The organism is Thermofilum sp. (assembly GCA_038741495.1).
Taxonomy (GTDB): domain Archaea; phylum Thermoproteota; class Thermoprotei; order Thermofilales; family Thermofilaceae; genus Thermofilum.
Genome location: JAVYKX010000001.1, coordinates 728,105 through 815,292 on the forward strand (window position 1 = coordinate 728,105; position 87,188 = coordinate 815,292).

At 59.8% G+C, this 87,188-nt stretch carries 92 protein-coding genes, 2 pseudogenes and 1 CRISPR repeat array; of the genes and pseudogenes, 35 read left to right on the forward strand and 59 right to left on the reverse strand.

Annotated elements, in window-relative coordinates:
• Positions 1-106: 106 nt before the first annotated feature.
• Positions 107-934 carry a hypothetical protein gene (locus QXU72_04120; protein MEM0494445.1) on the reverse strand — a complete coding sequence of 276 codons (828 nt, stop codon included), beginning with the start codon at positions 932-934 and terminating at the stop codon, positions 107-109.
• Between the two features lie 212 nt (positions 935-1,146).
• Between QXU72_04120 and QXU72_04125 the strand changes: the two genes are divergently transcribed.
• Together QXU72_04125 and QXU72_04130 are read left to right on the forward strand one after the other, a co-directional pair.
• Positions 1,147-1,401, forward strand: coding sequence for a hypothetical protein (locus tag QXU72_04125; GenBank protein MEM0494446.1), 255 nt, complete (start codon positions 1,147-1,149; stop codon positions 1,399-1,401).
• Positions 1,398-1,823, forward strand: coding sequence for a PIN domain-containing protein (locus tag QXU72_04130; protein MEM0494447.1), 426 nt, complete (start codon positions 1,398-1,400; stop codon positions 1,821-1,823). Before QXU72_04125 ends, QXU72_04130 begins: the two co-directional genes overlap by 4 nt.
• A gap of 51 nt (positions 1,824-1,874) precedes the next feature.
• Here the strand turns inward: QXU72_04130 and QXU72_04135 are convergent, their stop codons facing one another.
• Positions 1,875-3,620, reverse strand: coding sequence for a hypothetical protein (locus QXU72_04135; GenBank protein MEM0494448.1), 1,746 nt, complete (start codon positions 3,618-3,620; stop codon positions 1,875-1,877).
• A 134-nt stretch (positions 3,621-3,754) separates the two neighbouring features.
• Between QXU72_04135 and QXU72_04140 the strand changes: the two genes are divergently transcribed.
• The 3 genes from QXU72_04140 to QXU72_04150 all read left to right on the forward strand — a co-directional run bounded on the left by QXU72_04140 (position 3,755) and on the right by QXU72_04150 (position 5,229).
• Positions 3,755-4,273: a hydrogenase maturation protease gene (locus QXU72_04140; protein ID MEM0494449.1), complete on the forward strand. Its 519-nt coding sequence runs from the start codon at positions 3,755-3,757 to the stop codon at positions 4,271-4,273.
• Positions 4,274-4,336: 63 nt separating this feature from the next.
• On the forward strand, positions 4,337-4,924 hold the full coding sequence (locus QXU72_04145) for a hypothetical protein (GenBank protein MEM0494450.1): 588 nt from the start codon (positions 4,337-4,339) through the stop codon (positions 4,922-4,924).
• Complete coding sequence (locus tag QXU72_04150) at positions 4,921-5,229, forward strand: hypothetical protein (protein ID MEM0494451.1); 309 nt, start codon at positions 4,921-4,923, stop codon at positions 5,227-5,229. The genes QXU72_04145 and QXU72_04150 overlap by 4 nt, the downstream gene beginning before the upstream one ends.
• A gap of 14 nt (positions 5,230-5,243) precedes the next feature.
• Here QXU72_04150 and QXU72_04155 read toward each other — a convergent pair whose 3' ends face one another.
• Positions 5,244-6,065, reverse strand: coding sequence for a hypothetical protein (locus tag QXU72_04155; GenBank protein MEM0494452.1), 822 nt, complete (start codon positions 6,063-6,065; stop codon positions 5,244-5,246).
• A 252-nt stretch (positions 6,066-6,317) separates the two neighbouring features.
• Here QXU72_04155 and QXU72_04160 point away from each other — a divergent pair, with 252 nt between their 5' ends.
• Both QXU72_04160 and QXU72_04165 read left to right on the forward strand, forming a co-directional pair.
• Positions 6,318-7,310, forward strand: a complete 993-nt coding sequence (locus QXU72_04160; protein ID MEM0494453.1) for a DNA double-strand break repair nuclease NurA — start codon at positions 6,318-6,320, stop codon at positions 7,308-7,310.
• Complete coding sequence (locus QXU72_04165; protein MEM0494454.1) at positions 7,307-8,917, forward strand: ATP-binding protein; 1,611 nt, start codon at positions 7,307-7,309, stop codon at positions 8,915-8,917. The genes QXU72_04160 and QXU72_04165 overlap by 4 nt, the downstream gene beginning before the upstream one ends.
• 45 nt (positions 8,918-8,962) lie before the next feature.
• On the opposite strand, the gene QXU72_04170 is transcribed toward QXU72_04165, so the two are convergent.
• The 12 genes from QXU72_04170 to QXU72_04225 form a co-directional block, all read right to left on the reverse strand.
• Positions 8,963-9,373: a type II toxin-antitoxin system VapC family toxin gene (locus QXU72_04170; GenBank protein MEM0494455.1), complete on the reverse strand. Its 411-nt coding sequence runs from the start codon at positions 9,371-9,373 to the stop codon at positions 8,963-8,965.
• Positions 9,370-9,594, reverse strand: a complete 225-nt coding sequence (locus tag QXU72_04175) for a type II toxin-antitoxin system CcdA family antitoxin (GenBank protein ID MEM0494456.1) — start codon at positions 9,592-9,594, stop codon at positions 9,370-9,372. The genes QXU72_04170 and QXU72_04175 overlap by 4 nt, the downstream gene beginning before the upstream one ends.
• Positions 9,595-9,690: 96 nt before the next feature.
• A complete protein-coding gene (locus tag QXU72_04180; protein MEM0494457.1) occupies positions 9,691-10,296 on the reverse strand; it encodes an isochorismatase family cysteine hydrolase in 606 nt (201 codons plus the stop codon).
• A gap of 56 nt (positions 10,297-10,352) precedes the next feature.
• On the reverse strand, positions 10,353-11,204 hold the full coding sequence (locus QXU72_04185) for an ABC transporter permease (GenBank protein ID MEM0494458.1): 852 nt from the start codon (positions 11,202-11,204) through the stop codon (positions 10,353-10,355).
• Entirely contained in the window at positions 11,167-12,006 is an 840-nt protein-coding gene (locus tag QXU72_04190; GenBank protein ID MEM0494459.1) for an ABC transporter permease, read from the reverse strand. The genes QXU72_04185 and QXU72_04190 overlap by 38 nt, the downstream gene beginning before the upstream one ends.
• On the reverse strand, positions 11,990-12,994 hold the full coding sequence (locus QXU72_04195) for an ABC transporter ATP-binding protein (GenBank protein ID MEM0494460.1): 1,005 nt from the start codon (positions 12,992-12,994) through the stop codon (positions 11,990-11,992). The genes QXU72_04190 and QXU72_04195 overlap by 17 nt, the downstream gene beginning before the upstream one ends.
• 27 nt (positions 12,995-13,021) lie before the next feature.
• Complete coding sequence (locus QXU72_04200; protein ID MEM0494461.1) at positions 13,022-13,270, reverse strand: hypothetical protein; 249 nt, start codon at positions 13,268-13,270, stop codon at positions 13,022-13,024.
• A 26-nt stretch (positions 13,271-13,296) separates the two neighbouring features.
• On the reverse strand, positions 13,297-13,485 hold the full coding sequence (locus QXU72_04205) for a hypothetical protein (protein MEM0494462.1): 189 nt from the start codon (positions 13,483-13,485) through the stop codon (positions 13,297-13,299).
• Positions 13,463-13,666 (reverse strand): hypothetical protein, encoded by a 204-nt coding sequence (locus tag QXU72_04210; GenBank protein MEM0494463.1) that lies wholly within the window; start codon positions 13,664-13,666, stop codon positions 13,463-13,465. The genes QXU72_04205 and QXU72_04210 overlap by 23 nt, the downstream gene beginning before the upstream one ends.
• Before the next feature lie 61 nt (positions 13,667-13,727).
• The gene (locus QXU72_04215; protein MEM0494464.1) at positions 13,728-14,996 is read right to left on the reverse strand and encodes an NAD(P)/FAD-dependent oxidoreductase; all 1,269 of its coding nucleotides are present in this window, start codon (positions 14,994-14,996) and stop codon (positions 13,728-13,730) included.
• Between the two features lie 133 nt (positions 14,997-15,129).
• Positions 15,130-16,947, reverse strand: a complete 1,818-nt coding sequence (locus QXU72_04220; protein MEM0494465.1) for an ABC transporter ATP-binding protein — start codon at positions 16,945-16,947, stop codon at positions 15,130-15,132.
• Positions 16,938-18,617, reverse strand: a complete 1,680-nt coding sequence (locus QXU72_04225) for an ABC transporter ATP-binding protein (GenBank protein MEM0494466.1) — start codon at positions 18,615-18,617, stop codon at positions 16,938-16,940. The genes QXU72_04220 and QXU72_04225 overlap by 10 nt, the downstream gene beginning before the upstream one ends.
• Positions 18,618-18,712: 95 nt before the next feature.
• Between QXU72_04225 and QXU72_04230 the strand changes: the two genes are divergently transcribed.
• On the forward strand, positions 18,713-19,072 hold the full coding sequence (locus QXU72_04230) for a hypothetical protein (GenBank protein ID MEM0494467.1): 360 nt from the start codon (positions 18,713-18,715) through the stop codon (positions 19,070-19,072).
• Positions 19,073-19,107: 35 nt separating this feature from the next.
• Here the strand turns inward: QXU72_04230 and QXU72_04235 are convergent, their stop codons facing one another.
• Genes QXU72_04235 through QXU72_04245 form a run of 3 tightly spaced genes read right to left on the reverse strand, consistent with a single transcriptional unit; the run spans position 19,108 to position 22,577 of the window.
• On the reverse strand, positions 19,108-19,842 hold the full coding sequence (locus QXU72_04235; GenBank protein ID MEM0494468.1) for an ABC transporter ATP-binding protein: 735 nt from the start codon (positions 19,840-19,842) through the stop codon (positions 19,108-19,110).
• Complete coding sequence (locus tag QXU72_04240; GenBank protein ID MEM0494469.1) at positions 19,835-21,022, reverse strand: ABC transporter permease; 1,188 nt, start codon at positions 21,020-21,022, stop codon at positions 19,835-19,837. Before QXU72_04240 ends, QXU72_04235 begins: the two co-directional genes overlap by 8 nt.
• On the reverse strand, positions 21,009-22,577 hold the full coding sequence (locus QXU72_04245) for a hypothetical protein (GenBank protein ID MEM0494470.1): 1,569 nt from the start codon (positions 22,575-22,577) through the stop codon (positions 21,009-21,011). Before QXU72_04245 ends, QXU72_04240 begins: the two co-directional genes overlap by 14 nt.
• Positions 22,578-22,703: 126 nt before the next feature.
• On the opposite strand from QXU72_04245, the gene QXU72_04250 reads away from it, so the two are divergent.
• Together QXU72_04250 and QXU72_04255 are read left to right on the forward strand one after the other, a co-directional pair.
• Entirely contained in the window at positions 22,704-23,204 is a 501-nt protein-coding gene (locus QXU72_04250; GenBank protein ID MEM0494471.1) for a 4Fe-4S dicluster domain-containing protein, read from the forward strand.
• A gap of 9 nt (positions 23,205-23,213) precedes the next feature.
• Positions 23,214-25,091 (forward strand): aldehyde ferredoxin oxidoreductase C-terminal domain-containing protein, encoded by a 1,878-nt coding sequence (locus QXU72_04255; protein MEM0494472.1) that lies wholly within the window; start codon positions 23,214-23,216, stop codon positions 25,089-25,091.
• Here the strand turns inward: QXU72_04255 and QXU72_04260 are convergent.
• On the reverse strand, positions 25,074-25,868 hold the full coding sequence (locus QXU72_04260) for an SDR family oxidoreductase (protein MEM0494473.1): 795 nt from the start codon (positions 25,866-25,868) through the stop codon (positions 25,074-25,076). The genes QXU72_04255 and QXU72_04260 overlap by 18 nt on opposite strands.
• Before the next feature lie 330 nt (positions 25,869-26,198).
• Between QXU72_04260 and QXU72_04265 the strand changes: the two genes are divergently transcribed.
• Complete coding sequence (locus QXU72_04265; GenBank protein ID MEM0494474.1) at positions 26,199-27,359, forward strand: pyridoxal-phosphate dependent enzyme; 1,161 nt, start codon at positions 26,199-26,201, stop codon at positions 27,357-27,359.
• 646 nt (positions 27,360-28,005) lie between these two features.
• The gene (locus tag QXU72_04270; protein ID MEM0494475.1) at positions 28,006-29,064 is read left to right on the forward strand and encodes a ThiF family adenylyltransferase; all 1,059 of its coding nucleotides are present in this window, start codon (positions 28,006-28,008) and stop codon (positions 29,062-29,064) included.
• Here QXU72_04270 and QXU72_04275 read toward each other — a convergent pair.
• From QXU72_04275 to QXU72_04285, 3 genes are read right to left on the reverse strand one after another with little or no spacing between them, the layout of a single operon-like run.
• The gene (locus QXU72_04275) at positions 29,029-29,484 is read right to left on the reverse strand and encodes a YeeE/YedE thiosulfate transporter family protein (protein MEM0494476.1); all 456 of its coding nucleotides are present in this window, start codon (positions 29,482-29,484) and stop codon (positions 29,029-29,031) included. The two genes, QXU72_04270 and QXU72_04275, sit on opposite strands and share 36 nt — an antisense overlap.
• Positions 29,472-29,906 (reverse strand): hypothetical protein, encoded by a 435-nt coding sequence (locus QXU72_04280; protein MEM0494477.1) that lies wholly within the window; start codon positions 29,904-29,906, stop codon positions 29,472-29,474. The genes QXU72_04275 and QXU72_04280 overlap by 13 nt, the downstream gene beginning before the upstream one ends.
• A gap of 6 nt (positions 29,907-29,912) precedes the next feature.
• Positions 29,913-30,362, reverse strand: a complete 450-nt coding sequence (locus QXU72_04285) for a hypothetical protein (protein ID MEM0494478.1) — start codon at positions 30,360-30,362, stop codon at positions 29,913-29,915.
• Positions 30,363-30,415: 53 nt separating this feature from the next.
• On the opposite strand from QXU72_04285, the gene QXU72_04290 reads away from it, so the two are divergent.
• The 7 genes from QXU72_04290 (at position 30,416) to QXU72_04320 (ending at position 36,419) form a co-directional block, all read left to right on the forward strand.
• Positions 30,416-30,985: a hypothetical protein gene (locus QXU72_04290; GenBank protein ID MEM0494479.1), complete on the forward strand. Its 570-nt coding sequence runs from the start codon at positions 30,416-30,418 to the stop codon at positions 30,983-30,985.
• Entirely contained in the window at positions 30,957-31,907 is a 951-nt protein-coding gene (locus QXU72_04295; protein MEM0494480.1) for a hypothetical protein, read from the forward strand. Before QXU72_04290 ends, QXU72_04295 begins: the two co-directional genes overlap by 29 nt.
• 101 nt (positions 31,908-32,008) lie before the next feature.
• Positions 32,009-32,824, forward strand: coding sequence for a 4Fe-4S dicluster domain-containing protein (locus QXU72_04300; GenBank protein MEM0494481.1), 816 nt, complete (start codon positions 32,009-32,011; stop codon positions 32,822-32,824).
• A gap of 1 nt (position 32,825) precedes the next feature.
• Positions 32,826-34,718 carry an aldehyde ferredoxin oxidoreductase C-terminal domain-containing protein gene (locus QXU72_04305; GenBank protein ID MEM0494482.1) on the forward strand — a complete coding sequence of 631 codons (1,893 nt, stop codon included), beginning with the start codon at positions 32,826-32,828 and terminating at the stop codon, positions 34,716-34,718.
• Between the two features lie 59 nt (positions 34,719-34,777).
• The gene (locus tag QXU72_04310; GenBank protein MEM0494483.1) at positions 34,778-35,353 is read left to right on the forward strand and encodes a 4Fe-4S binding protein; all 576 of its coding nucleotides are present in this window, start codon (positions 34,778-34,780) and stop codon (positions 35,351-35,353) included.
• Positions 35,354-35,358: 5 nt separating this feature from the next.
• Positions 35,359-36,225 (forward strand): 4Fe-4S binding protein, encoded by an 867-nt coding sequence (locus QXU72_04315; GenBank protein ID MEM0494484.1) that lies wholly within the window; start codon positions 35,359-35,361, stop codon positions 36,223-36,225.
• A gap of 38 nt (positions 36,226-36,263) precedes the next feature.
• The gene (locus QXU72_04320) at positions 36,264-36,419 is read left to right on the forward strand and encodes a twin-arginine translocase TatA/TatE family subunit (GenBank protein ID MEM0494485.1); all 156 of its coding nucleotides are present in this window, start codon (positions 36,264-36,266) and stop codon (positions 36,417-36,419) included.
• Between the two features lie 7 nt (positions 36,420-36,426).
• Here QXU72_04320 and QXU72_04325 read toward each other — a convergent pair whose 3' ends face one another.
• The 4 genes from QXU72_04325 to QXU72_04340 form a co-directional block, all read right to left on the reverse strand.
• Positions 36,427-36,921, reverse strand: a complete 495-nt coding sequence (locus tag QXU72_04325; GenBank protein ID MEM0494486.1) for a hypothetical protein — start codon at positions 36,919-36,921, stop codon at positions 36,427-36,429.
• 93 nt (positions 36,922-37,014) lie between these two features.
• The gene (locus tag QXU72_04330; protein MEM0494487.1) at positions 37,015-38,220 is read right to left on the reverse strand and encodes a SufD family Fe-S cluster assembly protein; all 1,206 of its coding nucleotides are present in this window, start codon (positions 38,218-38,220) and stop codon (positions 37,015-37,017) included.
• On the reverse strand, positions 38,210-38,920 hold the full coding sequence (locus QXU72_04335) for an ATP-binding cassette domain-containing protein (GenBank protein MEM0494488.1): 711 nt from the start codon (positions 38,918-38,920) through the stop codon (positions 38,210-38,212). The genes QXU72_04330 and QXU72_04335 overlap by 11 nt, the downstream gene beginning before the upstream one ends.
• 155 nt (positions 38,921-39,075) lie before the next feature.
• Complete coding sequence (locus QXU72_04340; protein ID MEM0494489.1) at positions 39,076-40,227, reverse strand: MFS transporter; 1,152 nt, start codon at positions 40,225-40,227, stop codon at positions 39,076-39,078.
• Positions 40,228-40,289: 62 nt separating this feature from the next.
• Here QXU72_04340 and QXU72_04345 point away from each other — a divergent pair, with 62 nt between their 5' ends.
• Positions 40,290-41,240: a trypsin-like peptidase domain-containing protein gene (locus QXU72_04345; protein MEM0494490.1), complete on the forward strand. Its 951-nt coding sequence runs from the start codon at positions 40,290-40,292 to the stop codon at positions 41,238-41,240.
• Positions 41,241-41,279: 39 nt separating this feature from the next.
• On the opposite strand, the gene QXU72_04350 is transcribed toward QXU72_04345, so the two are convergent.
• The 5 genes from QXU72_04350 to QXU72_04370 all read right to left on the reverse strand — a co-directional run bounded on the left by QXU72_04350 (position 41,280) and on the right by QXU72_04370 (position 49,821).
• Positions 41,280-42,842 (reverse strand): hypothetical protein, encoded by a 1,563-nt coding sequence (locus QXU72_04350; protein MEM0494491.1) that lies wholly within the window; start codon positions 42,840-42,842, stop codon positions 41,280-41,282.
• Positions 42,843-42,907: 65 nt separating this feature from the next.
• Positions 42,908-46,450 (reverse strand): hypothetical protein, encoded by a 3,543-nt coding sequence (locus QXU72_04355; protein MEM0494492.1) that lies wholly within the window; start codon positions 46,448-46,450, stop codon positions 42,908-42,910.
• 210 nt (positions 46,451-46,660) lie between these two features.
• The gene (locus tag QXU72_04360) at positions 46,661-47,572 is read right to left on the reverse strand and encodes an ABC transporter permease subunit (protein MEM0494493.1); all 912 of its coding nucleotides are present in this window, start codon (positions 47,570-47,572) and stop codon (positions 46,661-46,663) included.
• A gap of 1 nt (position 47,573) precedes the next feature.
• A complete protein-coding gene (locus QXU72_04365; protein MEM0494494.1) occupies positions 47,574-48,503 on the reverse strand; it encodes a sugar ABC transporter permease in 930 nt (309 codons plus the stop codon).
• 55 nt (positions 48,504-48,558) lie between these two features.
• Entirely contained in the window at positions 48,559-49,821 is a 1,263-nt protein-coding gene (locus tag QXU72_04370; protein MEM0494495.1) for an extracellular solute-binding protein, read from the reverse strand.
• A gap of 235 nt (positions 49,822-50,056) precedes the next feature.
• On the opposite strand from QXU72_04370, the gene QXU72_04375 reads away from it, so the two are divergent.
• The gene (locus QXU72_04375) at positions 50,057-50,329 is read left to right on the forward strand and encodes a hypothetical protein (GenBank protein MEM0494496.1); all 273 of its coding nucleotides are present in this window, start codon (positions 50,057-50,059) and stop codon (positions 50,327-50,329) included.
• A 47-nt stretch (positions 50,330-50,376) separates the two neighbouring features.
• On the opposite strand, the pseudogene QXU72_04380 reads toward QXU72_04375, so the two are convergent.
• Positions 50,377-50,577 (reverse strand): annotated as a pseudogene (locus tag QXU72_04380) (HepT-like ribonuclease domain-containing protein).
• Positions 50,578-50,661: 84 nt separating this feature from the next.
• Entirely contained in the window at positions 50,662-50,997 is a 336-nt protein-coding gene (locus QXU72_04385) for a nucleotidyltransferase domain-containing protein (GenBank protein ID MEM0494497.1), read from the reverse strand.
• A gap of 324 nt (positions 50,998-51,321) precedes the next feature.
• Here QXU72_04385 and QXU72_04390 point away from each other — a divergent pair.
• Positions 51,322-51,846 (forward strand): annotated as a pseudogene (locus QXU72_04390) (beta-propeller domain-containing protein).
• 136 nt (positions 51,847-51,982) lie between these two features.
• Here QXU72_04390 and QXU72_04395 read toward each other — a convergent pair.
• From QXU72_04395 to QXU72_04405, 3 genes are all read right to left on the reverse strand, one after another.
• The gene (locus QXU72_04395) at positions 51,983-52,384 is read right to left on the reverse strand and encodes a type II toxin-antitoxin system VapC family toxin (GenBank protein MEM0494498.1); all 402 of its coding nucleotides are present in this window, start codon (positions 52,382-52,384) and stop codon (positions 51,983-51,985) included.
• The gene (locus QXU72_04400; GenBank protein MEM0494499.1) at positions 52,362-52,610 is read right to left on the reverse strand and encodes an AbrB/MazE/SpoVT family DNA-binding domain-containing protein; all 249 of its coding nucleotides are present in this window, start codon (positions 52,608-52,610) and stop codon (positions 52,362-52,364) included. The genes QXU72_04395 and QXU72_04400 overlap by 23 nt, the downstream gene beginning before the upstream one ends.
• Before the next feature lie 311 nt (positions 52,611-52,921).
• Positions 52,922-54,175 carry a glycosyltransferase gene (locus QXU72_04405; protein ID MEM0494500.1) on the reverse strand — a complete coding sequence of 418 codons (1,254 nt, stop codon included), beginning with the start codon at positions 54,173-54,175 and terminating at the stop codon, positions 52,922-52,924.
• 55 nt (positions 54,176-54,230) lie between these two features.
• Here QXU72_04405 and QXU72_04410 point away from each other — a divergent pair, with 55 nt between their 5' ends.
• The 3 genes from QXU72_04410 to QXU72_04420 all read left to right on the forward strand — a co-directional run bounded on the left by QXU72_04410 (position 54,231) and on the right by QXU72_04420 (position 57,386).
• Positions 54,231-55,595 carry an ABC transporter substrate-binding protein gene (locus QXU72_04410; GenBank protein ID MEM0494501.1) on the forward strand — a complete coding sequence of 455 codons (1,365 nt, stop codon included), beginning with the start codon at positions 54,231-54,233 and terminating at the stop codon, positions 55,593-55,595.
• A gap of 64 nt (positions 55,596-55,659) precedes the next feature.
• Complete coding sequence (locus tag QXU72_04415; GenBank protein ID MEM0494502.1) at positions 55,660-56,553, forward strand: sugar ABC transporter permease; 894 nt, start codon at positions 55,660-55,662, stop codon at positions 56,551-56,553.
• Entirely contained in the window at positions 56,550-57,386 is an 837-nt protein-coding gene (locus QXU72_04420; GenBank protein MEM0494503.1) for a carbohydrate ABC transporter permease, read from the forward strand. The genes QXU72_04415 and QXU72_04420 overlap by 4 nt, the downstream gene beginning before the upstream one ends.
• Before the next feature lie 22 nt (positions 57,387-57,408).
• Here the strand turns inward: QXU72_04420 and QXU72_04425 are convergent, their stop codons facing one another.
• The 3 genes from QXU72_04425 to guaA form a co-directional block, all read right to left on the reverse strand.
• Entirely contained in the window at positions 57,409-58,437 is a 1,029-nt protein-coding gene (locus QXU72_04425) for a TrmB family transcriptional regulator sugar-binding domain-containing protein (GenBank protein ID MEM0494504.1), read from the reverse strand.
• Between the two features lie 254 nt (positions 58,438-58,691).
• Positions 58,692-60,266 (reverse strand): NAD(P)H-hydrate dehydratase, encoded by a 1,575-nt coding sequence (locus tag QXU72_04430; GenBank protein ID MEM0494505.1) that lies wholly within the window; start codon positions 60,264-60,266, stop codon positions 58,692-58,694.
• Between the two features lie 361 nt (positions 60,267-60,627).
• On the reverse strand, positions 60,628-62,181 hold the full coding sequence (guaA, locus tag QXU72_04435) for a glutamine-hydrolyzing GMP synthase (protein MEM0494506.1): 1,554 nt from the start codon (positions 62,179-62,181) through the stop codon (positions 60,628-60,630).
• A gap of 233 nt (positions 62,182-62,414) precedes the next feature.
• On the opposite strand from guaA, the gene QXU72_04440 reads away from it, so the two are divergent.
• On the forward strand, positions 62,415-62,822 hold the full coding sequence (locus QXU72_04440) for a HEPN domain-containing protein (protein MEM0494507.1): 408 nt from the start codon (positions 62,415-62,417) through the stop codon (positions 62,820-62,822).
• Positions 62,765-63,133, forward strand: coding sequence for a nucleotidyltransferase domain-containing protein (locus tag QXU72_04445; protein MEM0494508.1), 369 nt, complete (start codon positions 62,765-62,767; stop codon positions 63,131-63,133). Before QXU72_04440 ends, QXU72_04445 begins: the two co-directional genes overlap by 58 nt.
• A gap of 633 nt (positions 63,134-63,766) precedes the next feature.
• On the opposite strand, the gene QXU72_04450 is transcribed toward QXU72_04445, so the two are convergent.
• Both QXU72_04450 and QXU72_04455 read right to left on the reverse strand, forming a co-directional pair.
• Positions 63,767-64,171 carry a PIN domain-containing protein gene (locus QXU72_04450; protein MEM0494509.1) on the reverse strand — a complete coding sequence of 135 codons (405 nt, stop codon included), beginning with the start codon at positions 64,169-64,171 and terminating at the stop codon, positions 63,767-63,769.
• A 6-nt stretch (positions 64,172-64,177) separates the two neighbouring features.
• Positions 64,178-64,411 (reverse strand): hypothetical protein, encoded by a 234-nt coding sequence (locus tag QXU72_04455; GenBank protein MEM0494510.1) that lies wholly within the window; start codon positions 64,409-64,411, stop codon positions 64,178-64,180.
• 341 nt (positions 64,412-64,752) lie between these two features.
• On the opposite strand from QXU72_04455, the gene QXU72_04460 reads away from it, so the two are divergent.
• Positions 64,753-66,195, forward strand: a complete 1,443-nt coding sequence (locus tag QXU72_04460; GenBank protein MEM0494511.1) for a hypothetical protein — start codon at positions 64,753-64,755, stop codon at positions 66,193-66,195.
• An 80-nt stretch (positions 66,196-66,275) separates the two neighbouring features.
• Here QXU72_04460 and QXU72_04465 read toward each other — a convergent pair whose 3' ends face one another.
• Positions 66,276-66,671 (reverse strand): type II toxin-antitoxin system VapC family toxin, encoded by a 396-nt coding sequence (locus QXU72_04465; protein MEM0494512.1) that lies wholly within the window; start codon positions 66,669-66,671, stop codon positions 66,276-66,278.
• Positions 66,653-66,898 (reverse strand): hypothetical protein, encoded by a 246-nt coding sequence (locus QXU72_04470; protein ID MEM0494513.1) that lies wholly within the window; start codon positions 66,896-66,898, stop codon positions 66,653-66,655. The genes QXU72_04465 and QXU72_04470 overlap by 19 nt, the downstream gene beginning before the upstream one ends.
• A gap of 215 nt (positions 66,899-67,113) precedes the next feature.
• Here QXU72_04470 and QXU72_04475 point away from each other — a divergent pair, with 215 nt between their 5' ends.
• The 3 genes from QXU72_04475 to QXU72_04485 are packed head-to-tail and all read left to right on the forward strand — an operon-like array spanning position 67,114 to position 69,910.
• Positions 67,114-67,689 carry an MBL fold metallo-hydrolase gene (locus QXU72_04475; protein ID MEM0494514.1) on the forward strand — a complete coding sequence of 192 codons (576 nt, stop codon included), beginning with the start codon at positions 67,114-67,116 and terminating at the stop codon, positions 67,687-67,689.
• Positions 67,690-69,522 carry an AMP-binding protein gene (locus QXU72_04480; GenBank protein ID MEM0494515.1) on the forward strand — a complete coding sequence of 611 codons (1,833 nt, stop codon included), beginning with the start codon at positions 67,690-67,692 and terminating at the stop codon, positions 69,520-69,522.
• On the forward strand, positions 69,509-69,910 hold the full coding sequence (locus QXU72_04485) for a hypothetical protein (protein MEM0494516.1): 402 nt from the start codon (positions 69,509-69,511) through the stop codon (positions 69,908-69,910). The genes QXU72_04480 and QXU72_04485 overlap by 14 nt, the downstream gene beginning before the upstream one ends.
• Positions 69,911-70,032: 122 nt before the next feature.
• On the opposite strand, the gene QXU72_04490 is transcribed toward QXU72_04485, so the two are convergent.
• The 3 genes from QXU72_04490 to QXU72_04500 form a co-directional block, all read right to left on the reverse strand.
• Positions 70,033-70,443: a nucleotidyltransferase domain-containing protein gene (locus QXU72_04490; protein MEM0494517.1), complete on the reverse strand. Its 411-nt coding sequence runs from the start codon at positions 70,441-70,443 to the stop codon at positions 70,033-70,035.
• Complete coding sequence (locus QXU72_04495) at positions 70,401-70,877, reverse strand: HEPN domain-containing protein (protein MEM0494518.1); 477 nt, start codon at positions 70,875-70,877, stop codon at positions 70,401-70,403. Before QXU72_04495 ends, QXU72_04490 begins: the two co-directional genes overlap by 43 nt.
• Positions 70,878-71,333: 456 nt before the next feature.
• Positions 71,334-72,674, reverse strand: a complete 1,341-nt coding sequence (locus tag QXU72_04500; GenBank protein MEM0494519.1) for a CARDB domain-containing protein — start codon at positions 72,672-72,674, stop codon at positions 71,334-71,336.
• A 111-nt stretch (positions 72,675-72,785) separates the two neighbouring features.
• Between QXU72_04500 and QXU72_04505 the strand changes: the two genes are divergently transcribed.
• Positions 72,786-73,127 carry a zinc ribbon domain-containing protein gene (locus QXU72_04505; GenBank protein MEM0494520.1) on the forward strand — a complete coding sequence of 114 codons (342 nt, stop codon included), beginning with the start codon at positions 72,786-72,788 and terminating at the stop codon, positions 73,125-73,127.
• A 137-nt stretch (positions 73,128-73,264) separates the two neighbouring features.
• Here the strand turns inward: QXU72_04505 and QXU72_04510 are convergent, their stop codons facing one another.
• From QXU72_04510 to QXU72_04540, 7 genes are all read right to left on the reverse strand, one after another.
• A complete protein-coding gene (locus tag QXU72_04510) occupies positions 73,265-73,510 on the reverse strand; it encodes a hypothetical protein (GenBank protein ID MEM0494521.1) in 246 nt (81 codons plus the stop codon).
• Positions 73,511-73,583: 73 nt separating this feature from the next.
• Positions 73,584-75,272 carry an ATP-binding protein gene (locus QXU72_04515; protein ID MEM0494522.1) on the reverse strand — a complete coding sequence of 563 codons (1,689 nt, stop codon included), beginning with the start codon at positions 75,270-75,272 and terminating at the stop codon, positions 73,584-73,586.
• Positions 75,273-75,277: 5 nt separating this feature from the next.
• Complete coding sequence (locus QXU72_04520; protein ID MEM0494523.1) at positions 75,278-76,477, reverse strand: DNA double-strand break repair nuclease NurA; 1,200 nt, start codon at positions 76,475-76,477, stop codon at positions 75,278-75,280.
• Between the two features lie 103 nt (positions 76,478-76,580).
• Positions 76,581-77,855, reverse strand: a complete 1,275-nt coding sequence (locus tag QXU72_04525) for an MFS transporter (GenBank protein MEM0494524.1) — start codon at positions 77,853-77,855, stop codon at positions 76,581-76,583.
• Between the two features lie 229 nt (positions 77,856-78,084).
• Positions 78,085-78,510, reverse strand: a complete 426-nt coding sequence (locus QXU72_04530) for a type II toxin-antitoxin system VapC family toxin (GenBank protein ID MEM0494525.1) — start codon at positions 78,508-78,510, stop codon at positions 78,085-78,087.
• On the reverse strand, positions 78,507-78,752 hold the full coding sequence (locus tag QXU72_04535) for an AbrB/MazE/SpoVT family DNA-binding domain-containing protein (protein MEM0494526.1): 246 nt from the start codon (positions 78,750-78,752) through the stop codon (positions 78,507-78,509). The genes QXU72_04530 and QXU72_04535 overlap by 4 nt, the downstream gene beginning before the upstream one ends.
• A gap of 195 nt (positions 78,753-78,947) precedes the next feature.
• Positions 78,948-79,610: a peroxiredoxin gene (locus tag QXU72_04540; protein MEM0494527.1), complete on the reverse strand. Its 663-nt coding sequence runs from the start codon at positions 79,608-79,610 to the stop codon at positions 78,948-78,950.
• Between the two features lie 236 nt (positions 79,611-79,846).
• Between QXU72_04540 and QXU72_04545 the strand changes: the two genes are divergently transcribed.
• Positions 79,847-80,026, forward strand: a complete 180-nt coding sequence (locus QXU72_04545; GenBank protein ID MEM0494528.1) for a hypothetical protein — start codon at positions 79,847-79,849, stop codon at positions 80,024-80,026.
• Between the two features lie 152 nt (positions 80,027-80,178).
• Here QXU72_04545 and QXU72_04550 read toward each other — a convergent pair whose 3' ends face one another.
• The 4 genes from QXU72_04550 to QXU72_04565 form a co-directional block, all read right to left on the reverse strand.
• Entirely contained in the window at positions 80,179-80,868 is a 690-nt protein-coding gene (locus QXU72_04550) for a hypothetical protein (protein MEM0494529.1), read from the reverse strand.
• A 38-nt stretch (positions 80,869-80,906) separates the two neighbouring features.
• Positions 80,907-81,653, reverse strand: a complete 747-nt coding sequence (locus tag QXU72_04555; GenBank protein MEM0494530.1) for a hypothetical protein — start codon at positions 81,651-81,653, stop codon at positions 80,907-80,909.
• A gap of 114 nt (positions 81,654-81,767) precedes the next feature.
• A CRISPR array of direct repeats spans positions 81,768-83,202; the repeat unit is 25 nt; unit sequence CTTTCAACTCATTCTTCGCTGATAC.
• 356 nt (positions 83,203-83,558) lie between these two features.
• Positions 83,559-84,569: a hypothetical protein gene (locus tag QXU72_04560; protein ID MEM0494531.1), complete on the reverse strand. Its 1,011-nt coding sequence runs from the start codon at positions 84,567-84,569 to the stop codon at positions 83,559-83,561.
• Positions 84,542-84,691 carry a hypothetical protein gene (locus QXU72_04565; GenBank protein MEM0494532.1) on the reverse strand — a complete coding sequence of 50 codons (150 nt, stop codon included), beginning with the start codon at positions 84,689-84,691 and terminating at the stop codon, positions 84,542-84,544. Before QXU72_04565 ends, QXU72_04560 begins: the two co-directional genes overlap by 28 nt.
• 489 nt (positions 84,692-85,180) lie before the next feature.
• On the opposite strand from QXU72_04565, the gene QXU72_04570 reads away from it, so the two are divergent.
• Together QXU72_04570 and cas6 are read left to right on the forward strand one after the other, a co-directional pair.
• Complete coding sequence (locus tag QXU72_04570; GenBank protein ID MEM0494533.1) at positions 85,181-85,561, forward strand: hypothetical protein; 381 nt, start codon at positions 85,181-85,183, stop codon at positions 85,559-85,561.
• Positions 85,562-86,404, forward strand: a complete 843-nt coding sequence (gene cas6 / locus QXU72_04575; protein ID MEM0494534.1) for a CRISPR system precrRNA processing endoribonuclease RAMP protein Cas6 — start codon at positions 85,562-85,564, stop codon at positions 86,402-86,404.
• Between the two features lie 42 nt (positions 86,405-86,446).
• On the opposite strand, the gene QXU72_04580 is transcribed toward cas6, so the two are convergent.
• Together QXU72_04580 and QXU72_04585 are read right to left on the reverse strand one after the other, a co-directional pair.
• Positions 86,447-86,686, reverse strand: a complete 240-nt coding sequence (locus tag QXU72_04580; GenBank protein MEM0494535.1) for a hypothetical protein — start codon at positions 86,684-86,686, stop codon at positions 86,447-86,449.
• Positions 86,687-86,881: 195 nt separating this feature from the next.
• Entirely contained in the window at positions 86,882-87,067 is a 186-nt protein-coding gene (locus QXU72_04585) for a hypothetical protein (protein ID MEM0494536.1), read from the reverse strand.
• Between the last annotated feature and the right edge of the window lie 121 nt (positions 87,068-87,188).

The window sequence follows — 87,188 nt, forward strand, 5'->3', positions numbered from 1 at the left end:
AGTTTTTGCTCGCATGCAAGCTGAGCAGAGCAGGCTCGAGGACGGGGCGCAAACCTGCCTCGAGGAGGGAGCTCTGCAGAGGCTGTTGAGCTTGCTTACAGGAGCTTTAGGGGACTAGCAGCTCCAACACGCTGGAGTGCCTTGTCTCGCTCCACTCTGCATAGGGGAAGTGCGCCTCCACGGTGTACGTGCCGCTCTCGCTGGCCACGTACTCGTACTCCGACTGGACTACCTCCCCGGTTTTCAGCACGCGCTCCTGGACAACTTGCACGCATATCTTCTCGGGGTCGTAGCCCACTGGGAAGAGCTCGACTTCGCGGCCGCTCGGGGTTCGAAGCTGGACTTTGAAGTCTGGAGTGCAGGGCGTCGGGGAAAGGTACTTGAAGTCTACTTCCCCGGGGTTTACAGCTACTGCTACGATCCTGACTGTCTCGCCCTTGCTGAAATTAAGCTTGTCCACCTTGAGGTAGAAAACCACTCCCCGGCGGCTCGATGCCAAGAGATTGACCTCCCGCAGCAGCTGGTAAAGGTAAGTGATCTCTCTGGGAGGCTGCTCGCCGACATCAGTCCAGTAGTAGCTCACCGGGAAGTCTCCGCTGTACAGAGTGAGATTGTAGGTGAAGTAGTCTGCTCCACCTCCAGGCTCGAGCATCAAACCGCGAGGGTAAACTTCAAGGAGAAAGCTCACCCTCTTCGCCATCTCCTCGACGATTGAGTGCGGTACCGTGAAGCTCCCCTGACCGGTGCGGCCTTTGAAGGAGATGGCTCCGTCGGAGTAGTACTCGTACTTCTCGCGAGCACCCCAGAAGCCACCCGCAACAGCGAGCTCCGCTATCTTCCTAGGCTCCTCCCGGAAGCTAACCAGCCTCATACCCGCAATACCGGCTACTACTACTGCAAGCAAGAGGAGCATGTAGATAGCCACTCTCTTCATGCGGAAGAAAAGCCGATCGAAGTATATAATGCTGCCCTTAGAACACCAGGCCGCTCCGGCCGGCTACAGCTCTAGCACCGAAAAGCGCGGCCCCGGCCGCTGCGTCAATGCTCCGCTATCTTGAAAGGTGCGGAGCCGCCGCAGCATAGGCGGGACGCCAGCTACTTCAGAAAGCATATAACACCACGGTAAACCTAGTATACCTGGTGTACATGGCTTCCGTCACCGTCTCGTTGAAAGTGCCCAGGAGGCTCGTAGAGCTGGCCGATAAGATGGTCAGGTACGGTATCGCGAGGAGCAGGTCGCACGCGTTCAACATCATGATCGAGAAGGGGCTCGGCAAAGTAGTCGAGGAGGTCGAGCTCTGGGAATCTGCCTACAGGAAGGTCGAAGAGCTGAAAGAAGCGAAGTACAGGTTGAGGCACGGTCGTCTCAGCGAGCTGCTCAGGGAGGATAGATCCGAATGATTTACCTGGATACCAACGTCATCATATCTTACGTTGACGAGCTGGATTCAAAGCACCCCGATGCGCTGGAGCTTCTCAGCTTGCTTGAAGGCGAGAAAGTTGCGAGCAAGCTCACGCTCCTGGAGCTAGTCTCAGTCTTCTCTCGAGCTGGCTTAGACGACCCGGTAGCCTTAGCCTTGTACTCGATCGAGGAGGTTGGAGTCAGGATCGAAGACATCGACTTCAACATAGTGGTCAGCAAAGCTGTGAGGCTGGCTCGAGATCTGAAGCTCAAAACGCTGGACTTGCTCCACCTAGCCGCTTGCGCTGAGATGAGGTCCGAGATCTTCGCAACGTTCGATGAAGCCATCCTGAAGAGAGCTGAAGACATCCGCAGGCTGCTGGGAGTCAGGGTTATCGGCGGGCCTTGGCGTACTCGATGAGAAGCTAGAGGAGGTAGCGCTTCCTGCTTTCAGGAGCGGGAGGCTTCCGCCTCACACCTTCAGGAAGGTAGGGGCTGATAGCTTCTCGAGGACTTCGGAGAGGGGGAAGGACTCGCGCGCCCGGATCCACGCTTCCTCAGCGTAGAAGCGAGCTGCGAGGCGTAGCGCATCCTGGTCGATCTCGACGACCTCGTCCTCTCTGCGGAAGTAGGAGGTGAGGCTTAGGGCTGCTGCGAGCTGGAGAGCTCTGCGCTCCAGCCTCATCGAGAAGGGGAGGGCTTTCGACGGCGGGATGTGCTCGAAGATCAAGTCCCTAGTTTTCTCGATAAGCTCCAGGTCTTTCTCCTTGAGCAGGACGAGCTTCGGCTTAAGCTCCCGCGCCAGCGGGTGGCGGGTCTGCACCGCGTAGACGAGAGTGAGGTGGTCGCGGATGAGGGGCGCTTTCTCAGCCATCTTCCTCGTCGTGATGCCGAGCATGAGGCGCTTCTGGCTCTCCGCCAGCTCCTTGTACTTCTCCCTGGTTAGCCTGTGAAGCCTGCAGAGCATGCGGTCCTCGATCGCGTTGAAGTTGGGGTCGTTGACTGTGACATCGTACCCGCGCTCGTAGACTCTCGTGTTGTAGTTCACGCTGAAGAACGAGTCGAACTTGTAGGGGCCAACCTTGTAGGCTTTAGTCTCGTACGAGATCACACCCCCCTCCATCGCAAGCTTAAGCGGCTCCACCATCCCCTTGTACTTGAACCAGTCGTTGAACTCAGTGACGATGAAGTTGAAGCGCCTACCCACGTACGCTTCGCCAATCGCAATGAACATCGCCGGAGTCATCCCGCCGCAGTACCTGTTGACCCCCGGGATCCCGTGGGGAAGCACGCCGAGCTTCTCGTTGCCGAGAATGAAGTCCTTAGTTGCGAAAGTCTTCCCCGTCCCCGGCTCGCCGAACAAAGCGAGGTTGAAGCCCGTAGCGAGCGCGCGGTGGCCGCTCTCGGTCACAACTCCGGTATCGGAGAGCGAGTACTGCTGGGTTAGCGTTAGCAGCTCGTCGAAGAAGACGACAGGCCCGAACAAATCGACAAGGTACTCGACGAGGCTCCGCGGCGAGAAGCTCTCGCCGAACTCCAGTACGCGGTCCAGCCTCTCCCTCAGGAGCGCGCTCAAGTAGGCGCGGAGCTCCTCCTCCCTCCTGACAACCTCAGCGTACTCCTCTTCAGCCTGCTTCGTGCTCAACCTCGGGAGCCCGCCGGGCGCGTACTCGTTAAGAGCCTCCTCGACCGCAGGCCTGATCTCCTCGGGGATGCTCCAGGTCTTCTCCCCTTCTCTCGCCTCCCACACGAGCTCCCACCTGTCCCTCAGCTCTGCCAGCAGCCTAGCCGGGTGCACGCGCTCTCCCAGGAGCTCGGAGGATCTAGCCGCGATGAAGCTGAAAGAAGCCTCGTTAACCTCGAGCAGCGCCTTCAGGACGGCGTAGGCCTTCTTCCCGTACTGCTCTAGGGCCGAGCGCACCGCAGCCTTTACGGAGTCCCAGGAACCCTCCAGCTTGAGCTCGCCCTCCGAAACCGTGTAGTACTTGCCTCGGAAGCTCATGTAGACCCTGTAGGGAGACAGCCGGATGATCTCCGCCAGCTGCTCGTCAGTCACTACGCCTGCCAGCTCCTCCAAGCTCTTAGGCTCCTCAAAGTACTTCAACCCCATCACGTCCCTGTACACTCTAGCTTTCAAGGGGTTGGGAAAGGGGTCCTCCAGCTGCGGGAGGTACCTTCTGAGCAGCAAGACTCTTTCACGAATCTTGTCCTCCACCACAGGGCTCAAACACTAAGCAGCGCAAACGGGGGATATCACTCTTTTTATCAAAAAGCTATCAGCGCTGCACGCCGCGATAGCGAGGAGCGCGGTCGAGCCGCCACCTAGATATGCTTACCCGCGTTGCAGAAGCTGTGGGCACCGAGCAAGGCGGGTTTGAAGCCTCGAGCAACGGAGAGCTGCTTACCCTCCTCGAAGAACTGCTCATGCGAGGCGCCGTGTTCATCTTCCTCGGGAACGAGCTCAGGGGAGATGACGCCGCAGGCTTAGCCGTAGGCAGGGCGCTAGCCGGGAGAGTCGACCCCAAGAGAGTGGTCCTGTGCGGCGAAGGGCTGGAATCCTGCACGAGCAGGATCAGGAGGAGGAAGCCCAAGCTAGCCATCCTCGTGGATGCTGTCGACGCGGGCCTCCCACCCGGCTCGGTAGTGGTGGCAAGTGTGCGGAGCGAGGGGAGCCCGCCGCCCCTCTCCACCCACGGCTTGCCGAAGGCCTTACTGCTCAAGCTTCTGGGCGTTGAAGAAGCCTGGATTCTCGGCGTTCAGGTTGGCTCGCGCAGCGTGGGAGCGCCCCTCACGCCTGAAGTAGCAGCGGCTTGCAGCTCGCTAGCTAAGCTCCTCCTAGGGCTGCTAGGGAAAAAGAGCCGAGCCGAGTGACCCGCGGCACTGCGCGGCCTCAGAGCCCCAGCGAGCTGCGGAAAGCTATTATACTGAGAGGTGTTGAGCGAGAGGATGAAATCCGAGAAGTTTGCAACGCTCGTATCGCTCGCGCTGTCCCCTCAAATATACGGAGGTGTCGTAGCGTACCTGCTCTGGAGAGAGGTGCGGATAGGCGGAGTTGAGGCGGTTGCCGTGCTCCTCCTCACTCAGACTTTTCTCCCGCTCGTGCCCATCCTCGTGGATGCCGCCAGGAGGAGGATCGACATCTTCGTCAGCGACCGGCGCGTGCGCCTAAAGTACTACGTCCTCACAATCGCATCCTACGCTCTAGGAGCCGCGCTCTGCACGCTGAAGAACTGGTACGTGTACATTCCCTCCTTCGCAGCCTACGCTGCCAGCGCAGCCCTCCTAGCGGTTGTCAACGAGCTTGCCAAGTGGAAGATCAGCGCTCACACCGCCGGCATCACGGGCCCCACCACGCTCCTGGTCTACGCCTGCGGGAACCACTACACCCCGCTCTACCTGCTCGTCATCCCAGTCTTCTGGGCCCGCTTAAGGCTGGGCGCGCACACCGTGGGACAGCTCGTAGCCGGCGCCATCACCGCGGCAGCTATGACGGCAGCAGTTCTCTCGGTGTGGCTGCAGTGAGCATCGAAGTCGAGATACTGGAGAGAGGCCCGGGGAAGATCACCCTAAAGGGTGGCGCCCGTCTTCTCTTCCGAAGGTTTCACGTGAAGGTGGCTTGTGAGGGGGATGAAGAGCTGGTAAAGGTAGTTGAAGAAGCCGCCCGGTTGAGAAGCCTCGAAGTTCTCGAAACTCTGCGCAGCAGGCTCGCTGCTGTGGAGCGGGAGCCGCGGCAGCTCAGGATCCGGCTAGCGGGGGGAGAGTGCGTGGTTTCAGGTGATGCGAGAGCGCTCGAACTACTTTACGACTTCCTGCGGGGACTCCTATAGGAGCCGGGTCAGCGTTAAAGCGCGATTTCCGGGGCGCTCAGTTCTCGAGCTGCTGGAGGCTTTGGGGAAGACTTCATGAGCCCAAGCTTCACGTATGCTTCTGCCAGCGCCCAGCCCAGCTGAGTCAGCTTAATCCTCTTCGCCCTCCCTTCCTGCTCTCTCTCCAGAAGCCCCCTCTCCTCCATGGACTCCACAATTCGGCTGTAAGTAGCTCTTACGACTGCTTGCGAAGGCTCTTTGCCGAGCCACTTGATGAGCTCGGAGATGCTCTCCGCGGACCCGTTCCTCACGTAAAGGGCTGTGAGGATGCTCACCTCCTTGCTCTCTTCGTCGAGCAGCTCCACGCGGGCTCTCGGCTTCTCGATGAGGCAGATGTCCTGGAGAGTGAGGTTGTCCTTCCTCTCCAGGAACTCGGTGAACTCCGGCGTCTCGGGGTCCGGGATGAACTCCCCGCTCTGCTCCGGCCTCGCCGCGTACAGCCTGGAGTTCGGGAAAAGGGAGGAGATGATCGCTACAGTCGCCGCCATGTAGGGAGGCATGTCGGTTAAGTCCACGAACACGATCTTCCCCTCCTCGCTCTTCAAGATCGCGTAGAGCGCTGCCGCGACGCTCGCGTAGCTGAGGGGGTTCACCTTTACGAGGACGGGCTTGAAGAAGGAGAGCACTTGCTGGATTTTCTTCACGTTGTGCCTTGAAACCGCGCCGTAGCGGTCGGGCTTGCTGTCGTACAGCAGGTAAACCCTCTCGATGGGGTACGAGAGCCTTACGCGGTCGAAGCCCTCGAGTATCAGCCTGGGGTGGAAGCCGACGTAGTGCACTGTCACCGCTGGCGGCACTGATTCCCCCTCAGCTACAGCGAGCTCGTACTGTAATGAGTGGGCAGCTACCTGCTTATATATGTTTGCAACCGTTGCTGGAGAAAGTTATTGTACGCTGAAAATGCTTCAAACCTCCCTAGCTTTTTGCAACACCTGAAGTGCTACAATCATACATTTGCAATACGTTACGGGCGCGAGCCCTCTGAACTCCAGAGGAGTTTCCTTCGCCACTTTATTATGGGAAGGTTGCGCTGGGAGAAGTGAGAGCTGATGGCGCTGCTGCAGCGGTCAGGCTACCTCGACTCTGACGTGAAGATGCTTGTCGAGAAGCTTGCAGAGATCTACAGGCAGGGAGGCAAGCCGGTGCAGCTCACTCTCACGGGGGAGCCTGCGCGCCCCCACCCAGTCCTGAAGCTCGGAGGACTCACGATCCGGGGCCCACCCGTGTCCGAGACGAGGTTTCGGGCAATCGAGGAGGTGCCCCACAACTTCACAGTCTTCGCGGTAGACGCGGCCGCGCGGCTACTCTTCGACGCGGGCCCCTACAAGATCGTGTCCGCCAAGGTGGTGGTGGGAGTCTGGAGGGGGCTTGAAAGGCTGCGCATCATCGGCCCTGTGAAGCGCATAGCCCTTTTCGAAAGCTTGCAGGACGCGGGCGACTGGCTAGCAGCTGTGGAGCTGGAGGCCGCGTACAGGTTCGCTAGAGAAAACCCGGGGGCATTCTTCCTCATGGATAGGCCCTTGGCCGCGCCCGCCGGCTCGCGAGCGCACAGAGCTCTCAAAGCGCTAACGGAGCGGTCTTGGAGGGTGATCGGCCTCCCGAAGAGCACCGGCGTGAAAGTCTCCACGGGCGAGGGGCTGGCGGGCTACTTGTCGAAGCTAGCTAGCAGAGTGCTCGCCGGCTTGCCTTGGGTGTACTACCCCGTCGTGGAGCAGCCGAAGCTCGGGCTCGCGGTAGCCGCCGTCAGGCTCGCTTCGAGCGGCCCAGTGTTCCGGCTGGACCTCACCTGGAGGATGGCTGAGTCCTACGACGTGGCGGACGTGGCGGGCATGCTGGCGTACCTCCAGGACTTCAGCTCCCCAGGCTACCCCCTCCCCTTGAAAATTGTCCACGAGCTCAGCCGGATCAGCGGGGACGAGCTCGAGATGGACAGGGCTCTGTTCCTGGAGGAGGTCAGCCTCACCGGGGTGGCGCGCAGCCTCCTCGAGGACGCAGCAGGCTCGGAGTTCAAAACCAGGTACTTGTGGGGTGGGCTCAGTTGAAGCTAGGAGTAGTCGTCTGGGCTGAGGGAACTGAGGTCAGGTTCCGCGTAGCCGAGGGGGCGCGCGTCGAGAGAGGGATGCTGGCTAAGGTCGAGGACAAGGGCAGAGTGTACGTCGTGAGGGTAGTCGACTTCAAGCCGGAAAGCCTCCTCTCGCCCGCCGAGGTGGCGGTGATCAGCAGCAATGTTGGGCGCGAGGGTGGGCTCCTCCTGCGGGACAAGGACCTCAGGCTCTACGACACCGCTATAGCTGTGATTGTCGCGCAGATCGACGAGGATGGGGAAGTTCACGGCCCCACCAGCGTCCCCGCGCTCTTCACCAGTGTGGAGGAGCTCGAGGTCCCGGACCTGGAGAAACTGAAGCTCCACGTCGGCGACATCCCCATCGGCTACGTGAGGTTCGGCCACTCTCCCGTGGAGGTTGTTGTAGCGCTCGACGGGGGGAAGACGATCCCCCACCACGTGCTGGTCGTGGGGGGCACGGGAGCGGGCAAGTCCAACTTGGGGAGAGTGCTGTCCGCCTCGATCCTGAACACTAGGGGGAGGTACAGCCTGGTGCTTTTCGACTGCGAGAACGAGTACCTGCTGGGCTCCAAGCCGGGGGAGATGGGGCTGGCCCACCTCCCCTTCTCCGAGGAGTACCTCTTCCTCGTCACGGGCAGGGTCCCGAGGCCTGGGAGGCTGCGGGTCGAGCTGCCGGAGCTGGGGGAGGAGAGGAAGATCCCCGCCTACCCTTTGAAGATGGATGTGTCGAGGCTTAAGCCCCAGGACTTCACGCTCACCGGGGAGTTCAGCGGCCCCCAGGAGGAGCTGCTCTGGCTCGCTTACAAGCAGTTTGGCGACGAGTGGGTTAGCGCGCTGCTCACGATGGACAGCAGGTCTCTCTACATGAGGCTTTCCCGCCTGGTCCCCGTGAACACAATCAACGTGACGAAGAGGAAGCTAAGGCACTTGACCGGCGACGGGGACATCTTCTGCAGGGACTGCGACTACGACCTCGCGACGGCAACTCTCTCCATGGTGCAGAGGGGTAGGGTGGTCCTCGTCGAAACACCTTTCGCGACGGAGGGCGAGGAGAAGCTCCTCGCCGTCGCGGTCGCTAGGCGCATCTTCTACGCGTACGAGAAGCTGAGGAAGGAGGCTCCGGAGAAGTGGGAGGAGCTGCCCCCAGTTCTCGTGATGGTTGAGGAAGCTCACCGGTACTTGAGCAAGCAGGCATTGGGAGGGTCGGGGGAGGTGCGGGAGAACATTTTCTCGGTGATCGCGAAGAGGGGGCGTAAGTACAAGGTTGGCGGGCTCTACATCACTCAGATGCCCAGCGAGCTGATGGAGGCTGTTGTGAGGCAAGCGTTGACGAAAATCATCCTATCGCTGCCGACGAGGCCCGACTACACCACAGTGATCAACCACAGCCCGTACCTCGACGGGGCTGAGAGCGAGATCAAGACGCTCGACAGGGGTGAAGCCATCGTTGTGAGCATGCCGAGCGGCTTCCGCTTCGCCGTCTCCGTCAGGATCTTCAAGTACGAGGACTATGCCCTCACCCTCATCGAGCAGCAGAGGAAAAGCCTCGCCACCTCGGCGGCAGTTTCGGTGGAGAGAGCTTAGGGCGAGCGAGCGGCTTCGGAAGGCTAGTGTCAGCGTGCTGCCGTGCTAGAGATCCCTCCACGACGCGACTTCTACGTACTTAGCAGCAATCCTCCTCAGCTTCTCATCCTCTGTTACGAGTGGTACCCCGAAGGCGATGCTGGCCGCTAGATAGCTAGCATCGTAGAAAGTGATACCGTTGTCCACAGCTAGGTTTAGAATAGCAGAGTACCCTAGATCCCTCCACCCCACCTTGATAATGCCTTTCACCAGGAGGAGCTTACCTATAGCCAGGGCGGTGCGCTCTACCTCCTCTCGGCTGGCAACCCCCCTCACCACCTGCTTCCACAGCGCATTGCCAATCTCGTAGAAGGCTAAGTCTAAAGTCGCGAGGCCGTCGAGCTTATCCAGCAGGGCCTCCTCCTCAACGTTCTTGATCATCAGCAGTAGAGAGCTTGCGTCGACGATCGCCTTCACCGCTCCTCCCTGGAGGCCCTAACCGCCTGGATAATCTCCTCGTCGCTGAGCTTCGAGAGCGTTCTCCTAGCCTCAGCTAGTGATTTAACTAGAAGCTCTCGCTCCCTTCTCTCAACCTCCTCCTCAAGGGCTCTTCTAACTACTTCGCTCACGTTGATGTTCAGCTCTTTCACCTTCCTCTTAAGCTCCCTGCTCAGCCTCACGGTTATAATCTCCGTCATTACATCAAACGTAATACGCACACCGTATATAAGCTTTTAGCAGCTGCGTTGAGGAAACCTAGTGCCTCAGTCAAGGGCGCTCCGGGGCCTCCACCTTTAGGTGAATTCGACTCCGGAGGCTTTTCTCACGATAGTGCCGCGATAGAGGAAGCTGATCTGCCTCAAGGCAGCGTAGTAGTCGAACTCGTTGAGCGCGCTGACCGCGTCCATCGGGACGTAGACCCGGAACCACCTGAGCGCGGCGCTGCCCGCAGTGTGGAGGACGCAGATGTTCGCCACTGTGCCCGTCACAACAAGGTTCGAGATTCTGTAGGCTCTCAGCAGGTCCTCCAGCGGGGTCCCGTAGAAGCCGTCGTACCTCGTCTTCTGAACCACGATGTCGCCCGGCTGCGGCTTCAGCTCTTCGACGATCTCCCAGCCCCATGTCCCGGCCTTGACGTGCTCACCCCAGATGCTGAACTCGGGGTCGCCCTCGTAGTGCGTATCCTGCGTGTAGAATATTCTCACCCCCTTGGCTCTAGCCCTGGCGAGGAGCTGCTTGATCGGCTCCACGGTGGCCGCCGCGGTGGGTACGACGAGCTTGCCTCCAGGCTTCACGAAGTCGTTCTGCATATCTACAACGATGATCGCTGTCTCGCGAGCGGGGAGCTCTACCCTCTCAACAACAGGGATCTCGGGGACCTCGAGCCTGAGGCCGCCCATCTTCACCGCCGTGCTGAGACGCGGGGAGCTAAAAAACTACCTCTTCCCGGGGAGCTCTAGTAGGCGCCGAGGCCGCCCGTCTTCTTCAGGTTCCCCTCCACGGCTTTCAGGAGCGCTACGCCGAGAGCGATGAGTCCTAGCGTGTAAGTCAGGAGGACGGCCCACTCTAGGGCTGGCGGTAGGAGTGCCGGGTACTCCATCGCGTAGAACCTGAGCAGGTCGGCGACGTAGGTGAAGGGTACGGCGAGGGCGATGCTGCGCAGCGGCTCAGGCAGGTTCGAGACAGGGTAGAAGATCCCGCAGAGGCCGAGGAAGACGAACTGCAGCACGTTGTTCAGCGGGCCTACGTTCTTGAAGCGGAAGACAAGCGCCCCGTAGACGAGGCCGAAGCCTAGGGCGGTGAGCATCCCGGTCAGCAGCACTGCTACGACTCCGAGCGGGCTTCTGAGCACCACATCCACGCCGAAGAGCGCTTTGAAGAAAGCGTAGACGTAGAGTATGCCGATCGATAGGCTGATCATCCTGGGGTAGACGCTCCTCGAGAAGAGGATGGCTCGGTTAGCGTTCGTAACCATCAAGAACTCGAGAGTGCCGAGCTGCTGCTCCCTTCTGATCGCCATGCCGAAGGACCACAAGCCGGCGGCGACGAAATCCCAGAGGATGTAGCCCCAGAAGAAGAAGTTAAGCATCACAGGGTTGCTCCACTGCTCCCTTGGGAGGAACAAGAGGACAGGCGTGACGAACAGCACCAGCCAGGCAGGTGTGGCAATGATGTCCGAGATCAGCCACGCAATGTACCTGAAGTGGACTTTCACCCCTGCCTCGACCGCCGCCCGCACCTCCAGGAGGAGGCGGTGAAAGCCCGCAGTTCTAGTGCTTGGATAGCTCTCCCTTCCTCCTCGCTTCATCCTCCCACCTCGAGTAGAAGAACCTGCCCAGCGCGAGGTAGCCGAGAGCTAGTGCGGACATCAGCACCAGCCTCTGCCAGAGCTCGAGCTGGAGGGGGACGCCGGCGACAACCCCCTTCAGGATGGTGGCAGCGTGAGCTGTCGGCAAGGCTTCAGCTACGAGCTGCACGATTCTCGGGAAGATTTCCAGCGGGTAGTAGAAGCCGGAGAGCGCTGCGACGAAAGAGTTCACGACGCTGGCGGCCGCCCACACCTCCTTGAAGCGCACAGTGAGCGCTGCGATGACGAGCCCGAGCCCAGCTAGAGGGAGCAGCGCTAGGAGTATCACAGCTGCGGCTAGCGCCCACTCGGCTGGGGAGAGGAGAGACCCCTGCCACGCAACCACCGCGGCGATATCCACGGCGAAGACTAGTATCGTGAGGATCGAGTAGGCCAGGGAGTGGAGGAGCCACAGCGCTACAGCGCTGTTCGGGGTGAGGTAGTGGAGCTCGAAAGTCCCCATGAGCTGCTCCTCCCTGATTATCGCGCTCGTGTTCTCGATGACGATCATGCTGGCGATCATCAGCACACCACCCAGAGTAATGTAGAGGAGGGGGCTGCTGGAGCCCGTGTTGGCTTGAAAGTTGGAGAGCGCCAGCGGCCCCGAGACAGCGTAGCCTATACCGATGAACAAGCCCGAAATCATGAAGGGCAGCGTGACAAGCAGGACTAAGCTCCCAACGTAGCGGAACGTGATCTTGAGCTCCTTAGACACCACCCCGACGAGGACAAGGAAGGGGCCCAGCCTAGCCTTGCTTTTCAAGCCTTTCACCCGTGAGTGTGATAAACACGTCCTCCAGCGTAGGCTCCAGGCTCCTCATGCTCACCAGCCTAGCACCGCTCGAGATCAGGGCCGAGAGGACTTCCCTAGGCATCTCGTCCCCCTGGTACACTACCCGAACCTCGTAGAGACCGGCGGCGGGGTCCTTAATGCTTGCAGCAGCGCCCACAACCCCCTCCACTCTCCTGAGCTTTGCCGCGATCTCCCCGTCCTGGAGGAAAGCTTCCAGCTCGAGCACCCTATGCTGGGAGACACGTGCTTTGAGCTCCGCTGGAGTGCCTACCGCGATGATCGCACCCTTGTTGATGATAGCGATGCGGTCGCAGAGCATATCCGCCTCGAACATGTTGTGAGTAGTCAGGAGCACCGTCTTCCCCTCCTCCCTCAGCTGCAGCACTACTTCCCGAACTTTCCTGGCAGCGTAGGGGTCTAGCCCGATCGTCGGCTCGTCGAGGAACAGGATCGGGGGGTCATGCAGAAGCGCTCTGGCGATGTTCAGCTTCGACTTCATCCCCGTGCTGTACTCTTCGACGAGGCGGTCAGCATCACCCTGAAGGTCCAGGAGCTCGAGGAGGTACCTGATCCTCTCCTTAGCGTAGCTCGGCTCAAGGTGGTAGAGGCGGGCAAAGTACATGAGGTTCTCGCGCCCACTCAGCTTCCAGTAGAAGCCCCGGTCGCTGTAAAGACTCACACCGATGCTCTCCCGCACCTTCCCCGGCTCCTCGACGACGTTAAAGCCATTCACCCACGCTTCCCCCTCGTCGGGGAGCAGCAGCGTGCTGAGAATCTTGATCGTCGTCGTCTTACCTGCACCGTTCGGGCCGAGAAGCCCGAAAATCTCTCCCCTCCGAACCTCGAACGACACACCCCTCAGCGCCTCCACGACACGCTTCTTCCCCCTGAAGAGGCGGCCTCCTTCACGAGTCTCAAACCTCTTCACAAGCCCTTTCGCGACGATCGCGCTCTGCAAACCGCTGCACCGCCCCCTCAACAGTCGCTAGGTAACTAAGCTTTTCGCGAGCTGCGAGCTCGTCCTCCCAGCGGTCCGCGAGGCCCTGGCGCTGGTAGGGGTAACCACCTCAATACCACTCCGGGAAGCTTGAGCTGGCAGCTGCTTGTCGAAAGCCGGAAGCGGGATCTCCAGCCTCCCGGCAGCAGCCAGGATCACTTTATAATTACACCTCGCCAGCGAGATTCCCTCACCTTCAACCCTTGCCACAGCCCACCGAATATCCTGCTCAATCACAGGGGCTGCGCGGAGCTTTTCATGTCTCAGCTGCCTTGACCTAACGTGAGTTCAAGGCCCAGGAGCTCGTGCAGAGCCCAAACCACCTCGTGAAGCACGAGAGTAGGAGCCACCCATGCTGAAAACTCTTCAAGCAGCCTCCAGGCCTCAACGTGGTAGTTCGAGTTCCTCACAGCCCTGTAGATGTAGACGTTACCGTCCATTAACGCTTCCATCGAGCGCACTCAGTTGGCGTAGCAGCTCCCGGCGGATCGCCTCCTCTATATCCTTCTCCGCAACTGGCCTCTCGAGCTCGAAAGCCGGCAAACCTTTCTCAACTTTCTCGATAACTATCCTTCCTTCAGCGACGGTAATTCTCGGTAGATCACCAGCTCTGATTCCCAGCCCCCTCCTCACCTCAGCCGCCCGCCCCAAGTCCCAGCAGCAGCCAGCGCAAGTTCCAGTGAAGCTAAGCCGTTCAGTGCTTCGCGCCCACCCCGGAGTAGTTCCTCTCCTTCCCCGCGAAGACAGCTTTCGCCGCTAGGGCTGGGAAGCTGCGCACCACGTAGCGGTAAAGGTCCCGGGTCGCCGTGGGGCTGGCGCGGTAGAGGAGGAGGGAGAGGAGCTTCGTAGCCTTCTCATCAGCCATGATCGCTCTCAGGGCGAAGCTCTGCAGAGCCGGCGAGCTGTACATGATCCTGGTCATGCGGAGCCCGTAGTCGATCTCTGGCCACAGCTCGGAGCGCCAGCTCTCCTCGTAGAGCTTGAGCGCTGCAGGGTCCTCCCTGTCGAGTGCCTCCTTCACAGCTCTCGCGGCGAGAACCCCGCTTCTCACCGACCCTGAGATACCTTCACCGGTGAGCGGGTGGACGAAGCCTGCAGCGTCGCCGGCGAGCAGGGTTCTGAGCTCTGGAGCGGCAGTGCGTGCCCTCGGCTTCGCCGGGATGAGCCACGACCTGTCAACCCTGAAGGGGGAAGTATCCTTGAGGATGCCCAGCTTGCTCGCGAGCTCCAGCCCCTTCCTGTAGCCTTCTAGGTGTAGTTTGCCGTACTTCGCGGACTCGGGTAGCGTGGTCCCCATGCCGACGTTCATGTGGTTTCCTTTCGGGAAAACCCAGAAGTAGCCGTAAGTCACGAAGCCGAAGAAGAGGAAGATCGGCGCGAAGCCGTACCGCCTCCTCCACTCCGAGACCTGGCTCCTCGCGTCGTAGGGTGCCTCAGTCCCCCAGCAGTGCCCGAGGTCTTCCGGCCTCCTCGCCGGGAAGCCGAGCTGCTCGGGCAGCCTATCGCCCGCGCCGGTGCTGACGACAAGGTAGCGCGCGGAAAACTCTTCCCCTTTCCTGGTGCGGGCCACGACGCGGTCGCCGCGCAGCTGCACCTGAGTGACCCAGGAGCCGTGCTTGACTTCAGCGCCGCTGGACTCCGCGATCTCGCGGAGCTTCGCGTCGAACACGCTCCTCCTCACCATCCCGTACTGCAGCCCCTTCACTGCATCCACGAGAACACGCTCCCCCGGCAGGACGAGGACGTGGCCCTCGCAAACCTCCTCGAAGGTCTCCTCCACCTCCCCCGCTCCGATTTCCTTGAGGTGCTGGAGGGCGAGGGCAGTGATACCACCACCGCAGTACTTGTCCCTGAAGCGGTCCCCCTTCTCAACCAGGAGCGTGGAGATGCCGAGCCTCGAAGCAGCGATAGCGGCCGCGGCGCCAGCGGGCCCCCCGCCGACTACGAGCAGCTCCCGCTCCACGCGCGTCCAAGCCGGCGGAGGGTAATAAGGTTACCCTGGGAGCTGTGAACCGAAGCTGGCAGCGAGGTATGCTTCGAGAAGGGAAGGTTAAGAGGGGTTGCTGCAGCCTCTGAAGCGAGAAAGAGCTGGCCGGTTAGCGGTGGCGGGCTCTCTGAACGGCTTGAGCGAGAGCTTCCGCGAAGCTTGAAGCCTGAGCGTTCCAGAGGCGGTAGTAGAGCCCTTTCCTGGCGATGAGCTCGTCGTGCTTACCCACCTCGACGATCTCGCCGTTCTCCATCACGTATATGCGGTCCGCGTTCCTCACCGCGGACAGCCGGTGCGCGATGACGAGCAGGGTGATGTTCCTCTCGCGGATGATCCTCTGCAGCTCCCTGTAGATGCTGTGCTCGGTGGCTACATCGATGTTGCTGGTCGCCTCGTCGAGCACGAGGACGCGGGGCTGCGAGATGATTGCTCTCAGGAGCGAGAGCAGCTGCCGCTGGCCTTTCGAGAGGTTCTTCCCCTCCTCCACCACCTCTCCGTCCAGGCCTCCAGGTATACTCTGCACGATGCTCCTCACGCCGAGAGTGTCGATGAGCCTCTCAACCTCCTCCCTTGACGCCTTCCTGCTGGCGGTGATGTTGTCGATCACGCGGCCTGAGATCGCTGAGGGCTCCTGCGGGACGTAGGCGACTACGCTGCGGAGGTACTCGAGGTCGTACTCCTCCAGAGGTGTGCCGTCGAGCAGGATCCTCCCCCGCTTGGGCTCGTAGAAGCGGAGCAGTAGCTTCGCCAGAGTTGTCTTCCCGCTGCCTGTGGGCCCGACCACCGCGACCATTTCGCCGGGCTTCGCTTCGATGCTTACTCCCTTGAGCACGGGGACGCTCTCTTCGTACCAGAAGACCACGTCCTCCACTTTGAAGTGCCCCTCGACGGGGGGTTTCCGGCTCCCGCTCTTCTCCTGCTCTAGGGACAGGAGCTTAGTCACCCTCTCCGCCGAGACGAGGACGGACTGGAACATGTTCACGAACATTGCGAGCATCTGGAGAGGCCCGAAGAACATGTTCAAGTACCCGAAGAACGCTACAAGCGTACCTGCAGTGATCCTGCCTTGCGAGAGGAGGAAGCCGCCGTAGTATATTATTACGGCGAGCCCCGCCACGCGGATGACCGAGAGCGTTGGGAAGAGCGCGGAAACCACCCTCGTCGCTTCCACGTTGCTCTCCATGAAGGCTCTGCTAGCTTGCTCGAACTCCGCCTCCCTAGCCCCCCTCCTGTGCACGAAAGTCTTCACCACAGCGGCACCGGAGGCGTCCTGCTCCACTCTCGCCGCGACCTCCGCGATCATCCTCCTCGCTCGGGTGAACGCAGCTCTAGCTCTGCGGGCGAAGTAATAGCTAGCTGCGAAAACCCCGAGGATGAGGGGTAGCACTGCGAGCGAGAGCTCGAAGCTAAGCAGGAACATGATTGCTAGTGCGCCGGACATGATCAAGACATCTGTGAAGAACTCTACAATGCCTTGCGTGAACGTCTCGGAAATCACGTCCACGTCGTTCATCACTCGCGAGACAATCTTGCCCGTGACTTCGCTCCGGAGCTGCTCAACTCTCGCCCCGAGGAGCGTGCGGAAAAGCCTATCCCTCAAATCCCTCACGAAGCTCTGGCCCGCGAGAGTGGAGAAGTAGACGCGGACAGCCCCCGAAACCCAGAGAAGGAGGGCTCCGCCCAGGAACAGTAGAGACAGCGCGGCGACGCGCCCCAGGTCCCCGGCGAGCGCAGCGTCGACCACACCGCCCGTGATCACCGGCATCGCGAGGTTTACCAGCAGCCTCACTAGCGACGCCGCCGCGATGATCGCGAAGTACTTCGCGTAAGGCTTGAGGAGCGGGAGCATCCTCGCTATGACTTCGCGCGCGGGAGCTTCAGGCTTCGCCTCGTCCAGCCTGCCGATACCGTGCCACATCATCGCCATACCTGCACCACCTCCACGCTCGGTTTCAGCTCAGCTACGATCCTTCCTTCGTCCATGACCAGCACACGGTCGGCGAGAGCCATAGTGCTGGGTCTCTGCGTGATCACGATCATCGTTTTGCCCTTCAGGTTCTTGGTGAGCGCCTCGTAGATCGCTTTCTCCGTCTCGGCGTCCACCTCCGACGTGGTGTCGTCGAGAATGATGATCCTCGGGTTAGCGAGGAGAGCTCTCGCGAGCGCTACCCTCTGCCTCTGCCCTCCGCTCAGCGTCACTCCCCTCTCGCCCACGAGAGTGTCGTAGCCTTGCGGTAAGCTAGCGATGAAGTCGTGTATGTGCGCAAGCTTAGCAGCTCGAACCACCTCCTCGTCGGTGGCGTCCGGCCTCGCAAACGCGATATTGTTCCTTATCGTGTCCGGGAAGAGGTAGACGTCCTGGTGAACTAGGGTGATATTCCTCCTAAGCGACTCCAGCTTCACCTTCCTGATGTCCTGCCCATCCACTAGTATCGAGCCCCTCTGCGGGTCTGCTAGCCGAATGAGAAGAGATGCGAGAGTACTCTTCCCGCAGCCCGGGGGCCCCGTGATCGCAACTATCTCGCCGGGCTTCACCTCGAAGCTCAAACCCTTGAGGACGTAGCCGCTGCCATCGTAGCTGAACCACACATCCCGGAACTCCACCCTCCCGCTGCTCACCACCAGCTCTGCAGCATCCTCCGCCTCCTCGACGTCAGGCTTCATGCTCAGCACCTCGTTCACTCGCGAGAGAGCAACCCGAGCCCTCTCCATGCTCACGATGACGAAGCCGAGCTGCGTGATCGGCCAGGAGATCATGCTAGTGTACATTGTCAGCGCCGTGAGGCTGCCGACCGAGAGCTGTCCCTGCGCGATCTTCCATCCGCCTACGAGCAGGATGAAAAGCGTCGCAAGGTTGTTGACAAAGTTCAGCGTAGGCCACAGAATAGCGCGCAGCTTCCCGGCGCTCACCAGGGCTTCGCGGAAAGCCTGGTTGTGCTCCGAGAAACGGTCAAGCATGTACTTGGAGGCGTTCACCGCGCGTATCGGGATTATGGAGACAAGGGTCTCCTGGAGTATCGTGGACATGCGCGCATACCTCTCTCTAGAGATGTCGAAGAAGCTCCTTATCCGCTTGGCGAGCTTCCGGGGAAGAACGGGGAGAACCGCGAGAATCCCGACGGTCAGGAGCGTCAGCTGGACATCCAGCGTGAGCATCGCGAAAACCGAGAACGCTACCAGCACGACTCCCCCGAGGAAGGTGGCCAGCTGCTCGAAGAAGCTCTTCACCTGCTCGACATCCCCCGTGACCCTCGCGACGAGGCCCCCGGCCCCCTGCCTGTGGATGATCGAGAGCGAGAGGTCGTGGAGCTTCCTGTAAAGCTCCACTCTTAGGTCGAAAGCTACCAGCTCGGATAGCTTCCTCGCGTTCACGCCCTGAAGGTACCCGAAAGCACCCTGCAGCACCGTCAAGACTATGAAGACGGCGAGCAGCGCCGGGAGGTCTTCCCAGCGCGCAGAGATCGCGTAGTCTACAGCTTGCTTGGCCACCAGGGGCGCGTACATGCCCGCGACAGCTGCGAGCAGAGACGCTGTAACTGCGATAACTAGCTCGCGGCGGTGCTGGAGCGCGTAACTTACCAGAGTTCTTAGATCCACTCTATACCACCATCTATCGATATAGAAGGCGGGCCCAATTTAACGGTTACGCATCTAAGGCAGGTTATAATAGCTGTAGCTTCGCCACTATTCAGGTGAGCGGGCTGCTGCGAGAGCCCCCCGAGCCCAGCGAGCTGAAAGAGCGCTTGAGAGCCCTCCACAAAGACCTTCAAGGAGCGCTAGGCGCGCGGGGTGGGGAGTCTGCCGTATGGGTTGGAATGCTTCTGCCCAGCTATCTGTGGCGGCACTGGGGCGAGGAGCTTAAAGCCCTTGGGATCACTTGGCAGGATTTCCTCAGCCTCCTGAGGCAGCACTCGAGGGACATCGTCTCTTGGGCGCTGGAGGGGAAGCTGACCTGGCAAGAGCTAGTGCGCCGCATAGTCCACTCCATCGAGGGTCGGAGGGGAGCAGACCTCCTAAGCTACTTGGCTGAGAGCGAGAAGAAAGCAGAGTAGAGCTTCGGAGAGGGAGCGTGCGCCCTCCTCGGGTGCTAAGCCCTCTTGATGAAGCTTCGAAGCAGCTCCTCGTACCTGTCCGGGGTGTAAACGTCCTCGAGTCTACCTGAGTGCATGCGGGCTACCCGGTCGCAGCTCCAGACGAGCTCGAGGTTGTGGGTAACCATGATCACAGTCATCTTCAGCTCCCTGTTAAGCCTCCGGAATAGATCCATGACGATCTTGCTGTTCGCCGCGTCAAGGTTTCCTGTAGGCTCGTCCGCTAGAAGCAGCCTAGGCTGCCCCACGATCGCTCTCGCAATAGCTACTCGCTGCTGCTCGCCACCGCTGAGCTGAGTCGGGTACTTGCCAGCAGCACCCTCTAGACCCACGAGAGCTAGCGCCTCCAGCGCCCTCTTCCGGCGCTCTCCGGGCGGCACGCCTCTCTTGACCAGGGGTAGTTCAACGTTCTCGATAACCTTCAGCCGGGGGACGAGGTAGAACATCTGGAAGACAAAGCCTACGAACTCGTTCCGGTACTTGCTCAGCTCTCGGTCGCTCGTGATGGATGTGAGATCCCTGCCGGCCACGGCGATCCTCCCCCTGGTCGGCCGGTCGAGCCCGCCGATCAGGTGGAGGAGCGTGCTCTTCCCGCTCCCGCTCGGGCCCACGATCGCCAGGAACTCCCCCTCCTCTACGCGGAGGCTCACGTCTCTCACGGCTTCGACGTGGTGGGGAGGCTTTCCGTAGACCTTCCAGACGCCGTCCAGAACTACTAGGCCGTCACTCATAGCGCAGCGCCTCAACCGGGTTCAGCTGAGCGGCACGGCGCGAAGGCACGTACGCAGCGATAGCGTTCGCGAGCAGCGGCAGCAGCGCTGCTGCCGCGACGGTCTGCGGTGTGAGGACTGGGCTGATCTCGAAGCCGAACGCTGATATCTTGACCGCCAGCGAGAGCGCTAGCGACACGGCCAGGCCGGCTGCGACGCCGATCGCAGAGACTACAGTCGCTTCGAGCACGAAGAGGAGGAGCACGTCGACCCCCGTGTAGCCAAGCGCTTTCAGGATGCCGATCTCCTTCGTCCTCTGAATCACGCTGATTGCGGTGCTGTCGAGGATCCAGAGAGCTGTGACACCCATGCCGACTGCCGAGATCAGGCCGACGAAGAGCTGGAGAGCGCCGACCAGGGAGACGAACTGTTGCACAATCGCCGCGGCGGAAATCACCCTCGAGCCCGGCGGGGACACAGCTCTGATGTCTGCCGTGACCTCCTCCAACCTAGAGAGGTCCTCGACGAGGACTAGCGCAGCCGAGTAGCTCCGGGATGGTGAAACGTAAGCGAAGAAGGTGTCCGGGCTCATGTAGATACTCGGTGCCGCAAACGTCACCCCGTGCCCCATCCCCCCGGAGGAGCCGATCTGCTTCAGCAACCCTACGGCGATGAGCTGCAGGCTCCTTCCCCTCAACCTGATGGTGAGCGTGGAGCCGATGTCTAGCAGCTTCCTCCCAGTGCCGGGATCTGCCCAGAGGTCGTGGGAGACGAGAACCCCCATGCCTCTCGGCTCGCTCTCGCCCTCCTCGACAGCTTTCGTCATGTCGCCGACGCCCAGGTAGAGTGGCAGCACTGCAGGGTCCACTGCGACGATCTGCACCGTCTTCTCGCCGTCCGCTGTGAAGATAGTACCCTGAGCCATCGCGATGCCGAAAGCATCCCTCACCCCAGCTACGCCCTTGAAGTACATGATGTCGATGTCGGTTAAGCCGGCTGCACCCCCAACCACTATGATGCTGTTAGCGGCGACAGTCCTTTGAAGCTGCTCCACGAACTCTCTCTGGAAGCTCTCGCCGATCCCGAGCGCCATGCTCAGCGCGATAACCGCTATCATTACCCCGATTACCGCACCAATCGCTCTACCTCTCTTCTCGATAAGGCTCGTCGTCGCGAGGTAGATGTAATCAGCTGCCTTCACGCCTGAACACCCTCCTCCTCAGCGCGAAAACCCCCGCTCCCACGAGCACCAGAGCGAGCACCGCTAGAGCTGTGCCGCCCCACGGGCTGCTTCCCTGGGAGCCTTGAGAGGCTTGGCGCGCGACAGCGTTGATTAGGATGCTTCGCTCAACCACCCTGGCGACGCCGTAGGGGTCCCTGAAGTAAGCGACTACCCTAAGCTCGTGGACACCCTCCTCGTCGACACGGAACGAGAAAGGTACGCTCGTCAGCACTTGAGGGTTGAGCTGGCCGAGGTAGGCATAAGGCGTCCTAAGCGGTGTTAAGCCCCTTGAAGCCTGAACGGAGACGTTCACTGCGTAAATGGGGAGAGTCCCGTCGTTCACGAGTGTCGCAGCTAGGATGAGGTTTGAGCCAACCTGCGGCTGCTGCGGTACCGCCTCGAGGCTCGTGATCGTTAACCGGGAAGCGAAAACCGTGAAGAGGGTGAAAGCGCCCTGAAGTGACGAGATCGACCCGCTCTCTGTCGTGAAGAAAACCTGGTAGGTTATCGATTCGCTGCTCGAGGCCGTGGCGGGTGCTAGGACTTCGACGCTGAACACCTTGTCCTCGCCGGGCTGAAGGCTCCCTACGTCGAGGAGCGAGGGGTTCACGGAGATTTGGCTCTTCTGAAGGGATAGGACGACCTTAACTCCTTGCAGAGGCACGCTGCCCACGTTAACCACGTGAAGGTTAACTCGGTTGGGCGAGCCCGCTGTCACCACCGCGGGGTCTGGGGCTACGAGGATGCTCTGCCCAGAAGCTGTGAAGAGCGGGATCGATATCGTCCTGGACACTAGTGAGCCCGTGCAGCTCACGTAGGAGATGCTAACCTGCAGCGTGGGGGAGGCCGTCGGCACTAGGTTCAAGTAAAAGGATGCGAGCTGGCCGGGCTCTAGCCTAGGGAGCGTGAACACGGCAGGTACCTCGCGGTCAAGGAGAACTGCACCCTGGGGGTAGACTGAGAGGAAAATGCTGGATACGCTCTCCCTCCCTCTGTTCTCTACGTTTACGCTGACCAGGTTGGGGGAGCCGGAGTACAGTGCGGAGGGTGAGACGCTGACAGCTACGTTTTCACCCCAGCAAGCCGTGATGCTGAGGTCCATCAGCACAGCGCCTCCCTCGTAGGTGAGAGAGGCGAGCGAGTCGTCCCACGTGTTGTCCCAGCTGATGATCAGCTTAGCTGGGCAGATAGGCTTCGCTTTAGTTGTGTTGAGAGTTACCTGGAATGTTTTTGCGGTGCCGGGGCGCCACGAGCCTAACGCGACTGGTTGACCAGACAGCACTGATGCGTTGCAAAGCAGCTCGAGCTCCGCTTGAGCGCCCAGCAGCGTTCTCTTCCCGAAGTACGAGACTGTCAGCTGAACTACTCCCCTGTCAGCGCTCGAGTCGATCACGCTCAAGCTTTCAACTGTGAAGACGAAAGTTGAAGGAGTTAACCCTGTGGTCTGCCGCTGAGGCTGTGCGAGTGGCTGAGCTCCCGCGAGCGCTAGAGCCGCGAGTACCAGCGCGAGGAGATAGATGGAGAGCCTCCTCATATTTCTACTCGATATATCGCGAGATAAAGTAGCCCTATAAGCTTTGCGCAGCCGCCTTTGCACTGCTCGCAGCTGCCCTTTGGCCGCAGACAAGTAGATATACCGGCTGAAGCAGGATACCGAGCAATGAGTAAGCCTCTGTTCATTCTGCGAGACCCTCTCAAGTGCTCGGGTTGCCGCCTCTGCGAAGTCGCCTGCTCCCTCAGGCACGAGGGCACGGTGTGGCCGGAGGCCAGCAGGATAAAAGTATTCGAGCTATTCCCCGGTGTCGACGTGCCGCACACCTGCGCGCAGTGCAGGGACTACCCCTGCGTTAAAGCCTGCGGGTACGGGGCTCTCAAGCCCGACGAGAGAACGGGCGCCGTGCTTGTAGACGCGGAGAAGTGCGTGAGCTGTGGGGAGTGCGTGAAAGCGTGCCCTGGCAAGGTGATGAGGCTGCACCCAGCTACCCGAAAGGCGATGGTGTGCGACCTCTGCGGGGGAGATCCGGAGTGCGTGAAGGTTTGCGTCGAGGCAGGCTTCAACGCCCTGACGGTTATCCCCTACGAGAGCGTCACCCTCCACGTCTACTCCATCGTGCCGGACGAGGTTTCGCGGAGGCTTTACGAGACGCTTTTCGGCGAGTAGGTGGAGGGCATGCAGCTGTACGGCTACCACGGGAGGCTCCTCGAAGTGGATCTCTCCAGGGAGAGGAGCAGGGAAGTAGAGATCGAGCCCGAGATCCTGGAGCAGTACGTGGGCGGTAGGGGGCTGGCCTCCTACCTGCTTTGGAGGGAGCTCGGCGGCAGCTGGCGCGAGGTGGACCCGCTGGGCCCCGAGAACTTGCTGCTCCTCCTCACGGGCCCGCTGACCGGCTACTACCCTGGCGTGAAGCTGGCGGTTTCGGGGAAAAGCCCCCAGAGTAATGGGATCGTTGGGTCGGTTCTGTCCAGCGAGGTTGCAATAGAGCTGAAGGCTGCCGGTTACGACGGCCTCGTGGTGAGGGGACGGGCCAGCAGCCCTGTCTACGTGTACGTCGAGGGGGACAGGGTTGAAATCAGGGAGGCGGCGCACCTCTGGGGGCTGGGCGGCAGGGAGACTTTCCGGAAGCTGATGGAGGAGCTCTGGGGCGAGCTGAAGAGGCGGCGCCTAGCCAGGGAGGGGTTGACGAAGGAGCCTTCGTTCGTGTACATCGGCCCCGCCGGCGAGAACAGGGTTAGGACCGCTGCCGTCATGGCGAAAATCGCCCACGCGGCAGGCTACGGGGGTTACGGGGCGGTTATGGGGAGCAAGAACCTGAAAGCTGTTGCTGTGAAGGGCTTCGGCCCCATGCCGAGGGCGAAGAGGCCCGAGCTCGTGAAGATTCTCCTGCGCGAGGCCTGGAGGAGGCTCGTGAGGCGCACGGGCTTCAGGCAGTGGGGGACGGGGAGCGGAGGGTACTACTTCGCTTCAGTGACTAGCAGCGAGCCTGTCAGGAACTGGCAGGAGGAGTGGCACGCGAACCGGGCTTTCGGCCCGCAGAACTTTGAAGCTCACTGGGTGAAGAGGTACTGGGGCGATTACGGCTGCCCTACGACCTGCATGAAAATCTCTGCTATACGCTCCGGGGCGCACCGCGGCGCGCTCACGGACGCTCCCGACTACGAGATGCAAGCTTACCTCGGGGCGAACCTCGGGGTTCTCGAGCCCAAGGCGTGCATCTACCTCTCCAGCTTAGCCGACGAGCTCGGCCTCTGCGGTATACAGACGGGCAACGTGGCCGGCTTCGCCGCGGAGCTGTTCCAGAGGGGGATCTTGACGCGGGAGGATATCGGCTTCGACCTCCGCTGGGGTGACGCTAAAGCGTTCGCTAAGCTGCTGGAGATGATTGCGCGTAGGGAGGGGATCGGGGACGTGCTCGCCGAGGGGACTTACCGCGCAGCGCTGAGGATCTCGAAGGAGAAGGGTGTGGATGCTCTCCAGTACGCGGTGGTCTCCAAGGCCATCGGGGTGGGCGCCCACGGGGTAAGGAGCGCGAAAGACTTCCTTCCCGACTTCTCGTACGCAGTCTGCGTGCAGGGTGGGGACCACACCTCAGCGCCAACGGGCTTGAGAGGCTACAAGAGCGAAGTCTCCTCCGCGTTCGACGACTCCGCTGTCATCTGCTCGTTCAACAGCATCCGGGAGCTAGCCTTCCCCCTCCTCCAGGCTGTAACCGGCTTCGACATCGATGAGGAGCGTTGGTCGAGGGAGCATGGCCGCAGAATCCTGACGATCCAGCGCGTGGCGCTCCTCGAGGGGGGCCCAGACCTCCGCTGGAGGCCTGGACTCGACGACGACCTTCCGCCGCGCTTCTACGAGCCCCTGCCCTCCGGGCCCTTCCGGGGCCGCGCCGCGAACCGCGAGGAAGTTGCCGCGAAGAGAAAAGAGTACTTCCTCTCTCTCGGCTGGGACGAGCAGGGGATCCCGCGGGACGAGACGCTGGAGGAGCTGGGCCTCGGCTTCCTCAAGCCAGCTGTCTCGAGGCTCAGAAGCGAGCTAGAACACGGAAGCTAGCCTGCCCCCGTCGACCGGGATCATCGCTCCGTTTATGTAAGCCGCGTAGTCGCTGGCGAGGAAAGCCGCAAGGTAGCCGACCTCCTCGGGCCTTCCGAGCCTCCCCGAAGGGATTCCGGAGGCGAGGCGCTTCAAAGCTTCTTCCCGGCCCACCCCTTCCCTCTCCTGGATGTCCCTGGCAATCTCCTCCACTCTCGAGGTGTGGATGATGCCCGGCATGATCCCGTTGGCGGTCACCCCGTAGCTTCCAACTTCTTTAGCGAGCGTTCGCACGAGGCCGGCGATCCCGATCCTAACCACGTTGCTGAGGACTAGGTTGGGGATAGGCTCCTTGATCGCTACGCTGGCAAGGTAGATCAAGCGGCCCCATCTCCGCTCAATCATCGCCGGGAGGAGCTCCCTCGTGAGGTAGACTGCGGGCACGAGGAGCAGCCTGTACGCCTGATCCCAGTCCTCAATGTTCAGCTCAAGGAAGTAGCCGGGTCTCGGCCCCCCGGTCGAGTAGAAGAAAATGTCGGGCCCGCCTCTGTCCTTCGCTTCGCGCGATAGCCTCTCAAGGTCTGCACGCGACGTCAAGTCGCCGGGCACTGCCATAACGTCCCTCCCGGTCTCCGAGGAGATCCTCCTTCGCGCTTCCTCGAGCCGGTCGCGGTCACGCGAGTTGATTACAAGGTCGGCACCGCACTCCGCGAGAACTCGGGCGACTCCGAAGCCGATCCCCCTGGAAGCTGCGGTGACGAGCGCTAGCTTACCCTTCAGGTTGATTACCAGCGGCACAGGAGAAGAAGTGCAGAAGTCGAGTAATATACTCTTCCGCCGAGCGTGAAGCAGAGGACCCTGCCGGCGCTCACCGGGAAGCCAGCCCGCTCAGCCTCTCCTCTGCGTGCTTCCTCGCCGCCTCCACGAGCTCCTCAGGCCCCAGCTCCTCGTCCGCTAGCCCCTCCGGCTTTTCCGCGAGGCTCACGAGCCCCACTCGAGGGACTCCGAGCGCGCGAGTGGTCTGCGCTGAGTCCTCGGGGGCTGGTGAAGCGTCAAAATAATGGACTATACCTTAATTTTCGCTTTACGCTGTCAAAACATTTAAGTCTTGCAACAGCGATGTTGCCTGTGCCGCGGTTCGAGCGTAACGGGCAGCTTGCGCGAATCCTAGAGGAAGCTGGGAGAATCCTCAGCAGCGGGTACGTTGAGTGGCCACCTCGCGGTAACCGTGAAGTTGTTGAAGAAGCGTTGAGGATGCTCGGCTGCAGAATCCCGGACCGCGCTGGAGCTTTCCCGCTGGAGGAGCTCGGCTTTTTCAGCGGGATCTCGCCGTCGCCTCTGCGGGTTTTCGAGAGCACTGAGGAGCTCCTCTACAGGAACTGGCCCACTCCCCTCGTTAAGCTGAGGTCCCTGTCGGGAGAGGGTGTAAGCGCGTGGGCTAAGCTGGAGTTCTACAACCCCTTCAGCATGAGCGTGAAGGATAGGATCGGGTGGTCCATGGTCACCGAGTACCTGGCTCGAAACCCCGGTGCTAACGTGGTTCTCTACGAGGCAACCAGCACGAACACTGGCATGGCGCTCGCAGCTATGGCGGCGGTGAAGAACCTTAAGGTGAAGCTGTACCTTCCGGCTACTATCCAGAAGGCATCCGACATCCTGCTCACCGTCATGGGGGCTGAAGTCTACAGGAAGCCGAAAGCGCTGACAGTAGAGTTCATCGAGGAGGTGGATGAGGAGGCGAGGAAGGCTGGCGGTGCGCACTTAAACCAGTTCGAAAATGACGCGAACTTCAGAGTGCACCTCCAGTATACGGCTAAAGAGCTCGACCTGCAGGCGAGAAGCGTGCCCCTGGACTTGAAAGGGATCGTGGGAGGTCTCGGAACCTCGGGCCACATGTCCGCGATAGCTCTCTACTTCAAGAGCAGATACAGCGGCAGAGTGAGGATTTACGGGGTCCAGCCGGCGCCAGGCACCGCGATACCGGGTATCCGGCGCATCGAGACAGGGATGAAGTGGGTTCACTACGTGGACTTTGACACCGTGGTCGACGTCTCGCCTGACGAGGCTGTAGAGCACGCTATACGCGTCGCCAGGAGCGAGGGGCTGCTCATCGGCTTGAGCAGCGGCGCCGTCACGGCAGCTTTCGAGAAGCTGAGAAGAGAAAAGCTTCTCGAAAAAGGCGACTACGTGCTAGTGTACCCTGACCACGGCTTCAAATACGTGGAGCAGTTCGCAGAGTACCTGTCCAGGAAAACAGTAATCGGCGAGCAGCAGCAATACCGCACTTGAGGGGAGGGCAGGCATTCGCTCTCCTACGTCAGAGGTTGTGCGCTAAGAGCTTCATGCCCGCGGAGAACAACCTTAGACTAGTAGGCTTGCTCAGCGTCGGAGCAGGGCAAGAACCACGAGCCAAATCTAGAGTTGTAGCCTGGCTGGAAGCGGAGCAGTCGCAGCAAGGGAGTGCTGGAATGCCGGGGTGGAAAGCTGGGAGAGAGTGCCGCTGGCCTCAGCCTCGTTTATCGCTGGAAGCTGGTGCGCTGGTTGCCACGCTTCCCCTCACTGTGAGGGAAAAGAGGGAACCTGGAGGCGGGGCTGGCTATCAGCGTGCAAGGAGCCTGTTTACACCCTAGCGAGCCTGCCTGCAGGGAAGATACTCGTGCTGCTTCTCGACACGCCAGTCGGCTTAGCTTTTTACGTGGAGAGAAGCCTTCATGAGGTGCTGGTGGTCCGCACCGTCGAAGGCGTACTAGAGCACTCACCCGGTCCAGTGATCAGCCTAGCCTCAGTAAATCTTTACACTTAATACCTGTACACCCGGCTGCCGTTAAGGAGATGAAGCGCGCTTGCTTCAAATTCGTGTGATAAATTGGTGTGTATTGGCTAGGACAGTTAACGATATATCCAACGGCTAGATTGCACAGTAGGGGCAGCAGGTATGGCACTTGCAGCTGTAAAGCCCCCTTCATACACGGAACTGTTTGAGCGTAACCTAGGGGTGCTTACGGAGAAGGATCAAGAGCGGGTGCGAGAAGCTCGAGTTATGATAGTTGGCGCAGGTGGGATGGGCGGGGCCCTAGCCATACTGCTTGCCAGGACAGGGTTCACCAGGTTCCTTATCGTCGACCCGGAGGTGTATGAAGCTTCCAACATGAATAGGCAGATTTGCTGCTTCATCGACACCCTGGGGAAGCCTAAAGTTGAGGTGCTTAAGCAGGAGATCTTGAGGATCAACCCCGAGGCCGAGGTGAGTGTTCTTCAGAAGGCTTTATCTCTAGAGGAAGTAAAGCAGCTCATTATAGAGTGGAAGCCGGACGTTATTGCTGCTGAAGCTGATGACGTCGCGTATAGCGCGAAGGTGATACGGATAGCTACTCAGATGGGTATCTACGCGATCACCGGCATGCCTTCAGGGCTCATGGGCTACGTCATGGCTTTCCCACCATTCACGAAGCACACTCCTGAAGGGCTCTTTGGCCTGCCTGAGAACCTCAGCTATAAGGAGCTCCACGACACCGTTGAAACCTGGGAGAATAGATGCGGCCGCAGGTGGTACATTCACAAAGGCAAGTGGAGGGTTCCGTACTGGGATGAGTGGAGGTACGGGAAGAGGCCTATAACTCAGCTTGCACCGATGGTGTGGTTCACAGCTTGTGTGACAGCAATTGAGATCTTAAAATACATTGTAGGTAAGTGGAAGCTCATCACAGCCCCTCACGTCTGGCTCCTAGACCCCGCGGACGGCAAAATCAAAGTTCGGAAGTACGCTGAGGGTAGGCTCTTCAACAAGTACGCTCTCAAAGCCTTTTCGATCAAACCCTTCGACATAGGCAGGAGGTGGAGGCGAGCAGCACTGAAAATACTCTCATATCAGCTTAAGATGTGGGAGCGTAAGCAGCTGAAGGAAGACGCAGAGGCAGAGCGCCGCTACCAGGAGCGCCTCAGAGCTAAGGAGGAAGGGTTAAAGAAAAGCCTTCACGAGATCAGCGAGAAATAGGTAGTAGTAGATAATACCGAGGTAGAAGCCCGCCAGGAACCACCAGGCTCTCTTTTCGCCCGAACCCGCTCTCCAGTGCATTTTAAAGGGGCAGCCCCCAGCCCTCATCGAGAAGTAGCCGAGAATGATTCCGCCGATGAAAGAGAACATTGCGTGAGGTAGAGTCAGCGCGCTCGGTGCTACTGGTCTCCCGAGCAAGACTACAGCCAGGTACGCGGCCAGCGAGCCTAGAAAAACTGCAGCAAGCGTGCTTTCCTCAAGGAAGCCTTTCAAGTCGTAGCGCAGCTGCACAGCTACGATGCGCGGCGCTACGAGGAACTTCCTCAGCGGTGTTACGAAACAGACCTGGTATCTCTTGCCAAAGTACCCGGCAAGCAGCCCTACCGCGAGCGAAACTATTGGAACCACTACTCCCTCCACAGGAGCACCCCGACAACCACACCGGCTAGCACGGCTAAAGCCCCGGGATCCATCCACGCGAGAAGCATGACCGCTCTGGCTTGGCACGCGCCGGCTAATAGTGCTCCTAGAGCTACCGAAAAACCCGTAAGCATGCTGTCTAGCAAGCCTCTCTCCCCGCTCTCACCAGCAGTACTTGAGCTCTGTCTACGGGAAGCTAGAAAGGAGCCGAGCAGAATGCCTACCGGTGTGAGGAAGAGACCGAACGTGAAGTAGCTGAAGCCTAGAGCTTTGAGAAACCAGTTAACCATGTCGCGAGCATGGCATACTATACAGATGCCGTAAGCTCTGGGAAGCCAGCTGCAATCGAGCAGTACGCAGATTGCTAAGTTTGGCAGAAAACCCAGTACAGCAGCTTTGACGAGGAAGCGCCCCACACCCATAAGGAGTCACTTCTTCAGGAGTATCACTAGGTATTGGTAGAGAGGAACTAGCTGCTCGCTGCAAGCGCTCTGCTGAGCAGCCCCGACGGCTGTTGCATTGAAGAAGTATCTCCCCGGAGTTGGCTCCACCGTATCGATAGGCAGCATCTCCCAAATCGTTTTCCGCTCACCCGGCTCCAGCCTAACTCTCACGAGTGCTTCTGATACGTGGGTGTTTAGCTGCGCGTCCCAGCCGTCGATCCTCAAAAAGCCATCGAAGGGGGAGCGGTCCGGGTTCCACAGAGTCAGCGTGACGTTGAACTGAGTGCCTTTGCAGTGAACCAGACTAACCTCAGCGCTAATGCTTTCGACAACTATGTTGGCGCTGGGGCTGCGGAGCACAGCGGGAACTTTCACCTGTGTGAGTAGCACAGGTACAGCAAGCGCGGCAAGCGCGAAAACCAGTATACCTCTCACACTCTATCTAAGGCTTACAGCATGTATTTAAGGATGTACATATGCCCATACCGATGCCCGACTACGTTAGATGGGTTCTCGCGGTGATACTTGCCGCATCAACAGTGCTACTATACTTCTCCGCAACGCTCGAGTGGTGGGTTATGGAGGTTCACGACCTTCATTCAAACAGGTGGAGCTGGCTTCACATATACGCGTATGGGCTCGTGCACAATATGAGCGAATTACGGCAATTCGTCACCAGGCACGAGACCCCTCCACCCCTCATGGCGGCTGCGCAGGCTTTCACTATGGGCTTAGTTGTCCTCACGGGGGCCGCCGCCGTCCTCGTAGCCTTAAGGAAGGGGTGGGTTTGGAAGATTACCCTATCTATAGGGCTCGTGTACCTATTCTACTCTCTCGCCTTCATCCCGGTATTGGAGGAGGGTACGCGCACCGCCCCGAGGCCGGTTCCCATGCAGGGAGACATCATAGAGTTCATGTACGAGTACACGGTAAGGATCATCACGTACTTCGCGCCGGGCTACTATCTTGCGGTTGCGAGCAGCATCCTTCTCATAGCTCTCTCGCTAGTGCTGTTATGGTGGTCTAGGCGTGCTGCCCCGGCAGGCTCGCAACCTTAACATCGCCACCTCAGTGTACTATGAAGTCCTGGTGGTGAGAAATTTGGAAGTGGCCAGCAAGTACGGCATCCTCGATGTGAAACCTTCCCAGTGGAGGGGCCTACGCACTTGGCGGTACAAGTTGGCAGACGCACCTGGAGCTTACGAGCTCGTGCTGTGGGATCAGCGTAGAGGGGCGCTCAAGCCGGAGAAGCCTGTTATGACTCCTTACGGAGAGCCTGCGGTGCTAGAGTTTGATGAAGCTGTTTTCCTAATAAGGTATTACCCGCACCCGAGTGAGCCTTGCTTTGAAGATTTCTCCGTAGAGGAGCAAGCTTTACGGCTGAGCGAGATTTTCGAGAATGGGTCAGCTTCTTTCCCCGCTGAGGGCTTTGAAGATAGGTTGAGCGAACTTCACTTCAACGTCGGCTTGATGATGCTCGCAGCCGGAGTATTTCACAGCGCGGTTAGGCTATCGCTGATGTCACAGGAGCGCTTCGTCAGCATCGCTGAGGAGGGTGTAGAGCTGCTGGGAAAACAGCTCGTTGAGCCGGGAGGCACAGATAGGAACGTAGCGGGGTGGCAGCTCTCCTGGAAGCTCTTCTCGAAAGTCGCGAAAGTTTACGTGGAGCAGCTAGGCAAGCCTTACGCGGTAGTTGAGCGGGTAGAGCCGGGCCGCATATGGATTTGCAGAGAATTAGGGTGCGTTGAAAACGAGTCAAACGACTACTTGTTGAGAACAGTGGAGGTCATCTTTATACCTGAAAAAGAGGACTTCGTTATTAACGCGATCGAGGAAAGCTTGAGGAAAATCGAGGAGGAGGTGGGCACTAGGCCCCCTCCCTCCGACGGGAAGCTGATCCCCTACATTCAAGTCCTCTGGAGAGAGGGAAAAGAGCTCCTGCGCTCTGAAGAACTTGCAGAGATACTTGACGTAGCATAGCCTCTTTCCGGAGGTTTCACCAGAAATTTAGCTATGTTAACCGTTATATATGTACAAATATAACAATATTTATTACTGGGTCAAGTATCAACCATACTTGCATGACGGAAGCAAAGCCTTCAGTTTCAAGGCGTGACTTCCTAAAAGGCCTTGCAGCAGGCATCGTCGCAGGAGCCGTCGTTGGAGGAGGAGGGGTGGCCGCCCTAGTTCCCTCTAGGGAGGTTGTTGTCGAGAAGGTTGTTGAGAAGCCGACGACCGTCGAGAAGCCTGTTGCACTCGTTCAGCCAACCGGCGTAAAACGGCCGACGATATTCCTTACGGAGTTCTTCACGGATATTCCGAGGCCAACAATAATTTGGAGGAGGCATGAGCTCTGCGCCGGAGACGAGCTTTGCGTCTGGGCTTGTAGTGTGGCGAAGGAGGGGAGGATTTGGCCTGAAGCTTCGAGGATTCGGATTTACCACTTTGCAGACCAGCTGGAGATTATCCACCTCTGCGCGTTTTGCAGAGAGTGGCAAGACCCTACAGGTGCGAAAACTCCACCACCATGCGTAGCTGCATGCCCTCAAGAAATCTTAAAAGTAAGTGAGAAAACCGGGGCAATCATCGTTACAGACATAGAGAAGTGTCTCGGCTCAAAGTGCGGAAAATGCTACGAAGCATGCCCTGCCAAATACCCCTACTTCCACCCCACAACAGACAAAGTACTAATCTGCGACCTCTGCGAAACAAGAAAAGACGACCCCGCAAAAGCCGGAATCCCCGCATGCGTAGAAGCATGCCCCACCGACGCACTAAAAATCATGGGCACTGTTGCTCACTCCGTGAAAACCTTCTCCCAGCCTCCTGAGGTGTTTGCTGCTTTGATTGCGAAGAAGTGGTATGGGCATTTGTTAAAGCCTGAAGAGGTGGAGTAGTATGCCGGGCGGTTATACAGGTAAGTTTGCTGAAATTGATTTAACGAGAGGCACTGTCAGGGAGGTCACCTTCCCCGAAGAAATCCTTAGAGACTACGTTGGCGGCAGGGCGCTAGGAGCATGGATTACCTGGCAAAGACTCAAAGACAAACCCTGGGAAACAGTCGACCCCCTAGGCCCCGACAACGTCCTCGTCGTTCTTACAGGGCCCGTAAACGGTCTGTACCCCGGTTCGAGGACATGCGTTACTGGTAAGAGTCCTCAGAGTAATGGGATTGTGGGTAGTAGTGCTGGGAGTTGGTTTGATGCTGCTTTGAAGATGGCTGGTTGGGATGGTTTGATTATTACTGGGCGTGCTACTTCGCCTGTGTACCTCTGGGTGTTTGACGATACGATTGAGATTCGTGATGCTTCGAAGTATTGGGGGAAGCGGGTTACTGAGTCGAGGAACGGGATTTTGAGGGAGTTGCGGAGTGAGCTTGACCGGAAGAGGCCGAGCCGGCACCACAGGCCTCCTGCTATTGCTTTGATTGGCCCTGCTGGGGAGAATAAGTGTAGGAATGCTGCAGTGATTTTCGACCAGGAGAAAGCTGCTGGGCGTGGGGGTTACGGCGCGGTAATGGGTAGTAAGAACCTGAAAGCTATTGCAGTGTACGGTACTAAACCCCTACCAGAACCAGCAGACAAAACAGCCTGGAAAACACTCTTCGATGCTCTCGTGGCGAGGAACATACAGAGATACGAAGCCTATAGGCGCTGGGGTACAGCGAGAGGTCTCTGGCAGTTCGGCTGGTGGACCGCCAGCCTATGTATCAGGAACTGGCAGGACGAGTGGCACGAGAGGTTAGAGGCTGGCCCTCACATGTACGAGCACGGCCTTTGGGTCAGAGTCTTCTGGTCTAGGTGCTGGGGCTGCGTCCAGCATTGCTACAAGACTGCGGTGGTTGTTGAGCCGGGGAAGCATGAGAGACTGGTAAGCGAGCTTCCAGACTACGAGAACCAGGCCACGCAGGGCTCGATAGGCGACATCTGGGACCCTGACGAGATATGCAAGAACACTACGCTGTGTAACGAGCTTGGTTTTGATACGATTGGTATTGGGAATACAGTGGCTTTTGCTTTCGAGCTTTACGAGAAGGGGATTTTAACTAGGGAGGATACTGGTGGGCTTGAGTTGAAGTGGGGTGATGCGAATGCTTGGAGAGCTTTCCACGAAATGATTGCCGCAAGGAAAGGAATTGGTGCTGTTTTCGCTGAAGGACAGTATAGAGCGGCACTTGAAATTGCAAGGAGGAAGAACCTCCCACCCGAGAAAGTCCTCTACTACGCAATCCAGTGCAAAGGAATCGAGTGGGGAGCACACGGCATAAGAAGCACACTCGACTACACTCGCTGGACAATCACTTACGCAGTTAGCGTACAAGGAGGAGACCACACCTCCATCGCCAGCCCCAGACTCGAAGACTTCGAGCGAGGACCGATCATCAACGACACTGCAATGTTCTGCTCCTTCACCGCGCCCCCGATAGACCACGCTGCGATGTGGCTGACTGCTGTGACGGGCTGGAGCTACTCCGTAGATACGCTGAACACTATTGCTCTCAGAACTATTATGATTCAGCGTGCGGCTTTGCTGCTTGGTGGGCCGGATGTGAGGTGGTACGATGAGGCTACTGGGAGGGCGATTGACGAGAATCCTGGAAGAATGAGGGAAGAACCACTACCTTCAGGGCCTGTGAAAGGCAGGAAAGTTGACCCCGCTACTTTCCAGGCTGAGTTGAAGACATACTACGAGACTCACGGCTACGATGAGAAAGGTATACCGAAGTCTGAAGTCCTCCTCGCACTCGGCCTCAAAGACGTCGACGACGCACTCAAAAAACTCAGAAAGTAAATTAGAGAAAAACTAAATTAGAAAAACAAATATATTTTTCTATATATTGTGGGATTGCTATGAGCCTAACGCGCAGGGAGTTCGCGGCATTTATCGCGAAGTTCGCCGTGCTCACAGGCATCGCAGCTGCTATACCCGCAGCCGCTTCTACCCCTCTAAACTACAGGAGGCCGCCCGGAGCTGTCGAGGAGCCGGTGTTCAAGATTGTTTGCGTGCGCTGTGGCCGCTGTGTGAGCGTGTGCCCCCAGAAGATCGTCAGGCAGGTGTCTCCGCTAGAAAACCTAGCCTCTGCTGGTACACCGGTTCTTGTGGAGAATGGGGTCTGCGCCCTCGACTTTGAATGCGATAAAGTTTGCCCCACAGGTGCACTGCAGCTGCTGCCGAAAGAAAAAGCGAAAATGGGCACTGCTACCATAGAGAGGGATAAGTGCATAGGCTGCGGTATCTGCATTAAAGTATGTATGCCGATAGTGGAGGCGATCAGCTGGGAAGACCCGAAGAAGAAAGACAAAGCAGTTGTCGACCCTGCGAAGTGCCTAGGCTGCGGCGCGTGCGTGCCCGAGTGCCCTGTAGAAGCGATCAGCCTGTCCCCCGAGGGGGCGTATAGGCCCCAGTTCCGGTGGCCGAGTAGGTGATAGTTATGAGTAAGCCTGTTGAGAAGAGACCGCTTCCGAAGGTTGTTAAGAGGAGAAAGCTCAAGCCGCTGAGGTACGCGATTCAGACTATCAGCTTTATCGTACTAGTGCTTCTCGTCCCGATAGGGATCCTGGCAGTGCCGGCCGGCATCTGCGCTATACCGGTCGGCGACTTGTGGAGGATAGACTGCCTCTACGGGTTCCTCCAGAGGTTCTTCTCCTCCCCGCTTAACGTGGCGCTGTGGGCGCTCGTAGCGTTCGTCGCGGTGCCATTCCTCGGCTCGCTGCTCCTCGGCAGGGTGTTCTGCGGCTTGATGTGTCCCGTCGGCACGGTTCTCGACCTGCTCGGGAAGGTGAAGCGCGTAAATTACCTGGGGAAGCTGAAACTCAACAGCAAGTACAACAAGTACGCTGTTCTCGCCTCCTTCACCGCTGCGTCTGCAGTAACCGGGTTCCCTGTTTTCTGCACGGTTTGCCCGGTTCGAGGGATATGCACAGCTTACGGGTCGATTAAGCCTGTAGAGCTCACGCTGGCTGCCGTGCCGGTAGCGTTGGAGTTCAGCGAAAAGCGCGCCTGGTGCCGCTACTTCTGCCCCATTGGCGGCGCTATAGGCCTTGCGGGCTTCAGGAAGACTCTCGGCTTGAGGATCAATCCTGAGAAGTGCATCAAGTGCAAAGCATGCATGCGCGTCTGCCCTACCGGGGCGATCACCGATGAGAGCTTAGCCACGGGCGATATCTCGAGAACGGAGTGCATCGTCTGCCTTAGGTGCTACGACGTCTGCATGTACGACGCGCTCAAGTTCGGCGCGCTACCGCTACGCTCAGCTAAAAGCGGTAGAGATATTAAGGCGAGCGCTCAAGCAGTCTAGTGCTGAACCCTATCCAAAACCTAAAAGGTGATTTTTTCGTGCAGATAGGCCCTACAGAGATACTTCTAGTCGCCCTCCTAGCGCTACTCCTCTTCGCGCCGCGCAAGCTTCCAGAGCTGGCGAAAGCAGTGCGGGAAGCCGCAGATATCATCAGAGGAAAATCCAAGGAGGAGGAAAGCGAGGAGAAAAAGTAGAAACAACTCACTTAGAGATTATTTTTTCAACTTCGGCTGGGCGCGCTACTCCTGAAAGTACAAGAGTAGAACTTTCAGAAACTAGGATGATATCGCCGTAGTTTAGGAGCTTCGCGAGAGGTCCTTGCCTCCGCGATATCTTCACGCCAGGCTTCCTCTCTATAGTTTGCGTCTTCACGCCCCTTATAGAAAACTTCTTGCATGTTACAGCTCCCTCTGTAACTGTGTACTCGTTCAACGTGCTGAGAACTACAGGTATTAGGACTACGGCGAAGCCCAGAGCCGCCAAGATGTAAGCCGCTAAGATGATAACACCAACGTACCTCGCCAGGATCTCGCCTATAAAAGCGTAGAAGACCATGCGTCTAATTTCCGGGACCAGGTACCAGTTAATGGTAGCGGCCACCGCGAGGAGCAGAGCTCCTAGGAGGTATAGCGGTGCTCCAGCTCTAACCGAGTAGCTACCAGCCCAGAGGATCTTCTCTTCCACGGATCTGGGCATTGAGCTCAATCTTTGAGGCACCGTCAGGTAAAAGCTTATGGGTTAAGCTTCACCTCAAGAGTGCGGAGAAAAATTGAGGAAGGTTAAGTAAAGCTAACCTGAAGCATGCTTGACAATGTAGTCGATGATTCTGCTCACCTCAGGCCTGACGGCCTCCGGCAGAGCACTCTCCTCCGCTGAGAGGAAGCCTCTGAGCAGGATGGCCCTAGCCTCCTCTTCCGTGAAGCCCTTGGACATGAGGTACTCGACCTTCTCTCCGGCTATCATGCCGATCGCAGCCTCGTGGGACAGCTCCACCTCCTGCACTGTCGAAGAGAGGATCGGGATAGCCTCGATGCTCGACACGCTATCCATCAGCACGCCGAGGCACTCGATATGCCCTTTAGCGCGCGGAGCTGTAGCTTTCACCTCGGCTCGAGAGTACACTTTAGCCCCGCCCTTTGCTAGGACTCTCGAGACGAGCTCCGCCGACGCGCCGGGACCCTCCAGGACCGCCCGCCCCCCTATGTCGTACTCGCCGCTGCCGATTCCGGCGATCACTGAGACGAGCTTCGCCCGGGCGCCCTCCGCCAGGTGCACGGTGGGGTAGGTTTGAAGGGAGGCGACGGGGCTGTAGACAGCGTAGTAGCTCAGGTACTCCCCGCCTTCCTCCACCCTCACAGCGGTCCTGGGCCTCACGTAGACACCCTCACCCCACGCGTGGATCATCGCGAAAGCGAGCTTCGCGCCTCTCGCTACGAAGAACTCCGAGATCCCGATGTGCACACCGCCCTTGACGCCGTGGGGGACGAGGCAGCCCGTGGTGACGACAGCTTCGCCGCCCTCATCGACGTAAACGATGTTGTGAGCGAACTGCACTTCCTCGCCGGTGAAGAGGCTGAGGCACGTGTAGATCGGCCACGGCACTTTCACGCCGGGAGGCACGTAGACGTAGTAGCCGAGCTCCTCGCCGTAGCTGTATGCGTAGGCAGTGTACTTGTCAGTCGCAGGGTCGATGATGCTCCACGCGAGCTTCCGCGGGAGCTCATCCTCCTCGAGAGCCCTCCTGAGCGGCTTCACCACAACTCCCAGCTTCGCAAGCTTCGCCGCCATCGCTCTCGCGAACACGGTCTCGCCAACCTGCACGTAGCTCGCCTTCTCGAGCTCCACCCCCACGCGCTGCCTCGCAGACTCCGCCAAGAGCCTGTCAGGCTCCCCCGAGACGATAGCCGCCCGCCCGACTCTGAACTTCGAGAGGTCGACGTCGACGCCGAAGGGCGCGGGCTTGGTGAGCGCGGCCCTCACCCTCTCACTGCTCACAAACCCCACCAAACCCCCTCTTCCTGAGCTTGTCTAAGAGGCTTTCCGCATCCCCCTTGCAAGCTATCCTGCCGTCAACCAGGACGTGGGCAGGCACGCTGCCGAGGAGCGATGCCAGCATCTGCGTGTGCGTGACGACAATTACTGACGAGTTGAACTCCGCCGCCATGTACCTGACTGCTTCCGCGATCAGCGAGACACTATCCACATCCACGCCGCTGTCCGGCTCGTCCAGCAGAGCGACCTTCGGCCTCAGGAGCGCTGTCAGGAACACCTCGGCCCTCTTCCGCTCCCCGCCGCTGAAGCCGCGGAAGGCATCCCTGCCGAGGAGGTGGCCCAGCCCGAGTAAGCTGGCCAGCTCCTCGAAGTGGGGCTTCGTGCCGAAGCGCTCGGCAAGCATCGCGGCAAGCTTCCCGAGGGGGATGCCGGTGAGCTCCGGCGGGATCTGGTAGGCAAGCACAAGCCCGAGCCTTGCTCTCTCGTAGGCTGGTAGCCCCGTGACCTCGACCCCTCCCAAAGCGATCCTCCCGCGCGTAACCCTAACCCTCGGAAGCCCCGCGATCGCGGAAAGCAGCGTCGTCTTCCCCGCGCCGTTCGGGCCGAGAAGCAGGTGGATTTCGCCCTCGCCCACCTCGAGGTCAACACCCTTAATGATCTCCGTGCCGTCCACGGAGGCGTATAGCTGGGAAACGCTCAGCATACCTGAACACCTTAAACTGCTCCCGCAGCATACTCTCTCCGCTCTTAAAAGTACTGTTGCGCAGAAAGCCTCGGCTAGATGCTAGCGCCGCCGCAGCCGAAAGCAGTGCTGGACGCGCGGCCCAAGCCAAGGCCCTCGCAGATGAAGCCCGTCGATTAGCCCTCCGCAGCGCTGAATCCCTTCACGAGGGGCTGCACCGCGGCTGCCGCTAGCCCGGCGGACGCAGCGGATAAGAGGAAGAGCTGCCGCGGGCCGAAGAGGTCTGCCAGGTAGCCGGACAGAGCTGCTAAGGCGGCGCCGTAGATCGAGGAGAGGATGCTCTCGAACGCGAATAAGGCGGCTCGCTCAGTCTGGTCGCTGACGTCCATCAGCGCTTTGCTGTAAGCGATCCAGAAGGCGGGCCACACTGGGAGCACGAAGAAGACGGCGAAGATGTAGGGGCTGGGGGAGAGGTAGTAGCCTGTGTACAGGGCAAGCCAGCCGAGCCCGGCTAGCGCGAACATGCGGTTGACCGGGAGCCTGTCGGCCATCCTGCCGTACGGGATGGAGGCCAAGCCGAAGAGGGTTGTCACCGCGGAGAGAGCTGCCCAGCTCTCCGGGGAGCCGCCGAGGTAGCGGATGTAGTAGATCGCGAAGACGGGCCCGCTGAGCGCGCCCGGTAGGGACATCAGCAGGCGTGCGGTGAAGAGCCTCCAGAAGCTAGGTGGGATCCTCGGGAGCAGCTTTCCGCTGCTTTCAGGCTTCCCGCTGTTGGTCTCGGGGAGGAGCGTGATGAGGATGAGCGGAACCAGGTTGAGAGCTGCGGATACTCTCAAAGCGTTCCTGAAGCCTACTTGGGTGTAGAGGGCCCCTGACGCGAGACTGCCGAGGAAACCCCCGAGCACCGTCGCGGCGCTGTACCTGCCGAGAGCCTCCCCCCTCCTCTCCTTGAAGACCTCGGCTACGAGTGCTGAGAACGCTGCACCCCCGGCGCTGCCTGTGAGGGCTCCGGCTACCTGCACCGCGAAAGCCTGCTCAGCGCTCTCGACGAAGCTCAGCGCTAGGCTCGCTGCCCCGCTGGTTGCAATCGATATCTGCACGAATAGCTTCCTCCGGCCGCTCCTGTCGGAGAAGCGGGCCCAAAGGTAGCCCATGAGCACCGAGATCGCGCCGGGAACTTGCCCGATCAAGCCTGTCTGGAGGAAGCTGCCGTGCGTGAGCTCGAAGAGGAAGAGTCCGAAGAACGGAGCCACGAGGTTGCCCGCGAAGCTGGACGCGAAGCCGTATCCCATGAGAAGCTTCCGCGCCCGCCGGGTAGGTTCAGCCACGCTGCATGGGAGCTGCGGACAGCGTTTAAACATTTCCCTCGGTAGATAGAGGTATAAAGCAGGTGTGCGGTAGAGAGGTTATGGTCGAGGAGCTGCAAAGGAGGATTATCGAAGTCTACGAGAGCACGATACAGAGCGTTGTCGGCGTTTCCACCATCCGCCTCGTCGACATGCTCTTCGCTCAGGCGCCTGTCCGCGGCTGGGGCTCCGGCGTCATCGTCGACGAAAACCTCGTAGCCACGAACTCGCACGTAGTCGAGGGCTTCGAGAGGGTTGCCGTATCCTTCCACGACGGCTCCGCGAGCCACGCAGAAGTCCTCGCAGCCGACCCCCAGATCGACATCGCCTTCCTGGAAGCAGACACCAGCGGGCACAAGCCCGCGAAGCTGGGGGATAGCGGCAAGCTCAAGGTGGGTCAGTTCGTCATCGCGATTGGTAACCCCTTCGGGCAGGTACTCGGGGGACCCTCGCTCACTCTCGGAGTGGTGAGCGGGCTCGGCAGGACGCTGCACGTGGAGGGGAGGATCTACGAGAACCTGATCCAGACGGATGCCGCCGTGAACCCGGGCAACTCGGGCGGGCCTCTGATGAACCTTGACGGGGAGGTAGTCGGCATCACGACGGCGATGATCCCCTTCGCTCAGGGAATCGGTTTCGCGATCCCGATCAACGAGGTGAAGTACGCGCTAGAGCAGGTTAAGAGGCACGGCAGGATCCTCCGCCCCTGGATCGGAATCTACGGGCTCGACGTCAACCCGGCGGTCGCAGCTCAGCTCGGCCTCCCCGTGCAGAGAGGGGTGCTCGTCGTGAGAACTGTGCCGAGGGGGCCCGCGCACGCGGCAGGCGTTAGGCCCGGAGCCGTTATCCTCGCTGTGAACGGCGAACCCATCACGGGCGTCACAGACCTCCTCGCCGCGCTGCGGAAAGCGGGCGTCGGCTCCACGGTTAAGCTCCGCGTACTCTACAAAGGTTCAACCTTCAATGTAGACGTCGAAGTGGAGGAGGCCCCCTAGCCGCTGTACGGGAAAACAGAAAAAACATTATTTCGCGGGTTAAATGGCGATAGCGATTGTGAAGGAAGTGTCGACAGTGTAGTCTCCGGTAGCCCAGCCCCCGTACAGCTCCTCCCAGGTTGGTGACTGCCCAGCAACATCGTAAGCGTTAGAAGCGTAGTCATTTTCCGTGATCGTCCTCCCAGTCACGGGGTCGTAGGCGTTGTTCTTCCCGGGGTCCCATATGCCGCCGAAGCTGTTCGCGAACGTTATTACGGTAAGCCTCATCGGAGCCACTCCCTTGTAGATCCTCAAGCCGGGTAGCGCGGAGAGAGGTATTGACACCTCTATCACGCCGCTGGAAGCGTCGATGCTTAGAGAGCCTGTGAAGGTGGGGCTCCAGCTATGGTAGAAGACGAACGGCTTATCTCCCTTACCCAAGTTGATGCCGATTACCGCGTCCCACTTCCAAGGAAGTCTGGTATCGCTCCAGTCGGGTAGCCACTCGCTGAAGCCGTCAGTAGGGTCGTCAGGAGTGAAATCGATCGGCACCATGATGTAGGGGCAGTAGGGGTTCTGCAGCGTAGATAGCTTGAACCTTAAGCGCAGGTTAGCGCCATCGCTCCAGAGCGTGACTTCTCTGAGGTCTAGGTCGCTGGTGATAGGCCAGTTCCAGTCCGGGCGGTAGAACTTGTACTGGTCGTCCGCAGGATCGGAGACCGACCAGACCTTCCAGATCACTGTGCGCTTCGCGAGCGTGTTTGCGTAGCTTAACATCCTCTCAAGCTTGGGGGTTCCCGCGAAGACTCCGTTAGAGAGCTCGACAACCACGTAGGGGGCAACCTCCCGGATCCCCTTCGCCCAGCTACCGTAGACCTCATCCCAGGTTCTGGCCAGGCCGATGATATCGTACACGTTGGGAGCGTAGAAGTCTTCGCTGATGAAGATCCCTGTCCTGGGATCGTAGGCGTTGTTCTTCCCGGGGTCCCATATGCCGCCGTAGTCGTTCGCGAAAACCACCACTGTGAGCCTCACTTTACCGCTCTTCGGGAACCCCGGGAGGCTGGTGAGGGGGACTACAGCCTCTATGACGCCGCTGCTCTTATCCAAGGCGAGCTGGCCCGTGAAGGTGGGGTCCCAGCTATGGTAGAAGACGAACGGCTTATCTCCCTTACCCAAGTTGACACCAATGACCGCGTCCCACTTCCAGGCGAGCCTAGCGTCGCTCCAGTCGGGTAGCCACTCGCTGAAGCCGTCAGTAGGGTCGTCAGGAGTGAAATCGATCGGCACCATGATGTAGGGGCAGTACTCGCTCTTCAGAGTGGAGAGCTTAAACCTCAGGTAGAGGTTGCCCCCATCGCTGTAGAACCTCGCCTCCAGAAGGTCTAGGTCGCTGGTGATAGGCCAGTTCCAGTCCGGGCGGTAGAACTTGTACTGGTCGTCCGCAGGATCGGAGATGATAAGCTCTCCAGCGCTGACAGCGACGACCTCAGTAACGCCCGGAGGCTTCCCGACCCAGCTTCTTAAGAGGGATGGGGGCTGGGGCTCCGCTGCAGCGAGGGCGGCCATCGAGGCTGCGAGGACCAGCAGAGCTGCTAGAAGAGGCGCTGGCTTACCTCCCATACGGGAAGAAGTCTCCACTCGCTTATAAAAAGTTTTCTCAAAAAACAAAAAGTGTTGATAAGAGTTTAAGGCTTTTTCGTGGAGCGTGCGTAAGCCAGTATCAGAGCTGCTCCGACAGCGATCGCTGCAGCTATGAGTGCTAGAGCCACGAAGGTGGCCGGCGGGAGTTCTGGGGAAGGCTGCCCTGGGGAGGGTTGAGGCACTGGAGGCTGTTCTGGAGGCCTACCTGCAGGTGGTCCGGAGGGGGCGATTCTCTCGGCTTCGAGGTTGAGGCCGAGCTGGTCGAGCTTCGCTGCTTGCTCTTCACCCAGCTGGTAGAGCTTCGAGACGACTTCGGCCCAGGTCGTGGTGTGGGGGACGAACAGGAAAGACCTGTGGATCACGTCGCTGTTGAGAGCCATGAAGATGGCGAAGAGCGCAGCTTTGTAGACTCTGCTGTCGGAGCCGTACTTGCTCTCGATAGACTGGATGAGGGAAGCTGCCCTGTCGATTGCCGGCCACTGCTGCTGCCTCTGCTCCGGGCTTCCTGTCCACACGTCGCTGCCGCCAGCCCAGCTCGCCGTTGGTATGCTCCTAAGCACTGGGAGGCCGCTGGTCTTCGAAGCTACCTCCTCCACTGTAGCGGTGTCGATGATACCTCTAGCTTCGGTGAGGTACCTGCAGAGGCTTTCGAAGAAAATTCCCGTTGTGGCGACAGTGGGGCTGAAGATCATCCAGTTCTCGCCGTCAGCCGCGATTACGACGACTTCTGCGCTGGGGTCTTCGAACCTCCTCGAGGCGACCGCGAGAACGAAGTTCCTCGCAGCGGTTTCAGCGTCCTGCGGTGACTGGAACCTGTTCTCGAAGCTAATCACGTTGCTAAGGTACGCGTCCCGGAAGAGCACGACGAGCCGGTAGCTCTCAAACTGGTAGAGGTAGGGGGTGTAGATCCCCCGCTTATCCCCCGAGCTGCCCTTGTAGTGCGTCTCGGAGTCTAGGACAATGTACTGGACGCCGTGCCGGGCTAGAATCGGGACTAGCTTCTCGCTGAAGAACATCTCAGGGATCCAGGCGCCCTTGGGCCTAACCCCCAGGACGCGCTGAGTCACCGCGAAGCCCCACTCGAGCTCGATCTCCATGAGCCGGGCGCCCCACGGGTAGGTGTCAACCACGTAGCCGGGGATCGGGTGGTTGAAGAAGTCGCTGAAGATCTCGATCTGGCCCCTAGCGGCTAGCTGCTTGTACGCCTGGAGGGCTTCCGCTACTCTCCTCATCTCGGCGCTGTCTGGCGCGACGAACCGCCCACTCATGCCGTCGTAGAAGCCGTACTTCAACCCGTACTCCCACTGCCAGAGGAGGCTCGGGCTCAGGTGGTACACCATCTTCACTGCAGGGTACTTGCTGAGGATCTTCGCCTGGACGAGGTAGGCGCCCCCCTCGTAGTAAGGCTTGAACTCGTCCTCGTAGGTGTGCGTGAAAGCCCAGGGCCCGTGGAAGGTCCCGTTAGGCCACATGTTGATACCCTGGTGGTGGTGCCACACGAAGACGAGCTTCAGCGGCTCGCCCCAGGCAGCCCTGTTGACGACGCCGATCCTCACTTCTCGAGTGACGGTGATCTGCTCGACAGTTAAGGTGAGGGTTATCGACTGAACTCCCTGCGCGCTCTGCGCCCTAACCTCTAGAGTGCGAGTCGTAGGCTTAGGCGAGAGCTCGAGCGCTACCCTGCCGCCCGGGTAGTCGAGGTAGCCTGTAGCCGCTCCCCGCCTGTAGGCGGCGCTGACGGTTACGCGCACCGCCTCGCCTGGAGCGTAGAAGAGCTTGTCTGTAGTCACGTTAAAGCTGAGCGCTAGAGCTGCTAGAGCGCTGGCAAGCTGAGCGTGGAGGTGGGGGTAGCCGTAGTCTGCTAGCCGGTCGAGGGGGCCGCCGAACACCCTGTACTTGAAGGTGACGCTCTCGCCCGGCTTGAGGGCGAAGGGCGGGTACTCAGCTCTCACCTCCGTGCCCCACGTGCTTGCCTCGAGCCACGCGACCGTGGCGCCGGGCGTTACAAGGTAAGCGATTATGCCCGCGTTCTCGCCGGGGTCGAGCATGCCGATCCAAAGCAGGTCGGGGGCCGACTTCCAGGTGAAGTGAAGCTTATCGCTTGGGCTGAGCAGGTGGACGCCGCTGGAATCTTCCCAAGCTTGCCAGTCGTCCTCCCCTCTTGCGCCGATCACGCCGGTCACCGCGAAAGTGTATCCAATGGTCCGGTCCCAGACGACCTTGCTCTCCATAGCTACTTTGCCGGCGTTCGAGATCGTCACCTCCTGGTCGAAGCCGTAGAGGCCAGCGTAGAAAGTGAACCTCTTAGTGACGGCGAGCACGGTCTGGTCCCCTGCAGCGGTGGTGAAGGGCACGCTAGCCGAAAGCTTGAGCACGAGCACCGTACCGTTGAAGCGCTCTACTTCTGCGGTGAACTTCGCGGAGACGATAAGGCCTGGCCAGCTCTGAGTGGGGAGCCAGTCGTACAGCGGGTAGCTCTTACCCATCGCACCCCTACTCCCAGCGTTAGCAGCCAACTCCACCCCATCCACCAGCCAGCTAACAGGGCGACCTCCCTCAAGCGACAGCAGCAGCCTAGCAACACCGGTGTCCACGAGCACGGAATCTCTCTCGAGCGAGTACTTGATCACCCCGGTGGGCTGCGGCATAGATGGAGGGCTGCGCTCAACTGCAGGGGGCGCGGGAGGAGCCTCTCCCCTCAGCAGGGCCTTGACATCGGCGAAGCCCTCGAGATCCAGGTTGTCCGGCGAGCCACCGTAAACCGTGTAGATGAAGGTGACGGGGGCTCCAGGCTTCAGCTGAAGCGTCGGGTACTCCGCTCTCACCTCGAGACCCCAGACGTCCGCTTCCAGCCAGAGAGCTGCGGTGGCGTTGTGGAGCCGGGCGAGCATGATTCCCTTCTCCTCCGGGTCGTAGATGCCGATCACCCGTACAGTGGAGCTCTTCCGCCTAACCCAGCTCTCCCTCTGGTTCGGGTCTCTCGTGTGGAGAGTGTTGCCGTCCACCCAGAGCTGCCAGTCGTTATCCTTGCTGGTCCCGACAACCCCTGTCACGGCGAAAGTGTAGCCAATCCTGGCGCCATCCCAGTTCACCTCGATCACTAGAGGGGTCGTACCCAGGTTGAGGAGCGTCACCTTCACGGTGAAAGCGCGCTTCCCCTGGGTGAAGACGTACTCTCTCGTTACCTGCACTCTTCCAGTAGTCCCCGTGATGCTGGTGACTGGGATCTCCGCTTTAAGCCGGACTACCGCCACCCCGGCTTGAGGGCGCTCTACTTCTGCGGTGAACTTCGCGGAGACGATAAGGCCTGGCCAGCTCTGAGTGGGGAGCCAGTCGTACAGCGGGTAGCTCTTACCCATCGCACCCCTACTCCCAGCGTTAGCAGCCAACTCCACCCCATCCACCAGCCAGCTAACAGGGCGACCTCCCTCAAGCGAGATCGAAAGCTCAGCTACGCCGGTGTTCACGTAGACGACCGTTCCCCGCTCCTCCACTACCGGCTGCGCTTGAGCGGCAGCTAAACCGAGTAGAGGCTGCAGCAGGACGATGATCGTGAGAATGGCTGCGAGGCGCTTCAACCACCTCACCGGCAAGAAATGTCACTAATCCATTGTTATAAAACTTCTGTTAGAAAAGCTAATATTTAGGAAATGGACTGCATTTCGATAGCAGCTCCAGGTCGTGCAACTCCCTCTCCCCCGCTCTGTGCCGGAGCTTTCCTGCCGCTGGATGCGCGGGTTGAGAATTGCCTGCCGAAGCTCGAGAATGTGCTTTAGAATTCTCCTGAATTCCCGCAGCTAGGCTTTAACAGCTCCCATCGTGAGGCCCGCTCGGAGGTACCTTTGGCTGACCACGAAGAGGATTAAGACAGGGATGGACGCCATGATGCTTGCTGCAGCAAAGGCCGGAATTCCGCCGTAGCTGCTTGCGTACTGCTGGTTCCGGAGCTGAGTGATGAAGACAGGTAGCGTGTAGTAGTCTTCGTTTCCCAACAGGAGAGTCGCCAGCATGAACTCGTTCCAGACTCCGATGAAGACGAGGATGGCGATCGCCGCTATCCCGGGTGCTGCTAGAGGAAGGGTGATCTTCAGGTAGACTTCCCACGGTGAGGCGCCGTCCACGAGCGCCTGCTCCTCGACTTCCCGCGGTATAGAGTCGAAGAATGTTTTGAGGAACCATGTAGAGTAGGGGATGCTTCCCGCCAGGTACACGAGCACGAGGCCGCCGGGCCCTAAGAGGAGCCCCTTTGGGAGCCCGACTGCGCGGAGGGCTTGATCGTAGGTGACTAGGAGCCTGTAGAGGGGGATGAAGGTCACGAGCCCCGGGATGCTGTTGAGGACCAGGAGGAACCAGAGGATCTTCCTCCTCCCAGGGAAGTTGTACCTGCTGAAGGCGTAGCCGGACATTGTGCCCACGATCACCGCGAGAAGGGTTGTGAGCGTGCCGACGAGTAAGCTGTTCCTCATGAACGTGAGGAACTTCGTGTTGAAGATCAGCGTGTAGTAGGCGGTGCTCTGGTAGCTGCTCGGCAGTTTCTCGGGAAGGGGCAGGAGCACCTCCCACAGGCTGATGAGGCTGGTCGGCAGGGAGGCTCCAAACTCCCTTAAGCTTGTGCCGATGATCCAGAAGAAGGGGTAGACCGCTACGTAGGACGCTAGAGCGGCGAAAACTAGAAGCAGAAGCGATACCGCGATGTTTCTCCGCTTCACGCTACTCACCCACAACCCTCATCTTCTTCATCGCGTAGATGCTCGCGGGCACTACTAAAGCAGCTATGAGAAGGCTGTAGGCGGCTCCGTAGCCGTAGTCGCCGTACTGCCATATCGTCCTGAAGCCGTAGGTCATCAGCAGCTCGGTCGTGTAGAGGGTGCCTATGCCGGGGACTACGATCGCTGGGCCGCCCCCGGTGAGGAGCCAGACCACGCCGAACTGCTGGAAGGTAGTGATCGTGGTTAGCACGGTAGCTACTGTGAGCGGTGGGAGTATGTGGGGGAACACGACAGCCCTGAAGACTCCCCAGGTGGAGGCCCCATCCACCTTCGCAGCGTCGACCAGCTCCGGAGGGACGCTCTGGAGGGCTGCCAGCGTGACTGTCATTATGAATGGGTAAGCGAGCCAGGTGTTGGTGAGGTTTATCGAGACCCAAGGCCAGAAAGTATCCAGCGTCTGCCCTAGCCAGTCCACGCGGGGTAAGCCGAGGTTCAGCAGGAGCTGGTTCACGTAGCCGTACGAGTACTGGTACAGGAAGAGCCAGGCCATGATGCTGATGTAGCCCGGAACAGCCCAGGGAACGATCATCAGCGTTCTCCAAAGTCTCTTGAGCGGGAGCGATCTCGCGTTAAGCATGAAAGCATACGCCACGCCGGTGACAACCTGGAGCGTCACGTTGACGACCGTGAAGACGACAGTGTTCACAAGCGCTCTGAAAAGGTTTGAATCCGGCGATGCAAGCTCTCTAGCGATACGGGCGAAGTTCTCCAAGCCGACAAAGTCCCAGCTGAGCCACTTACCCTTAGTGGTCGAGATGTTGGTGAAAGCCATGTAGACGCCGAATGCCAGCGGGTAGATGCTCACAACTGCTAAGAGCGCGAAAGCTGGAAGCAGGAAGAGGAGCGGCGCCCGGTACTTCCGTATACTCACAGCGACCACCTTCGAAAAAAGGAATTCAGAAAAAACTTAAAATGTTCCGCAGAGCTCAACCCTTCAGCTTTGCTCTCAGCTCAGCTGCCGCCGCCCTAGCGGCGTCGCTAGGGCTCATCTTACCCTGGTAGACCTGGGTGATGTAGGCCGGCGTGACCTCCCACATTTTCGCAACTTCAGGGACGTTGGGCATTGGGACGCCGTACTGAGCTTGCTGCATGAAGCCAGCCAGGACCTTGTCTCCCTTGATCGCTGGGTCGTCGAGCGCTTTCTTCCAGGTGGGCACGTGGCCCGCAAGCTTCGCCAGCTTCACCGAAGCCTCTCCAGTGATGTAGCGCGCGAGCTCGACGACCTCTTTAAGGATACCCTTGTCGGCCGCGTTCTTCGTCACGAAAACAGCCTCGACAGTCATGAAAGGCCTCGCAGGCTTGCCGTCGATCGCCGGGATAAGGGTGATCTCTATCCCTTCAAGGTTCTCGCCGAACTTCTTCTTCAGGTCGCCGATCCACCAGGGCCCGTTGATAGCCATCGCAGCCTTCTCGTTCATGAAGAGGTTAACCATCATGTCGTAGCCGATGTCCGGCGGCAGGTACTCGCTGAACCTCTTGATGATCTCGAAAGCCTGCACCGCGCCTGGGCTGTCAAGCGCCGTCTCCAGCGTGTTGGGATCCAGGTAGTAAGCGCCTAAACCGTAGAACCAGCAGCTGCTGAAGTACGCGTTCATCACGTCGTAGGCGAGCGCGTACATGCCCCTAGCCTTGAACTGGTCCATGAGAGGCCAGAGCTCGCTCAGCGTCTTAGGCGGGGTGGGCAGGAGCTTTTTGTTGACGATCAGCGCGGGCAGCTTAATGCTCTCGGGGAGCCCGTAGACTTTCCCCTTGAGCTCCACACCGGCTAGCGCGCTCTCCATGTACTCTCCTCTAAACGCGGCAATCTCCTTCGAAATATCGACGACAACGCCTGCGGCAGCAAGCTCACCAGTCCAGTCATGAGGCCCTGTGAAGAGGTCGGGGCCCTCCCCCACGGGGACGGCTTGAATCACCTTACCTTTCAGCTGGTCGAAAGGCACGTTGACGATATCTATCTCGTAGTTAGGGTTCTTCGCCTTGAAGTCTTCCACTACTGCTTTCAGGGCATCGTACTCGCCGCCAGTCCAGGCGGTCCAGATAACCACTTTCACGGGCTTGGGGGCAGAGGGGGCTGGGGGAGCGGGTGGGAATAGCGTCGGCCACAGAGCAGCTAAAGCGAGAACAGCAATCACGATGATAGCTATACCAGCGTAGAGGAAAGTCTTCCTGGGTTTAGCTTTCTCCCCCATACAGGAACAGACTCCATATTCCTCTATTTAAGCATTTCCAAACATACTTAATGAGTATATTCGCATCCCTCCTCCCCAGAGTTACCATCTGTTAAAGCTGCAGAAGAGCATCACTTCGGAGCAGCTGCAATCACCAGACACCCGCTCACCGCTAGAGCTTCGCTGCTTGAGCCTTCAGCTCAAACTCCTCGCAAGCTCTTCAGCTCCTCAAAGCTAGCTTCACTCTCAGGAGCGGTTGTGTTGCCGAGCGACTGTTGCTCTCATAAACCTCCTCAGATCCCTCCGCGTCAAAAGCACCGGGAGGAAGTTCAGGCTCGCTAGCAGCCAGGTTATCGAAAGGAAGGATGGAATCATCGGCATAGAGGTGAATGGCATTCAAACGCGAAACCATAGCAGTGTTCGGAGACGAAGATGCTATCTTCTCGGCGGCGTCACCCTAGAGGAGCTCGGCCTAGAAGTTGACCCAGTAAAAGGCGAGCTCAAACCACTTGAGCTCGTACTCATGTGAAAAAGGCTTAGTGCCGCCTCCAGCGTAAGACTATCCGTGGGAATCCTTCATTTCTGCATAAACTTCACGTTTTTAGCAAACTTTTCCATCTTCTCAATCAATTCCACCATTTCGAGGAGCTCCCGCTCGGTAATCCTGTAGTACTCGTGCGCAATCAAATTCCTAAGAAAGATCAGCCTCTTTGAACTCTCAAGAGTTTCCCTGTCAATCAAAGAGTGCCGGTACAGCAATTCAAACGTCTCTCTATACGTTGAGGGTTTTAGTGGGTTTCAAACCTTAGAATGAGATCCACTATCCTCATGTAGGACTCTCTTCTTCACTCTCTCGTACATCTACGCGGTATCTAAGTACTCTCTGAGCACTCTGCGCTTTACTTCGAGGAGCTCTTCTTCGTCGCGGCAGAAGACCACCCTCCCGTGCTTCAAAACCTCGAACTGTATGTGCAGCGGTAAACGGTGGAACAGCACAACGTCAAAGTAAGGCGAGTACATGCTGCCAATCTCAGCCTCCACCTGCTTATCAGGCTTCCTAACGATAACCGCGTTGTCAATGTCCGAGGTACCCTTTACGGCACCCCTAACGTAGGAGCCAAAGAGGATAATAGCTAGAGTCTCTGGAAATTCTTTAATCCTTTCTATTAGAGAGTTAAGCTCATACTCACCCCTCACCTTCCTCACCCCTCCAAGCGCAACACGCCTTCCAATCGGTGCAGGAGTATAAAGGGATTCAGCGAGTTAAAAGTAGCTGCGCGCACGGGCAAGCAGCTAAACGCAGAAGACGGAAAGTATCGGCTATGAAGGTATATCGCGAGCCGTGGGCCCCAAAGCGTTCACAAACCCCCTCTCCGAGATCACTACACGCCTAAGGGAGAAGCTAGAATAATCAGGGTCTTGAACTTCTCATACCCACAAGAACTTAAATGCGCGAGACACCATGGAGGCAAAACGTGATTCTAGCTGTGATCTAACCTTATTTGAGGATCGCTTTTCGACGTCTCAGACCCCGGCGCGATGCGCGAAATCTCGAGCGTCAAGCTGGCTGGTGCTTACTCGCCAGCCCTCCAGGACCACCACGCGGTCCAGGTCTGGCTCAGCAGGAGCTTGGCGCTCATCCCCTTGACTGCTCGGGGCAACATAGGAGGGGTCGCGGTCTTCGAAGTCGAGGGGAGGGCTGTGAGCTTCACGACCCTCCTGGAGCACCCGGGGGCTTCGAGGAGCCTCTACATCGGAAGCGAGACAGCCTCCCCGAACCGAGTCAAAGTGTTCGACGCAGACAGCTTCAAACAGGTAGCTGCTAAAGGGCTTCTACGGGGTCGAGATCTAGAAAAGGGGTGTGAGGCCGTAGTCTTCCGCGCCTATGCCGTGATGCAGAGGTTCTCATCCTACTCTTCAGGGGGGCATGACGTCGACGGTTGGGATCATCAGCCCCTAAAGGTGGTTAAGGTGGAGAGGGGTTTCATCTCTCACGGTTACAGTCGCGACCGTGGCAGTGGAAGTGAGGAAAGTGGGCTGCAGTAAGGATACCTATGCACTTCCTTTAACCCCGCCGCGTTGTCTGAGCTCTCCAACCCAGTTCAATGGGATTACGCAGAACTCTCCACAGGTGATCGTCAAGCCGCTAACACCTTGCTCATCGAGCCGGAGAGCCGGGCAGTTAAATAGGTAAGCGCACCGCTGGGGCTTCGCGAGCGTAGGCGACGTTCGAGTCCGTGGTGACTACCGCCGCGTTCAGCCGCTTAGCCAGGGCGAGGAGGTAGCAGTCCGCTAGCGAGAGTTTCTGCCAGTGCTTCAGCTTCAGCGCAGCTGCCTCAAGCGTGAGCTGCTCGTCCACCCCTACGACCTTGACGGGGCTGCGCCTGACCAGCGCGTTCCTCGCCAGCGCAGCTTCCCAGCCGAAAACACGGGCGTAGCTGTAGAGAAACTCTGCCAGGTTCACTTCGCAAACGTAGACCGCGTAGCCGCGCTCGTAAGCTGCTTCAACGTACTTCCTCGCATCCTCCCTGCCGGCGAAGTAGAGAGCGAGGACCCCGGCGTCAAGCACGAAACTCTTTCTCAAGCTCCTCCCTCCTCGCCTCGGAGATCAGCTTGACCACTTCGAGAGCTTTCTCGCCGTCGATGCCGAACGCTCTCCTCAGATCCAGAGGAGTGAGCAGCCGCACCCCGCTCTCATCCACGACAAGGTCTATGTAGGAGCCCTCAGCGATGCCTAGCCTCCTCCTGACAGCCGCGGGGATCACAATGATCCCTTTGCGGTGCACTTTAACCCTATACCTCTCAACCACGGGAAAAGTTAAACACATCCACTGATAAGTTTAACGTTAAACCAAGCTTCGAGTCCCCGCACGTGGGCCCTGTCACAGTGGAAACGGCAATCCGTGCTGTTCTGGTGAGGGCGATGAAGCTAGATGCTCACGTGTGGACTCACGCTGTAGGCTCGCTTGCCGCTGAGCCCGCGTGGTAGTTTCACTCTTCTCCCGCGACGGTAGAAAAACCCGGGTCCAGCGGGACTGCCTGCCCGCGTTCCAGCTTAGCTTGAGCGTCAGGGATTGTGCACAGCTACTCCACGCTGCCACCAGGGAGGTTGTCGGCCCACCTAGTTTGCAGCGCTCTTGCTGAGGAGGCTGGAGAACAAGGTGAGGTATCGGCCCACGTGCTTAGTAATCACGAAGTTTTGCCTCACGTGCTCTCTGCCGGCATCTCCCAGCTTCCTCCTGAGCTCCTCGCTCTTTAGCAGAAGTAAAGCCCTTTCTGCCAGCTCCTCCACGCTCCACGCTGTGAGCCCGGTGACCCCGTCTAGAACCTGCTTCTTCACCCCGCCGACAGGCCTCGCGACGACCGGGACCTTCTTCCAAAGCATCTCAGTCACCGCGAGGCCGAAGCCCTCTCTGGTGGCTGTGTGGAGCCCCACCGTGGTCGCCCTCTGGAAAGCGTTCACTTCTAAGTCTCGGACTCCAATCGCATCAGTTAGTATGTGGATTGAGGGGTCGCCGGCAACGTACTCGAGAACTTTCTCGTAGAACAACGCGCCCTCCGGGTCGTCTCTGGCCATCGAGGATATGAGAAGCAGCTGGACGTCCGGCATGCTCTTCTTCAGGGTTCTCGCCACGTCTATTGCTGCGAACACGTCCTTCCACGGGTCAAATCTCGCAACCTTCGCCAGCGTCGGCTTGCTCGGATCCACGCCGAACCTCGAAAGCACCCTCTCCACATCGCTCCGCTCCAGCTCCCGGTTTTTGTCGCTGAGAGGGTCGATGCTCGGCGGCGAGACGTAGGCGCGGTCCGCGAACTCCGGCTTCACGTACTCTTCGCTGTGCACAATCACGGCGCTGTAGTAGGGTAGAAGGGTTGACACGCGATTCCAGAAGTTGGGGTTTGGAGCATGGATATCGATATGGCACCTCCAGACCCATACACCCTTCCCGCGCCTGAAAAGGGGGAGAGCCATGGGCTGTGGATCGTGAACGAGCACAATGTCCGCGTCGAGGTTAAGAATCTCTGCATTGTACTCGTTCCAGCGGAGGTAGGTTCTCCAATCGCTCTCGCTGAGTGAAAGCCTCACGTCGCCCTGAAGCCCATTATGCATCTTCTTGGTCACCTGGAAGAACTCGTCCTCAGCTTCCAAAACCTCCCAGTAGGCGTCGAGACCTAGAGACCGCATCAGCGGAACCATGCTGTGCAGGATTTCCGCAACTCCACCGCCATAGGCTGTCGAATTCACGTGTACGATGCTGACGCCCTTCAGTCTCTCTGCAAGCTGCTGAAGCTCCTCGATGTCGCGCAAGCCGACAGCGGGGATGTACTCCTCAACTTTTCTCGAGTACCTGGGCTGCGCGCGGATTTCTACCACCTTTCTGTGAAAGTTGAGCGCAATATTTATATATAGCGATCACGATAAAAGTCCGATGAGCGAGAAACAACAGCGGTTGTTACCACTGGCCGCGATAGCGCTTGCCGTCGTGTCGCTTGTAGTTAGCGCGTACGTCTTGTTGACGGTAACAAGCATTGAGGGGCAGATTGCGGCTTTGGGGATCTCTATCGGCGAGCTCAGGAGAGAGATCGACGCGCTCTCCACTCGAGTCAGCAGACTTGAAGGAGCTGCCGGAGCCCCGCCACCCGCACCCTCCGCTCCCGCTAAGGTCAAGCTGGTTGTGATCGGGCCTTGGGCTGGAAAGGAGGCAGAGTACTTCGATGCTGTGATCAAGGAGTACGTGAGAACGCATCCCAACGTGGAAATCGAGTACAGGACCATGCGAGCAGAGGATGTTGCGGCGATAATGCCGGTTCAGTTCGCAGCCGGTTTAGCTCCCGGAGACGTGATCTTCGGGTGGGCTTGGTTCATCGCGAAAATGGGTAAGGAAGGGCACCTCGTTGACTTGACCGGCGTGATCAACGAGAAAGAGTACGTGCCCGGCATCGTGGACGCGGTGAAAGCGGACGGGAGAGTGTGGGGCGCTCCCTTCACGATGTGGCTTAAGCCGGGCTTCTGGTATAGGAAGTCATTCTTCGAGAAGAACGGGCTGAGCGAGCCGAAATCCTACAGCGAGTTCGTCGCGCTACTGAGCAAGATCAAGGGTATTCCGGGGGTGAAAAACCCGATCGCGACTGGTGACGGCGTCGGCTGGCCGATGAGCGACGTCACAGAGCACTTTATAATCGCGTACGGAGGGCCTCAGGTTCAGCTGGATCTCATCACGGGCAAGGTCAGGTTCACCGATCCCGTAGTAAGGAGCGTGTTCGTCGACAAGCTTGTCCCGCTGCTGAGAGAGCGCTTCTTCAGCGAACCGATCGAGTGGACTACAGCTATACCGAAGTGGTGGGCTGGCGAGTACGGGCTCTACTTCATGGGTACTTGGATCACCGGCATGGTGGACGATCCCAACGACCTCGACTTCTTCCCACTACCTGAGGCAAAGGGAGTGGTCGGAGGAGCCGATTACTGCTTCATCCCCAAGTACTCTAAGAACGTTGAGGCTGCCCTCGACTTCGTTAAGTGGCTAGCTACCGAAGGTCAGGGAGTTCACGCGAGCGTTCCGTCCGGAAAAGTTCCAACGTGGACGAAGATCCCGGTTGAAAGGCTCTGGAAGCCGATGCAGTCCGTGTACACGAAGATTGCTGGCCGCGGGCTCGCAATCCTCCCCGACCTCGACGACTCCATCGGTGGCGACTGGCAGAAGCTGTTCTGGGACCAGCTGAAGCTGCTGTGGGTTGACCCCGGCAGAGTGGATGCCGTGCTCTCAACCCTCGAGAGAGCCCAGCCGAAGCCTTAGGTAAAGAAGTGAGGGTGAAAAAATAAGAGAAAGTTTCTTTACCAAGATTACTCGGTGGGGGTTTTTGCCTTCCGGAACCTTTAGGGACCTGGTAGTCCTGCTCGGGCTGCCTCTTGCGGTGCTGTCCATCTGGGTGTTATACCCCATAGCGGCGACAGTCGTTATCAGCTTATCCTCGAGCAGTGGGCTTACCCTAGATAACTACGTGGGAGTTCTGAGCGAGCAGATACCGCTAAAGGCACTGGTGCTGCTAGACCCAGGACCCTACCCGCCCTGGGGCGCTCTAGTTCACAACGCTGTCTGGATTCTCATAGCAGTTCCCGCGGTTGTCTTCCTCGGGCTCGTGATCGCGTATCTGATCCGTGACGTGCCCGGCTCGAGCGTGATCGCCGGTGTGGTATTCATCGGCATGGTGCTTCCAGGCGTGGTGAGCGGTCTAGTGATCCGCTTCATGTTCGACGGCGATATCGGGATATTTCCGAAGATTTTCAGCGCACTAGGCATCCCGTCCTTCTCGAAAACGTGGACGATCTACCCGCAGACCTCCCTGCTAGCTTTAATCCTAGGCTCTATCTGGTTGTGGCTGGGCTTCAGCGTGACGCTTTACCTCGCGGGGCTTGAATCGATCCCCAAAAGCGTGATCGAAGCTGCAGTGATCGACGGGGCTTCGGACTGGGAGATCTTCGCCAAGGTAGTGGCGCCGCAGCTGAAGCCAGTGATGCTCGTCGTCGCGCTCATGACTATCATGTGGGTGCTCAAGATCTTCGACATCGTGTACGTGGTGACGGGAGGCGGTCCCGGGGGCTCCTCAACGGTTCTCGCGCTAGTAATGTACAACTACTTCGCGGCAGCGCTGGAGTATGGGAAAGCGTCCGCGGTCGCGGTGTTCCTAGCTCTCATCACGCTCATCCCCGCTGCTTGGTACGTTAGAACCCTTCTCAGGGGTGAGCAGGCGTGAAGAGGACTCAGCCGATGAAACTCGCTAAAACCCTACTGCTCTGGCTATTCGCCGCGCTCTGGCTCCTACCTTTCGCCGCACTCATCGTCATGTCGGTTAAACCGTACACCGAAGTTATCCTGCAGGGGTGGTGGACGCTCAGCGGAAGCTACTCGCTGAAGAACTACGCCGAAGTGCTCTTCAACCCCTGGTACGACTTCGCCTTAGGATTCCGAAACTCTCTCACGATAGCAGCGCTCAGCACTATGCTACCCGTAGCCCTGGCTGCGATGATGGCCTACACACTCACGTACATTCCCCTAAGGTACAGGACGGCTCTCTTCATCGCTATCCTCTTCATGATGTCAGTCCCGCAGCAGATGGTAGTCATCCCGCTCTTCATCCTCTACTCCAGAGTAGGCCTGCTCGACCAGCTCCTCGGCCTAATCCTCCTTCACAGCGCTTGGGGGACGCCGTGGATCACCTTCTTTATGAGGAACTACTTCCGACTAATCCCAACCAGCCTAGTAGAAGCAGCTAGGATCGACGGGGCCTCCGAGCTCACCATCTTGTGGAGGATCCTGATCCCCGTGAGCTTGCCGGCCCTACTAGCAGCCTCAGCAATCCAGTTCACGTGGGTCTGGGGAGACTTCTTCTACGCGCTCGTCTTCCTACCCTCTCCTTCCAACTACGTGGTCACCCAGAGACTCGCCCTGCTAAAGGGGGAGTACCACATCGACTGGGGTCTCCTCAGCGCTGGCTCGATCATAGCTATGCTCCCTCCCCTGCTCGTCTACGTACTTCTGAGAAGGTTCTACATCAGGGGCTTCGTCGGCTGGGGCGTCAAGGGCTAGCTCGCCCGAAAAGCTGTGATTGCTAAGCCTCGCACCTGAGCCTAAAAACCTTCCCTTCTATATCCTCGGATAAAGTGCCGATCCAGCCTACCCTAACAGCACCCCCGCTGGACGACTGGATCAGGAGAGACATGACCACCCCCTTCCCGTTCTCAAGGAACGCGGATACCCCTCCAGAGACCCTGGTAGGGGCACCGCTACGCCTGTCCACGCCTTCTACTACGACCTGTAGATTGGGGCAGCGAAGCTTCTCCAGCTCCCGGATCAACCAGATGCAAGTCGTCATCAACTCCTCTCCAGCTGTGAGCGTGAAAGTTTTCCTCTCCTCGCTCACTCTCCAAAGGGCGTGGTAGAAGAAGTCGTTAAGCACCCTCATGAGCCCTGTGCCTGTGATCTCGAGCGCTGAAGTCTCACTCACGAGAAGACCCACGGAGGAATCAACTACGAGAACCGGCATCACAGGCACCCCCCTCACGCAAACGGAGGCCGAAGGGATCTTGAGGATAGCACTCGGAGGCTCACCGTAGGAGACAACGGCGATAGCCCTTCTCGGCTTTAGCCCGGAGAGCCTAGCCAGCGAGGGAGCTAGCTGCTCGAGAAAGCGCGGGTCGCCAGCAAGTAGCACGTCGAGCTGAGCACCCTCAATAATCCTCCGAGCCCTGTTCACGATCTCCCTCCTGTTCCTCAGAAGCTTTACCCCCTCCCCTCCCCCCTCCACCCGGCGGTAGCGCTCCTCCAGAGCCCTCACAACAGCATCCTTGCTGCGCTGTAGCTTCAGCACAGTCGAGCTGTAGAGGATGTCTACAGCTACTCGCGGGTCCACGGCGCGGTAGCGCCTAGGCTTTTCAAGAATTATTTCCACAAGCCCCCTGCTCGCCAGCGACTCCAGCGTGCTGTAAACCCTAGGCTGTGGTATGCCTGTAAGCCTCACGATCTCGGAAGCTGTCCTGGCGCTGCCGTCCGCGAGAGCTACGTATACTCTCGCCTCGTAGGGAGTAAGCCCTAAATCCTCGAGAGCTCTCCACGCGTCTTCTAGCTCTGCGAAATTCACGCATAAATGCTGAACACCATGTAGATAAGTTATTTGAGCCATGCTCGAGAGCTCTACTAGCCGTATCGCGTAGCTCATCTCGGTAAAAGTACAGAGGGTGGTTTCCGAGCACTTTCTGCTCCAGCGACCGGTAGCCACACCCACTTTCCCAAGCTCTTCGCACAATAAAAGCCATCCAGCTAGCTTTGCAGGCAACCTACCTCGCTCTGCAGAGTGCCAAGCCGTGAGCCGGCGCAGCGGTCGGGTAGGAGGGTTCATAAAACCGGGATCGTGTACCTTTCCAGGACTTCCTCGAACTCTTCGCGGAGCATCCTCATGGCCTTTGGGAGGAAGCGCATGATCGCCGATGCTGTGACGCCGTCTTCTCCGAGAGCCTCGGCTGCGAGGTCGCCCGCGAGGCCGTGCACGAAGACCCCCATCCGGGCTGCTTCGACGATGCCGAGCCCGAGGCCGTACATCGCGGCAATCGTGCCGGTGAGCACGTCGCCCGAGCCTGCGGTCGCCATGCCGGGGTTACCGGTGAGGTTCACGTACACGCGCCCGTCAGGCGTGCCGATGAGCGTGTGAGCACCCTTAAGAACGATGACTGCGTTGAAGTCTGCGGCCGCGCGGCGCAGGACAGAGACCTTATCCTTCTTCACTTCCTCGACGGAGAGGCCTGTGAGGCGGGACATCTCGCCGAGGTGGGGGGTGAGGATGGTGGGCGCTTCCCTGGACTTCACGCACTCCGGCTTCCTCGCTACCGCGGTGATGCCGTCGCCGTCCACGATGACGGGCTTGCTCACCTTCGACACGAGGTCGGCTGCGAGCCTCAAGGTCTCCTCGCTCGTGGAGAGGCCGGGGCCCACAGCCACGATGTCCGACTGCTCCGCCAGCTCGAGCAGCCTGTGTAGGTTGCTGTACGCGATGCTCCCGCTCGGCGTCTCCTCCAGCGGGATGTACACGACCTCGCTGCCCCTCGAGCCCAGGTGGGGGACGATGCTCCTCACGGTAGCGAGCCGGGAGTAGCCTCCGCCCGCCTTCAGGAAGCTCATAGACGCGAGGTAGGGCGCCCCGAGGTAGCCGGCAGCCCCAGCGACGAAGAGCGCTTTCCCGTAGTCCCCCTTGTGCGTGTCAGGCCTCCTGGGGGGCAGGGGCAACGGGTCGTTCGTCTCCACCTTGATCCTCTCGTCCTCCAGGAGCTGCGGCGGGTAGGAGAGCCGGGCCACGCAGAGGAGCCCGCTGTGCTCCGCGCCCGGGTAGATGAGGTTGCCCAGCTTCGGGAGCCCGCACGCGACAGTGTAGTCTGCGCTCACCGCAACCCCCAGCACCTGCCCCGTGTCCGCGTCGATGCCCGAGGGTACGTCGACGCTGACCACTAGAGCTCCGGACTCGTTGATGAGCTCAACCACGCGCTTGTAGAGCCCCTCCAGCGGCCGCTTGAGGCCCACTCCGAACAGCGCGTCCACGACGGCATCCGCCTCCGCGAGGCTCCCGGCAAGCTCCTCAAGGCTCTCCTCGCTCACCCAGCGGGCAGGGATGCCGGCTCTACGCACCCTCTCCAGGTTCAGCCTGGTGAGCTCGGCGAGCCTACCCTCCTCTCCCACCACGAAAACCTCGACTTCAGCCCCCATGCTGTGCAGAACGCGAGCAGCTACGAGGCCGTCGCCACCGTTGTGCCCGGGACCCGCGACGACAACGACCAGCGAGCCCGCAGCCCCGAGAACGTTCTCGATGAGCCGCGCAACCGCAGCGCCCGCGTGCTCCATGAGGATCTCGCTCGTCAAACCGTAGAGCTCGGCAGCCTCCCTGTCGATCCTCCGGATATCCTCAGCGCTGGCGACTTTCACGTGCAGCCTACACGGCGTCTCTATAAAAAGTGTGTGAGCACGCTAGCCCAGCAGCCACCCTGCAGCCCGCCTCAGAGCGCTTTCAGCAAGTCGCGGGGAAACTGCCGCGAAAACCCTCCAAGCACTCGAGCTTCCAGCGGCGCTACCAGGCAGCCCCACACCGCTCAGGGCAGCTGAACGCAGCTCTCGCTTTTCAGTATACTTACGCCAGTGCTGCGTAAGCACTTAGCGTGGCGAAGAAAGCGATCGCATTGGAGGTTACTGCGTTCTCGCCGAAGAGGGGGATGGGCTATAGGATCGTGAAAGAGGCTGGTCGAGCTCGAGGAGGGCTCGGGCAGGGGGCTTGGGGTGAGCTGGCTTTTTACTCCCACTCGATCGTTGCTGGCGGCTTGTGCGTTATATCGTACACGACTCTGGTGACTTCAGGTATCTCGTTAGTTATCCTGGTTGATATTCTCTCGAGCACCTCGTAGGGGACTTTCGCGAAGCTGGCGGTCATGCCCTCTCGGCTCTCGACGATCCTCACCGCTACGACGTAGCCGTAGGCTCTCGCGTCGCCCTTGACGCCGGTGCTTCTCGTGTTCGTTAGGACCGCGAAGTACTGCCACAAGCGCTCTCCCAGCCCGCTCCTCTCGATCTCCTCCCTCACGATCCTGTCGGCTTTCCTGACGATCTCAACCTTCTCCCTGGTTACTTCGCCTATGACTCTCACGGCGAGGCCCGGGCCGGGGAAAGGCTGCCTGTGGACCAGCTCCCTGGGTAGGCCGAGGATCTCGGCGATCTTCCTGACCTCGTCCTTGTAGAGGTCCCGCAGCGGCTCAACGATCTTCTTGAACTTGATGCGCTCGGGGAGGCCTGCCACGTTGTGGTGGGTTTTTATCCTGTCCGAGAGCTTCCTGAAGCCGGACTCGATCCTATCCGGGTAGATTGTCCCCTGGATCAGGCACTCCGCTCCAACCTCCCTCGCCACCTCCTCGAAGACCCTGATGAACTCCTCGCCGATGATCTTCCTCTTCTCCTCCGGGTCGACCACGCCTTCAAGCCTCTTGAAGAAGCGGTCCTGGGCGTTCACCACCACGAGCTTGACCCCCATCGCCTCGAAGAGTTTCTTCACCTCTTCGGGCTCGCCTTCGCGCATGAAACCGGTGTCGACGAAAACCGCGGTGAGCTTATCCCCTAAAGCTCTCGCCGCTAGAGCTGCAGCTACGCTGGAGTCGACGCCCCCGCTCAAAGCGATGATCGCCTTGCTCTCGCCGACCTCCGCTCTCACCTCTTCGACCAGCTGGTCTACGACGTGCTCCATCCTCCAGGTGGCTTCGCACCCGCACACCTCGAAGAGGAAGTTCCTTATCATCTGAGCACCTTTATCCGTGTGGCTCACCTCCGGGTGCCACTGCAAGCCGTAGATCGGCTTCTCCTTGTGCCTGAAAGCGGCGACAGGGGTGTTCTCAGAGTGGGCTAGAACCTCGTAGCCCTCAGGAACCTCGAAGACAACGTCGCCGTGGCTCATCCAAACCCTCTCCCTCCTCTCCAGCCCCTTCAGCACCCCTACAGGCTTGTCGATCGTAACGTACGTCGCACCGTACTCCTTCTTCTCAGCGGGGCCAACCCTCCCTCCAGCGATGCGGGCCAGCAGCTGGTGGCCGTAGCAGATGCCTAGAACCGGCAGGCCCAGCTCCAGAATCCTGGCGTCGATCCCAGGAGCGCCCTCGTCCAAGACGCTGGCAGGCCCCCCGGAAAGCACTATCCCCTTGACGTTGAACCGAGCGCTCAAAGACTCTATCTCCTCCACCCCTACATCGTGGGGGAGGATCTCCGAGTAGACTCCCTGCTCCCTCACCTGCCTCGCTATGAGGTGGGAGTACTGGCTCCCGAAGTCTAGAACCAGCACGGCGTCGTGGCGCCTCATGCCCACGCCCAAGCTCGTCGAGCACTGAAGCCTATTAAGCAATCTCGCAATCCTGAAGCTGAAAGCAGTGTGCAAGCTCTACGGGAGCGCCAGCCGCTCGCGAGCCTCGCCCGCCACGCCCAGGGGGCTTGAAGAAAGCTACTAGGCTCGCCGCGGGCGTAGCCTCGCGTTGCCGCGCCTAGGCGTGGCGCGCTTATGAAAGCTTTAATGCTTAGGCGCAGCATGCTCTAGGGGGCGAGGTGGCGGACAAGAATATCGAGGAAGGGCTGCGCTGGCTCGACCAGGCGGAAGCCGACCTCAAGACCGCTAAGGATTGCCTTAAGGACGGCAACTACTACGCGGCAGCATTCTTCTCGCAGCAGGCGGCCGAGAAGGCTCTCGAGGGCTTCCTCTACTCGAAGGGCTACAGAGCGCTGCTAACACACTCGGTGCTGGACTTAGTGGGCGAGGCTTCAAAGCTTGAAAGCGGGTTCGGGAGGTTTACGGACTTCGCTAGGGAGCTGGATAGGCACTACATAGGCTCAAGGTACCCGAACTTCTACCCGTCTGGCGCCCCCTACAGGTACTATACGGCTGAGGTGGCTGAGAGGTGCGTGTACTACGCAGAATCGATCTTAGTAGAAGTGAGGAGGTTCTTGCGAAAGTAGAGAAGTACAAGGAGGCTATCGTCAGGAGGCTGAAGCCGAAGAAGATCATCCTCTTCGGCTCTTTCGCTAGAGGCGACTACAGCGAGGCCTCCGACATCGACTTGATCGTCGTAGCGGACTGGAGCGAGCCGTTCCTCGACAGGATCAAGGTGCTGCTGGAGCTGAACGACCAGTTGCTGCCCGTAGAGCCCATCGGCTACACTGAAGAGGAGATCAGGAGAATGGTCGAGAGCGGGAACCCCTTCATACTGAAGGTCCTGGAAGAAGGCGTAGTAATCTACGAGGAAGGTCGCCCCACCGAGAATGAGTAAGCCGGACAAGCGCAGAGCCCTAGAGATTCTTGGCAGAGAAGCCGGCGGCTTTTTCTGGAAAAACCCAGCAACCCCTCGTGCGAATCTCCTTTTCGAACTCTACCTGCGAGCACCTGCTAGCGAACTTCAGAAAACCTGAACTTCAGAAAACCTATCTCTCCAGAGGCTCTAGCCTGACGTGCTACTAGAGGGAGTAAGGCGGAGTGCGGCCGCCCTCCTTGTCTGGGCGTACTAAAGCGTCAAAGATATCCTCGTAGTTAGAGGACAAGCTTGTCTTCGTTCTCCAAGAAACTATGGGAAGAGGGGGAGGATTTCTTACCTTGGCACTCTAAGCTTAGCTTAACAGTTGAAGACGCGCAGCGAGCAGCCTTGAAAGAGTTAAAACGCAGGAACCTTCTTCCTTAAGGCTGGGGCCAGCACCCGGATGCGGCTCCACCACCCCTTGAAGCAAAGCCGGCTAGCTTTTCCCAAGCTAGAAAACGCAAGAGAATAGATGATTGACATGGTATGGTTACAGTTGAGATAAGTAGAACAGCTCTGACTCATCATGTGCTCTACAGCTTCGGGAATTTAATTTGAGCCGATAGCTGTAGATGGACTCAGCGAGTACCGCTGCTCTCCAATCCTTCAGCGCTAGAGAGTTTCCGGCTTGATGCGCGTTAGCCCGGGCACCTTTTCATAGGCTTTGTCGAAAGAAATTATTTTACCATCTAGGTTCAGCGCGGTCGCGGCGTAATGTGAGTCAAAGAAAGATAGGTTGAGCGTCTGCCTCAAGTACACGCTCGTAAGCGCTACGTCAGGTGTCAGCGGCACGTATTCTACGTTCGGTAGCGCAGCTAGAGCAGCTAAGTCCTTCAGGAGCCTACCCTCCCTCTTCTCGCTCCTGTAGATGAGTTCCATCTCGAGTAGGCTGATGCTCGAAATCTCTACGCGGAGTTCGCCCCTCCTAAGCTTCTCGAATATCCTTTCGGCATTTTCGTGGTTTGGGTCGTACTCGTTCAAGTACGCGAAAATTACGTCGTTCTCCAGCAGGGGCATGAAGCATCATCTCCGTGCTTCCTCTTCAGCGATAAGCTCGGCTTGCTTCCTCAGCTCTTTAAACGGCTTCTTAGTGTTGAACGCGCCGTGGAGTGCTTCAAACGGGTCTGAGGGTATGGGGACTACTTTGAGATGATCTCCGGCATTTATGACCAGCACCTTCTTCCCAATGCCAAGGGATACTCTAACCCGCTTCGGGATCGTCAAACGACCCTTGCTGTCGAGCTCCAGTATGCTCATCCCACCTCAATAGCATCGAGCTCAGAATGTGGGATTTAAACTTTTATCGCTTTTCATTGGACACCGGGTTCATGCACGAAGGCGAGACCGGAGCGGCAAAGGCAGAACCTAAGCATTCGTTTACTGCCTTGTGCGCTTTCGAGAGGAGAGCCTAGCCATGAGCGTATAGAGTGTAGAGAGGTTCCCCGAGCCGAGCCCAGCGTACCCGACTGTGTGGATAAAGCTTGCTGCACTCACGTTAACGTGCGCCGGGCGTTTAATGCAGGATCGACCGCTACCTAATGAATGGTTCCTTCGGAAATGACTTTAAATGTGCGTCGGCGAGATGAGCTGTGTATATCTTGCAGAGGTCTTCGAGAAGCTTAAGGTTCATCGTGCTCATCCTGCTAGCCGCCGCCACCCTATCTGCTGCCTCCTGGATCTTCTTCTCGTCTAACCTCTCCGAAAGTCGAGAGGTGCCGCTAGCTGAGGAGCAGGATCAGACTACGCTCTCTCAGAGTCGAGAGTGGCAAGCCATCCCGCTTGGCGCGGTGCCGGTCGCTAACCCTCTAAAGGGTTTTATCCCGTTCGTTGAAACAGCTCGAGACCTCGGAGAGCTGGCACCTATTCCCTACATGATGGAGTTCGCAATTATCCCTGTGAATAGCGTAGTTAAGTGCAGCGGATCAGCGTACTACTTCGACTTCACCTACCTGGAAAATCTTCTCGATGAGGTTGCGGACCGCGGGCACCAGGTGGTACTCCGCTTCTACTTTGACTACCCTAGTCTTCCGTCGGGCATCCCTCAGTGCCTGATCGAGGAGGGATTGAGGGTGAGAGTGTACGAGGATTACGGCGGCGGCTTATCGCCGGACTACGACGACCCTCGCTTGGTGAAGCTTATGGTGGAGCTCATCCGGGAGCTGGGGTTGAGGTATGACGGTGACCCTAGGATAGCGTTCATCCAGGTTGGGCTTCTAGGCTTTTGGGGAGAGTGGCACACGTACCCGCACATCGAGTGGTTCGCCAGCGAAGAAACGCAGCGGGTCGTGCTGGAAGCATACGATCGATACTTCAACACGACGAGGCTTCAAGTCCGCTACCCGAGCGAGGTGACAGGGGGTTATAACGTGGGCTTCCACGACGATTCCTTCGCTTACGCTACGCTGGGAGAAGTAGAATGGTACTTCTACAATCTGCTCCGCAGGTCTGGGTTGACTGATAGGTGGAAAACCGAGCCGATTGGGGGCGAGGTCCGCCCGGAGATCCAGGCAGATGTCTTCAGTAGGGTAGACCTTTTTGAGCACTTCATGCAGTGCATTGAGGCTACGCGCACCAGCTACCTGCTCATGGACCAGCTCTTCTACCACCCATACACTCCGGCAGAGCTGCGCAGGGCAGCTGAAGCATCCCAGAAGATGGGCTACGTATTCGCCGCTCTCTACGCCTCTGTCGAGCCTCTCCCAGGTGATTCCGTGGTTGTGCACGTTGTGGTGAAGAACTTCGGCGTAGCCCCCTTCTACTACAGCTGGCCGGTGGAGTTCGGCATTGTCACAGCTGACGGGGAGGCGGTCTACGCAGAAGCGAGCAGGAACACGGTTGCAGGGATACTGCCCAACGAGACTGTCGTCTGGTCGCACATGCTCCACAACGTCTCCCGCTACTGCGGCGAGGGGCGCTACTTCGCCATAAGAGTCCCGAACCCGCTACCCAAGGGTATGCCCGTCATGTTTGCGAACGAAAAGCAGCTGCCTAGCGGCTGGCTCCTCCTGATCGAGTGCGGGCGGCACAGTGAGCGCCACTAGCAAGCGAGCCGCACTCCGGTCTGCGAGCTCGCAATCGTGTAGCTCAGCTTCCCTAGAGAAGGGTAGCGGCATGGAGGTAGCTATAGCTCGGTGAGGATTCTTAGCCCGAAGCTCCTCAGCTTCTCGTAGTGCCCCAGGTCTCTGGAGAGCAGCGGCGCGTCAAGCGTGAGCGCGGTTGCAGCGATTAGAACGTCTGCTTGGGGGATCGAGAACCCCTGCTTCCTGAGCTGGACGTCCAGCTCCATTGCCTTGAGCGTGATCCGCTGATCGGGGTAGACAACTGTGAAAATTTTCTCGATCAGCTCCTTCTCCTTCAGGTGGTCGCGGCCGATGTAGAGGTATCCCCACAGGTACTCGTAGAGGGCGACAGAGGGCACAAACACGTCGAACTCTAGGAGTTTCAGCAAGAGCCTCTCGTCTCCCCGCTCGAAGATGTCGATGAGGATGTTCGTGTCGACTACAATCTTCTCAGCCACACGCCCTCCTCCCTCAGCTTCTCTCTCAATCTAGCTAGAGCTTCAGCCTCCTCCCCGCTCAGCTGCTTGCTCCTCACGTGCTCCAGCGCCTCGAAGACGAGAGCCTTTTTGGATAGCTCCGCTAACTTTCTCACCGTCTCATCCATCGTCCTACAACCCATTCTCCGCTTTAACTCTACAAGGATCTTGTAAGTCTCCTCCGTGACCGCAACAGTCCTCTTCGCCATCAAGTGCGAAAGCGGTGCACCGGTATATCAGTATTACCATATACTGGTATACCACTGGACAGCGTGGCCAGGCTGGGACAGCTCTACGCGGCTCCGCCCACCCTCTAACCTCCAGCTCGGCCGCTGGCGCTGGGCCGCCCACCGACGAGGCCTAAGAGCGCGAACCCCTCCGGCAAGCTTGCATGTTTAAAAGGCAGGCTGCGGGAGAGCTTACCGTGCCTCTCTCGCTTCGGTTCGGCAGGGTGCTGGTCGAGAGGGCCGGGTACTCTGGCGTCACCTTGTCCCTCGGCGGCGAGAAGCTCTGCATCGACGTGCTCGAGCCGCGTGGCTGCAGCGCTGTCCTCTACTCTCACAGCCACCCGCGCCACGCCCCGGGAGTGGTTCCGCGGGAGGCTCTCGCACCGTTCCTGGGCAGCGTGAAGCCCGGCTCGCAGGTGGACTTAGGCTGGGCGCGCGTCGAGGCGGTTGAAGCGTACAACCCCTGGGAGGGGGCTCCGCACCCCAAGGGCTTCGGGGTGGGCTTTCTCGTGGAGCTGGGGGGCTTGAGGGTTTACTACGCGGGGGATACGAGCTTCGTCGAGGAGCTCTCCTCGCTGCCCGCCGGCCTGGAGGTAGCGGTGCTCCCGGTTGGCGGCGGGGCTGTGATGACGCCTGAGGAGGCTTTCGAGGCTGTGAGGACTCTGAAGCCCGTGTTGACGCTCCCCGTCCACTTCGACGACGAGAAGCTCTACTGGAAGTTCAAGGTACTGGCTCAGCCCTACACGCAGGTCGCTGCCTTGAGGGTGAGGTGAGTGGGCGAGAGGATCGTGCCGCCGAGCATGCGCTGGAAGGCGATGAGCCTCCAAGAGTACCAGCGCATCTACTCGGAGAGCGTGAGGAACCTCGAGGGCTTCTGGGCCCGCGAAGCCGGTAAGCTGAAGTGGAGGGAGCCCTGGCGCTCCGTGAGGGAGGGCGCGGGGCCGGCCTCGAGCTGGTTCGTGGGTGCGAGCCTCTCCCCCTACGAGAACGTCGTCTCGAAGCACGAGGGTACTTGGGTGTGGCACAAGCCTGCGCTCATCTGGGAGAACGAGGCTGGGGATTCGAGGATCGTCACCTACGCGGAGCTCGACAGCCTCGCGTCCAGGCTGGCTGCCGGCCTGGCGAGCCTGGGGGTGAGGAGGGGGGACTGGGTGGTAGTCTACTCGCAGCCTTCCATCGAGTCGGTTGCCGCGATGCTGGCAGCCGTGAAGCTGGGAGCCCCCTTCGAGCCTGTCTTCACAGGCTTCAGCGCGGAGGAGCTGGCCCGCAGGCTCGCGAGGAGGAAGGCGAAAGCGCTGGTCACCTCGTCGGGCTTCCTGAGGAGGGGGAGGGCCGTCCCCCTCGCCGGGGCAGCGCGGGAAGCTCTAAGCCGCTCCGGCGTCCAGGCCCATCTTGTAGTCGCGGGGGAGGGGGCGGCGGAGGGGGGCATCGCTCTCGACGACCTCCTGCAGTGGGGCAGCTTGAAGGAGAGCGCGGTAGTCTCCTCGAACCACCCGCTGTTCGGGCTACACAGCGGGTACGAGGACGGCTTTCACCCTATCGCGCACCCAGCGGGGGGCTTCCTGGTGCAGGTCTACTCGACTAGCCAGTGGATCGGGCTGCGGCCCCGCGACACTTACTTCTGCACGGTGTGGCCCGGCTGGATCACCGGCGTCTCCTACGTGGTTTTCGGCCCGCTGATGGTGGGCTCCACAGTCCTCCTCTACGAGGGTGGGCCCGACTGGCCCTCCTGGAACCGGTGGCTCGAGCTGATCGACAGCTACGCGGTCACCCTCTTCCTCACCACCTCGAGCGCGCTGCGCATGATGTCGCGGCAGGAACCCTCAGCCCTCACCTCGAACAATGACACGCTGAAAGCGGTCCTCGTCACCGCCGAGCCGCTCGAAGCCGAGGTGTGGAGGTGGAGCTACGAGCGCCTCGCCTCCCTCACGGTACCGGTTGTCGACTCCGATGGGAGGAGAGCGGTGCCGGTGGTGAACCTCTACATCCAGAGCGAGGTCGGCACCTTCCTCACGGGGAACCTCGTCAACTACACCTTCCCGCCCGTGGCGCCCGGCTCAGCCGGCCCCCCGATCCCCGGCTTCCACCTCGACGTCGTGGACGAGCGCGGCGCGAGCGTGCGCGGCGCTCCAGGCCGCCTCGTCGTGAAGGGCTCGTGGCCTTCAATGCCTGTGGAGGCGCCGAGCGTTTTCCGGGAGAGGTGGGCTGGAGAGGTCTACGATACAGGCGACGAGGCGGTGATGCTCGACAGCTACATCCACCCGCTGGGTAGGCGCGACCCTGTGCTGAAAGTCAGCGGGTACAGGCTGAGCCCCGGAGCAATCGAGCGGGCGGCCGAGTCCCTGCCCGGCGTGCGGGCCGCGGTCGCGGCTGGGCTGAGGGACGAGCTGAGGTTCGAGGTACCCGTGCTGGTGTACGAGGGTGAAGCGGAGCCCGGCGAAGTTCGGCGGAGGGTGCGCGAAGCTGTGGGCCCTATCGCCGAGCCCCAGCACGTCTTCAGGGTCAGCTCGCTGCGCGGAGCGAGAGCTGAGCTGAGAGCGAAGCTTAAGCGGCTGCTCCGCGAGAAGACGCTGGAGGAGGCGGTGAGGGAGCTTGCCGCCGGCTAACCCTGAAGTGGCTGAAGCGGTGAGGAAGGCGAGGGAGGTTGTCGACAGCGCTCTCTCGGGCGCGTGCGGCGATAGCCTCTGCGAAGCTGTGAGAGACCTCTACGCGAGCTTCCCGCGGAGGGGCTGGCTGGTGCGCGCTACAGCTAGGCTCTTAATGGGGACTGTCAGGCGTTCGAAAGTCCCCTGGCTCTGGTACGTTGACGGTATTAAGGACTTCGGCGACAGCCAGGCAGTCTACCTGGTGGAGCTGGTGGGCGGGGAGGGCTACAGGTGCAGCTGCCACAAGAGCCTCTACGGGTACAGGAGGAGGGCTAGGGTCTGCACGCACGCCGCAGCGGTCATGCTTTACAGGCGGCAGCTGCAAGTGCTCGACTTCCTCGGGGGCTAGCGCAGCTCCTGAGCAGGCGCAGCGCCCCGGGGTGCGCGCTAGACCCGGCAGGTGCGCTGAAAGCAGAACGTGCGAGAGGCTGCCGCCCCCTCCTCGGGGTTCGCGCAAGCACGCCTGAAACGCTAGGCCTCGCTACGGACCCTTCTCGCAGAGCCAGAGCCGGGCGACTCGCTGCGAGCCCTGAGCTCTGGGGAGCTGGATAAGCCGTAGTCGTCTCTCAGGAAGACACCGCTGCGGGCTGCTTCGAGGGCCAGAGGGTTGCCTTTCTTCAGCAGGAGCGCGAACTCCTCCGGAGTCCACACTATAACCTCGTAGCCCGGCGGGGCTTCTACCTTCCTCAGCCTCTCCAGGGGGCCGCCTCCGAGCTCTCCGGTTATTAAGAGAACATCGACATCGCTCCACTTGTTGAAGTCGCCTCTAGCGTAAGAGCCTACCAGGATAGCTGTAGCTTTGAAGCTCAGGCTCGAAGCCCACCTCCTGGCTTCCTCCACTACTCTCCTCCTCTCCGCAGCTCTCCTTCTAACGACCTCCACGTATCTTCGACCCACTCCAGAATACGTTTCGACGCACTAATAGCTTTAGCAGCATCGTCTGCGGTGTAGTACTCGAAGGGCGCCCCTTCAGCCCACGCGTTAGGGTACCTTGTAGGGATGTACAGCTTATCTAGCTCCCTAGCGCAGTCCACCAGCTCGCCCGGGACGCTTAAGCCTCTGTTCGAAGCTTCCCTGAGCAGCCTCGCGACGCTGTGACCGTAGGCGTGCAAGCCGAGGCCGTGCAGCAGAGCCTTTACAGAGAGCTCGGCCGCCTGGTGGGACTTGAAGCAGGCCCAGTTGTAGTCGCCTCTCTCCGCATCCCCCTCGGCGGACTCGAGACTCTTCTTGGCGGTTCTAAACCACCTTTCAAACTCCTCCCTGTCGAGCAAGAAGACCGCTCTCCCGCGGTCTCGAACCTTATAAGGCTTCCGCACCTACTTGTAGGCTAAAAGCCTCAAGCAGGCTTCACCGCTCCCGGGCTCCTCTTCATCAGATCCCCGCAGCTGCCAGGCACTAAGCGAAGCTGAAACCGGTAAGCGTGGTTTTCAACGCTTCGAGGAGAGCGGTGCTCGCGAGGCTGAGGAGTAGCTGGCTCGCAGTATACCGGCCTTCGCGATCACGGGGTGACGTGGAGCGGGCAGCGAGGGTGGCGCGAGCCCGGGGCTGGAGGAGTGGGTTGAGATGCGGGAGCTCGACGCTCTACACCTGAAGTTGGAGAAGCTTGGCCTAGCAGCTGAGGGGTGCGCAAGCCTGAACACCGCTTCAAGTAGTGAAAGAATGAGGGAGAAAAAATGAGCTGCTTGAGGGGTGGAGGCGGGGCTAGCGGCGGGCTGCGAGCTTCCTCTGCCTCGCCACTGCCAAGGCCGCGATCAGTAGTACTACCATTACTACTATATGATTATGATGAGCCACGGGACTCCTGTCTCCGCCGGGGCTTGTGGAGCTGGGCCTCCCGGTACTCCTTCACCCGCTCTGCCCACTACCAAGAACCCGGTTAGGCCGTCAACTTCAATGGTATACGTGCCTTCCCTACTCGGAGCGTACGAGAAGCTCACCGTGGTCGACTCGCCTGGGTCTAGCGCGACAGTCTTAGATTCGATAACCTGGCTGTTGACTTTCAGCATGACCTCGTGCGTGCCGGGCTGCGCGCCAGTGTTCTTGATGTCAACCGAGATCGTCGAGTGGTCTCCCACCTTTACGGAGCTGGGGCTTATTCTCAGATTGCTGACCTCGAACCTCGCCGGCAGGATCCTCGAAACCGTGATGGTGAATGTTATGCCGTCGACTTTCACGGTGTACGTGCCCTCCGCTGTGAAAGACAGCGTGTAGTTCAGGCTCTTCCTCTCGCCGGGGTTCAGAACAACTAAGAAGCTCTTCTCGACTTTTTCGTTCACAGTAATCGTCAAGTTGTGGGCACCGATAGCGTCGCCCGTGTTGGAAACCACGACTGTGACCGGATCCTCCTCGCCCGGCGCCACCCGCTCCTTATACCTCACGTCAGCGATCACGATGTTCGGCCTCGGCTGGGGGCGCACCAGCTCGATCGATAAGAGCTCGATGTCAAGCCACTTCTGGCGGTCAGAGCTCTCGAGGTACAGCTTCACCACGATAGTGCCGAAGCTCGCGGGGGCGAACCAGTACTCGGCGACCCCCCTAAACGCTTCAGGCGCGCTAGAGTACCCCTCCCACCTCCACTTGTAGACTAGAAGCAGAGTGGGGCCCACCGCCCTGAGCTCAGACCCGAGGAAGGTAATCCTCCCGTAACCGCCCTCCGCGAGGTTGTAGAGCACAGCGAACTCCCAAGTCTTTGTGTGAGTGCCGATGAAAGTCGCCCAGATAACTAGAAGCTGGCTCCAGAACATCTCGGCAACCGGGCCAGTGTAGACCTCCCCCTTGAGCTCTACCTGCAAGCACCTGCTAGTGGATTTCGAGATCCATAGGGTTGCGACCGTCGCCTCCTTACCCCTCGGGTAGACTTCAAGCTTAACCTTCCACGCAGCCTCTCCCTGCACGGTCTCCTCCCCGAGGACCTGGAAGCCTATCTCTCCGGAGTTACCGTCGCTATCCGCGTAGCGGTACCTGACCTGCTTAACATTGTTCAGCAAAACCGCTATGCTCTCGTAGTCTACCTGCGCGTAGACCTGGGGGCTCCAGCTCAGCGGTAGTGCCACTAGAAGGGCGAGGCATAGTGCGACCGCCTCCCTCGCTTTCGGGCAGCAGGTTTCTTTCACTCCTTTTCAGGAAAAGGAGGCCTCTAGCCTATATAAGGATTTTTAAACTCAGGAAGCGCTAGACTACCGGAATGCTTAATAATGACTATGTCATAAATGCCAACGATAAATATGAAGTGCCCTAACTGCGGGAGCGAAGTACGTGAAACTGACAACTACTGCCCCAACTGCGGGTACCCCCTCAAGCCGGAAGCGCGGCGAGCCTCTCCGGCCCCCACAGTAGTGGTGCTGGTAGCTCTCGCCGCGGCAATCCTGCTTCTCCTCGCCTTCTGGGCTCTCCCAGCCTTCTTCACTCCGTACTGGATGCCTTGGCACTGCCCGATGTGCGGCTGGTGGCCAGCCTACGGAGCACCCAGAGCACTACCAGGACTCATAGCTTCCATCTTGCTTTTCGCTCTCCTAGCTTTACTCCTCGCCGTGCTGCTACCCTACCTGTTGAGGAAGAGTAGGTGAGCAGCAGCTCGCACGCTTCCCCCCGGTAGCCTCAACCGCTCCCGGGACCTCTACCATGGGAGCTCGTGAAGCCCCGCCTGTTTAAGGGTTCTGTACGCGGAGGATCCCCTCCCAGGGCCTGCTGCCCCCGATCCCGCCTAGCCCGCGACAACGCTCCTTAACCGGGCTCTAAGCTCTTTCGCGTAGCTTTCCGACAGCTTGCCCTCCTCCATCGCGGCGAAAAGCTCTTCCGCGAGCTCTACAAGCTTCTCCCTAACTTCTTCAGGTTTCCCGCGCCCTAGAAGGCCCCACTCGCTCTTCACCAGGCTTGTCTCGATCTCGACGGAGAGCTCGACCAGCAGCTCGAGGGGGTCGAGCGGCCTCCGCCTAAAACGGATGAGCACCGGTAGCCACTGAGCTTAAAGCGCAGGATTCCCTAGATAAGCGTATCTACCCGGGAGGCCGGCGGCGATGGCGCTAGAAGAACTCTTCGAGCGGGCGGCTCCTCCCCGCTGCAGCTTCCCCCTCCTCCACTTCCTCCTCGAGCTCGCGGGTGAGGTAGGGGGTCAGCTCCACCGGCTTCGGAGGCTGGCTCCACTCGCTAGCCCAGTCCAGGTCTTTACCCCCGAGCGCGATGCCGTGCCTAGCCTGGAAGTCGTAGAACCGGATGACCGCGGGTATCGGCGCGGCAGGGCCCGAGACGAGGGCTTCGCCCGTCGCGAGCCCCGAGAGGCCTTCCACCATCTCGCCGACCACGTCCTCCATGCTGCTGAGAATGTACTCCTGGTCTCTGGGGTTCGCCGTCCTCAGCGCGATCAGCGTACCGCACTGGGCTAGCAGGGTCTGGGAGAGCTCCCTGGGCCTCTGGCTCACTACGCCCAAGCCGATGCCGAACTTCCTCCCCTCTTTCGCGATGCGCTCGAGGATTTCCCGAGCCGGGCTCCACCTGCCCTGCGGCGCGTAGTTGTGCGCCTCCTCCACGACGAGGAGGGTTGGGAGCGGCGAGCCCGAGAGGACGCTCGCGGTGATGAGCCTCCACATAGACTTCAGGATGGTGGCTACTGTCGACGCCTGGGCGTCGCTGGGTAGGCCGCCCAGCGCGATGACGGTGAGGCCTGGCTCCAGGAGCGTGCCGTAGATCTTCGCGTAGGCTTCGACGCTCTTCCTCGGCTCTGGCGCGTCAACTTTCTCGTAAACCTTCCTGCTCGCTCTAGGCCTCGTGACGTACCTGAGGTCGGCGTCGTCGAGGAGGATCTCGAGCTTGAGGACGAGGTCGTCGAGAGAGCGGTCGTAGCGGCCCCGCCCCCGCTTCTCGAGAGACTCCAGGAGCTCTTCAGCCTCGAAGTACACGATGTCGTCGGCGCCGGCCCGCTCGTACCGCTTCCGCCTAACTTCCTGCAGGGCGTCCCTCAGGTACATGAGCTGCTTCGTCGCCCTCGAGGGGTCGAGCCGCAGGAGCCCGGCAATCTCCTCGAAGCCCAGCGTCCAGATGGGTACCTCGAGGGGTAGCGGCTTGAGCCCGTACCTCGCTTCGAGCAGGCGCGCCGTCCACCCGGCTGGCGAGGCGACCCTCACGCTCTGGTACTTGCGCGCGAGGGGGACGTACTCGCTGTGAGTGTCCAGGACGATAACCCTCGAGTAGGGGTACTTCTCGAGGATCGAGGAGAGGATCACGGCGACCGAGTTCGACTTACCCGCACCCGTCATCGCCAGCACTGCGAAGTGCCTGGAGCAGAGCATGTTGAGGTTGAGCGCGAGCGGCACGCTCGGGTCGCAGCTCAGCCTCCCGACCTCGATGTCGCCAGCGCTCGCGATCCTGGCGAGGTCCCCGCTGTCCGCCGCGTAGACCTTCTGCCCGGGCTTCGGGAGCTCGGGGATGCCTCTGCGCACTGACCCGTTCTCCTCGAGCCCTACGAGCATCGCGATGAGCTCGTTCCTCGCGGGCCTGAGCTCCGGGTAGCCTTCCAGCTCCTCGACGATCCTCCCCTTCCTGTAGAGCTCGTCCAGCAGGTTGAAGCTGACTACCATCGCGTAAGCCCAGCGCTGCCCGCACTCCACTTTCACGTAGGCGCCCGGCTTCAGCAGCAGGTGCACGCGGTCCTCCAGCGCGGCGAACCTCACCAGGCTCCTGCCGTAAACCGTGACGACCCTCCCAACCTCGATCACGCGCCTCACCTCAAGCCCGCCGCAACCCTGCCTGAGGGGGCGAGCATAGACTTAAGGATTGGGTTCGCCTGCCTCTTGTACAGCTCGTCTGCCAGCAGCCTCGCGAACTCGGGGTTAAGCACCGCGATGTGGTGGACGTAGCTGAGCGGCCTCGGGTAGCCCCTCCTGTCGGCCAGGAAGAGGAGGGTCGCCAGAGCCGAGAGCACAGCATCCTCCGGGACGAAGCCCGGGTACGTCACCTGGGAGACTGCCCCCGCCCTGCTGAGCTTGAAGTAGCCGACACCGTAGCCGCCCCACTCCCCGTACACCCTGTCGAGGAGCTTAGCCCAGACCGCGCAGGGCTTCGGCTTGTGGATCTTCACGCCTTTCAGAAGCGTGTACGCCGACTCCCACCCCCTCCACGCGTAGTCGAGGAGGGAGAGGTCGTTCAGCCAGCCGAGAACCCCCTCCCGCTCGACGATGTACCGGCTCTCTGCGTCCTTCGCCACCCAGAAGGGCTTCACCCCCCTCCTCCCGCACTCCCTTAGGAAGTGGTCGAGGAGCGCGAGGTAAGCTGTCGTCTCGCAGTAGACTACGGCGAAGTCGAGCGCCTCCTTCACGCACTTCAAGTCGGGGCTCTCGCCGCAGAGCTCCCCGTAGAGCTCGCTGCGGCAGAGAGAGATGTCGTCCAGAAGCTTGGCGAGCGAGCGGAGAGGCTCCCCGCCAGCGGCCTCCAGGGCTGCCTTCGCCGAAGCTTCACCCCACTTCTCGAGGGTGCCGGGCTCCACCCTAGATGCTGCGCTGAAGTTCTCGTAAGCGTCGCGGGCGTGGCTGAAGGGGACCATCATCTCGGAGACGTAGCTGCCGTCGAGGAAGACGGCCTCGACACCCCTCCCCACCAGGTCGAGAGCCCCGAGCAGCTCGAAAATAGACATTAGGAGGCTCGCCCTCGACTCGGCGTAGCTCTTCGGGATCAGCAGCAGCACGTGCGGCCTCCTGCTCCCCTTGAGAACCCCCTCCATCCTGTCACCCTCGACGACCAGCGAAGCGGCGGAGAGGACCAGGAGGTACACCCCCCTCCTCTCGTCCATCGCGTAGCTCCCGTCGACGAAGCCCACCTTCCCGAAAGGCTCTCCGGAGATCGGCTTCGCGAGAGCTTCGACACGCTTCTCAACCTCGCTGAGCAAGCGCCCGATATCCTCAAGCACAGCGCCAATAGCCGACACGGGGAAAGCGCGCGCGGTGGGGGTTAACTCTATCGATAAATAAAGGTCGAAAGTGACAGCTCCCCGAGAAAGCTGGAGCGCTGGGAGCGGGGCAGCGCGCGCCTCAACCTTCTCTCCGACCCTCGGCTGGCGCAGCCGCCAGCTCCGCGGCTCGAGCCTCAAGCACCCGCAGGCTAAGCGTTTCGCGCACCCAGGGCGAGAGGAGCAGTGCGGCTGCGCTGAACGCTGCGAAAGCTAGCATCACCAGCGCGGGGTCGTGCACAGCGTAGCCTGCAAGCTGGTAGGCAGCGATAGCCGCGAAAGTGAGCGTGTTGACGAAGGAGAGCGTAGTGCCCGAGAACTCCGGGCTGAAAGCCTCCCTGGATAGCGGCGCGATCACCGAGTGCGTCGCGGTGACCACCCCTACCGCTACGGCGTGAAGCGCGGCTAGCTCCGAGCTCCGGCTGGAGGCGAGGGCAGCGCTCCAAACCCAGAGGAGCGTGTGGAGCGCACAGCTCGCCACGAGCACCGGCTTGCGGCGGTGCAGCACCGAGTCGCTGAAGTAGCCGACGAGGGGGACTGTTGCAGCGAAGGAGATGGATGTGAGCAGCAGCAGCTCTGCAGCCTCCCGGTGGCTCAGCCCGAAGTACTGCGTGAGGTAGCGCGAACCCCAGTAGGACTGGTACGCTATCAGCGCTGAGTACGTTCCGAAAGCCGCGACAGCCAGAGCTATGGAGTGGGGGGACCTGGCGACAACGCGCACCTGCTTCACCGCCTCCCCAAGGCCTCTCCGCAGGCTCCCGGAGCCAACCCCCCTATCGTCCACAGTCGCCAAGGCTACCAGCGCGGGCACCGGCGTGAGGGCTGCGAGAACCAGGAACAAGCCGCTCAAACCCACCGCGTCGGCCAGGATCCTCGCAGGCAGCGTAGCCGCCAAGCTGCCCAGCCCGCCCACCGCGAGCGCTAAGCCGGTGAGCAGGCCGCCCCGATCCTTCCCGAACCTGGTGCCGATCACCCTCTGGAGAGACACCCAGACGGAGGCTCCCCCGAACCCCACGAGAAGCCTGCCCGCGATGAGGAGCTCCGGCCTGCCCAGCGCGGAGAGAGCGGAGCCCGCCGCCATCAACGCCGAGCCCAGCGCGACGTACCTCCCCGCGCCGAGAGCGTCTGCGAGGATGCCTGAAGGGAGCTGCATCGCAGCGTACGTGTAGAAGTAGGCGGACGAAGCTAGAGAGGCGAAGAGCGCGGGATCCCAGCCGGACAGCCGGGCAGCCTCCCACAGCTTGTCCTGCAGAACCCCAGTGCACGTCCTGTGGAAGTACACCAGGAAGTACGCTGAGTAGAGCGCAGCCAGGGAGAAGTACAGCCCGCTGCGTGCCGAACCCCTACCGCGAGGCACGCGACCAAGCGGAATTAAAGATTTTTTAATCTGACGCAGCCCCGCAACCGCAGCGCGAAGCTACGCTCCGGCACACTACGGCGTGCCCTGGGAAGAGAGCCGGAGCCCTCCAGGGAACGGGTAGCCGGTCTTCTCAGCACTCACCGGGCTTCTCCCGCGCGGGAGAGACTTGCCTGCAGAGAGCCTGGAGCCCCGCGGGCCAGCGTTCCGCTCAGCGCGCTCAAGCTCTCTACGCGCGGGATGCTCCCGTGCTGGCTACCCAGAGCCTAGCTATGCCGGCTCTATCGAAGTCAGCGTCTTCGCTCGCTACCGCGTGAAGGTTGTGCACCTCCACTGTCGCAGCGTGAAGAGCGTCAGACGGCTTGAGCCCGTACTTCGCGATGTACTTCCTGGAGGCGAGGTACTCCTCGAGCCCGAGAGGCAGCACCTCGACGAAGGGGAGCACTACCCTCTCGATAAGCTCCAGCGTCGCCGCGTACGGCACGTCGTACTTCCTGCTCGAAACGTAAAGGGCTTCGTCGAGCGCGAGCACGTTCGTGTACAGGTCGTGCTCCTGGACGAGCTTCGACCAGAACGCTTCGACCAGCTCAGCCTCCCTCGGAGGCAGCCTCACGTTGAGGTAGATGATGAGGCTCGCATCCACCAGGACCTTCACGCGAACTCCGCCTCCAGGTCCACCTCCGCCAAGTCCCCGAGCCTAGCCTCCCTCCCGGGCCTCTCCCTCCCCCTCAGCCACCTCAGCACGTCCTCCAGGCTCTCCGCCCTCCTTATGGCGAGCTCATCCTCCCGGAGCTCCACGAGAACGTAGTCGTTCTCCCTTATCCTGTACTTCTCCCTCAGCAGCTTCGGGATCACTACCTGCCCCTTAGGCCCCACCTTCAACCTCAGTCTAACCACAAGTTACACCAAGTAGTACAACCGGTTCTACTACTTAAGCGTTCCCCCGGCGAGGCCAGCCGAGCCCGCAGAAGTGATGGCAGCCCCTTCCCAAGCCAGCCCTCGCACCTGCAGAACCCCAGTTAGCTGCAGGGCGCCCGCAGCTCAGAAACTGGAGCGAGAAAAAAGGGAAAAAATAGAGGAGGGATTACAGCCTCACTTTACCTCCTTGAAGCAGAACCACCAGTCGTAGCACTCGATCTCCTTCCTCCTAGCCTTCTCGAGCCTCTCCGCCGCAGTCTTCTCGTCCGTGGCGGGCGGGATGATAACCTTGCTGCCGATCAGCTCGTTGTTGGGCCAGTTCGCCGGCATAGCCACCTTGTGCTGGTCGCTGAACTGGAGCGCTCTAACAGCTCTCAGAATCTCGTCGATATTCCTCCCAAGCTCCTGCGGGTAGTAGAGCACCGCCCTGAGCACCCCCTCGGGGTCGATGATGAACACCGCTCTCACAGTGTTCGTCCCTTTGCCGGGGTGGATCATCCCGTACTTCCGCGCGATCTCCCCCGTGTCGTCCGCTATGATCGGGAACTTGATCTCCACGCCCAGCTTCTCCTTAATCCACTCAACCCACTTGATGTGGCTGAACACCTGGTCGATGCTCAGCCCCACCAGCTGCACGTTAAGCTTCTCGAACTCCTCGAACCTCTTCTGGAAAGCCACGAACTCGGTCGTGCAGACCGGCGTGAAGTCCGCAGGGTGGCTGAACAGCACGATCCACTTACCCTTGTAGTCGTCCGGGAAGTTGACGACGCCGTGGGTCGTCTTAGCCTTGAAGCTCGGAACCTTCTCCCCCAGCAGAGGCATCCTAACGTGCTCCATGCTCGGTCGCTATAGTCAACCCACCCCCTTGATAAAAATCTAACTCTTAACTTCAATCAACTATCCGAGAGTTGGATGAAATAAACCTTAAAGTTAGGTAAGCGAGCCCGAAACAAGCCGGCTGAGCCCGCCCCAGCGGCCAAAGCGGGGAGAAAGGCAGCACCCGCCGAAAAGCCGGGCCAGAGGGGCCGCGGAAGCCTACAAGCATTTAAGGAGGGCGCGCACTCCATCCGCGTATGAGCAGGCTCGTCCGCCTTATGCTCCAGCAGCTAGGCCTGTACGAGCTCACCACGCACGAAGACCGGCTAGAGATCGACAGAGAAATCGAGCGGAGAACAGGCCTAAGCTGCGACGAAGCCCTCGAGAGGGGCTCGTCTCGACAGAAGAGTTCAAAGCCATCGTCCAGGAAGTCCTGAGAAGGAGAAGCGCCAGGAAGCGAAAACCCCTAGAGATCCCGACCATGTACGCGTAGAGGAGCAGCCCCCGGTGGCGCGGGCAGCCGCCGGAAAACCCTAGCCGCCGGCCCGCCGAGAGGTCGGGCACCTGGGAGGACAGGCGGCGAGAAGCTTCACTCAACCTGCCCGGCCACTAGAGCCACCGCTCTCGCTTTTCCGGCTACCGCTTCCAGGCCGAGGACGCGGCTCCCCAGCCAGAGGGCTTGAGGCTTCAAGCCGGCCGCCCTGAACACTTCGAGAACCTGCTCGAGGTCTCCGAAGAGCACCCTCACCTCCAGGGGCTCGGCGGGCGCGCCCTCCAGCTTGAAGAGCCTGCGCGGAGGCTCAACCAGGAGCAAGCCCTCCCCCGCTCTAACCCTCACGCGGACACCGCTCGAGCCCTTCAACCTCCTCAACTGCCTCTCAGCCTCCTCGAAAACCCCGTAGGCAGGCGCCCTGAGCCTCGGCTCGGGCAGGCTCCTGAGCGGAACCTCCTCCCGCTCCGCCGGAAGAGAAAGCTCCGCGAAAGCCCGCCCCGCGTGGAACCTGACCACCAGCCTCTCGGAAACCTCGAGGTCCAGCAGCGGGCTCGCAGCCATCAGAGGCTCCGCGAAGGAGGATAGGATGCTCGCCTCGACCGCGGCGCTCGCCCTCCCCTCGCACTCGCAGCCCACCTGCACGTCGACCGCAGCAGTCCTCGCGCCGTTGACACCCAGCACCCTGAGCCCATCCTCCACGCTGAGCCAAACCCTACCCCCAAGCAGCGAGGGGCTCAAAACCCAGGAGGGAGCACCCCTAGCCAGGCCAGCGTTCCCCGAGCTCAAGACCCCGCCCAGAAGGTGACGCAACCCGCTTAAAGCCGCTAGCGCACGAGCGGCTTCTCCTCACCGTAGATGATGATCCCCGCTGCCGCCGCCAGGAAGGATAAAGCGTAGAGAGCCGTCACCGCGGGCACGCCCCCGACCAGGTAGCCTAGAGGGACAGCGGCCGCGAAGACCGCAGCACCCGCAGCCGCGAGCCCTAAACCCCGGGAAAGCCTCCCCCTGTAGACCGGCAGGAAAGCGAGGAGGGAGAGAGCGGCGAGGACCGCTGAAGCCAGCGTCTCCGCAACCCTCGCCTGAGGCGCGCCAGCCCACACGAGGAGAAAGCACAGCGGGGCAGAAAAAGCGGCGGGAACCGCCACCGCGACTGCAGCCTCCCAGGCTTTAAGCCCCACGAGGAGCCGAGCCGCGCGCCCCAGCTCGTAGAGAGCGAGCGCGATCACCAGGCCCGAAGAGTACCAGAGCAGCTTGCTGAGAGGCAGCGGGCCGGCAGCCAGCTCAACCCCCAGCGCGCGCAGGAGCCAGCCCAGGAAGGCTAGGAAGAAGCCCAGCGAAGCGAGAAACAGCGCAATCCCCGCAAGCGGGTCCATCGTCACACCCCTCAAAGCCATCACGCGGAAGCTAGCAGCCCCAGCGAAGAGCGCCGCGAAAGCAACAGCGAAGCTCAGCACCCGGGAAGCCAGGACAGGGTCCGGAAGGAAAAGCACGAACACCAACGCTAAAGCCGACACAGCAAGCACAGCCACAACGGAAACCACCAGAGCATCCCCCAGCAGCCCTCCCCCCAACCGCGCCACCCCCCAAGGCTCAACCCAACCCAGATTTAAACCCCACAGCCCAGAAGCAGGAAGAGCCGAAGCCCCTACCAGCGCAAGACGAGAGCCCAGCAGCAACGACAACGCCTTTCAACTCATTCTTCGCTGATACAGGCCGGGGAGCTCCCTCCGCAGCCCCTCGGGCCCTAGCCCTTTCAACTCATTCTTCGCTGATACCTGATAAGTGATGAGGCCGAGAAAAATACATTGTTTTTTAACTTTCAACTCATTCTTCGCTGATACATAGGGGGTGATGCCTCTGTAAGAGTGGCGCCACCCTTTGATGTGTGCTCGTGGGAGTCTTTCAACTCATTCTTCGCTGATACACAAAGATTCCCGTTTTTCTTAGAGTGGAAGCGTTCAAGACTTTCAACTCATTCTTCGCTGATACATTTCGCCGAACAAGTACCGTTCCACGCTTTGAAAAACGTCTTTCAACTCATTCTTCGCTGATACGAGGTGAAGATGTACGACACTTACATCTTCATGAGAGCTGTGGCTTTCAACTCATTCTTCGCTGATACGGGTCGAGAATGTTAACTTCCCGACCCCGAGGGCATGGACCTTTCAACTCATTCTTCGCTGATACCGACCTCGCGGGCTTCGCGGAGAAACGCCACGGTGAGGAAGCTTTCAACTCATTCTTCGCTGATACGCCACACCTGTAATGGGCTCAGCAGCAGTATGTTGTTCTTTCAACTCATTCTTCGCTGATACAGGGGGAGCCTGTAGAGCTTGGGGAGGAGCTTGAGAAGGTCGAGGTCCTCGAAGTCTTTCAACTCATTCTTCGCTGATACCCACCCAGCTGCCACAGCCCCAGGGTCAGCTGACTGGCTTTCAACTCATTCTTCGCTGATACTATTTTTTTCTCAATCCCCTTAAACCAGACCAAGATCCTCTTTCAACTCATTCTTCGCTGATACAATCAGCTGCGGCTCTTGTAACCCTCCTTAAAATCCTGCCGCTTTCAACTCATTCTTCGCTGATACAAACCACAAGGTGACCAGGTTCGCTTCGATAAAAGTAATCTTTCAACTCATTCTTCGCTGATACGTACAGGAGCGCGTCCAGGACGGTGGTGGTGAACTCGGACGTCTTTCAACTCATTCTTCGCTGATACATGTTACGTAACGTTATGTAACATTTTGTTATGTAACGCTTTCAACTCATTCTTCGCTGATACGCGAACTCCCTGGGAGTGAAGAGCGCCGCGCTCTCGGCTTTCAACTCATTCTTCGCTGATACGGGCATATACGCATACTACGTAAAACACCTTGAAGAGTTCTTTCAACTCATTCTTCGCTGATACCGAAGCGGTGGCTAGCGGGCGAGTGGACGCTGGAGCAGGCGTACAGGTACATCTACTTTCAACTCATTCTTCGCTGATACCAGGGCATTGAAGGAAGAGGTTCCATACGCAGTCGTTAGCTTTCAACTCATTCTTCGCTGATACGGCGAGCAGCGGGCCCGGGGCTACGCGCTGATGTACGACTCAATCTTTCAACTCATTCTTCGCTGATACCGGGGCTGGGTGGTGTTTTTAGCTGGTTTTGGTTTTATTTATGTTTTTCTCTTCTCTACTTGGGTTTAATGCTAGGGTTTTCCCGCTCTCAATCTCTGCAAGTTTTAGCGACCTAGGTGGGCTGGCTGAGTGATACGCAACGGGAGGAGGCTTCAGGGAAACTGCTGGCCCTCCGCCGAAACCTCTGAAGGAGGAAAGCCCGCTTTTCCCCTACGGCGCCCGGGCGGAGCCGCACACCTTCCCAGGGTTACTCCTCTCCGGAAAATGTAAATAAAAGTATGCACCGTAAAGCCTCTCATTCAAAGAGGTTAAATCGGTAGCCCACATGATAAGTAAAGTTACGGCAAGTGTTGCCGCTAATCCCAAAGGAACCAAGGCACTTCGTCCCTGATCTCTCTGAAGTCCCTCGAGAGCAGGGGCAGCGTCTCCACGAGAAGCAGGAAGGCGGGGAAGGGTAGGAGCTCTGGAGGAGTCTGCGGAGACGCGAAGAGAAGAAAAGATAAGGCCCCGCTCGGGACTAGGAGCTCCGCCCGCGTGGCGTCGTACAGCATCCGCAGCACCGTCGTCCGCGACCGCGCGAAAGCCGCGATCAGAACCAGGATGCAGGCGGCTGCCGAGAAGGGAAGGAGGAGCGCGAGGATCAGGGCAGGCGCCGGGATGAGGGGAGTGCCAGCGGGGAGCAGCGCGAGCAGCCCGACAGCGTTAAACACTAGCGTAGCGGCAGACAGCGCGGCGTGGACTTTACCCCTCCAGCCGCGCACCTGCTCTTTGATAGCGTGAGCTCTCTCCATGAGCTCGGGGTACGCTCGCACCGGGTTAGCGAAAACAGCGTAGAGTGCAGCGTAGGTCAGCGTGGCCGCGCACTTCACGGAGAGACAGGGGTCGCTGGCGGGCCTCTGGCTCTTCACAAGCCGCGAAAGCTGCCTGTACCCTCTCACCTCGACTGCCTCCAGGGGACAGCTGTCGAGGAGCTTCTCGAGCGCGCTGCGCACCCTCCTCTCTACCGAGCTGTGCAGCTCTCCAAAGCTCGGCGGGGGGACGCACCGATCCTGCAGGTAGTGCAGCGCGTAGCCCAGCTCCCTAACCTCCCCGCTTCCAATCCTGCCCCTCAGCACAGCTGCACGCACCTTCACCAGCTTCCCCAGTATCAGGGAGCTAGGAGACGTGTGATGCGGCACTCTAACCTTCCTCGCTTTCAGCTCCTCATCTAGCTCGTAAGCGTACTCCGGCAGCTCGTCGGGAGCTGAGGAGGCAAGTATGAGCGTTTTCACCCGCGCGAGTAGCTGCCTGACCGCTGGCCCGTCCGCGCTGCTCGCAAGTGCTCTCACCGCCAGCTCTGTTAAGCGCTTGTGAACATCACCGTACACGCCCCACCACCGCGAACCAGCAATGAGTAGAAGTTAACGCAGAGCAGACTCGAAAAAAGGACGATAAGGCTCTTCAGCTCCTCCAAGCTTCCAGCGAGCTCTACGCCCACCTTTCCCGTCATCGCGAAACACGATGCTAGAAAGCTAATAATCCTAGTGAAAAAGGCGGCTCCTCCACGGCGTAAGGCTCCTCACCGCAGCAACGGCTATGAAGCATAAACTCATGCTCCCCAGGCGTGAGTACGCGTGGATAACCAAGTATGCACAGCTTTCTATGTTTATTACTACATCCCTCCCTGCTTCAGAAAGGCTGAGCAGCCCTGCTGCTGCCGACACCGCATGGTTGAAGAGAAGGTAAGCGAGCTAGAGCACACTACTGGGGTCACACAAGTTGAAGCGAAACTTTTAGTTCTTCGTTATTTTGAGCGGTAAAGCTTTATCTACTCCTCAGTAGCGAAAGGGCTGAAGAGGCGGGTTGCCTCGGATATCTCGGATATAATCGATTGATTTTGTCATCTTTCACGGCTTTCCGGGGATTCCGGGTACGCAGCTGGGAGAGTGCTTGAGGCGGTACCTGGAGCTGAAGCGGGTTGTCCGCGCGGCTGTAGGAGTTGATCCACGGGGAGGGGCTGGAGGTCTTAGTGCTCCCTAGGGGCTTGCCGGCGAGGAAAGTATTTTTGGCGGTGCTGGGCTTTGAGGCGACGGTGGTGGTCGGCCCGATTGTCCGGAGGGGGCTGCCCTGGAGGGGTGAGACCTGCTCGGTCGCGGCTTCAGCGCGGCACTTGCGGGCTGAGGGTGTTGTGGAGAGCGTGTGGGGCTTCGCGGAGGGGGTTAGCCCGAAGGTTGAGGCTAGAGTGCTCTGGCTCGGTGGGAGAAGCCTGGAGGGGCTGGCCTCCGGGCTTGTCGAGCTGGCCTTCGGCGCTTCCCGGGAGGGGTGCGCGGCGACGCTTCTCGGCAGGCTCCTCCTGAAGCTGCAGAGTGGGGGGAGGTAGGTGCCCGCTTCCATCACTCAAGTCGAGCTGGTGCTGCGTGCTACTGGGGGCGGCTCGCTGCCCTGGTTCTGCGGGAGCGAGAGCCGCGGAGCCTTCCTCTCCGTGGTCTCGCAAGCCGACAGGGAGCTCGCCGAGAGGCTGCACGGCGCCGGTAGGGCGCTCTTCGCGCTGAAGCCGATCCGGTTCTCGTCGGGCTACAGCCTGGTCGGGGGTAGGGGGAGGCCGCCGGTGGAGGCTGGGGTGGTTTTCGAGCCGGGAGCCACGGGCGTCCTGGAGGTGGCGCTGCTCGACGACGAGGTGGCGAGGAGGTTTTTCTCCGAGGTTCTCCCGAGGGCTGCCGGGCTCTCGGTGAAGGGGCTGAGCTTCAAGGTGGAGGGGGTTTCCGCCCGCGTGGTTGACCCGGCCAGCGTGCTGGACCAGGGGGATGGTGGCGCGAGCGCTGTCGACCTGCGCTTCCTGACGCTCACCTACCTGAACCCTCTCCGCGGGGACCAGAAGTACAAGATCCTCTACCCCGACCCCCTCCACCTGCTCGCCAACCTTGTCGCTTCGGCGCACGCTCTCACCGGGAGAGGCTTCCCGAAGCCCGAGGAGCTGGCGGAGCACGTCTACATCAGCGGGCTCGACATCCGGACTCCGCGCGTGCAGGCCTCCAAGCCGGCGCCCACGGGCTTCGTCGGCTGGGCTAGGCTCACCTTCAAGAAGAGCGCCTCCCCGGAGGCGAGGAAGCTCGTCACCGGGCTCTTAAAGCTCGGCGAGCTTGTCAACGTCGGCGGAAACCGGACTGCGGGCTACGGGGTCGTCGAAGCCAAGCTGGTCCGGGGGAGCGGCGGTGCCGAGTAGGGGAGCCCTGGCCCGGCTCCCCGCGGGAGCCTCTGCGGGGGCTCAGCAGCTAGCCGACCTGCGGCGGGAGAAGTAGGCTGCCGCGATGCACGCGTAGAGGAAGAAGAGCGAGAGCAAAGCCACCGCGACGAGGACGCTAGCAGCTTGAGGCGGGACCAGATCCCCCCTGTAAGCGAGAAGAGCGCCGCCGAGCACGATAAGCGTCAGCAGCACTGCAGCGTAGAGCATTTTGGCGGGAACGGCGCGAGCCCCACCCGAGCCGCCAGCCCGGGAAGCACCCACCCCTCCGCAGCCCACCGAAGGCAACCCGAACCCCTCCCGCCAGAAACCCTGAGAAACCTCCTCATAAAGGTTGCCGGAGCGGGAGCCGGCACGCGCGCGAGCCGCAGAACCCATCTCCGGCTGCTTCAGGTCGAGAGCGGCCCCGCTGCGCAGCCCTAGCGTCTCGAGAAGCGGGAAGCCAGGGGGCTGAGCGCGCTAGGCGGGCTTCTCCTCTGTAGAGGCGGTGGCGGCGTAAGTTATCATGCTGCGGTGTACCTGCTTCTGCGCCTCTATGGACTGCGGGACGATGAGTGAAGAGAACTGGGGGAAACCGCTAGCTAGAGCATCCCACGTGACAAGCTTATCCTTCAACTTCGCAAGCTTGAGCTTAATCTTCTTCATCGAGAAGAAGTGCTCTCCGAGACCTTATAAGGCTTATCCGAGGATAGAAAGCTCAACCCAGCTCCCCAAGGCAAGCTGAAGTTTCCAACCCCGGAAGCACCGGCGGGAGCGCGCCGGTAGC

Coding starts and splice junctions, on each gene's coding strand:
- QXU72_04120 (MEM0494445.1), bottom strand. CDS start 934: ATGAAGAGAGTGGCTATCTACATGCTCCTCTTGCTTGCAGTAGTAGTA.
- QXU72_04125 (MEM0494446.1), top strand. CDS start 1,147: ATGGCTTCCGTCACCGTCTCGTTGAAAGTGCCCAGGAGGCTCGTAGAG.
- QXU72_04130 (MEM0494447.1), top strand. CDS start 1,398: ATGATTTACCTGGATACCAACGTCATCATATCTTACGTTGACGAGCTG.
- QXU72_04160 (MEM0494453.1), top strand. CDS start 6,318: ATGGCGCTGCTGCAGCGGTCAGGCTACCTCGACTCTGACGTGAAGATG.
- QXU72_04175 (MEM0494456.1), bottom strand. CDS start 9,594: ATGACGGAGATTATAACCGTGAGGCTGAGCAGGGAGCTTAAGAGGAAG.
- QXU72_04180 (MEM0494457.1), bottom strand. CDS start 10,296: ATGGGCGGCCTCAGGCTCGAGGTCCCCGAGATCCCTGTTGTTGAGAGG.
- QXU72_04185 (MEM0494458.1), bottom strand. CDS start 11,204: ATGAAGCGAGGAGGAAGGGAGAGCTATCCAAGCACTAGAACTGCGGGC.
- QXU72_04205 (MEM0494462.1), bottom strand. CDS start 13,485: ATGGAAGCGTTAATGGACGGTAACGTCTACATCTACAGGGCTGTGAGG.
- QXU72_04220 (MEM0494465.1), bottom strand. CDS start 16,947: ATGGCGATGATGTGGCACGGTATCGGCAGGCTGGACGAGGCGAAGCCT.
- QXU72_04235 (MEM0494468.1), bottom strand. CDS start 19,842: ATGAGTGACGGCCTAGTAGTTCTGGACGGCGTCTGGAAGGTCTACGGA.
- QXU72_04245 (MEM0494470.1), bottom strand. CDS start 22,577: ATGAGGAGGCTCTCCATCTATCTCCTCGCGCTGGTACTCGCGGCTCTA.
- QXU72_04250 (MEM0494471.1), top strand. CDS start 22,704: ATGAGTAAGCCTCTGTTCATTCTGCGAGACCCTCTCAAGTGCTCGGGT.
- QXU72_04255 (MEM0494472.1), top strand. CDS start 23,214: ATGCAGCTGTACGGCTACCACGGGAGGCTCCTCGAAGTGGATCTCTCC.
- QXU72_04270 (MEM0494475.1), top strand. CDS start 28,006: ATGGCACTTGCAGCTGTAAAGCCCCCTTCATACACGGAACTGTTTGAG.
- QXU72_04280 (MEM0494477.1), bottom strand. CDS start 29,906: ATGGGTGTGGGGCGCTTCCTCGTCAAAGCTGCTGTACTGGGTTTTCTG.
- QXU72_04290 (MEM0494479.1), top strand. CDS start 30,416: ATGCCCGACTACGTTAGATGGGTTCTCGCGGTGATACTTGCCGCATCA.
- QXU72_04300 (MEM0494481.1), top strand. CDS start 32,009: ATGACGGAAGCAAAGCCTTCAGTTTCAAGGCGTGACTTCCTAAAAGGC.
- QXU72_04305 (MEM0494482.1), top strand. CDS start 32,826: ATGCCGGGCGGTTATACAGGTAAGTTTGCTGAAATTGATTTAACGAGA.
- QXU72_04310 (MEM0494483.1), top strand. CDS start 34,778: ATGAGCCTAACGCGCAGGGAGTTCGCGGCATTTATCGCGAAGTTCGCC.
- QXU72_04315 (MEM0494484.1), top strand. CDS start 35,359: ATGAGTAAGCCTGTTGAGAAGAGACCGCTTCCGAAGGTTGTTAAGAGG.
- QXU72_04325 (MEM0494486.1), bottom strand. CDS start 36,921: ATGCCCAGATCCGTGGAAGAGAAGATCCTCTGGGCTGGTAGCTACTCG.
- QXU72_04335 (MEM0494488.1), bottom strand. CDS start 38,920: ATGCTGAGCGTTTCCCAGCTATACGCCTCCGTGGACGGCACGGAGATC.
- QXU72_04350 (MEM0494491.1), bottom strand. CDS start 42,842: ATGGGAGGTAAGCCAGCGCCTCTTCTAGCAGCTCTGCTGGTCCTCGCA.
- QXU72_04370 (MEM0494495.1), bottom strand. CDS start 49,821: ATGGGGGAGAAAGCTAAACCCAGGAAGACTTTCCTCTACGCTGGTATA.
- QXU72_04410 (MEM0494501.1), top strand. CDS start 54,231: ATGAGCGAGAAACAACAGCGGTTGTTACCACTGGCCGCGATAGCGCTT.
- QXU72_04450 (MEM0494509.1), bottom strand. CDS start 64,171: ATGCCCCTGCTGGAGAACGACGTAATTTTCGCGTACTTGAACGAGTAC.
- QXU72_04455 (MEM0494510.1), bottom strand. CDS start 64,411: ATGAGCATACTGGAGCTCGACAGCAAGGGTCGTTTGACGATCCCGAAG.
- QXU72_04470 (MEM0494513.1), bottom strand. CDS start 66,898: ATGGCGAAGAGGACTGTTGCGGTCACGGAGGAGACTTACAAGATCCTT.
- QXU72_04505 (MEM0494520.1), top strand. CDS start 72,786: ATGAAGTGCCCTAACTGCGGGAGCGAAGTACGTGAAACTGACAACTAC.
- QXU72_04540 (MEM0494527.1), bottom strand. CDS start 79,610: ATGGAGCACGTTAGGATGCCTCTGCTGGGGGAGAAGGTTCCGAGCTTC.
- QXU72_04545 (MEM0494528.1), top strand. CDS start 79,847: ATGAGCAGGCTCGTCCGCCTTATGCTCCAGCAGCTAGGCCTGTACGAG.
- QXU72_04565 (MEM0494532.1), bottom strand. CDS start 84,691: ATGACGGGAAAGGTGGGCGTAGAGCTCGCTGGAAGCTTGGAGGAGCTG.
- QXU72_04585 (MEM0494536.1), bottom strand. CDS start 87,067: ATGAAGAAGATTAAGCTCAAGCTTGCGAAGTTGAAGGATAAGCTTGTC.